Source organism: Actinomadura sp. NPDC023710, assembly GCF_040639875.1.
GTDB classification, from domain to species: Bacteria; Actinomycetota; Actinomycetes; order Streptosporangiales; family Streptosporangiaceae; genus Spirillospora; species Spirillospora citrea.
Genome location: NZ_JBFAGB010000023.1, coordinates 57,672 through 154,737, shown reverse-complemented (window position 1 = coordinate 154,737; position 97,066 = coordinate 57,672). Strand labels below are relative to the sequence as shown.

At 72.0% G+C, this 97,066-nt stretch carries 98 protein-coding genes, 1 tRNA gene and 1 pseudogene; 55 read left to right on the top strand and 45 right to left on the bottom strand.

Going from position 1 to position 97,066, the window contains the following annotated elements; all coding sequences use genetic code 11:
- Positions 1 to 161: 161 nt before the first annotated feature.
- Positions 162 to 593 carry a MarR family transcriptional regulator gene (locus AB0H37_RS26130; RefSeq protein WP_360615829.1) on the bottom strand — a complete coding sequence of 144 codons (432 nt, stop codon included), beginning with the start codon at positions 591 to 593 and terminating at the stop codon, positions 162 to 164.
- A 115-nt stretch (positions 594 to 708) separates the two neighbouring features.
- Between AB0H37_RS26130 and AB0H37_RS26125 the strand changes: the two genes are divergently transcribed.
- Positions 709 to 1,788: an alkene reductase gene (locus AB0H37_RS26125; protein ID WP_360615828.1), complete on the top strand. Its 1,080-nt coding sequence runs from the start codon at positions 709 to 711 to the stop codon at positions 1,786 to 1,788.
- Positions 1,789 to 1,792: 4 nt separating this feature from the next.
- On the opposite strand, the gene AB0H37_RS26120 is transcribed toward AB0H37_RS26125, so the two are convergent.
- The 3 genes from AB0H37_RS26120 to AB0H37_RS26110 all read right to left on the bottom strand — a co-directional run bounded on the left by AB0H37_RS26120 (position 1,793) and on the right by AB0H37_RS26110 (position 5,327).
- Positions 1,793 to 2,401, bottom strand: coding sequence for a transcriptional regulator (locus tag AB0H37_RS26120; protein ID WP_329097099.1), 609 nt, complete (start codon positions 2,399 to 2,401; stop codon positions 1,793 to 1,795).
- 203 nt (positions 2,402 to 2,604) lie between these two features.
- Positions 2,605 to 4,782, bottom strand: a complete 2,178-nt coding sequence (locus tag AB0H37_RS26115; protein ID WP_360615826.1) for a bifunctional polysaccharide deacetylase/glycosyltransferase family 2 protein — start codon at positions 4,780 to 4,782, stop codon at positions 2,605 to 2,607.
- Between the two features lie 2 nt (positions 4,783 to 4,784).
- Positions 4,785 to 5,327, bottom strand: coding sequence for a hypothetical protein (locus AB0H37_RS26110; protein WP_360615824.1), 543 nt, complete (start codon positions 5,325 to 5,327; stop codon positions 4,785 to 4,787).
- Between the two features lie 117 nt (positions 5,328 to 5,444).
- Between AB0H37_RS26110 and AB0H37_RS26105 the strand changes: the two genes are divergently transcribed.
- The gene (locus AB0H37_RS26105) at positions 5,445 to 6,074 is read left to right on the top strand and encodes an RNA polymerase sigma factor (RefSeq protein ID WP_329097106.1); all 630 of its coding nucleotides are present in this window, start codon (positions 5,445 to 5,447) and stop codon (positions 6,072 to 6,074) included.
- Complete coding sequence (locus AB0H37_RS26100; protein ID WP_360615822.1) at positions 6,071 to 6,760, top strand: hypothetical protein; 690 nt, start codon at positions 6,071 to 6,073, stop codon at positions 6,758 to 6,760. The genes AB0H37_RS26105 and AB0H37_RS26100 overlap by 4 nt, the downstream gene beginning before the upstream one ends.
- Before the next feature lie 7 nt (positions 6,761 to 6,767).
- Here AB0H37_RS26100 and AB0H37_RS26095 read toward each other — a convergent pair whose 3' ends face one another.
- Positions 6,768 to 7,571 carry a transporter substrate-binding domain-containing protein gene (locus tag AB0H37_RS26095; RefSeq protein WP_179831548.1) on the bottom strand — a complete coding sequence of 268 codons (804 nt, stop codon included), beginning with the start codon at positions 7,569 to 7,571 and terminating at the stop codon, positions 6,768 to 6,770.
- A 229-nt stretch (positions 7,572 to 7,800) separates the two neighbouring features.
- Here AB0H37_RS26095 and AB0H37_RS26090 point away from each other — a divergent pair, with 229 nt between their 5' ends.
- A complete protein-coding gene (locus AB0H37_RS26090; protein ID WP_360615820.1) occupies positions 7,801 to 8,361 on the top strand; it encodes a dihydrofolate reductase family protein in 561 nt (186 codons plus the stop codon).
- A gap of 63 nt (positions 8,362 to 8,424) precedes the next feature.
- Here AB0H37_RS26090 and AB0H37_RS26085 read toward each other — a convergent pair whose 3' ends face one another.
- Both AB0H37_RS26085 and AB0H37_RS26080 read right to left on the bottom strand, forming a co-directional pair.
- Entirely contained in the window at positions 8,425 to 8,835 is a 411-nt protein-coding gene (locus AB0H37_RS26085; RefSeq protein ID WP_360615818.1) for a phosphoribosyl-AMP cyclohydrolase, read from the bottom strand.
- A 46-nt stretch (positions 8,836 to 8,881) separates the two neighbouring features.
- Entirely contained in the window at positions 8,882 to 9,664 is a 783-nt protein-coding gene (locus AB0H37_RS26080) for a helix-turn-helix transcriptional regulator (RefSeq protein WP_329097114.1), read from the bottom strand.
- A gap of 85 nt (positions 9,665 to 9,749) precedes the next feature.
- Between AB0H37_RS26080 and AB0H37_RS26075 the strand changes: the two genes are divergently transcribed.
- Complete coding sequence (locus tag AB0H37_RS26075; protein ID WP_179831544.1) at positions 9,750 to 10,178, top strand: hypothetical protein; 429 nt, start codon at positions 9,750 to 9,752, stop codon at positions 10,176 to 10,178.
- Positions 10,179 to 10,203: 25 nt separating this feature from the next.
- Here the strand turns inward: AB0H37_RS26075 and AB0H37_RS26070 are convergent, their stop codons facing one another.
- Both AB0H37_RS26070 and AB0H37_RS26065 read right to left on the bottom strand, forming a co-directional pair.
- Entirely contained in the window at positions 10,204 to 10,575 is a 372-nt protein-coding gene (locus AB0H37_RS26070; protein ID WP_329097117.1) for a hypothetical protein, read from the bottom strand.
- Positions 10,576 to 10,638: 63 nt separating this feature from the next.
- Positions 10,639 to 11,217 (bottom strand): helix-turn-helix domain-containing protein, encoded by a 579-nt coding sequence (locus AB0H37_RS26065; protein WP_329097119.1) that lies wholly within the window; start codon positions 11,215 to 11,217, stop codon positions 10,639 to 10,641.
- 79 nt (positions 11,218 to 11,296) lie between these two features.
- Here AB0H37_RS26065 and AB0H37_RS26060 point away from each other — a divergent pair, with 79 nt between their 5' ends.
- From AB0H37_RS26060 to AB0H37_RS26040, 5 genes are all read left to right on the top strand, one after another.
- Entirely contained in the window at positions 11,297 to 12,706 is a 1,410-nt protein-coding gene (locus tag AB0H37_RS26060; RefSeq protein WP_360615815.1) for an MFS transporter, read from the top strand.
- An 84-nt stretch (positions 12,707 to 12,790) separates the two neighbouring features.
- Complete coding sequence (locus AB0H37_RS26055) at positions 12,791 to 13,813, top strand: NADP-dependent oxidoreductase (protein WP_360615813.1); 1,023 nt, start codon at positions 12,791 to 12,793, stop codon at positions 13,811 to 13,813.
- A gap of 19 nt (positions 13,814 to 13,832) precedes the next feature.
- Complete coding sequence (locus AB0H37_RS26050) at positions 13,833 to 14,258, top strand: MerR family transcriptional regulator (RefSeq protein WP_360615811.1); 426 nt, start codon at positions 13,833 to 13,835, stop codon at positions 14,256 to 14,258.
- 71 nt (positions 14,259 to 14,329) lie between these two features.
- Complete coding sequence (locus AB0H37_RS26045) at positions 14,330 to 14,902, top strand: NAD(P)H-dependent oxidoreductase (protein WP_360615809.1); 573 nt, start codon at positions 14,330 to 14,332, stop codon at positions 14,900 to 14,902.
- Position 14,903: 1 nt separating this feature from the next.
- Positions 14,904 to 16,376 (top strand): DHA2 family efflux MFS transporter permease subunit, encoded by a 1,473-nt coding sequence (locus AB0H37_RS26040; RefSeq protein WP_360615807.1) that lies wholly within the window; start codon positions 14,904 to 14,906, stop codon positions 16,374 to 16,376.
- A gap of 43 nt (positions 16,377 to 16,419) precedes the next feature.
- Here AB0H37_RS26040 and AB0H37_RS26035 read toward each other — a convergent pair whose 3' ends face one another.
- Together AB0H37_RS26035 and AB0H37_RS26030 are read right to left on the bottom strand one after the other, a co-directional pair.
- Positions 16,420 to 17,226, bottom strand: coding sequence for an SDR family oxidoreductase (locus AB0H37_RS26035; RefSeq protein WP_329097129.1), 807 nt, complete (start codon positions 17,224 to 17,226; stop codon positions 16,420 to 16,422).
- 108 nt (positions 17,227 to 17,334) lie between these two features.
- A complete protein-coding gene (locus AB0H37_RS26030) occupies positions 17,335 to 17,907 on the bottom strand; it encodes a CGNR zinc finger domain-containing protein (protein ID WP_360615804.1) in 573 nt (190 codons plus the stop codon).
- A gap of 69 nt (positions 17,908 to 17,976) precedes the next feature.
- On the opposite strand from AB0H37_RS26030, the gene AB0H37_RS26025 reads away from it, so the two are divergent.
- Entirely contained in the window at positions 17,977 to 18,366 is a 390-nt protein-coding gene (locus tag AB0H37_RS26025; RefSeq protein ID WP_179831535.1) for a carboxymuconolactone decarboxylase family protein, read from the top strand.
- The gene (locus tag AB0H37_RS26020) at positions 18,363 to 19,235 is read left to right on the top strand and encodes a hypothetical protein (RefSeq protein ID WP_360615802.1); all 873 of its coding nucleotides are present in this window, start codon (positions 18,363 to 18,365) and stop codon (positions 19,233 to 19,235) included. The genes AB0H37_RS26025 and AB0H37_RS26020 overlap by 4 nt, the downstream gene beginning before the upstream one ends.
- Here the strand turns inward: AB0H37_RS26020 and AB0H37_RS26015 are convergent.
- Both AB0H37_RS26015 and AB0H37_RS26010 read right to left on the bottom strand, forming a co-directional pair.
- Positions 19,232 to 19,681, bottom strand: coding sequence for a hypothetical protein (locus AB0H37_RS26015; RefSeq protein ID WP_179831533.1), 450 nt, complete (start codon positions 19,679 to 19,681; stop codon positions 19,232 to 19,234). The two genes, AB0H37_RS26020 and AB0H37_RS26015, sit on opposite strands and share 4 nt — an antisense overlap.
- Before the next feature lie 197 nt (positions 19,682 to 19,878).
- On the bottom strand, positions 19,879 to 21,663 hold the full coding sequence (locus AB0H37_RS26010; RefSeq protein ID WP_360615800.1) for an alpha/beta hydrolase: 1,785 nt from the start codon (positions 21,661 to 21,663) through the stop codon (positions 19,879 to 19,881).
- Positions 21,664 to 22,005: 342 nt separating this feature from the next.
- On the opposite strand from AB0H37_RS26010, the gene AB0H37_RS26005 reads away from it, so the two are divergent.
- The 6 genes from AB0H37_RS26005 to AB0H37_RS25980 all read left to right on the top strand — a co-directional run bounded on the left by AB0H37_RS26005 (position 22,006) and on the right by AB0H37_RS25980 (position 26,534).
- On the top strand, positions 22,006 to 22,167 hold the full coding sequence (locus tag AB0H37_RS26005; RefSeq protein ID WP_179831529.1) for a hypothetical protein: 162 nt from the start codon (positions 22,006 to 22,008) through the stop codon (positions 22,165 to 22,167).
- 66 nt (positions 22,168 to 22,233) lie between these two features.
- Positions 22,234 to 22,740, top strand: coding sequence for a MauE/DoxX family redox-associated membrane protein (locus AB0H37_RS26000; protein ID WP_179831528.1), 507 nt, complete (start codon positions 22,234 to 22,236; stop codon positions 22,738 to 22,740).
- Entirely contained in the window at positions 22,740 to 23,252 is a 513-nt protein-coding gene (locus AB0H37_RS25995; protein ID WP_329097138.1) for a TlpA disulfide reductase family protein, read from the top strand. The genes AB0H37_RS26000 and AB0H37_RS25995 overlap by 1 nt, the downstream gene beginning before the upstream one ends.
- 31 nt (positions 23,253 to 23,283) lie before the next feature.
- Complete coding sequence (locus tag AB0H37_RS25990) at positions 23,284 to 25,119, top strand: ABC transporter ATP-binding protein (protein ID WP_360615797.1); 1,836 nt, start codon at positions 23,284 to 23,286, stop codon at positions 25,117 to 25,119.
- Positions 25,116 to 25,604, top strand: coding sequence for a S26 family signal peptidase (locus AB0H37_RS25985; RefSeq protein ID WP_360615795.1), 489 nt, complete (start codon positions 25,116 to 25,118; stop codon positions 25,602 to 25,604). Before AB0H37_RS25990 ends, AB0H37_RS25985 begins: the two co-directional genes overlap by 4 nt.
- 249 nt (positions 25,605 to 25,853) lie before the next feature.
- The gene (locus AB0H37_RS25980) at positions 25,854 to 26,534 is read left to right on the top strand and encodes a response regulator transcription factor (RefSeq protein ID WP_329097142.1); all 681 of its coding nucleotides are present in this window, start codon (positions 25,854 to 25,856) and stop codon (positions 26,532 to 26,534) included.
- A 57-nt stretch (positions 26,535 to 26,591) separates the two neighbouring features.
- Here AB0H37_RS25980 and AB0H37_RS25975 read toward each other — a convergent pair whose 3' ends face one another.
- The 4 genes from AB0H37_RS25975 to AB0H37_RS25960 form a co-directional block, all read right to left on the bottom strand.
- Positions 26,592 to 27,545 (bottom strand): sigma-70 family RNA polymerase sigma factor, encoded by a 954-nt coding sequence (locus AB0H37_RS25975; RefSeq protein ID WP_360615794.1) that lies wholly within the window; start codon positions 27,543 to 27,545, stop codon positions 26,592 to 26,594.
- 18 nt (positions 27,546 to 27,563) lie between these two features.
- Positions 27,564 to 28,796 (bottom strand): FAD-dependent oxidoreductase, encoded by a 1,233-nt coding sequence (locus AB0H37_RS25970; protein ID WP_360615792.1) that lies wholly within the window; start codon positions 28,794 to 28,796, stop codon positions 27,564 to 27,566.
- A 177-nt stretch (positions 28,797 to 28,973) separates the two neighbouring features.
- On the bottom strand, positions 28,974 to 29,990 hold the full coding sequence (locus tag AB0H37_RS25965) for an aldo/keto reductase (RefSeq protein WP_360615790.1): 1,017 nt from the start codon (positions 29,988 to 29,990) through the stop codon (positions 28,974 to 28,976).
- Positions 29,987 to 30,433, bottom strand: coding sequence for a VOC family protein (locus tag AB0H37_RS25960; RefSeq protein WP_360615788.1), 447 nt, complete (start codon positions 30,431 to 30,433; stop codon positions 29,987 to 29,989). The genes AB0H37_RS25965 and AB0H37_RS25960 overlap by 4 nt, the downstream gene beginning before the upstream one ends.
- 59 nt (positions 30,434 to 30,492) lie before the next feature.
- On the opposite strand from AB0H37_RS25960, the gene AB0H37_RS25955 reads away from it, so the two are divergent.
- Positions 30,493 to 31,146, top strand: coding sequence for a TetR/AcrR family transcriptional regulator (locus AB0H37_RS25955; RefSeq protein ID WP_360615786.1), 654 nt, complete (start codon positions 30,493 to 30,495; stop codon positions 31,144 to 31,146).
- 124 nt (positions 31,147 to 31,270) lie between these two features.
- Here AB0H37_RS25955 and AB0H37_RS25950 read toward each other — a convergent pair whose 3' ends face one another.
- Complete coding sequence (locus AB0H37_RS25950) at positions 31,271 to 32,467, bottom strand: MFS transporter (protein WP_360615784.1); 1,197 nt, start codon at positions 32,465 to 32,467, stop codon at positions 31,271 to 31,273.
- Positions 32,468 to 32,568: 101 nt separating this feature from the next.
- Between AB0H37_RS25950 and AB0H37_RS25945 the strand changes: the two genes are divergently transcribed.
- Positions 32,569 to 33,174 (top strand): TetR/AcrR family transcriptional regulator, encoded by a 606-nt coding sequence (locus AB0H37_RS25945; RefSeq protein WP_360615782.1) that lies wholly within the window; start codon positions 32,569 to 32,571, stop codon positions 33,172 to 33,174.
- Here AB0H37_RS25945 and AB0H37_RS25940 read toward each other — a convergent pair.
- The 5 genes from AB0H37_RS25940 to AB0H37_RS25920 are packed head-to-tail and all read right to left on the bottom strand — an operon-like array spanning position 33,171 to position 39,479.
- Entirely contained in the window at positions 33,171 to 34,370 is a 1,200-nt protein-coding gene (locus tag AB0H37_RS25940; protein WP_360615780.1) for a hypothetical protein, read from the bottom strand. The two genes, AB0H37_RS25945 and AB0H37_RS25940, sit on opposite strands and share 4 nt — an antisense overlap.
- Positions 34,367 to 36,616, bottom strand: a complete 2,250-nt coding sequence (locus AB0H37_RS25935) for a xanthine dehydrogenase family protein molybdopterin-binding subunit (RefSeq protein ID WP_360615778.1) — start codon at positions 36,614 to 36,616, stop codon at positions 34,367 to 34,369. Before AB0H37_RS25935 ends, AB0H37_RS25940 begins: the two co-directional genes overlap by 4 nt.
- Positions 36,613 to 37,605 (bottom strand): xanthine dehydrogenase family protein subunit M, encoded by a 993-nt coding sequence (locus AB0H37_RS25930; protein ID WP_360615776.1) that lies wholly within the window; start codon positions 37,603 to 37,605, stop codon positions 36,613 to 36,615. The genes AB0H37_RS25935 and AB0H37_RS25930 overlap by 4 nt, the downstream gene beginning before the upstream one ends.
- Positions 37,602 to 38,117 carry a (2Fe-2S)-binding protein gene (locus AB0H37_RS25925; RefSeq protein WP_329097164.1) on the bottom strand — a complete coding sequence of 172 codons (516 nt, stop codon included), beginning with the start codon at positions 38,115 to 38,117 and terminating at the stop codon, positions 37,602 to 37,604. The genes AB0H37_RS25930 and AB0H37_RS25925 overlap by 4 nt, the downstream gene beginning before the upstream one ends.
- A gap of 36 nt (positions 38,118 to 38,153) precedes the next feature.
- A complete protein-coding gene (locus AB0H37_RS25920; RefSeq protein WP_360615773.1) occupies positions 38,154 to 39,479 on the bottom strand; it encodes an MFS transporter in 1,326 nt (441 codons plus the stop codon).
- Between the two features lie 99 nt (positions 39,480 to 39,578).
- Here AB0H37_RS25920 and AB0H37_RS25915 point away from each other — a divergent pair, with 99 nt between their 5' ends.
- The 3 genes from AB0H37_RS25915 (at position 39,579) to AB0H37_RS25905 (ending at position 41,921) form a co-directional block, all read left to right on the top strand.
- A complete protein-coding gene (locus AB0H37_RS25915) occupies positions 39,579 to 40,664 on the top strand; it encodes a helix-turn-helix domain-containing protein (RefSeq protein ID WP_360615771.1) in 1,086 nt (361 codons plus the stop codon).
- Positions 40,665 to 40,865: 201 nt separating this feature from the next.
- Entirely contained in the window at positions 40,866 to 41,348 is a 483-nt protein-coding gene (locus AB0H37_RS25910; RefSeq protein ID WP_329097170.1) for a carboxymuconolactone decarboxylase family protein, read from the top strand.
- Between the two features lie 87 nt (positions 41,349 to 41,435).
- A complete protein-coding gene (locus AB0H37_RS25905; RefSeq protein ID WP_360615769.1) occupies positions 41,436 to 41,921 on the top strand; it encodes a carboxymuconolactone decarboxylase family protein in 486 nt (161 codons plus the stop codon).
- A gap of 288 nt (positions 41,922 to 42,209) precedes the next feature.
- Here the strand turns inward: AB0H37_RS25905 and AB0H37_RS25900 are convergent.
- A tRNA-Leu gene (locus tag AB0H37_RS25900) sits at positions 42,210 to 42,292 on the bottom strand.
- A 128-nt stretch (positions 42,293 to 42,420) separates the two neighbouring features.
- Here AB0H37_RS25900 and AB0H37_RS25895 point away from each other — a divergent pair.
- From AB0H37_RS25895 to pknB, 7 genes are read left to right on the top strand one after another with little or no spacing between them, the layout of a single operon-like run.
- Entirely contained in the window at positions 42,421 to 43,176 is a 756-nt protein-coding gene (locus tag AB0H37_RS25895; protein ID WP_179831506.1) for a DUF3662 and FHA domain-containing protein, read from the top strand.
- A gap of 11 nt (positions 43,177 to 43,187) precedes the next feature.
- Positions 43,188 to 43,685, top strand: coding sequence for an FHA domain-containing protein (locus AB0H37_RS25890; RefSeq protein ID WP_179831505.1), 498 nt, complete (start codon positions 43,188 to 43,190; stop codon positions 43,683 to 43,685).
- Positions 43,682 to 45,265, top strand: coding sequence for a Stp1/IreP family PP2C-type Ser/Thr phosphatase (locus AB0H37_RS25885; protein WP_360615767.1), 1,584 nt, complete (start codon positions 43,682 to 43,684; stop codon positions 45,263 to 45,265). Before AB0H37_RS25890 ends, AB0H37_RS25885 begins: the two co-directional genes overlap by 4 nt.
- Positions 45,266 to 46,852 carry an FtsW/RodA/SpoVE family cell cycle protein gene (locus AB0H37_RS25880; RefSeq protein ID WP_179831503.1) on the top strand — a complete coding sequence of 529 codons (1,587 nt, stop codon included), beginning with the start codon at positions 45,266 to 45,268 and terminating at the stop codon, positions 46,850 to 46,852.
- A 16-nt stretch (positions 46,853 to 46,868) separates the two neighbouring features.
- Positions 46,869 to 48,344, top strand: a complete 1,476-nt coding sequence (locus tag AB0H37_RS25875) for a penicillin-binding transpeptidase domain-containing protein (protein WP_329097179.1) — start codon at positions 46,869 to 46,871, stop codon at positions 48,342 to 48,344.
- Positions 48,341 to 49,783 carry a serine/threonine-protein kinase gene (locus tag AB0H37_RS25870; protein ID WP_329097181.1) on the top strand — a complete coding sequence of 481 codons (1,443 nt, stop codon included), beginning with the start codon at positions 48,341 to 48,343 and terminating at the stop codon, positions 49,781 to 49,783. The genes AB0H37_RS25875 and AB0H37_RS25870 overlap by 4 nt, the downstream gene beginning before the upstream one ends.
- 22 nt (positions 49,784 to 49,805) lie before the next feature.
- Positions 49,806 to 51,617, top strand: coding sequence for a Stk1 family PASTA domain-containing Ser/Thr kinase (gene pknB, locus AB0H37_RS25865; RefSeq protein ID WP_329097183.1), 1,812 nt, complete (start codon positions 49,806 to 49,808; stop codon positions 51,615 to 51,617).
- Positions 51,618 to 51,835: 218 nt separating this feature from the next.
- Here the strand turns inward: pknB and AB0H37_RS25860 are convergent, their stop codons facing one another.
- Genes AB0H37_RS25860 through AB0H37_RS25845 form a run of 4 tightly spaced genes read right to left on the bottom strand, consistent with a single transcriptional unit; the run spans position 51,836 to position 53,996 of the window.
- Positions 51,836 to 52,438, bottom strand: coding sequence for a gamma-glutamyl-gamma-aminobutyrate hydrolase family protein (locus tag AB0H37_RS25860; protein ID WP_360615764.1), 603 nt, complete (start codon positions 52,436 to 52,438; stop codon positions 51,836 to 51,838).
- Between the two features lie 6 nt (positions 52,439 to 52,444).
- Positions 52,445 to 52,633, bottom strand: a complete 189-nt coding sequence (locus tag AB0H37_RS25855; protein WP_179831498.1) for a hypothetical protein — start codon at positions 52,631 to 52,633, stop codon at positions 52,445 to 52,447.
- 8 nt (positions 52,634 to 52,641) lie between these two features.
- Positions 52,642 to 53,283 (bottom strand): class E sortase, encoded by a 642-nt coding sequence (locus AB0H37_RS25850; protein WP_360615762.1) that lies wholly within the window; start codon positions 53,281 to 53,283, stop codon positions 52,642 to 52,644.
- Between the two features lie 23 nt (positions 53,284 to 53,306).
- Positions 53,307 to 53,996 carry a DUF881 domain-containing protein gene (locus tag AB0H37_RS25845; RefSeq protein ID WP_329097190.1) on the bottom strand — a complete coding sequence of 230 codons (690 nt, stop codon included), beginning with the start codon at positions 53,994 to 53,996 and terminating at the stop codon, positions 53,307 to 53,309.
- Positions 53,997 to 54,143: 147 nt separating this feature from the next.
- On the opposite strand from AB0H37_RS25845, the gene AB0H37_RS25840 reads away from it, so the two are divergent.
- Positions 54,144 to 54,401, top strand: coding sequence for a cell division protein CrgA (locus AB0H37_RS25840; protein WP_021597057.1), 258 nt, complete (start codon positions 54,144 to 54,146; stop codon positions 54,399 to 54,401).
- A gap of 154 nt (positions 54,402 to 54,555) precedes the next feature.
- On the opposite strand, the gene AB0H37_RS25835 is transcribed toward AB0H37_RS25840, so the two are convergent.
- Positions 54,556 to 55,452, bottom strand: coding sequence for a rhomboid family intramembrane serine protease (locus tag AB0H37_RS25835; RefSeq protein ID WP_179831496.1), 897 nt, complete (start codon positions 55,450 to 55,452; stop codon positions 54,556 to 54,558).
- Positions 55,453 to 55,524: 72 nt separating this feature from the next.
- A complete protein-coding gene (locus AB0H37_RS25830; protein WP_329097199.1) occupies positions 55,525 to 56,049 on the bottom strand; it encodes a peptidylprolyl isomerase in 525 nt (174 codons plus the stop codon).
- A 170-nt stretch (positions 56,050 to 56,219) separates the two neighbouring features.
- Here AB0H37_RS25830 and AB0H37_RS25825 point away from each other — a divergent pair, with 170 nt between their 5' ends.
- Positions 56,220 to 56,696: a hypothetical protein gene (locus AB0H37_RS25825; protein WP_329097201.1), complete on the top strand. Its 477-nt coding sequence runs from the start codon at positions 56,220 to 56,222 to the stop codon at positions 56,694 to 56,696.
- A 111-nt stretch (positions 56,697 to 56,807) separates the two neighbouring features.
- Positions 56,808 to 57,617 carry an acyltransferase gene (locus tag AB0H37_RS25820; RefSeq protein WP_329097203.1) on the top strand — a complete coding sequence of 270 codons (810 nt, stop codon included), beginning with the start codon at positions 56,808 to 56,810 and terminating at the stop codon, positions 57,615 to 57,617.
- Between the two features lie 77 nt (positions 57,618 to 57,694).
- Here the strand turns inward: AB0H37_RS25820 and AB0H37_RS25815 are convergent, their stop codons facing one another.
- A complete protein-coding gene (locus AB0H37_RS25815) occupies positions 57,695 to 59,152 on the bottom strand; it encodes a DEAD/DEAH box helicase (protein WP_179831492.1) in 1,458 nt (485 codons plus the stop codon).
- 200 nt (positions 59,153 to 59,352) lie between these two features.
- Entirely contained in the window at positions 59,353 to 59,811 is a 459-nt protein-coding gene (locus AB0H37_RS25810; RefSeq protein ID WP_329097207.1) for a rhodanese-like domain-containing protein, read from the bottom strand.
- A gap of 108 nt (positions 59,812 to 59,919) precedes the next feature.
- On the opposite strand from AB0H37_RS25810, the gene AB0H37_RS25805 reads away from it, so the two are divergent.
- The 16 genes from AB0H37_RS25805 (at position 59,920) to AB0H37_RS25730 (ending at position 79,672) form a co-directional block, all read left to right on the top strand.
- Positions 59,920 to 60,903: a helix-turn-helix domain-containing protein gene (locus tag AB0H37_RS25805; protein ID WP_360615758.1), complete on the top strand. Its 984-nt coding sequence runs from the start codon at positions 59,920 to 59,922 to the stop codon at positions 60,901 to 60,903.
- Positions 60,904 to 61,425: 522 nt separating this feature from the next.
- Complete coding sequence (locus AB0H37_RS25800) at positions 61,426 to 62,817, top strand: iron-containing redox enzyme family protein (protein WP_360615756.1); 1,392 nt, start codon at positions 61,426 to 61,428, stop codon at positions 62,815 to 62,817.
- 118 nt (positions 62,818 to 62,935) lie between these two features.
- Positions 62,936 to 63,298, top strand: coding sequence for a Rieske 2Fe-2S domain-containing protein (locus AB0H37_RS25795; RefSeq protein WP_179831488.1), 363 nt, complete (start codon positions 62,936 to 62,938; stop codon positions 63,296 to 63,298).
- Positions 63,295 to 64,380, top strand: a complete 1,086-nt coding sequence (locus tag AB0H37_RS25790) for a 50S ribosomal protein L11 methyltransferase (protein ID WP_329097213.1) — start codon at positions 63,295 to 63,297, stop codon at positions 64,378 to 64,380. The genes AB0H37_RS25795 and AB0H37_RS25790 overlap by 4 nt, the downstream gene beginning before the upstream one ends.
- Positions 64,377 to 65,846: an iron-containing redox enzyme family protein gene (locus AB0H37_RS25785; RefSeq protein ID WP_360615753.1), complete on the top strand. Its 1,470-nt coding sequence runs from the start codon at positions 64,377 to 64,379 to the stop codon at positions 65,844 to 65,846. The genes AB0H37_RS25790 and AB0H37_RS25785 overlap by 4 nt, the downstream gene beginning before the upstream one ends.
- The gene (locus AB0H37_RS25780) at positions 65,843 to 66,961 is read left to right on the top strand and encodes a hypothetical protein (protein ID WP_360615751.1); all 1,119 of its coding nucleotides are present in this window, start codon (positions 65,843 to 65,845) and stop codon (positions 66,959 to 66,961) included. Before AB0H37_RS25785 ends, AB0H37_RS25780 begins: the two co-directional genes overlap by 4 nt.
- 21 nt (positions 66,962 to 66,982) lie before the next feature.
- Positions 66,983 to 68,251, top strand: a complete 1,269-nt coding sequence (locus AB0H37_RS25775) for an ATP-grasp domain-containing protein (RefSeq protein ID WP_360615749.1) — start codon at positions 66,983 to 66,985, stop codon at positions 68,249 to 68,251.
- On the top strand, positions 68,248 to 69,504 hold the full coding sequence (locus AB0H37_RS25770; RefSeq protein ID WP_179831483.1) for an MFS transporter: 1,257 nt from the start codon (positions 68,248 to 68,250) through the stop codon (positions 69,502 to 69,504). Before AB0H37_RS25775 ends, AB0H37_RS25770 begins: the two co-directional genes overlap by 4 nt.
- Positions 69,505 to 69,592: 88 nt before the next feature.
- Entirely contained in the window at positions 69,593 to 70,858 is a 1,266-nt protein-coding gene (locus AB0H37_RS25765; RefSeq protein WP_329097221.1) for an ATP-grasp domain-containing protein, read from the top strand.
- Complete coding sequence (locus AB0H37_RS25760; RefSeq protein ID WP_360615747.1) at positions 70,858 to 72,141, top strand: hypothetical protein; 1,284 nt, start codon at positions 70,858 to 70,860, stop codon at positions 72,139 to 72,141. Before AB0H37_RS25765 ends, AB0H37_RS25760 begins: the two co-directional genes overlap by 1 nt.
- Positions 72,142 to 72,286: 145 nt before the next feature.
- The gene (locus AB0H37_RS25755) at positions 72,287 to 73,150 is read left to right on the top strand and encodes a serine protease (protein ID WP_360615745.1); all 864 of its coding nucleotides are present in this window, start codon (positions 72,287 to 72,289) and stop codon (positions 73,148 to 73,150) included.
- 201 nt (positions 73,151 to 73,351) lie between these two features.
- Positions 73,352 to 74,776, top strand: a complete 1,425-nt coding sequence (locus AB0H37_RS25750) for a cytochrome ubiquinol oxidase subunit I (protein ID WP_360615743.1) — start codon at positions 73,352 to 73,354, stop codon at positions 74,774 to 74,776.
- Between the two features lie 9 nt (positions 74,777 to 74,785).
- A complete protein-coding gene (gene cydB, locus AB0H37_RS25745) occupies positions 74,786 to 75,793 on the top strand; it encodes a cytochrome d ubiquinol oxidase subunit II (protein WP_329097229.1) in 1,008 nt (335 codons plus the stop codon).
- Positions 75,790 to 77,445 (top strand): thiol reductant ABC exporter subunit CydD, encoded by a 1,656-nt coding sequence (gene cydD, locus AB0H37_RS25740; protein WP_360615740.1) that lies wholly within the window; start codon positions 75,790 to 75,792, stop codon positions 77,443 to 77,445. Before cydB ends, cydD begins: the two co-directional genes overlap by 4 nt.
- Before the next feature lie 241 nt (positions 77,446 to 77,686).
- Positions 77,687 to 79,429: a thiol reductant ABC exporter subunit CydC gene (cydC, locus tag AB0H37_RS25735; RefSeq protein ID WP_360615738.1), complete on the top strand. Its 1,743-nt coding sequence runs from the start codon at positions 77,687 to 77,689 to the stop codon at positions 79,427 to 79,429.
- A gap of 114 nt (positions 79,430 to 79,543) precedes the next feature.
- Complete coding sequence (locus AB0H37_RS25730; protein WP_268247769.1) at positions 79,544 to 79,672, top strand: hypothetical protein; 129 nt, start codon at positions 79,544 to 79,546, stop codon at positions 79,670 to 79,672.
- A gap of 19 nt (positions 79,673 to 79,691) precedes the next feature.
- On the opposite strand, the gene AB0H37_RS25725 is transcribed toward AB0H37_RS25730, so the two are convergent.
- Genes AB0H37_RS25725 through AB0H37_RS25710 form a run of 4 tightly spaced genes read right to left on the bottom strand, consistent with a single transcriptional unit; the run spans position 79,692 to position 84,022 of the window.
- Positions 79,692 to 80,504 (bottom strand): alpha/beta hydrolase, encoded by an 813-nt coding sequence (locus AB0H37_RS25725; RefSeq protein ID WP_360615736.1) that lies wholly within the window; start codon positions 80,502 to 80,504, stop codon positions 79,692 to 79,694.
- A gap of 23 nt (positions 80,505 to 80,527) precedes the next feature.
- Positions 80,528 to 81,763 carry a hypothetical protein gene (locus AB0H37_RS25720; protein ID WP_360615734.1) on the bottom strand — a complete coding sequence of 412 codons (1,236 nt, stop codon included), beginning with the start codon at positions 81,761 to 81,763 and terminating at the stop codon, positions 80,528 to 80,530.
- Between the two features lie 10 nt (positions 81,764 to 81,773).
- On the bottom strand, positions 81,774 to 82,658 hold the full coding sequence (locus AB0H37_RS25715; RefSeq protein WP_360615732.1) for a nitrilase family protein: 885 nt from the start codon (positions 82,656 to 82,658) through the stop codon (positions 81,774 to 81,776).
- A gap of 11 nt (positions 82,659 to 82,669) precedes the next feature.
- On the bottom strand, positions 82,670 to 84,022 hold the full coding sequence (locus AB0H37_RS25710; RefSeq protein ID WP_360615730.1) for an amidase: 1,353 nt from the start codon (positions 84,020 to 84,022) through the stop codon (positions 82,670 to 82,672).
- A gap of 165 nt (positions 84,023 to 84,187) precedes the next feature.
- Here AB0H37_RS25710 and AB0H37_RS25705 point away from each other — a divergent pair, with 165 nt between their 5' ends.
- On the top strand, positions 84,188 to 85,228 hold the full coding sequence (locus AB0H37_RS25705) for a LacI family DNA-binding transcriptional regulator (protein ID WP_360615728.1): 1,041 nt from the start codon (positions 84,188 to 84,190) through the stop codon (positions 85,226 to 85,228).
- Here the strand turns inward: AB0H37_RS25705 and AB0H37_RS25700 are convergent.
- Positions 85,221 to 85,820: a TetR/AcrR family transcriptional regulator gene (locus AB0H37_RS25700; RefSeq protein ID WP_360615726.1), complete on the bottom strand. Its 600-nt coding sequence runs from the start codon at positions 85,818 to 85,820 to the stop codon at positions 85,221 to 85,223. The genes AB0H37_RS25705 and AB0H37_RS25700 overlap by 8 nt on opposite strands.
- Positions 85,821 to 85,936: 116 nt before the next feature.
- On the opposite strand from AB0H37_RS25700, the gene AB0H37_RS25695 reads away from it, so the two are divergent.
- Together AB0H37_RS25695 and AB0H37_RS25690 are read left to right on the top strand one after the other, a co-directional pair.
- The gene (locus AB0H37_RS25695) at positions 85,937 to 86,971 is read left to right on the top strand and encodes a hypothetical protein (RefSeq protein WP_360615724.1); all 1,035 of its coding nucleotides are present in this window, start codon (positions 85,937 to 85,939) and stop codon (positions 86,969 to 86,971) included.
- 358 nt (positions 86,972 to 87,329) lie between these two features.
- Positions 87,330 to 87,503, top strand: coding sequence for a hypothetical protein (locus AB0H37_RS25690; RefSeq protein ID WP_360615722.1), 174 nt, complete (start codon positions 87,330 to 87,332; stop codon positions 87,501 to 87,503).
- 150 nt (positions 87,504 to 87,653) lie between these two features.
- Here AB0H37_RS25690 and AB0H37_RS25685 read toward each other — a convergent pair whose 3' ends face one another.
- The 7 genes from AB0H37_RS25685 to AB0H37_RS25655 all read right to left on the bottom strand — a co-directional run bounded on the left by AB0H37_RS25685 (position 87,654) and on the right by AB0H37_RS25655 (position 93,308).
- Positions 87,654 to 88,349, bottom strand: coding sequence for a YdcF family protein (locus AB0H37_RS25685; RefSeq protein WP_360615833.1), 696 nt, complete (start codon positions 88,347 to 88,349; stop codon positions 87,654 to 87,656).
- 89 nt (positions 88,350 to 88,438) lie between these two features.
- The gene (locus AB0H37_RS25680) at positions 88,439 to 88,897 is read right to left on the bottom strand and encodes a hypothetical protein (protein ID WP_329097252.1); all 459 of its coding nucleotides are present in this window, start codon (positions 88,895 to 88,897) and stop codon (positions 88,439 to 88,441) included.
- A 131-nt stretch (positions 88,898 to 89,028) separates the two neighbouring features.
- On the bottom strand, positions 89,029 to 90,456 hold the full coding sequence (locus AB0H37_RS25675; protein ID WP_360615720.1) for an MFS transporter: 1,428 nt from the start codon (positions 90,454 to 90,456) through the stop codon (positions 89,029 to 89,031).
- Between the two features lie 176 nt (positions 90,457 to 90,632).
- A complete protein-coding gene (locus AB0H37_RS25670; protein ID WP_360615718.1) occupies positions 90,633 to 91,868 on the bottom strand; it encodes a DUF6596 domain-containing protein in 1,236 nt (411 codons plus the stop codon).
- Positions 91,865 to 92,188, bottom strand: coding sequence for a YciI family protein (locus tag AB0H37_RS25665; RefSeq protein WP_179831468.1), 324 nt, complete (start codon positions 92,186 to 92,188; stop codon positions 91,865 to 91,867). Before AB0H37_RS25665 ends, AB0H37_RS25670 begins: the two co-directional genes overlap by 4 nt.
- Positions 92,189 to 92,209: 21 nt before the next feature.
- Positions 92,210 to 92,332: a hypothetical protein gene (locus tag AB0H37_RS25660; RefSeq protein ID WP_360615716.1), complete on the bottom strand. Its 123-nt coding sequence runs from the start codon at positions 92,330 to 92,332 to the stop codon at positions 92,210 to 92,212.
- Positions 92,333 to 92,669: 337 nt separating this feature from the next.
- Entirely contained in the window at positions 92,670 to 93,308 is a 639-nt protein-coding gene (locus AB0H37_RS25655; protein WP_360615715.1) for a TetR/AcrR family transcriptional regulator, read from the bottom strand.
- Between the two features lie 88 nt (positions 93,309 to 93,396).
- Between AB0H37_RS25655 and AB0H37_RS25650 the strand changes: the two genes are divergently transcribed.
- Both AB0H37_RS25650 and AB0H37_RS25645 read left to right on the top strand, forming a co-directional pair.
- A complete protein-coding gene (locus AB0H37_RS25650) occupies positions 93,397 to 93,762 on the top strand; it encodes an SgcJ/EcaC family oxidoreductase (protein WP_360615713.1) in 366 nt (121 codons plus the stop codon).
- Positions 93,759 to 94,568, top strand: coding sequence for an NmrA/HSCARG family protein (locus AB0H37_RS25645; protein WP_329097265.1), 810 nt, complete (start codon positions 93,759 to 93,761; stop codon positions 94,566 to 94,568). The genes AB0H37_RS25650 and AB0H37_RS25645 overlap by 4 nt, the downstream gene beginning before the upstream one ends.
- A gap of 393 nt (positions 94,569 to 94,961) precedes the next feature.
- Here the strand turns inward: AB0H37_RS25645 and AB0H37_RS25640 are convergent.
- Positions 94,962 to 96,202 (bottom strand): annotated as a pseudogene (locus tag AB0H37_RS25640) (IS256 family transposase).
- A 722-nt stretch (positions 96,203 to 96,924) separates the two neighbouring features.
- Between AB0H37_RS25640 and AB0H37_RS25635 the strand changes: the two are divergent.
- A complete protein-coding gene (locus AB0H37_RS25635; protein ID WP_360615711.1) occupies positions 96,925 to 97,053 on the top strand; it encodes a hypothetical protein in 129 nt (42 codons plus the stop codon).
- Positions 97,054 to 97,066: the final 13 nt, after the last annotated feature.

The following is a 97,066-nucleotide window of genomic DNA, read 5'->3' as shown; positions in this document are numbered from 1 at the left end:
GGCAGATGCTCGCCGCGGCCGGCAAGGGGGCCGGTTTCTCGATCAACCTGACGACGACCAGCAGCGAGCTGGGCACCGGCACCCCACGACCCGCTTGCGATCGCCGCATCGCACCGGCTGATGTCGGTGCAGGAGGCGAGCAGCGCCACCCCCGAGGGCGGTCAGGGGCGGAGGCGGGTCAGGAAGGGGGCGATGTTCGGGTCGGTGGTGGCCTCGTCCAGGGCCTGGGTGAGGGTCTCGGTGTAGGTGGGGGCGGCCTTGTCCTGGACGGCGCGGCCCTCGTCGGTGATGACGGTGTAGACGCCGCGGCGGTCCTTCGGGCACATGGCGCGGCGGGTGAGGCCGGCGGACTCCAGCCGGGCGACCAGGCGGCTGACCGAGCTCTGGTTGAGGCCGATCAGGTCGGCGAGTTCCTGCATGCGCAGCTCTCCGTCCTCGGCGCGGGCGAGGTGGCACAGCGCGCGGTACTCCGACAGGCCGATCCCGTGGCGGCGCTGCAGGGCCTTGGCGAGACGGTGCTCGACCCGCCCGTGCAGCACGACGATGCCGTCCCAGAGCGCCCCGTCCGCCGCGGCCTTGGTGTCCACGCCCATCGCGCACCCACTTCCTCTTGACGCCAGTTTACATGCAATGCCAACATGTGCATGTACATACAACTCATGCATGTACATAAAAGTTGCCTCGCGCCCGCCCGAAGGGATGAGGACGATGACCAGCCCCCTGCTCGCCCCGTACGAGGGCCCGCACCTCAGGCTGCGCAACCGGATCGCGATGGCGCCGATGACGCGGGGCCGGGCCGACGACGTGACCGGCGTCCCCCACCCGCTGACCGGGGAGTACTACGCGCAGCGCGCCGGGGCGGGCCTCATCGTCACCGAGGGGATCTGGCCGCACCCGCTCGGCAAGGGCGGCCCCGGCATCCCCGGCCTGGTGACGCGGGAGCAGATCGCCGGATGGCGCGCGGTGACGGGCGCCGTGCACGAGGCGGGCGGGACGATCTTCGCCCAGCTCTGGCACGTGGGCCGGATGTCGCATCCGCTCAACCTGGCGGGCGGCGCCACGCCCGTCGCCCCCTCGGCGGTGCGCATCCGGTCGGAGGGCATTCACACCAACGAGGGGAACGTCCCCCACGTCACGCCGCGCGCCATGACGACCGCCGAGGTCGAGGAGACGATCGCCGCGTTCGCGGTCGAGGCCCGCAACGCCGTCCGGGCCGGGTTCGACGGCGTCGAGGTGCACGGCGCGAACGGCTACCTGGTCCAGCAGTTCCTGGCCGAGAACACCAACCGCCGCACCGACCGGTTCGGCGGCTCCCGCGAGGGCCGGCTGCGCTTCGCCCTCGACGTCGTGCGGGCCGTGGCGGACGCGGTCGGGCCGGAGCGCGTCGGGCTGCGCATCTCCCCCGACAACCCGGAGAACGAGATCGCCGAGGAGGACCCCCGGGGCACCTACCGCGCCCTCGTGGACGCCCTCGACCCGTCCGGCCTGGCCTACCTGCACGTCATCGAGCGCGGCGCGTACGGGGCGCTGGCCGACCTGCGGCCCCGCTGGTCGGGCACACTGATCGGGAACTTCAACGGCCCCGAGCCGACGTCCCAGCGCGCCGGTGAGGAGGTCGTCGCGGCGGGCCTGGCCGACGTCTTCTCCTACGGCCGCCTCTTCATCGCGAACCCCGACCTCCCCGCGCGGTTCGCGGCGTCGGCCCCGCTGGCCCGCCCCGTGGAGGACCTCGTCTACGGCGGCCACGCCGAGGGCTACGTCGACTATCCCCCGCTCGCTCGCGTGTGACCGCTCAGGACTCCACGGACCAGAAGGCCACCTCGTGCCGCATGCCCTCCATGAAGAGGCGTTCCGCGGTGGCCGGATCGGGCTCCGCCTCGTCGATCATCTGGGCGATGCGGGCGGCGAGGTCGGCGAAGCCGGGGTCGGCGTAGGTGTCGACCCAGCGGCGGTAGCGGGGCTCGGACGGCGGGTTCTCGGCGAGGATCCGCCCCAGCGTGGAGTAGCCCCACATGCAGGGGTACAGGGCCGCGAGGCCGTCGGCGTACACGGCGGCACTGTCCAGCAGGAAGGACGTGTAGGCGGCGCACGCGGGCCCCTTCCGGGCGCCGTCGAGGTCGGCGGAGAAGCTCGCGGAGAGGGAGCGGTGCAGGTCGAGCTCGTCGTGGAAGGTGGCGTGGGCCAGGTCCACCAGGTCGCCCAGGTGGGCGTCGGGAGCCTGCCACGCGAGGCGGGAGAAGACCCGCACGTAGTCGTGCAGGAAGAGGTAGTCCTGCTCCAGCCAGGACCGGAACACGGCCTCGTCGAGGTTGCCTTGGGCGATGCCCTTGACGGTGGGGTGCTGGAGCTGTTCGTCCACCAGCGGGCGGCCGAGTTCCTCCAGGTGCGCGGCGAGACTCATGGCGCCAGTCTGCCGCAGAGACGACCAGGCCCCGCCGGGTCGTGAGAGACGACCAAGCCCCGCCGGGTCTTGCGACCCGGCGGGGCCTTGGTCTGGCACCGGTGTGTGGGTCGCCTCTCGGCGAAAGGCACAACACGGCTCCAGCCGAACGGTATTCCGTGAAGGCGATAGGTGAGGCCCGGGGACACCAGGCACACCGGCTGTCATCTGTAACCGATGAGCCCCGGGGATTGTTCCCGGCCCCCGAAATCCGCGAAGGTCCCCGTCCGCCGGATGGTGTGCCAGCCCAGGCGGGCCCCCAGCAGCGCGGTCACCACGGACTGCACGACCACCAGGTACATGAGCTGCCGGTAGACGAACTGCTGGAGCGGCAGCGCCCACAGCGGGCGGACGGACTCGCCGTCCAGCCACAGGGCGTAGGCGCCGGCGGCGGCCTGGGCGGCGACGAAGAGCGTCCAGGAGACGACGGGCACCAGCGGGTCCAGGAAGAACAGCCCGAACACCGCGAACAGGTCGATGGCCGGGGCGAACAGGGGGAGCAGCACCTGGAACACCGTCAGGTAGGGCAGGCAGCGGCGCCCGAACCGCCCCGACCCGCCGCGCTCGACGACGGAGCCGCGGTGCTTCCACATCGCCTGCATCGTCCCGTAGCACCAGCGGTACCGCTGCCTCCAGAGCTGCCGCAGCGACGACGGCGCCTCCGTCCAGGCCAGGGCCTTCTCCTCGTAGACGACGCGCCGCCCGGTGCGGCAGATCGCCATGGTGAGGTCGGTGTCCTCGGCGAGGGTGTCGCCCGGGACGCCGCCCACCTCGGCGAGGACGGACCGCCGGAACGCCCCGATCGCGCCCGGCACGGTCGGCATGCACCGCAGGAGGTCGAACATCCGCCGGTCGAGGTTGAAGCCGATGACGTACTCGATGTGCTGCCAGCGGCCGAGGAGGCCGCCCCGGTTGGCGACCTTGGTGTTGCCGCTGACCGCGCCCACCTCCGGGTCCGCGAAGGGGGCGATCAGGTGCCGGAGGGTGTCGCGCTGGAAGACGGTGTCGCCGTCCACGAGCACGAGGATCTCGGACCGCGCCGCGGCCATGCCCGCGTTGAGCGCGCTCGGCTTCCCGCCGTTGGGCTTGCGGAGGAGATGGAGCCCGGGCAGGCCCAGGGACTCGACGATCGCGGCCGTGCCGTCGCTGGACCCGTCGTCCACCACGATCACCTCGACGGTGCCCGGGTAGTCGGTGTTCAGCAGCGTGGTGACCGTCGCCGCGATGCCGACCTCCTCGTTGTAGGCCGGGACGACCACGGAGACGGGCGGGAACGGGTCCGGCGGCAGCCCGCCCGGGGGCGGCGGCGGCCCGCTCGCGCGCCGCCGGCGGCCCGCGGGCCTTCGCACCCGGCGCATGTGGACGTGCGCGAACACCAGCAGCGCCACGAGGCGGAGCACGCACAGGAGGCCCGCGACACTGAACACCGCGCCCATGGTGCCGGTGAGCCCGGACGCGGCGCGCTGGGCGGCCACCAGCGTCCAGCCGACGGCCCGCTCGCGCGCGGGCACCGCGACCTCGGCGGGCGGCATGCCCAGCGCCTGCGCGAGCGTGGTGAAGCGGTAGCCCTGCGGCTGGAGCCGGTCGAGGATCCGCCCGACCGCCGCGACCGTCTCGGACCGGTCGCCGCCCGAGTCGTGCAGCATCACGACGGCGCCCTCGCCGCGCGCGCCCGCCGCCAGCGCCCGCCGGACGATCGTCTCCGTGCCGGGACGCGCCCAGTCCTCGGTGTCGCGGTCGGTGAGGACGACGACGTAACCGTCCTCTCCCGCCCGTTCGGCCGCGCGCCACTCCGGCGCGGTCAGGCCGTCCGGGCGGGAGGAGTACGGCATCCGCATCAGCCTGGTGTGGACGCCCGCCGCGCCCGCCAGCGCGCGTTGGGTGAGGTCCATCTCCAGTCGCGCCCGCCAGCGCGGCGCGGCGGCGAGGTCGGCGTGCGTGTAGGTGTGCGAGCCGATCTCGTGGCCCTCGCGGAGGATGCGGCGGGTCAGCGCCGGCTCGCGGGCCACGTGCGAGCCGACGGTGAAGAACGTGGCGCGCGCGTCGTGGCGGCGCAGGACGTCCAGGATCCGGGGCGTCCACTCGGGGTCGGGGCCGTCGTCGAACGTCAGCGCGATCGTCTTCGCGGGCATGCGGAGGCTCTTCGGGACGCCGCCCGAGAGGTTGACGACGGGACCGCCCGCGGTCACCCGGGACGGCGCCGGTCCGGAATGCCCCGGATCGGCCCGCGGGGCCTCGCCGACGGTCCCGCCCGCGAAGCCGTCCATCAGCAGGAGCACGGCCAGCACCAGGCCGCCGAGCGACAGCAGGATCCAATGGCCCCGCGGTTCACCGCGCCGCATGCTCAGCGGCTCTTCTTCTTGCGGCCCCACGCGGGAGGTGTCGCCTGCGAGTTGCCCGGGGCGCTCGTGGCGGTGCCCGTCGCCGTCGCCGCCGGCGGGGATGACACCCTGGGCGCCGTCGGCGCCGCCGGGACCCCAGGCTCCGCGGGTCCGGCGGACGCGCGCGGTGACCGGGCGGCCGGCCCGGTGGGCCGGGGACGCCCGGACGGGGCCCGCTCACCCGCCTCCCCCACCGGGACGCTCGGACGGCCCACCTTCGCCCGCGGCTGGGCGGACGGCTCGCTCCACGGCGTCAGCGGGACGTCGGCGCCCGTGGTCATGCCGAGGCCGAGCGCGCCCAGGAACACCAGGAGCACCGCGCCGACGAACAGGCCCAGCCGGCGTCCGATCCGGGCGCGCCACCCGGTCGCGTCGACGAAGACGGGCGCCGTCTCCGCCTCCTCCCGCGGGAAGGGTTCCGTGAGAGGCCGGGTCGGGGGAGGGGCGACCGGCGCCAGGCCGGTGACAAGGAGCTCGTCCCGGTCGTGCGAGGCGTTGCCGATCATCTTCGTCCGTCATCTCGTGCGGGGGGCGGCCGGGCGGCCGGTCGGGGGGTTCACTCCGTCAGCGCGAACCCGCGCTTACGTGTCACACCACAACGGGATTGCCTGCACAATGGCGCGGTGGACGAGGACGAGCTCGGCCGGGCGCTGCGGGCGGCGCAGGACGGCGACGAGGAGTCCTTCCGCATGCTCTACCGCGATGTCCAGCCCCGCCTGATCCGTTTCGCCGGGGCCATCGTCGGCGCGGACGCGGAAGACGTGACGTCGGAGGCGTGGCTGCAGATCGCCCGGGACCTTCCGACGTTCCGCGGCGACCTCGACGGCTTCCGCGGCTGGACCGCGACGATCACCCGGCACCGGGCGCTGGACCACCTGCGCCGCAAGTCCCGCCGCCCCGGCTCCGACCTGCCGGTCGAGGAGCTGGTCGCGATGGCCGCCGATGCCGACACCGAGCTGGACGCGATCGACGGCATCGCCACCGAGCGGGCGCTCCGGCTGATCGCCGACCTGCCCCGGGACCAGGCCGAGGCGGTGCTGCTGCGCGTCGTCGTGGGCCTGGACGCCAAGTCGGCGGGCACGGTGCTCGGCAAGCGCGCGGGCGCCGTGCGGACCGCCGCCTACCGAGGGCTGCGGCGCCTCGCCGAGCGGCTGGCGGCGGCTCGCGCGGACGCCGCCGACGGCGCGGCGGACACCCGCCCCCTCGTGCGCGGTGACACAAGCGGCGGCAGCGGCGCTGAAGGGGTGATATGAGCGACGACACCGAGCCCGGACGGCTGGACCCGCGCGCCGCCGAGCGGCTGCTCGACGGCGCCGGCGGCCACGCCGAGCTGGGCGAGCTGCTCGCGGCCGCCTCCGCGCCCGGCCGGCCCCGCGAGCTCGCGGGAGAGGACGCCGCCGTCGCCGCCTTCCTCGCCGCGCCCCGGCCGGCCCGCCGCTCCCGGGCCGCGGCCCTGCGCCGGTTCCTGACCGCCAAGGTCATCGCGGTGGTGGGCGGCTCGATCCTGCTGTCCGGCGGCGCGGCCTTCGCGACCGGGAACTTCCCCGGCCAGGACGCGGCGCCCGCGCCCTCGCCGGCGCCCCACGAGCGCAAGACCCGCGAGCAGGGCGGCGGCTCCGGGTCCCACCCCCCGCGCCGACCCGGGACGGGGCCCTCGCCCGAGCCGTCCGAGGGGCGGGGCAAGGCCGCCGGCGAGCACGGCAAGACGTCCGCGCCCGGTCAGAAAATGAAGACCAAGAGTCCGAAGGTGAAGCCGGCACCTCCGCGCGGCCCGGGGAACAACAACGGCACGATCCGGCCGACCACCCAGAGCAAGCCGAGCAAGAAGAACGGCTCCCAGGGGAACGGGGCCGCCAAGGGCGCCCCGCAGAGCGGTCCCCAGAGCGGTGACCCCCGGACCAACGTCCCGCTCCTGGGCGGTGGCGACGGCGGGCGGTGACCGGCGGTCACAGGCAGCCCTCGAACTGCGGCACCTGCACGTCCGACAGGTCAAGACCGGACGAGCCGAACCACTTGCTCATGAACGCCGCCATCGTCCCGTCCTGGTACATCCGGGTGATGGCCGTGTTGAGCGCCTCGCAGCCGTCGGGGTCGCCCCGCCGGATCGCGATGCCCGTCCGCCGCTCGCCGAACCGGGCGTTCAGCAGCCGGAAGCCGGCGCCCTTCCGCGTCTTCAGCCCGGCCAGGATGGTGTCGTTCGTGGTGATGGCGTCGATGCGGCCGTCCGCCAGCATGCCCATGCACTCGTCGTAGGACCGCGCCGCCACGGGCACGGCGGGCACCTGCCGCTCGACCGTCACCGCCTCGGCGGCGCCCGATCCGGTGACGGCGCAGATCCTGCGCCCCTTCAGGTCGCGGACGCCGCGCACGCCGCGCTCGCGGTCCCGGACGAGGATGTCCTGGTACGACAGGAGGTAGGGGCCCGCGAACGCGAGCCGCTGCTTCCATTCGGGCTCCAGCCAGAACGTCAGGACCATGTCGACGTCCCCGTCGCGGAGCAGCCGTTCCCGGTCCCGCGCCAGCGCCGGGACGAAGCGGACCTTCTTCCCCAGCCGCGCGGCGAGGTAGCGGGACACGTCCACGTCGAGGCCCTCGAACGTGCCGTCCGGGCGCCGGAACCCGATGCCCGGCAGGTCCGGCCGCACGCCCGCGGTCAGCGTCTCCTCGCCGAGGATGGACGCCGCGTCGCGGCCCGCGCAGCCGCCGAGCAGGAGGGAGCCCGCCAGTGCCGCCGCGATCGGTCGCCGCATCTTTCGCCTCCTGCCCACGGTCCCGGCCCGTCGAGCAGGGCGCGCCCGTCATCAAGGTGGCAGGCGGCCGGACGTCCCTCCACACGGTGACCGCATCCGGCCCTCCCTCCGCCGCCCGCGGCCACGGGTCCGCCGGCCCGCCGGACCGCCGTAAACATTCCGTAAACGGTGTCCGCGAAGCTCTGAGCAGAGGAAACAACCTATGGATCGCGGGCCCGAGGGGGAGATCATGCGGAAGTTCAAGCTTCAGGTGCAGGTCAGCGCGGACGGCTACATGGCCGGTCCGAACGGCGAGATGGACTGGATGACGTTCCCGTGGACCGACGACATCGGCCGGTACATCGACGCGCTGATGCGGCCGGTGGACTGCATCGTGCTGGGCCGCAGGCTCGCCGAGGGGTTCATCCCGGCCTGGGAGTCGGGGCCCGAGGGTGAGACCCAGGAGGCCATCGACCAGATGAACAACACGCCCAAGGTCGTCATCTCGAACGGCCTCACCGAGTCGCCCTGGAAGAACGCCGAGGTCGCGGGGGGCGACCTCACCGAGATCGTGAACGGGCTCAAGGCCCGCCCCGGCGGCGACCTGATCGCCTACGGGGGCGGCACGCTCGTCCGTGACCTGATCGCCCGGGGCCTGCTCGACGACCTCTACCTGTTCGTCAACCCGACCGCGATCGGCTCGGGCATGCCGGTGTTCCCGGAGGGCGACCACCAGCGGCTCGACCTCGTGGAGTCGCGCCTGTTCGACTGCGGCATCGCCGCCATGCACTACACGCCGAAGAGCGCCTGACCGGCGGCGCGGGCCGTCCGGCCCCGGCGTCCACCGCCCGGGGCCGGTCGCCCGCCCGGCCGGTCACTGCAGGAGGTGGCGCAGCGCCTCTCCGTCGGCGACGGAGCGGTAGTAGCAGGTGGGGCGGGGCTCCCCGGACGGGAGGTTCGTGTGGCAGGCGCCGCCGGTGGTGCGGTTGACGAGGTAGAGCAGGGAGTTCTGCTCGCAGTTGACGCGGACGTCGACCAGTTCGAGGACGTCCCCCGAGGTCGCGCCCTTGCGCCACAGCTCGTTGCGGGACGTCGACCACAGGACGGCGATCCGCTCCTCCAGCGTGGCCTTGAGGGCCTGGTCGTTCGCGTATCCGATGAACAGGACGTCCCCGCTGCCCGCGTCCTGCAGGACCACCGGGACGACCCGCGCCCCGGTCGCCGCGACGCCCGCCAGCTTGTCGAAGTCCAGGGTGAGCCGGGTGCCTTCTTCGAGTTCGTTCACCCCGCCATCCTGCCAACCCGCGGCACCGGCCGTCCCCACTGACACGTCACCCCCGCCGCCGCAGGAGGGCCGCCGTGGCCTCGTCGGCGGGCAGGAACGCTTCGAGACGCAGCTCGGACAGCGTGACGTCCACGGCGGTCGCGAACGAGGTCAGCGTGGTGATCAGGCGCAGCTCGCCGTCCGGGACCCGCAGCCGGAGCGGGACGGCGAACCCGAGGTGCCCGCCCGGCGACTCCACCGGGGGCAGGTAGCCGTCCAGCTCGTCGATGAACTCCGTCAGACCCGGGTCCGGAACCTGCCGGGCCGTGTCGCGGAGGCTGCCGGTGATGTGCCGGCCCCATTCGGCGAGGTTCTCGACGCGGCGGGCCATCCCGTCCGGGTGCAGGGCGAGGCGGAGCACGTTGACCGGCGGTTCCAGCAGGGCGGGCGCGGCGCCCTCGGTGAGGACGCCGAGCGCCGGGTTGGCGGCGACGAGTTCCCCGTACGGGCGGACGACGACCGCCGGGTACGGCATGTGCCCCGCGAGAATGCGGTCGAGGGCCTCGCGCACCGGGCCGAGTTCGGGGGCGTCCAGCCCCGACTCGGTGTAGACCGGCGCGTATCCGGCGGCGAGCAGAAGCCCGTTGCGCTCCCGCAGCGGCAGCTCCAGCGACTCGGCGAGCCGCACCACCATGGTGCGGCCCGGCCGTGAGCGTCCCTGTTCGAGAAAGCTCAGATGGCGCTGGGTCGTGTCGGCCCTGATGGCCAGGTCGAGCTGGCTGAAGCGGCGACGCGTCCGCCAGCGTCGCAGGTCGCGGGCGAACTGCCCGGGCTCCGCCACCACTGTCATGCCCCCATCCCACACCGATCGCCGCGCCGGCTCCATTCCCTGGAGGGAATCGCGGACGCGCCCCGCGACTCGCAGACTGCCGGACATGCACATCGATGTGAAGCGAGTGGCCGACCGCTACCTCGCCCAGTGGAACGAGCCCGACCCCGCGGCGCGGAGCGCGCTGATCCGCGAGGTGTGGGCGCCCGACGCGACCCACGTCCTGGTCAACCCGCCGGAGGCGGTCCGGGACGCCGCCGCGGCGCTCGCCGTCCCCGCGCCCCCTCTGGAGGTCCACGGCCACCGCGCGCTGGACGCCCGGGTGACCAGGGCCTACGAGATGTTCGTCGCGCCGGGCGAGCACGTCTTCGAGGTCGCCGAGGAGCCCGTCGTCCTGCTGCCGCACGTGATCGGGGTCCGCTGGTCGATGGTCACGGCGGACGGCGGCGAGGCTGTCGGCGGCGGGCTGGACGTCCTCTACCTGGACGGCGACGGCCGCGTCCGCACCGACCACCAGTTCGTCGGGACGCGGTGACGCGCCGCACGGGGAAGGGCGGCCGTCAGGACGGTCGCCCTTCCGCGCGCAGGGCGAGGACGCCGAGGGCTGCGTAGCCGCCGGTGATCGCCGCCAGGCCGGCCGCCGACCGGCGCGGAACGTCGCCGCGGATCACATGCACGACCCCGGCCGCGGTGTCGCAGGCGTCCACCATCAGGCACAGCCTCCGCCAGCGCCGCCGCGCCCCCGGATCGCCCAGCAGGTAGCCGAGGCCGAGGGCGGCCGCCCTGCTGCCGAAGATCCGGATCATGTACCTGAGCTCGGGGCCGTCGCGGTCGCCGATGCCCGCCAGCCTCACGTTGAGGCCGGGCGCGGCCAGCGCCAGCACGCCCCACGCCACCCGGCCGCCCGCCGCCATCTCCAGTGCTCGTTCCATGCCGCGACCCTCCCATCACACCCCGCCACGGACCGATTACCCCGGAGGTAAAGCCGCGATCGGCTACCCGGCCAGGATCGACCGCACCGTCGCGGTCACGACCCGGCCGGTCTCCTCCGCGTCCAGGCGCTCGGCGCGGGTCTCCTCGGCGGCGCCGTGCAGGACGTACTGCACGACGTTGACCAGCCAGGTGATCGGCAGGTCGGTACGGAACACCCCTTCCTCCTGGCCCCTGCGGATGATCGCTTCGACGCGCTCCGCCGGGTCGGCGTGCAGTTCGCGGACGCGTCCGGCCGGAAGGGCCTCCTGGGCCGCCGCCAGCAGCGCCCTCGATTCGGCCACGAGGGACCAGCTGGACTCCACCAGCCGCGCGAGCGCCTCTGCCGGGCTGCCGGACAGGTCGAGGCCCGACAGCACCACATCCCCAGCGCGCAGGGCGTCGACCAGGGCGGCCTCGACCAGTTCGGCCCGGTTGCGGAAGTGGCCGTAGAGCGTCATCCGGCCGACACCGGCCGCCTTGGCGATGTCGTCGATGCTCGCGCTCGGATCCCTGCTCAGGCACTCGCGTGCCGCGGACACGATGCGGGCGATGTTGCGCTCGGCGTCGGCGCGCCGGCGCCGGCCGGTGGTGGCGGAGGGCATGCCGCATCTTAACTCGTATGACGCAGTACGGGTTAATCTGCTATATCTCGTATGGCACTGTACGAGTTAAGGAGACACGATGGCAGAAGACACTCACGCCCCGGCGGCGCGGGCCCATCCGCTGCGCTGGCGCATCCTGGGATTCCTCGGCGTGGCCCAGCTCATGCTGATCCTCGACGTCACGGTCGTCGCGATCGCGCTGCCGCACATGGAGGCCGACCTGGAGCTGAGCCGCCAGGCCGTGACCTGGACGGTCAGCGCCTACACCCTGACGTTCGGCGGGCTCATGCTGCTCGGCGGGCGGACCGCCGACCTGATCGGGGCCAGGCGCGTCGTCCTGGCCGGCCTGCTGGTCTTCACGGTGGCGTCCCTGGTCACCGGCCTGGCCGGATCGGCCGCCATGCTGCTGGGCGGGCGCGTCGCCCAGGGAGTGGGGGCGGCGATGCTGTCCCCGGCGGCCCTGTCCCTCGTGGTCACCCTGTTCCAGGACGACGAGCGGAACAAGGCGCTCGGCGTCTGGTCCGCGCTGGGCGGCGGCGGCGCCGCCCTCGGCGTGCTGCTCGGAGGGGCGCTGACCGCCGGTCCCGGCTGGCCCTGGGTGTTCTTCGTCAACGTCCCCATCGGGCTGGTGATCTTCGCCGCGCTCGTCCGGATGCTGCCGCGCCACCGGGCGGCCGCGGCCCGCCCCCGGCTCGACGTCCTCGGCGCGCTGCTGGTCACCGCCTCGTCCGGCGCGCTGATCTACGCGTTCATCCGCGCCGGGGACGACGGCTGGCTCGGCCTCGGCACCGGCCTGCCGGTGCTGCTCGCCGTGCTCGGCTACCTGGCGTTCGCCGCCAGGCAGAAGACCGCCCGCTCGCCCATGATGGACGTCTCGCTGCTGGTCCGCCGCCCGGTCGCCACCGGCACGTTCCTGATCGTGACGGCCACGGCCCTGATGATCGCGATGTTCTTCCTCGGCACGTTCTACTTCCAGCACGCCCGGGGCTACGGCGCGCTGCGCACCGGCCTGCTGTTCCTCCCCATCGCGGTCGCGACGATGGCCGGCGCCAACCTCACCGGCCGGACGATCGCCGCGGCGGGACCGCGCCGGCTCGCCGTGGCCGGGCTCGTCACCACCGCCGCGGGCATGGCCCTGCCCGCCGTCTCCCTCCACCCCGTGACCGTCGTGATCGGCACGGCGGTCGCGGGCGCCGGGACCGGCGCGATGTTCGTCGTCGCCTCCGCCACGGCCCTCGGCCAGGTGGCGCCGCACGAATCCGGCATCGCGTCCGGCATCGTCAGCACGTTCCACGAGTTCGGGGCCTCGATCGGGGCCGCCGTCATCTCCAGCGTCGCGGCCGCCAGCCTCACCGGCGACACCCTCGACGGCTTCACGCACGGCTTCGTTCTCGCCGCCGTCACCGCCGCCGTCGCGACGCTCACCGCCGCCGTCCTGACCCCGCCCCGTCCGCGCCGCCTGACCGGGCCCGGCCCGGCGGACGCTTGACCCTGACGCGCGGGTCAACGGTTAGCTTCGTGGCCCGCGTCCGGGGCCCGTCCCCGGACTCCAGTCCCTTTTGAGGAGCGTCCGATGCCGTCCTTGCCCCGTACCTCGCGCGTGGTCCAGCTCGCCGACCTTCCCGACGGGCTTCCGGGGCCGGAGCATTTCGGCGTCGTCGAGGTTCCCATGCCGGTTCCGGGGGACGGGGAGGCGCTGGTCCGCAACCGCTACTTCCAGGTCTTCCCGTCACTGCGGACCCTGATCGGCGGCGGTGTGAAGGGCACGCCCTTCCCGCCGCTGCGTCCGGGCGACACCCTGTTCGGGGCGGCCATCGGCGAGGTCGTCTCGGCGCCCCGGGACGCCGGGCTGCGTCCCGGGGACCTGGTCCGCCACTGGCTGGGCTGGCGCGAGCACGCGGTCATGCCCGCCGACCAGTGCACGCCGCTGGACGGCGCGCTGCCCGATCCGGTCGCGCATCTCAGCCAGGCGGGCGTCGCGTACACGGCGCTGACCCGGGACGCGCGCGTCCGTCCCGGCGACACCGTGTTCGTCTCCGGGGGCGCGGGCGGGGTCGGCTCGCTGGCCGGCCAGGTCGCCCGCCTGCTCGGCGCGGGACGCGTGATCGGCAGCACGGGCTCGCCCGGCAAGGCCGCCCGCCTGGTGTCCGAACTGGGGTACGACGCGGCCGTGATCCGGGGCGGGCGGCCCGTCGCCGAGCAGCTGGCGGAGGCCGCACCCGACGGCATCGACGTCTTCGTGGACAACGTCGGCGGCGAGCAGCTCCAGGCCGCGATCGCCGCCGCCACGCCCGGTGCGCGGTTCGTCCTCGTCGGGACGCTGGCCGGGCAGCTCGCACCGAACCGCGCCGGCACCACGGCGCCGGTCGAGGTCGACACGTTCCAGCTGATCGCCAAGCGCATCGAGATGCGCGGTTTCGGCGGGCTGGACGGCACCGGGCCGCGTCCCGAGTGGGCCGAGCGCGTCGGCGCCTGGCTCCGCTCCGGGGACATCACCTTCCCGCACGCGCGCGTCGCGGGCATCGAGAACGCCCCGCGGGCGTTGCACGAACTGATCAGCGGACGGCACCTGGGAGCCGTCATCGTCGAGTTGTGACCTCCCGAGAGGAGTCCCCATGCGGATCGGCGACGCCGCGGCGGCGGCGGGAACGACCCCGCGGGCCCTGCGGTTCTACGAGCAGCGCGGGCTTCTGCCCCCGCCGTCCCGCACCTCCGGCGGGCAGCGCCGGTACGGGCCCCGCGAGGTGGCCCGGGTGCTGACCATCCGCCGGTTGCTCTCCCTGGGGCTGACCATCGAGGACATCCGCGGCTGCGCCGACCGGCTCGACCTGCTGGACGGCGACGCGCTCCCGCCCTACGGCGGCCCCGGCTGCACACAGAGCGCCGGGGTCGCCCGGCGCCGCCTCGCCGTCCTCGACGCCGAGATCGCCCGCCTGACGGTGCTGCGCGACGCCCTCGCCACCCAGATCGGCGAGACCGACGCGGCCGGCGCCCCCGCCGCCGGCCCGTCACGCGGGCAGGTAGGGCGCCCAGTCATCTGACAGATGAGCCGCCCGCGGTGGTCTCCGTAGCTTCGATCGCGTCACCATGCCGCGCTTCGAGGAGAGACCATATGAGCAAGGAACCGCTGCGCGTCGCGATCATCATCGGGAGCACGCGCGAAGGACGGTTCGGGCCGACCGTGGGGACCTGGTTCGCCGAGCAGGCCCGGCAACGCGACGACCTGATCGTCGATGTGGTCGACGTGGCGGACGCGCCGCCGCCGTCCGCGCTGGGATCGAAGGCGTCCGAGGGGTTCGAGCGCGTGACCCGGACACTGCACGAGGCCGACGCCTACGTCGTGGTGACCTGCGAGTACAACCACAGCTTCCCCGGCACGCTGAAGAACCTGATCGACACCCACTTCCACGAGTGGCGGGCCAAGCCCGTCGCGTTCGTGTCGTACGGCGGGCTGGGGGGCGGGCTGCGGTCCGTCGAGCACCTGCGGGGCGTCTTCGCCGAACTGCACGCCGTGACCGTCCGCGACACCGTCAGCTTCCACCACCCGTGGAACTGGTTCGGGAACGACGGCCGGCCGAACGACCCCGAGGGGGCCTCCGCGGCGGCCAAGGGGATGCTCGACCAGCTCGCCTGGTGGGGGCACGCGCTGCGCGACGCCCGGGCCGTCCGCCCGTACGGGGGCTGAGGTGACCGCGACGGCCGAGGCCCCGCCGCGGGGCCGGACGGCGCCGGGACCGACGGCGATCGTGCTCGTGCTCGTCCTCGGCTCCATCATGATCACGCTGGACACGACGGTCGTGAACGTCGCCATCAACCGGCTGTCGCAGGAGTTCCACGCGCCGCTCGGCACGATCCAGTGGGTGGCGACCGGGTACTCGCTGGCGCTCGGCGCGGTGATCCCGTCCAGCGCTTGGGCGGTCGGCCGGTTCGGCGCCCGCCGGCTGTACCTGGGCGCGATCGCGGCGTTCGGGGCCGGGTCACTGCTCGCCGGGCTGGCGTGGAACATCGAGTCACTGATCGCGTTCCGGGTCGTGCAGGGGTTCAGCGGCGGGCTGGTGATGCCCGTCGGCATGACGATCCTGCTGCGCGCCGCCGGGCCCGAGCGGCTCGGCCGGCTGATGAGCACCCTCGGGCTCGCGATCCTCGTCGGGCCGCTCGCCGGGCCCGTCCTCGGCGGCTGGCTGATCGACGAGGTGTCGTGGCGGTGGATGTTCTTCGTGAACCTGCCCGTCGCGGCGGCCGTGGTGGCGCTGGCCGCGCGGGTCTTCCCGCGCGACGTCCCGGCGGAGTCGAAGCCGCTGGACGTCCCGGGCCTGCTGATGCTCTCGCCCGGGATCGCCGCCGTGCTGTACGGCGTGACGACGGGCGGCGACCGCGGCGCGTTCGGCTCGCCCGGCGTCGTGGCGCCGATGATCGCGGGCGGAGTGCTGGTCGCCGCGTTCGTCGTCCGGGCGCTGACGGCCCGGCATCCGCTGATCGACCTGCGCGGCTTCCGGGACCGGACGTTCGCCGCCGCGACCGGCACGCTGACCCTGTTCTCCTTCGGCTACTTCGGATCGATGCTGCTGCTCCCGCTGTACCTGCAGGTCGTCCGGGGCGAGAGCGCGACCATGGCGGGCCTGCTCGGAATCCCGTTCGCTTTCGGCTCGGGGACGGCGATGCAGGTCGCGGGCCGGATCGCCGACCGGGTGCCGCCCGGACGGCTCGTCCCCGTGTCGGCCGCGACGGCCCTCGCCGGATTCGCGCTGCTCACCGTGCAGCTCGACGCGGACGCCTCCTACTGGGGGCTGTGCGCGACGATGCTGCTGATGGGCGCGGGCGGCGGAGCGACGATGATGCCCGCGATGACGGCGGCGACCCGCGGCATGCCCCACGACCGGGCCCCGGCGGCGAGCGCGACCGTCAACCTGGTCAACACGATGTCGGGCGCGATCGGGCTGGCGACGGCGTCGGTCGTGCTGTCATCGCTGATGAACGGCCTGGTGCCGGACGGGCGGGGCGGCGCGCTCCAGGCCGTCCACGGGATGGGCCCGGACGAGCGCCGGGCGATCGCCGGGCCGCTGGCGGAGGCGTTCCAGCACACCTACCTCTTCGCGGCCGGGATGCTGGCCCTGGCCCTGATCCCGGCACTGCTGCTGCCGCGCCGCCCCACCGGCTGACGCGTCGGGCCCCCGGCCGGCCGGGGCCGGGGGCCGGCGGGGCTCAGACCTCCTTGAGGAAGCCGGAGTCGACGGCGAAGTCGGCCCCCGTCGTACTCGCCGACCTCGGCGAGGCCAGCAGCACGATCACGTCCGCGACCTCCTGCGGCGTCGCGAGACGACCGGTCGTGAGGCTCATCATCTCGGCCGCGCCGCCGTCCAGCACCGCGTCGCGGTCGGAGCCCATCGCCCCGGCGATGATGTCGGCGGCGCCGCCCTCGTCCGTCCACCACGGCGTCCGGACCGGACCGGGCGACACCGAGTTGACCCGGACGCCCTGCGGCGCGAACTCCTCCGACAGCCCCTTCGTCAGGTTGTTCAGCGCCGCCTTCGCCGCGTTGTAGTCGTAGTTCATCGGCCCGGGGCGCCGCCCGTTCCCCGACGAGACGTTCACGATCGACGCCCCGTCGCTCTCCAGCAGGTGCGGCATCGCGGCCCGCACCGAGCGGACCACCGCGAACAGGTTGAACTCGAACATCTCGCGCCAGTCGTCATCGGACGGGGTCAGGAATCCGAACCGGGGGAGCGTCGCGCCGGGCGGCGGCCCGCCCGCGTTGTTGACCAGGACGTCGAGCCGGCCGAACTCCTCGACGGCCCGCGCCACGACCTGCGCCGGGGCGTCGGCGTCCATCAGGTCGGCGGGCACGTGCAGCAGGTTCGGACCGGCGAGCGCGTCCAGTTCCCCGCCGGGCTTGCGGGACACGGCCACCACGCGGGCGCCCTCGTCCAGCAGCGTCCGCGTGACGGCCGCCCCGATCCCCTTCGACGCCCCGGTGACGATCGCGACGCGCCCGGCAAGCCTCAGGTCCATGGGTTTCCCTCTCATAAGGCGGGCGCGCCCACCCCGGACGCGCCTCGCCCTCTGAACCCCATCCCGCCCCCACCGGTTGCACCGAAGAACGCGCTCGCCGTCCTGGAGCTAGGCGTTCGGGTTCTTCGCCTCGGCCGCGCGGCGCGCGCGCAGGGCGCGTACCCGGCCGCGGCTGGCGCAGGCAGGGGACGGGCACCAGCGGCGACGGCCGGCCGTGTCGACGAAGACGCCGCGGCAGTCGTCCTCGGGGCAGACCTTGAGGTCGCTCCGTCCAGGGCCGGTCAGATGGTCGACGGCCTGCCGCGCGATGCGTCCCAGCGCCGCCCCGGCGGTCGGGGGCGCGGACCTCGTGATCCGTCCGCCGACCGCGAGGTCGACCGGGTCCTCCTCGGCGAGGTACCCGGCGAGGCTCCGCACGTCGTCCCCGTCCGGCGGACGCCCGTCCACGGTCGCGAGGGCGATGGGACGGAGCAGTTCGCGCAGGAGGAGGGCCCTGTCCAGATCGTGCCGGTCGGGCGGCCGGACGGGAGCGAGCTCGCAGAGGTCCAGCCACTCGGCGAACCGGCCGGGATCGGGAAGGCGCTCGACCGACCGCGCGCCGAAGGCGCGGCCGCGCGTGGCGAGCAGGTTCAGCCAGGTCGCACCGCAGTCGAGCCGGAACGCCGACGGATCGTCCTTCATGGGACCAGGGTAACGCTCGACCCGTTACGATGCTACGGTAACGACTCAAGCGTTACAGAGGAGATCACCATGCCGCTCGCCGAGCACCTCACCCGCACCCGCCTCGACCGGGACGCGGCCTACCGGCTGCTGGACGTCCTCCAGGACGAGGCCACCCAGAACGCCGCCCTTCCCGGCCTCGACGACCTCGCGCCGGGCTTCGCCGACTGGATCGTCACGAGCCTGTTCGGCGGCACCTACCAGCGCGAGGGCCTGTCCCTGCGCGACCGGCAGCTGCTCAACCTCGCCGCCCTCACCGCGATGGGCGGCGTGGACCCGCAGCTCACCGGGCACGTGACGACCTGCCTCCGGCTCGGCATGGCCCGCGAGGAGATCGTCGAGGCGCTCGTCCACCTCGCGCCCTACCTCGGCGTCCCGAAGGTCCTCGCGGGCCTGCGCGTGGTGGCGGCGGCGCTGTGAGGATCAGGACGGTCCTCGGCGACATCGCCCCCGGCGACCTCGGCGTCTGCAACGCCCACGACCACCTCTTCCTCCGCTCGCCCCGGCTGCCGGGCGAGGAGCTCGACGACCCCGCCGCGGCCGCCGCCCAGCTCCGCGCCTTCGCCGCGCTCGGCGGCCGGGCGGTCGCCCAGTGGACGCCCCACGGGATGGGACGCCGCATCGACGACCTCGCGGACCTCTCGCGCGCCACCGGCGTCCACGTCATCGCCGCCACCGGCCTGCACCAGGCCGCCCACTACGACGCCGCCCTGCTGGAACGCCTCCAGCCGGACGTCCTGTTCGCCGACGAGCTGACCCGCGGCCGGGCGGGCATGATCAAGGTTGCCACCGCCTTCCACGGCCTGGACGCCCACGCCCGGCGCGTCATGACCGCGGCGGCCGGGGCGTCGATTGCGACCGGCGCCCCCATCGGCGTCCACCTGGAGCAGGGGACGTCGGCCCTCGACGTCCTCGACCTGCTCTGCGGGGCCCTCGGCGTGCCGCCGGACCGGGTGATCCTCGGGCACCTCAACCGCTCTCCCGACCCGTGGGTCCACCACCGCGCCGCGGAATCGGGCGCCTACCTGGCGTTCGACGGCCCGTCCCGCACCCACCACGCCACCGACTGGCACCTGTTCGCCTCGCTCACCGCGCTCGCGGAAGCCGGACACACCGACCGGCTCCTGATCGGAGGCGACACGACGACGGCGAGCGCCCGCGCGGAGCTGGGCGTCCCCCACACGCTCCGCGCACTGCGCCCGCGCGTCGAACGGCAACTGGGCCCCGAGGCGGCGACGGCCATCTTCACCACGAACCCGGCCAGGGCGTTCGCCGCGCCCTGGCCCTAGTTCAGCGCCTCGTAGACAAGGGCGGCCACCGCGCCGTAGGCCAGGTGGGGGACGACGTCGGACGCCCAGTCCGACGCCGACCATTCGCGGGGATCGGTCAGGCCGAGGGCGGTCATCGGGGCGCTCGACCCGGCCATCGCCAGCCCGGTCAGCACGACGGTCCCGACCGGCCGCGGGAAGCGCCGGCGCCCCGCCAGCAGGCCGTACAGCAGCCCCGCGCCGAGTCCGGTGCCGAAACCGAGCATCGGCCCGAGCCCGGCCTTGCGGTTCTCGGCCTTCTCCCCCTCGCCCAGCTCGACCCCGGCGACGTCGGCCAGCTTCTCCACGCTCTGCTCGGGCGTACTGCTGGCCGGCCGTCCCCGAACCGCCATATCGAGATAGGTCACCATGTTGAGGGCGGTGGTCCCGGCCGCTCCGGCGGCCAGTCCGCGCGTGATTCTGTCCATGCCGTCGCGCTACCCAGCATCCGCGGGCTCCCACCTCCGCGCACCACAGCGGGGCCGACGGCGGTGCGGGCCCCGTGCGGTACCCGGCGTTCACGGGCTCCCCCGCCGGACGCGAGACATCTCTGCACGGCCGTCGCGCCGGGGCCGCTCACCGGGCGGGCCGGTATGCGGCCCGCCCGGCGTCACGGTCGTTCGGTTCAGCGGGTTCCGAGCAGGAGGGACGAGGGCACCCGCGTGGCCACCGGCGGGAGTTTCGTGCTGTTTCCGGCGGTGGCCGCCTGGGGCGCCATCGCGCTCGCGTCGGCCGGTCCCCTGGTCGCGAGCGCCGGTTCAGGGCTGTCGGCGAACGGCTGGGTGTCGCCGACGCACACCTTGCCCGCGGGCGGCAGCGCCCCGCCGACGAGGTAGCCGTCGACCGCCTTCGTCACGCACGCCGAAGTGCCGTAGGCGGTGTGCCCCCAGCTGTTGCTGGACAGCAGGCGGCTGTTGGGCAGCAGCTTGCTGGACGAGACCGCGTCGTTGTAGTTCGTGGCCGGGTCGTAGTAGTTCCCCACGAACAGGACGGGGGCGTTCGTCCGCCGGTTGAAGGGACCTGTGTAGGCGTCCTCGTCGCGGACCTTCCAGGCGTCACGGGCGCACTGGACGCTTCCCCAGCCCCACGCGCGCCCGAAGTAGGGAGCCCGCCTGTCGGACGCCGCCGTCAGCGCGGGCCAACTCCCCGCCTTCTTCGGGTGCAGGCCGTCGGTGCAGGTGACACCGCTGAACGCCTCGAGGCCGTTGTCGTAGGGGAAGTCCTTGGCCGAGACCTTCTCCGCGGCCTCCTTCTGTCGCCTGACCTCCGCCCGGCGCTCGGCGATGCGGGCGGCGAGGGCCTTGCGCGCCCTGGCGGCCTGCGCCGCCGTCGAGGCGGGCGAGGTCGCCGCCCACAGGTCGGTGAGCATGGCGTCTATGTACTCGTAGCCGCCCGGGTCGTACAGCGAGCCGAGCGCGCCGCCGACGAGGTCGGCGTAGGTGACCTTCTCACCGTCGATCTCGGCGGGCTTCGCCTTCAGCCGCTTGGCGAGGGCGTCGAAGTTCTTGACGGGGTCCCCGTAGGCGGCGAACTGGCATTTCGCCTTGCCCGCCTTGCCGCATCGGACGAGGATCTCCCGCAGCGCCTTGTAGGCGCCGTCGGCGGACCGGAGCCGGTCGTCCAGGATCTGGTTCGCGGTCTTGGGGGTGCCGACCCAGGAGACGGGGTTGATGACACCGTCCACGACCACGGCGCGCAGCCGGTCGGGGAACATGTTCGCGTAGTACTGGCCGATCGCCGTGCCGTAGCTGAAGCCCAGGTAGGACAGCTTCTTGTCGCCGACCGCACGGCGCAGGACGTCCATGTCGCGCGCCGCCTCGGCGGAGGACATCGCGCCCGCCAGCTTCTTCCCCGTCGTCGAGCAGCCCTTGCCGACCGCCTTCGCCGACTTGATGTAGGCGGCCTCCTGCTTCGCGCCGACCGGGAACGCCACGTTCATCCCCGCCAGCGCGAGCGTCTGGTCCCTGGTGGACGTGAAGCAGGCGACGTTGGAGCTGAAGCCGATGCCTCGCGGATCGAACCCGACGATGTCGAAGCGGTCGAGGACGTCCTTACCGAGGAAGTCGGGCGCCTGGTAGGCGATCGCGGTGCCCTGACCGCCGGGCCCGCCAGGGTTGACGAACAGGCTGCCGATCCGCTTCTTGGCGTTGCGGGCCTTCACCCTCAGAAGGGCGATCTCCGTGGTCGCGCCTTTCGGATCGTCGTAGTCCAGGGGCAGCCGGACGGTCGCGCATTCCGCGTAGTCGTAGCACTTGTACCAGGCCGGCTTCGGGGCGGGCACCCGGTCGACGCGCTCCTTCTCGACCGTGCTCGTCGTTTCGCCCGGGGCGGCCAGGGCGGTGACCGCTAAGGCGGGCACGAGCGCCGCACCGGCCACGCCGGCCGCGAGAATCCTGTGTCCGAGACGCATGAGGTTCCCTTCGTGGGGATCGCTGCCTCTCCCGCGCAATTGCACGGATTGGTCCAGTGATTCTCGAATGCGCTACCTGTCCCCGTGATCCACCGCCGGACCCGACCTCCGCTTCAGAAGATCACCCCGAAGACCGATTGACGCTCGCTCCGAGGGCGTTTTTCAAGGCAGGGCGGACGACCCACCTCCGCCGAGAAGCCCGCCCACCCCTGGCCGAACATGCCCGCAGGGAGAAAAATGATCTTTAAACGGGATCGCGGGCCCCTGGTGTGCTGTAATCCGGTTGGTCCGATTCATGATCACAGCCCACGGCCGCCCGACGGCCGGGGAGAGGAGACACGCATGAGCCGTCTCGTCGACCGCCTGCTGGAGCGCGTGGCCCCCAAGGCCACCGCGTCCGCCGGCTGCAGCTACAGCAACTACTGCTACCGCACCCTGTACATGCGCCGCATGTGCTGCCTCGACCAGGGTTGTCAGTCCTGGGTGATCGGCGCCTGCGGATAGCCGTGAGACCCCTCGCGGGCGCCGGCGCGCCGCCGCACGCGAGGGGTCGTCCTGTGAGGAGTGCGCATGGAACTCGTGCGGATCGGCTGCGCCTGCCTGATCGGGCTGGTCTTCGCCGTGTCGGCCGTATCCAAACTCCGCGACTTCGACGGTTTCGCCAGGTCCGTTCCAGCGCTGGTGCCCGCGTGGCCCGGCCGCGCCCGGCTCCTGGCGATCACCACGACCGCTCTTGAGGCACTGGTGCCGCCGCTGCTGATCGCGCCGGTCACCGCCCCCCTCGGTTTCGGTCTCGCCGCCGTGCTGCTGGCCGCCTTCACCGCGGCCGTCGCGGCCGCGGTCCGGCGCGGACGCCGCACCGCCTGCCGCTGCTTCGGCCCGTCCAGCGTTCCGCTCGGTCCGCGCCATCTCGTCCGCAACGGAGCGCTGCTCACCTGCGCCGTGCTCGGCGCCCTGGCCCCCGGCGGCCTGCCGCCCGCGGGCGGCATCGCGGTGGCCGCCGCGGCCGGGCTGGCCGGAGCCGTGCTGATCGTCTTTCTCGACGACATCGTCGAGCTGTTCGCGAGGAACCCCTGATGCCCTATCTCATCGCCGCCGTCGTCCTCCTCGGGCTGCTGTCCGCGTTCAACCTCGTCCTCACGCTCACCCTGATCCGCAGGCTGCGGGGGCACGGCGCCGCGCACCCGGGCCACGGGGAGCTCGCGGCCCCGCCGATGGCGCTCGAGCCCGGCTCGCAGATCGGCGACTTCACCGCGACGACCACCGAGGGCGAGCCGGTCACCCAGGCGGACCTCCCCGCCCTGGTCGCCTTCTTCTCCGCGAACTGCCCTCCCTGCCACGAGCTGGCTCCGCGCTTCGCGGAGCTCACGACGGGGCTGCCCCGGCTCGCGGTCGTGACCGGCGAGGATCCCGAGCTGGTCGCGGTCCTGTCACCGGCGGTCCGCGTCGTCGTCGAGGACTACGACGGCGCCGTGAGCGGCGCCTTCCAGAACACCTGGACGCCGGCGCTCTACATCGTCGACGGCGGGCAGCGCGTGGTGGCCACGGGCGGGCGCCTGGAGGACCTGCCCCTCGAAGCCCCGGCGTGAGGACGCCGGAAGCGAACCGGGGGGCGGGCGCGTGAGCGGACGTCCCCCCGTCCGCGGAGTGGCCGCCGCCGGGACCGAGGCGGCCGCGCTCGTCTGGCGGTCCGCGCCCGGCGGCGTGTCCGGCTACCTGCTGATCACCCTGGCCGAGGCCGCCGCGCCGGTCGCGACCGCATGGCTGATGAAGACGGTGGTCGACCGGCTGGCGAATTCTCAGGGTTCGGTCGCGGGCCCGGCCGCCGCCCTGGTTGCGGCAGGTCTGGCCGCCGCAGCCCTGCCCGGGATCGGCAAGTACCTGCGCGACCAGGGCGGCCGGGCCGCCGGAGTCCGGGCGACCGACCGGCTGTTCGCCGCGACCGAACGCCAGGTCGGGCTCCGCCGGTTCGAGGATCCGGTCTTCCTGGACCGGCTGCGCCTGGCGCAGGAGGCGGCCGGCAGCGCCGGGTACCTGGTCGACGCCGTCTGCGGCACCGCGCGCGGCGCGCTGTCCCTCATCGGCTTCCTCACCTCGCTTCTGGTGATCAGCCCGCAGATGACGGGGCTGGTGCTGATGGCCGCCGTACCGGCGCTGATCGCCGAACTCCTGCTGTCGCGGAGCCGGGCGACCATGCAGTGGACGACCGAGCAGACCCACCGCCGCGAGTTCTTCTACAGCCGCCTGCTGACGGACGTGGAGGCGGCCACCGAGATCCGGCTGTTCGGCATCGGCGCCTTCCTGCGCGCCCGGATGATGTCCGAACGCCGTCGCGGCAACCGGGCCGAGCAACGGATGAGCCGGCGCGAACTGGCCGTCCAGGGCGGGCTCACCGCGCTGAGCGCCGCGGTGGCGGGCGGCGGCCTGTGGTGGGCGATCACGGCGGCACGGCACGGCACGCTCGGCGTCGGGGACATCACCATGTTCGTCGCCGCGGTCGGCGGCGTCCAGACAGCCCTGACCCTGCTGACGTCCTCCATCGCCACCGCCCACGGCCGCCTGCTCGTGTTCACGCACTACGTCGCGGTGACCCGTGCGGAACCGGACCTGCCGAGCGCCGCGACGGGCGAGGCACCGCAACTGCGGCGGGGCATCGAATTCCAGGACGTGTGGTTCCGCTACAGCGACGACCACCCCTGGGTGCTGCGCGGCGTCGACCTGACGATCCCGCACGGCTGGGCCGTCGCGCTGGTCGGCCTGAACGGCGCGGGCAAGAGCACGCTGGTCAAACTGCTCTGCCGCATGTACGACCCGACCCGCGGGCGGATCCTTTGGGACGGCGTCGACCTGCGGGACATACCGCCGCCCGCGCTGCGCGAGCGCATCAGCGCCGTGTTCCAGGACCACATGAACTACGACATGACCGCGAGGGAGAACATCGCGGTCGGCGACCTCCGGACGCTCGACCGGCCGGAGGCGGTCCAGGGGGCGGCCGCCCGCGCGGGCGTCCACGACAAGCTCGCCGGGCTGCCCAACGGCTATGACACCCTGCTGACCCGGATGTTCTTCTCCGAGGCGGACAAGGACGACGCCGGCACCGGGGTGGTGCTGTCCGGCGGCCAGTGGCAGCGCCTCGCGCTGGCCCGTGCCTTCGTCCGCGACGGCCGGGACCTGATGATCCTGGACGAGCCCAGCTCCGGTCTCGACCCCGAGGCCGAGCACGAGGTCCACGCCCAGATGCGCCTCCACCGGTCCGGCCGGACCAGCCTGCTGATCTCGCATCGGCTCAGCGCCGTACGGGACGCCGGGCTCATCGCGATCCTCGACGGCGGGCGCGTGGCCGAGCTCGGCACGCACGAGACGCTGCTGGCGGCGGGCGGCCACTACGCCCGCCTGTTCCGGCTGCAGGCGGCCGGATACCAGGAGGCTCCGCAGCCTTCCGAGGACATCGGATGATGTGGCTCGCCGCCGCGGCGGGCGTGCTCCTGGTGTCCGGCGCCCTCACCGGCTGGGTGCGCCTGCGGTACCTGATCACCACGGTCGACGGACCCAGCATGGAGCCGACGCTCCACTCCGGCGACCGGCTCCTCGTCCGCCGGACCCGGCGGGTGCGCGCGGGCCAGATCGTGGTGGTGCGGATCCAGCCGCCGACGCTGGACGCGCCGCCCCCCGATGCCCCCGCCCCGGACGAGGAGATCCCGGTCATGCGGGTCCACCCGGACGGGCTCCTGCTCGTCAAGCGGGCGATCGCGGTGGCCGGTGATCCCGTCCCGGTGGACCGGGTGCCGTGCCTGCGGGAGACGCGGGAGACGACCGTGCCGCCGGGTGCCCTCGTCGTGCTGGGCGACAACGCGCCCACCAGCTGGGATTCCCGCGACTACGGATTCGTCCCCGCCGACCGGTTCATCGGCGTGGCAGTCCGCAGACTCCCGGCGCCCTGACCGCGCGCCCTTCGGGCGCAGGCCGGTGAAGGGTTGGCCAGTTGGGCAGCGAGAGGACGCCCATGATGACGAAGTGGGTCGGCGCGGCCCAGCTCCGCACCGGTCCGCGACTGCGCCTTCCTCGCCCCCTCCGGAAACCTCCTCCGGTTCACCCGGGCCACAGGTGAAGGAAGGCTCGGTGATCGTGCTCTCGGCGGCGGCCCGGCTTTGCATATGTCGGCGATATGCCGTCCCGCCTAGCCTTCAGGTATGCGCGTGCTGGTCGTTGAAGACGAGCCCTACCTGGCCGAAGCCGTCCGTGACGGTCTGCGGCTGGAGGCGATCGCCGCCGACATCGCCGGCGACGGCGACTCCGCCCTGGAACTGCTCAGCGTCAACTCCTACGACCTGGCGGTCCTGGACCGCGACATCCCCGGTCCCTCCGGGGACGAGGTCGCCCGGTGGATCGTCGCCTCCGGCAGCGGCATCCCCATCCTCATGCTCACCGCCGCCGACCGGATCGACGACAAGGCCTCGGGGTTCGAGCTCGGCGCCGACGACTACCTCACCAAACCGTTCGAGCTTCGAGAGCTCGTCATGCGGCTGCGTGCGCTGGACCGCAGGCGGGCGCACGCCCGGCCCCCGGTCCGCGAGATCGCGGACCTGCGGCTGGACCCCTTCCGCCGGGAGGTCTACCGCGACGGACGCTACGTCGCGCTCACCCGCAAGCAGTTCGCCGTGCTCGACGTCCTCGTCGCCGCCGACGGCGGTGTCGTCAGCGCCGAAGAGCTCCTGGAGCGGGCCTGGGACGCCAACGCCGACCCGTTCACCAACGCCGTCCGCATCACCGTCTCCGCCCTGCGCAAACGACTCGGCGAACCGTGGCTCATCGCCACGGTGCCCGGCGTCGGCTACCGAATCGAAACCGGAACCGACGGCCTTCCTTCTTGACCGGCCAAGGTCCGCCGGGACGGTCGTCCGCCACTCCCGGCCGCGGTGGGCGTCGGGTCACCACTGGGTGATGAGCGGTGTGTCCGGTTCCTGCCGCCGCCAGGTTTCGGTGAGGCGGGCGAGGCGGGCGGGGGCGGCGATGCCGCGCACGGTTGCGATCTCGCCCTTGGTGATCTCGAACGCCACGACGCCGATGACCCGGCGGTCGAGCACGAAGAGGAGGGCGGGTGCGCCGTTGACGAGCGCGTAGTGGATGGCGGGTGCGCCGCCGGCGAATCGTCGTTTCGCGGGTGTGGGTTTCAAGCCGGCCCCTACGACGGCGGCGATGCGCTGCGGAGTGTCGTACTGCAGCAGCGTCTCGGCCAGGCCGGCACCGTCGGAGATCGCGGTCGCGTCGTCGGTGAGCAGCTCCACCAGCCGTTCGGTGCGGCCCGAGGAGGCGGCGGCGAGGAATTCCTCGACGAGCCTGCGGGCGGAGGCGGGGTCGACTTCGCCGCCGCGGCGGCGCGCGCCGGCGACGCGGTGCCGCGCCCGGTGGAGGTGCTGCTGGCTTGCGGACTCGGTGATGTCGAGGATCTCGGCGATCTCGGCATGGCTGTAGGAGAACGCTTCGCGCAGGAGGTAGACGGCCCTCTCAAGGGGTGACAGGCGCTCCATGAGGGTCAGCACCGCCAGGGAGACCGATTCGCGCTGCTCGAAGGTGGCGGCCGGGCCGAGCATCGGGTCGCCGTCGAGGAGCGGTTCGGGCAGCCAGGCGCCCACGGCGCGTTCGCGGCGGGCCTGTGCCGAGCGGAGCCGGTCGAGGCACAGATTGGTGACGACCTTGGTCAGCCATGCCTCCGGCACCTCGATCCGCCGCCGGTCGGCGGCCTGCCAGTGCAGGAACGCGTCCTGCACGGCGTCTTCGGCGTCGGCGGCGGAGCCCAGCAGCCGGTACGCCAACGAGGCCAGCCGGTCACGGCTGGCCTCGAACCGGCCGGTGTCGGAGCGATCAGCGGCGGAGCCGTCCACGCGAACCAACTTAGGCGGCTACACGGCCGCCTCGGCGGACGCGTCCGGCGCGAAGGCGGCGGCCCTCTCGGCGGACGCGTCCGGCGCCGTGGCCAGACGGCGCCTGCGCTTGGGGATGCCGAAGGTCGGGTGCGAGGTGGCCCACAGCGAGGTCCTGATGACGCCCGCCTTGACCCGCGCGGCCTTCCGGCCGCCCACGTACTTCGGCTTCGCCCGCCCTTCGTCGTCGACCGGCTGCAGGATCCCGTCCCGCCGCCCAAGGCTGATGTGGTTGTAGGTGTAGACCAGCTTGGTGTTTACGATCTTGCGGCCGGTCAGGCGCCCCACGATCGCCTCGATGGCCTGCCGGCCGGTGTAGCCGGCCGAGGCGCAGGACATCGGCAGCGACCGGCCGTTGTCGCCGATGGCGTGGGCGCTGTCACCGATGGCGTAGACGTTCGGGTGTGAGACCGACCGCATGGTGCGATCGACGACGATCTGACCGTTCCCGGTGACCTCCAGTCCGCCGGCCGCGGCCATGGGGTCGACCTCGAACCCGGCCGTCCACACGGTCGCGTCGGACGCCAGGGCGGTGCCGTCGGCGCACAGCACCCGCGTCGCCTCGACGGCTTCGACGCTGGTGTGCTCCAGGACGGTCATGCCCAGCCGGTCGCACGCCTGGCGCAGGTGGTCGCGGGCCCCGGCGGAGAGCCGGGCGCCCAGCTCGCCGCGGGCGACCAGTGCCACCGACAGGCCGGGCCGGGATTCGGCGATCTCGGTGGCGCTCTCGATGCCGGTCAACCCGTCGCCCACGACCACCACACGCCCGCCTTCGCCCCGCCGGCCCAGGCCGTCCAGGCGCTCGCGCAGGCGCAGCGCCGAGGGCCTGGCGGCGACGTCGAAGGCGTGTTCGGCCGCGCCGGGGACGGCGCGGTCGGCGCCATGGCTGCCGAGCGCGTACAACAGCGTGTCGTAGCCGAGTTCGCCGCCGCCGTCGGCGTCGGCCACGGCGACGACCTGGCGCTCAGGATCGACGGCGGTGACGCGGGCCACGCGCAGCCGTATCCCCGTGCCCGCGAAGACGTCGGCGAGCTTCGGAGCCTCGATGTCCCGGCCGGCCGCCAACTGGTGCAGCCGCATTCGCTGGACGAACTCCGGCACGGCGTTGACCACGGTGATCTCGGTGTCCGCCGGGGACAGTCGGCGGGCCAGGATCCCTGCTACGTAGGCCCCGGCATAGCCTGCGCCGAGGACGACGATGCGGTGCTTCATGTGTTCCTCCTGTCGGTTCGCCTGCTCTCGGTGAATTGAGCGGGACAGCGCCCCGATTGCTGACAGGAACTACATGTGGCTTGGGTCATAGAGCGGCAGCAACGCCGCCACGCCGCGTCACCGGGCACCGTGTACACGCCGCGGGATCAGCTGGTCGCGGCCATCGCGGCACCGGGCCTACTCCCGCGGTCTTTCGGGGGTGGGGAGCGCGGCGCCGAAGACCCAGGGAGAGGTTTCGGCGATGAAGTCGTTCGGGAATCCGGGCGTGAACTCGGTGGCCTCGGTCAGTCGAGCGACGGTCTCGGGCGGGAGGGTGAGATCGAGTGCGGCGAGGTTGTCGCGCAACTGATCGCTGGTGCGTGCCCCGATGATGGGATGGACGATGGGCGAACGGCTCATCGTCCAGGCGATCGCCACCTGCGCGGGCGTGGCGCCCAGCTCGTCGGCGACCTCTGCTACGACGCGGGCGACGGCGTGGTCGCCGTCCGAGAGCGATGCGCCGGCGAGCCGGCCACTGGCGGTCCCCGAGCGGGTGTACTTTCCCGACAGCACCCCGCCGGCCAGCGGGCTCCACGTCGTGACGCCGAGTCCGAGCGTCTCGGCCATCGGCAGCAGGTCTCGCTCGATATCGCGCTTCAGCAGGCTGTAGGGGACCTGGAGCGCGATGAACCGGCTCCAGCCGCGGCACTGGGCCAGTGTGTTGGCGTGCGCGACGACCCAGGCGGGGGTGTCGGAGATCCCCACGTACAGCACCTTGCCGGCCTGGACCGCGTCGTCGAGCGCGCGCATGGTCTCCTCGACCGGCGTGTGCCGGTCCCACATGTGCACCCAGTACACGTCGAGGTAGTCGGTGCGCAGCCGGCGCAGGCTGGTCTCCAGCGAGGCGCGCAGGTTCTTGCGCTGGTTGCCTGCGGCGTTCGGGTCGTCGCGGTCGCGGGAGACGGTGTACTTGGTACCGAGCACGAACGAGTCCCGCCGGCCTTCCAGGAGTTCGCCGAGGAACTCCTCGCTGGCTCCGTCGCGATAGTTCACCGCGGTGTCGATCATGTTTCCGCCGGCTTCGGCGTACTGGTCGAGCATCCGGCGGCACTCGGGCAGGGGCGCGCCCACGCCGCCGTGTTCACCGAAGGTCATCGCACCCAGGATCGCCTCGGACACCCGGAGGCCGCTGGTGCCCAGCGTCCGATATCTCACGCCTTCCCCGACCCGGAGAACAGCTGCGCGGCCTGCGCGACGACCTCCTCGTGCGGCACGTCGCGCACGTGCTGGTCCAGCGCCCACCGGTGTCCGAACGGATCCAGGAACTGGCCGGTGCGATCGCCCCAGAACGCGTCGTGCACCGGCTCGAAGACCGTGGCTCCGGCCGCCGTCGCCCGCGCCCAGGCCGCGTCGACGTCGGAGACGGGGACATGCAGTGCGGCGGGCGTGCCGCCGAGGCTCGCCGGTGCGCGCATGCCGCGTTCGGGCATCTCTCCCGCCACCGCCAGCACCGTGCCGCCGAGCCGCAGTTCGACGGTCAGCGTCGCCCCGCCGGGAATCGCTATGCGGCTCGTCTCGCGCGCGCCCAACGCCTCGGCGTACCAGGCGGCGGCCTGGTCGGGATCGGTGACGACCAAATGGATCGCTATATCTGCCATGAACCGGGACCATACACGTTGTACGGACACTGTGTATAGACATCGCGTATGATGGCCTCATGTCCGCCAAGCGCTCCTCCCGGCCCGCTCGCCGATCCGACACCCCGCCCACCTCCGGCCAACCCGGGGAACAGATCCTGTCCGCGACGCGCGAGCTGCTGCGGGAGCGCCGGTTCGACGGCCTCAGCGTGGCCGACATCCTGACCGCCGCCGGGGTGTCCCGCGCCAGCTTCTACTTCTACTTCCCCAACAAGCAGGCCGTGCTGGCCGAGCTGGTACGCCGGGCCGTGGCGCAGGGCCGGCAGGCGGCCCATCCCTGGACCGACGGACGGCAGGACCCGGTCACCGCACTGCGGGCGGGGACCCAGGAAGGCGCCCGGCTGTGGCGCGAGAACGCGGGCGTCCTCATGGCGATCGTGGAGAACTGGGCCTCCGACCCCGACCTGCGAGCTCTCTGGCTTGAACAGATGGACCTGTTCACCGACGCCGCCGTGGCGCGTATCCAGTCCGACCCGCAGGCCCTGCGACGACTCGCCGGCATGAACGTGCGCGCTGTCGCCGCATCACTGACCTGGCACGGTGAGCGGCTCTACTATCTGGCCGCAGCCGGGATTTCGCCCTTCGACGACGAGGACACCCTCGTCGACGTCCTCACCGACACCTGGACCGCCACCCTCTACGGGCGGCCGGCCGGGGAATCAACAGATCAGTGAAACGGAACCCGGCCCGTCGCAGCGGTGCGATCGGTGTGCAGTTCGCGCAAGGCGGCGGCCGTGGGGCCGGGTTCGGTCGGCCGCCCGGACGGTGGGCGGAGTGCGGCGCCGGAGTCGCCTCCGGTCAACGCAGGTCGGCGTGGCCTCGTGCGGTCGACACCGCCAGCGCCGCGACCAGAGCGGCGGCGCCGCCGAGCCACAGCACGCCCGACAGGCCGAGCGAGTCGAGGACGACGCCGCCGACCAGCGCGCCCAGGCCGATCGACAGGTTGAACACCGCCACCCACAGCGCGGAGGCCGGCTCCACCGCGCGCGGCGCGGCCTTGATCATCCAGGTCTGCAGTCCGACCGACACCCCACCGTAGGCCAGACCCCACACGACCAGCAGCGCGATGCCGCCGACCGTGCCCCGGCCCAGAAGCAGGAACAGCGGCATCGCGACGGCCAGGGTCAGGGTGATCACCTGCACGGTGCGGTGCGTCCGGCGGGCCAGTGCCGCCCCGGCGGCGAAGTTGCCGATCATGCCCGCGATTCCGAACCCGAACAGCAGCAGCCCGACCAGCCGCGCGTCGATCCCGGACAGCCGCCGCAGGGCCGGGCTGACGAAGGTGTAGGCCGCGAAATGACCGGTCACCACGAGGAAGGTGGCCAGTATGCCGACCCGGACGCCGGGGTTGCGCAGCTGCCGGGCCAGCAGGCGCGGGCTCATCACCTGGGAGGCGGCCAGCGGGGGCAGCACGCTGAGCAGCGCGGCCAGCGCGACCAGCGCCAGCGCGCTGAGCGACGCGAACGCGATCCGCCACCCGGTCAAGCCGCCGACCACCGTGCCGATCGGCACGCCGAACACGTTCGCCGCGCCGACCCCGCCGAAGATGATCGCGGTGGCGCGCGGCACGTGCGCCTCGTCCACCAGCCGGACCGCCAGCCCGCCCGCGACCGCCCAGAACCCGCCGATCGCCACCCCGACCACCACGCGGGACGACACCAGCACGCCGAAGTTCGGCGCCAGCGCGGTCGTCAGGTTGGCGCAGGTCATCAACCCCATCAGGCCGAGTAGCAGCAGCCGCCGGTCCAGCGCGCCGACCAGCGCCGGGACCACCGGGGCCGCGATCGCCGCGACGAGGCTGGGCACGGTCACCATCAGTCCGGCCGTGGCTTCGGACACCCGCAGCGCCGAGCCCACCTCGGTGAGCAGGCCGATGGGCAGTTGTTCGGCGGTGACCAACAGGAACGTGCCCAGCGCCACCGCCGCCACGGCCGCCCAGCGGCTTGGCTCCGGCTCCTGCCGTACGGCGCGGGCGGTCCGCTCAGTACTCGTCACGTCGACCTCCCCAGGAATCCATTTGGGAGCGATCGCTCCCAAATGCTGCGTCGGACCCTAGTATGGGAGCGATCGCTCCACAAGTCGGTTAGGGTGGGCGCATGGCACGACCTCGGCAGTTCGACGAGCAGGAGGCGGTCGCCCAGGCGACCGACCTGTTCTGGCGTCGCGGCTACAACGCCACCTCGGTCCGTGACCTGGGCGCCGAACTGCACCTCACGCCCAGCAGCCTCTACCGGACGTTCGAGGACAAGCACACGCTGTTCCTGCGCGCCCTCGACCACTACCGCGCGACCGAGTCCGCCCAGGCCAGGGAACGGCTGGCGACCGCCGGCCGGCCGGTCCGCGACGGGCTGCGGGACTGGCTGCTGTGGCTGGTGGGCTGCACCGCCGGCGCCGAACCCGGCCCAGGCTGCCTGGTGGTGAACACCGCCACCGAACTGGGCACCACGGACACCGAGGTCAGCGCGCGGACGGAGGCGGCCTTCGAGGTCACCCGGCGGGCATTGCGGTCACTGCTGGACGAGGGGCGTCGCAACGGCGAGCTGCGCACCGGACTCGATCTCGACGCGGCCGTGGAGATGCTGTTCACCACGGTGCTCGGACTGCGGGTCCGGGAACGCGCCGGACATGACCCGCGGCGGCTGGCCACCGCGATCGACTTCGCCGTCCGCGCGCTGGGCCCCGCGCCGACGGAGCCGGTTTAGCGGTCCTGCTTCGGGGCGAAGGGCCAGCGGAGTCCCACGCCCACGTGCAGGATGATGCCGGTGCCAAGGAAGCTGAGTGCGGCCGTGGTGACCCAGTCGTCGGCGGTGGCCCGCGTCCAGTCCATGCCGTCGGCGTAGGCGGTGAGGGCGCGGTCGAGAACGAGCGCGACCAGCGCGACGAGGACGAGGGTGAGGCAGCGGTTCGGTACGGGTGCCAGGTGAGCGGCGGGCCACCCGTCGAACAGCATCGCGACGATGAGGGCGGCGCTGATCACGCAGCCGCAGGCGGCGCTGATGGCCGCCGGTTCCCACCCGGCGAGCTCGCGGAGCACCAGGTAGGTGAGGGTTCCGGAGACGATGACGAGGGCGTTGCCCGCGAGCAGGCGCGGCGCGCGCGGGGCGAGGATGTTGACGGGCCAGCCGCGCAGGGCGATGAAGACCACCGTCTGCCAGACCCCGACCGCGACGAGCGCCGACCCGAAGTCGGCGGCGGCGATGGGGCCGCCGGGATCGCGGAGCCCGGCGGCGGTCCGGTCCGCGGCTGGGACGGCGTGGTGGTTGACGAGCAGGAGATAGGCGCCGGTCCCGACCGCCCAGGTGAGCGCGAGCGCGGCGACGCCTGAGAGGAGCCGGCCCAGGGCGGCCAGCGGCCACCGCTCGCTGACCAGAGTCAGCTGGAGCATGGCGGTGAACACCGCGGCGGCCAGGGGCAGCGTCGCGGGGAACGTGGCCGGGACGGCGGGCCCGGGCTCGGCCTGGAAGATCCCGCGCGGGTCGGAGTCCTCGACCACGGCCTGCCCGGCGAACGTCAGCACCACGGCGGCGGCCGCGAGCAGGGCGGTGTCGATCAGGCCCGTCCATGGTGTGGACAGCCGGGAGCCGGGCCAGTCGTTCCACCAGAACGCCATCATGGAGACGGCGGGCAGCGCGAACGTGGCCAGCGGGCCGAGAACCACCAGCGATGTCGCCGCGCTGCCGGTGCCCAGGGCGAGGGCGAAGAACACGACCGCGGTGAGCAGCGCGCCGCCCAGGCCCGACCAGGGCTGGGCGGCGAGATTCCAGTGCCGCTCGGCGGTGTGCGCGGGCAGCAGGTGGGGCGGGGTGGTCAGAGAGGGCCGTTCGGGCAGGGGTGAGGTGGTTCCGCAGACGAGGCCTTCCAGCCGGACCCGGCCGCGGGTCGTCCGGTCCCGGGTCACGCGTCCGGGACCGGCAGGTGGGCCAGCAGGTGTTCGGCGCTGATCGGCAGCTCGCGGACGCGGTGGCCGGTGGCGTGGTGGACGGCGTTGGCGATCGCGCCGCCCGAGCCCACCTGGCCGATCTCGCCGACGCCCTTGACGCCGAGCGGGCCGGTGACCTGGTCGTCCACTTCGATCAGTTCGATCTCGATGTCGGGTGCGTCGGCGTTGACCGGCACGAGGTAGTCGCCGAGGCTGGCGTTGGCCCAGCGGCCGAGGCCCGTGTCCATGCGGGTCCCTTCGAGCAGGGCCTGGCTCATCCCCCAGAGCATGCCGCCCATGAGCTGGCTGCGGGCCGTCATGGGGTTGAGGACGCGGCCGGGCGCGAACGCCGCGGTCATGCGCCGGACCCGGACGAGACCGAGGTCGGCGTCGACCGCGACCTCCGCGAACTGGGCCCCGAACGTCAGCAGCCCGTGCGGCGTGTCCAGCGGCGGCGGATCCCAGCTCCCGACGGCTTCGGCGTCGTTCATCATCTGCCGTTCCATCAGGTCGCCGTAGGTCTCGCCGGTGCCGTCGGCGACGCTCATGCGTCCGCCGGTGACGGTGATCCCGGCAGGGTCGGCGCCGTGCAGGGGTGACCGGGGGTCGCCGACGGCAGCGGCGGTCATCTGGTCGCGTACGGCGCTGGCGGCGTCGTGCACGGCGGCGCTGACCATCATCGCGCCGTTGGAGCCCACGGGGGAGCCGGCGGTCGGCATGTCGGTGTCGCCGTAGTCCAGGCGCACGTCTTCCAGGTCGATCCCAAGGCCGTCGGCGGCGACCTGGGTCAGGACGGTGGTCATGCCGGTGCCGAACTCCTGGGCGGCGGTGGACACCACGGCGGTGCAGTCGGGGTACAGGCGGGCGCGGGCCCGCTGGGTTCGCATGAAGAAGGCCACCGGGTACGCCGCGACGGCCATGCCGGTCCCGATCAGCCGGTTCCCCTCGCGCCGGACGCCGGGACGGGGGTCGCGGCCGTCCCAGCCGAACCGCTGCGCACCCCGCCGCAGGCATTCGGCCAGTCCGCCGCTGGACCAGGGATGACCGGTGTTCGGGTCGACGTCGGTGAGGTTGCGCATCCGCAGTTCCACCGGGTCGATGCCGAGTTCGCAGGCGAGCTCGTCCATCGCGCATTCGAGGCTGAACATCCCCGCGGACTCCCCCGGACCGCGGGTGAACGTGGGAGTCATCGTGTTGCCGCGTACCAGCCGGTGCACGCCCTCGAAGGCGGGAGAGGCGTACACCTGGGAGGCGGCGCCGAACGCGGGCTCGGCCCAGTCGTCGAACGGCGAGGTGACGGAGATCTTGTGGTGCCGGATCGCGGTGAGCGTGCCGTCCCGCCGCGCCCCGAGCCTGACCTGCTGCTCCTGCTCCTCGCGGTGCCCGCAGGAGGTGAACATCTGCTCACGCGTGACCGTGAGCCGGACCGGACGCCGGACGTGCCGGGCCGCCAGCGCGGCGAGGGTCACGTGCGGCCAGACCATCGCCTTGGACCCGAAGGCGCCGCCCACGAACCGGGTCAGCACCCGGATCTTGGACGGGGACAGGCCGAGCAGGGCGGCCACGGTCAGCTGCACGGCCTTGATGCCCTGGCAGGAGTCGTACAGCGTCAGCCTGTCGCCCTCCCACACGGCGGTGGTGGTCAGCGGCTCCAGCGCGTTGTGGTGGTTGGGGGAGAACCGGAACGTGGTGTCGACGTGCACGTCCGCCGCCGAGAATCCTTCCTCGAGGTTCCCGCGGCGCAGCTGGGCCGGCATGAAGCCACCGAAGATCTTCTCCGGTTCGTAGGCGTCGGCGCGGCCCTGCTCGATGACGGTGACGGACGGCGTCTCGGCGTACTCGACCTGGACGAGGGCGGCGACGTGCTGCGCCTGCTCCAGGCTGTCGGCCACGACGATCGCGACCGGCTGACCCGCGTAGTGCACCACATCGTCCTGCATCGGGAAGAACGTCTCTCCGGGCGCCGGCGCGCCCAGCAGGGAGGGGACCAGCGGCACACGGGCGACCCGCGGCAGGTCGGACCGGGTCAGGATCGCGGCGACCCCGCCGGCCTCCTCCGCCGCCGTCGTGTCGATCGAGGTGACGCGTCCGCTGGCCACCCGCGCTCCGACGATCTGCGCGTACGCCAGGCCCGGCAGGGCGAACTCTCCCGAGTAGCGCGCCGTGCCGGTGACCTTCTCCCGGCCGTCCACGCGCGCGACCTCTCGGCCGACGGCTCCGCTCATCGGTCATCCCCGTTCGTGAGCATCGTCAGCGCCCGGACGATCGTCCGCTGCGCCAACTCGACCTTGAAGGAGTTCAGCGGCCGTGGCGCCGCCGCGGCCAGCGCCCGCGCGGCCGCCTCGGCGAAGGCGTCCCGCGAGGCCGGCCCGCCGAGCAGGCTCTGCTCGGCCGACCGCGCGCGCCACGGCTTGGTCGCGATCCCGCCGAGCGCCAGCCGGACGTCGGCGACGGCGCCGTCGCGGACCTCCACCGCCGCCGCGACCGAGGCGAGCGCGAACTCGTAGGACGCACGGTCACGGACCTTCAGATAGACCGACCGGCGCGCCACCGGAACCGCGGGAACCTCGATCGCCGTGATCAGCTCCCCATGCTCCAGCGGATTCTCGCGCTGCGGGGTCTCCCCCGGCAGCAGGAAGAAGTCGTCGATCGGGACGGAACGCTCGCCTCCCGGGCCCCGCGTGCGCAGCACCGCGTCCACGGCGACCAGCGCGACCGCGACATCGGACGGGTGGGTGGCGATGCACCTGTCGCTCGTGCCGAGCACGGCGTGCCCGCGATGGAAGCCGGTGATGGCCGCGCAACCGCTGCCGGGCTCGCGCTTGTTGCACGGCGACACGGCATCACGGAAGTAGCCGCACCGCACCCGCTGGCACAGGTTGCCCCCCATCGAGGCCATGTTCCGTAGTTGCGCCGAGGCGCCGAGCAGCAGGGCCTGCGAGACCAGGGGAAACCTGTCCACCACCCCGGCCGCCTGCGCCACGTCGCTCATGCGTGCCAGCGCGCCGATGCGCAGGCCACCGTCCGGCAGATCCTCGACGCGGTTCAGGGGCAGGTCGTTGATGTCGACCAGCAGGTCCGGCCGCAGCACGTTCTGGCGCACCAGGTCCACCTGGGTCGTGCCGCCGGCGAGGAAGGCGCCGCCCGGATTCCTCCAGACCGCCGCGATCGCCGTGTCGACATCGGCCGCCCGCGCGTAGTCGAAGGGCCTCATCGTCCCGCACCGCCCATCGCGTCGCGGACCTCGCGGATCGCGGCCCGGATGTTCGGATAGGCCGCGCACCGGCAGAGGTTGCCGCTCATCCACTCGGCGATCTCGCCGTCGGCGGAGTGCCCCTCGTCCAGCAGCGCGACCGCGGACATGATCTGCCCCGGCGTGCAGTAGCCGCACTGGAACGCGTCATGGGCGATGAAGGACTCCTGCATGGGGTGCAGGCGGTCGCCGTCCGACATGCCCTCGATGGTGGTGACCTCACGTCCTTCGCAGGCGATCGCGAGCGTCAGGCAGGCCAGCACCCGGCTGCCGTCCACCCACACGGTGCAGGCACCGCACGTCCCCTGGTCACAGCCCTTCTTCGAACCGGTCAGCGCGAGATGCTCGCGCAGCGCGTCCAGAAGGCTCACCCGGGGCTCGATCCGCAGCTCCCGCGTGCGGCCGTTGACGGTGAGCCAGATCGTCCGGACTCCGGGTCCGGCCCCCGGCGGCGACGTGTCGTCCATCCTCATGCGGGAGTTCCTTCGGCGATCGGCTATCGGTCACTATCAGTATTCAATTATGCTCCGTCCGTAATCACGGTCACCTGTGGGGGGCGGCTCTCCCGGTTGATGCCGATGGCGAAGTCCCGGCACACGAAGCCGGAGAACGTCTCGCCCCCGGGGCGATGAGCCTGTTCCTTGGTCCTTTTCGGTGGCGACGGCGGAGGCGGAGAGGAGCGTCGCGGCGGAGAGGCCGCCCCAGAGGGCGGACGAGCCGTAGGAGGCGAGCGTGGTGATGACCGCCGGGGAGACGGCGAGGCCGAAGCCCGTGGAGAGCTGGAAGCGGGAGAGGGCGCGGCCGAGGACGGGGGCCGGGGCGAGGGCGGTGACGAGCGCGGTGGCGCTGCCGGCATAGATGATCTCGCCGATGGTGCAGACCACGGACACCGTGGCGACGGCCGGGGCACTCCAGCGGTTCCCCAGCGACGTGGCCGCCAGGAAGCCGAGGTAGGACGCGGCGAGTACCACGCCGGCGAGAGCCAGCACGGTCCGCCGGGAGAAGCGGGACATCAGGACGGTGACCGGCACCTGAAGGGCGACCACCAGCACCGTGTTCGCCACGAAGATGGCTGCCGACCACATCGGGGACGCGTGCAACCGGGTCACCAGGATCAGAGGCAGCGCGATTTCGGGGACGTTGAGGCAGAAGACGTAGACCACGTTGGCGGCCAGCAACGCGCGCATCCGAGGTGCGGGCCCGCCGGCCCTGCCCTCGGCCGGAACAGCGGCCGGATGCGTGTGCAGGTGGACCGACCATGCCAAGGCCGCCGCAGCGAGATAGGCGAGCCCGGTGACGGCTGCCAGCGCCTGCAGCGCAGTGGTGCCGCCCGCAAGGCATGCGGTGGCGAGGAGGGCGCCCACGCCCAGGCCGGCGTTGCGCAGAGCGCGGCCTCCCGCGAGAGCGGCGTCGCGTTCGCGGCCGTGAGCGACCGTGGCCACGAGGGCGGCGTGGGCGGCCGGCCATGCCTGGTTGCCGATGCCGAGGAAGAGCGCCGCCGCCGCGAACGGCCAGACGTGCTCTTCCGGGGCGGCCAGTAGCAGCGCCACGCCCAGCACCCGCACCAGCATCGACGCCGCCACGACCGTGCTGCGTGCGCCCCGGTCCAGCCACCGGCCGACAGCGGGCATGCACACCAGACCCACGACGATGCCGGCCGTCATGGCGATGCCGGTGGCCGACGCGGACAGCCTCAGCACCATCACCCCGTAGAGCAGCAGAAAGGGCCGCAGCAGGCCGGTGCCGAGCGCGTCCACCGCCAGGGCGACGGCATAGCGGGGGCCTCCGGAGGCCCGGACGAGGGCGCGCGGCTGGATCTTGGTGGTGGTTGCCATGGCGTCAACGGTGCGTTCGGCCGCCGGGCCGAGCGCGCCGGTTGACGAACACCGTCAACCGACGCGGTCGTCGGCCGTCCGACCAGCGAGAATGAGGGGGTGACGTTGAGGATCGACATCGGCGGCCCGCCGTCCGGGCGACTGCGGTTCGCCGCCTCCCCGCTGGCCGAGCTGACCGCGATGCTGCACGTGCTGGCCGAGCCCGGGCATCACCCGCAGCTCGCCGGCTGGGCCGGGGACGTCTGGGCCGGGCTGCGTCCGGAGCTGGCCGAGCGGCTCAGAGAGGCGGAGTTCCTCTGGCGTTCCTCACGAGCCGACTTCCTGGTCCCCGCCCGTCCCCGGCCGACCCTCGCCGAGGAGCTGGACGAGGTGGACCGGATCGACGACGAAACCTATGTGACCGCCGCGCTCGTCACCACGTGCGGCAGCAACCGGGTCCACTTCGCCGCGCCGTCGCCGCTCGCCGACGCGGCGGCGCGCGAGCGGGCCCTGGACCTGGCCCAGGCCCGCGGCGCGCTCCAGGAGGCCTTCGCCGAACGGCTGCTCGCGGACCCGGCCGCCGTGCGGGCGCGCGTGCGTCACACCCTCGAACAGTGCGCCGAGGCCTTCTTCGACGCCGCCTGGACGAGCGTCGCCGTGCGACTGGCCACCGACCTGCGTGTGAAGAACGACCTGCTGAAGCGCCAGGGCATCGGGGCGGCACTCGCGTCGGTCTCCGGTGCCGTGACCCTGGCGCCGGACGGCGACTGCATCATCGTGGACAAGCTGCAGGACAGTGCGACCTCCGCCCACGGCACGGGGGTCACCTTCCTCCCCAGCGTCTTCGGCCGCCCGCACCTGGTGGCGGTCCACGCGCCCGGGTGGCAGCCGGTGGTGCAGTACCCCGTCGCCGAGGCGAGTCCATCGGAGCCGGTATCTCTGGAAACGGTCACGCTACGGCTGGAGGCGCTCGCGCATCCGGTACGGCTCCGCCTGCTGCGCACCCTCGCCCGCGGCCCGCACACCACCGGTGAGCTGGCCCACGCCTGGGAACTTTCGCCCCCGGAAGTCTCCCGCCACCTCGCCGTCCTGCGCCGCGCGGGTCTGCTCACGGCCCGGCGGCAGGGCCGTTACGTCCGCTACACCGTCAATCTGCCCGACCTGACGGCGCTGGGAACCGACCTGCTGGCGGCCGTACTGCGCTGACCGGCAGCGCCACGGGGATCCTCCACCCCGTGATCCCCCACCTGAGCGCCGCCCTGCCTCTGGGAACGCCCGCGCCCTGGGGGCCTTCGGACTCTGAACCCCCGAGGCGGTCATGTGACGCGCGTCCCTCTGGTCCGGTGTCACAGGAACCAGGCCGTCGGCATCTCTTGTCCGACCGCTCACAACAGCAGGGAGCTCACGATGACCGCTCGTCTGAACCTCTTCGGTGACCCGACCGCGACCGCCGCCAAGGCCGCCAAGCACTTCGGAACGGCGAGCCAGACGATCCTCGCGGAGTCGACGGTGCCGGCCGCGACCCAGAAGCTGGTCGTGTTGCGCGCCAGCCAGATCAACGGCGACGGTTACGCCACCGACGTGTGGAGCAAGAACGCCGCTCAGGCGGGGGAGAGCGCCACCCGCATCAACCTGGTCGCGGCCTGGCGTGAGTCGACGGTGTTCACCGACGCCGAGCGCGCCGCCCTGCGGGTCGCCGAGGAGGGCACCCGCATCGCCGACGCCCACCCCGGCGTGTCCGACGAGACCTGGGCGAACGCCGCCGAGCACTACGACGACGACCAGCTGTCCGATCTGGTGATGCTCATCGCCCTGATCAACGCCACCAACCGCATGGCCGTCATCATCGGCCAGCGCGGCGGCGAGTACGAGCCCGGTGGACTCGGCTGATCCCGCACACCCGTAACCCCTCGGCCGGTTCAGAGTCGCGCGCACGATACGCGCGCCGCCCAACCCCTCGAAAGTGAGAACCACGTCATGGAACCCCGTTTCGACCTGATGGCCAACCCGCTCGGGGCCAAGATCGCCAAGCGCATCTACAACGTCGCCCTGGCGATCACCGACTCGTCGCTGCCCCGCTCCACCCAGGACCTGGTGATGCTGCGCGCCAGCCAGATCAACGGCTGCGGCTTCTGCGTCGACTACCACACCAAGGACGCCACCGCCGCCGGCGAGGACGCCGTCCGCCTCCACCTCGTGGCCGCCTGGCGCGAGTCCACGGTGTTCACCGACGCCGAACGGGCCGCGCTGGCACTGACCGAGGAGGGCACCCGCATCGCCGACGCCCACCCCGGCGTGTCCGATGAAACCTGGGCGAAGGCACGCGAGCACTACGACGACGACCAGATCGCCGCGCTGCTCTCCCTGATCGCCATGATCAACGCCAACAACCGGCTCAACGTCATGGTCCGCAACCCCGGAGGCGCGTACCAGCCCGGCCAGTTCGCCGACATGGCGAACTGACTCCCGCACTCCCTTCGCGGCCCGGCCCGGACCGGACCGAGCAATCCGGACCGGGCCATGCGCACATCCGTTCGGCAACATCACCAGCACCACCGGCCACATGACCAGCACCTTCACAGGCATGCCCCGAAGGCGCTCGACGCGAGTCCGGACGCTCCTGGGATCGGGTGGTCGCGGCCCTCGCGGGGGGCCACGTGAGGCCTCCGGGAAGCGGAAGAGCCCCCCAGCTTGTCGCTGGGGGGCTCTTTCCGTCACTGTTAGGGGAGGACTTGCGTCACTGACCCCGCGTGGGCGAGGAGGGATTTGAACCCTCACATCCTTTCGGACACACGGACCTGAACCGTGCGCGTCTGCCGTTCCGCCACCCGCCCGTGGGTGCCGTCCCGTTTCCGGGTGCCTGAAAAGGCTAGCACGGGGTCCAGGGTGGTTAGGTATCCAGATACGCCGAGCGAACCTTCGCACCGATACGATCGTCTACCAGTGGGGAAGGGAGGTGCCCGTGGGCGTCATTCAGCGCTTCGAGCGACGGCTTGAGGGCATGGTCGAAGGGGCCTTCGCCCGTGCCTTCAAGTCCGAGCTCCAGCCGGTCGAGGTGGCCAGTGCTGTGCAGCGCGAGATGGACGATCGGGCGGCGATCGTGGCACAGGGCCGCACGCTCGTGCCGAACGACTTCGTCGTGGAGATCTCTCAGCAGGACGGGCAGCGGCTCCAGGTGTACGCCGACAGCCTGAGCCAGGAGCTGGCGAATCTCGCGCGCGAGTACGCGAAGGAGCAGGGGTACTCCTTCGTGGGTCCGGTGCGCGTGCGGTTCGAGAACGCGGGGGATCTCGCCACGGGCATGTTCCGCATCAGGTCCGGGGTGATCCGGGGCTCGACGGTCGAGGGCGGGGAGATCCGCCGGCCGGTGAGCGACGTGCCGCAGGGGGGCCGGGGCGGGGTGTTCGGGGGGCATCCGCGCCTGCTGGTGACCACGGCGCTGGAGGGATCGGACACGACTCAGCGCACCTATGAGATCAACACTCCCGTGACCCTGCTGGGTCGCGGTACCGACTGCGACCTGCGCCTCGTCGACCCGGGCGTGTCCCGGCACCATGCCGAGATCCGCGTAGAAGGTCCCGAAATCGCTCTCGTGGATCTAGGGTCGACCAACGGCTCGTTCGTGAACGGGCAGCCGATCCGGCGGGTCACGCTGGTCGACGGCTCCCGGGTCACGATGGGCCGCACCACTCTTGTGTTCCGCCGCGATAGGGAGTAACCCCGACTCCGATGTCCCCATTCACCCTCACGCTGATCAAGCTGGCGTTCCTCGCGGTGCTGTGGCTGTTCGTCATCGCGGCCGTCGGCGTGATCAGGGCCGACCTGTTCGGCTCGAAGGCCGCGTCCAAGGCGGCCACGCGCGCATCCCAGCCCCGTCCCCCCCGGGCGGCCAGGCAGCCGAAGCCACCCCGGCCGCAGCGCAGCGCCCAGAACGGTGCCCCGACCAAACTCGTGGTCGTCCAGGGCGAACGGGCCGGCACTGTCATCGACCTCACCGGGGTGCCCATCACCATCGGCCGTGCCAATGACGCCACGCTCGTCGTGACCGACGACTACGCTTCGAGCCGGCATGCCCGACTTTTCGCGCAGGACGGTCAGTGGATCGTGGAAGATCTCGGCTCGACCAATGGGACGTATCTCGGACGCACGAAGGTGAGCCGGCCGATGCCGGTTCCCCCGGGCGTTCCGGTCCGTATCGGCAAGACCGTGATCGAGCTGCGCAAATGACACTGGGAATCCGCTACGCCGCGCGCTCCGACGTCGGCATGCTGCGCGAGGGCAACGAGGACTCGGCGTACGCGGGCGCGCACCTGCTCGCGGTGGCCGACGGGATGGGCGGGCACGTCGGCGGCGAGATCGCGAGCGCCGCGGCGATCGAGGCGCTGCGGGCCCTCGACAAGGACCTCCCGGCGACCGAGCTGCTGGCCGCGCTGGAGCACACGGTCAAGACGGCGAACGACAACCTGCACCGCATCGTGGAGTCCGACCCCGCCCTGCAGGGCATGGGGACGACGCTGACCGCGATGCTGTGGGCGGGCAACCAGGTCGCGCTGGTGCACATCGGCGACTCGCGCGCCTACCTGCTGCGCGACGGCAGCCTGTTCCAGATCACGCACGACCACACGCTGGTGCAGTCCCTCGTCGACGAGGGTCGGATCAGCCCGGACGAGGCGGCCTCGCACCCGCAGCGCTCGCTGCTGCTGCGGGCGCTGGACGGCCGCGGCGAGGTCGATCCGGACCTGTCGCTGCGCGAGGCGAAGGTCGGCGACCGGTACCTGCTGTGCTCGGACGGCCTGTCGGGCGTCGTCACGGCGGAGACGATCTTCCAGGTGCTCACGGAGGTGGACGACCCCGAGCAGGCCGTCCGGCAACTGATCGACCTGGCGAACCGGGGCGGCGGCCCCGACAACATCACCTGCGTCGTCGCCGACGTGGTGGACCTGGAGCGCCGGCCCCCGACGGGCGGCCCCGGCCACGCGGTCGGCGCGGCGGCCAACGCGGCGCCGCCGGAGCCGCCGGGCGGGGGGACGGGGCCGAACACGACCGTCGCCGACACCCCGGCGGGGCGGGCCGCGCAGCTGCGCGACACCAGACCGCATCCGCCGGTGGCGGTGGACGAGATGCCGCCGCCGCAGGCCCCGATGCCGATGGGCGACGCGATGGGCCCACCGCCGGCGCCGGGCACCATGCCGCAGTCCCAGCGGATGCGGGGGCGGGGCGGCACGCGGCGCTGGACGTGGCTGGTCGTCGTGGCGGGCGTGGTCGTCGTGGGCGTCGTGGCGGGCGGGTTCGTGCTGCTGCAGAACGTCCGGAACGGCTACTACGTCGGCGCGAACAAGGCCGGCGAGGTCGTCCTCTACCGCGGGACGACGCAGAAGGTGCCGGGCCTCAGCCTGTCCCGCGAGGCCGCCAAGAAGGAACAGCCGAAGCAGCCGATCCTGGTGGCCGACCTCCCGCAGGACCTCCAGCAGCAGGTCAAGGACACCTACACCGTCGACGGTCCGAAGGCGCTGAAGCAGCTGGAGAGCGCCGTCTGCAAGTACTCGCTCATCGGGCAGGGCGGCAAGGTCGCCATGGTGAAGGGCCGGGAGCAGCAGAACTGCCGGCAGACCTCCGTCAAGAGCAGCGACATCCGGATCGACGAGCTGCCCGCCTCGGACGTGACCGCGGTCGAGAAGGGCACCCTCGTGTTCATCGGGCAGAAGGCGGCGCAGACCAAGCTCGACCAGCTCGGCGCGCACCGGGAAGAGTGCAAGCAGCGCACCCCGTCCATCAAGGACTGCCCCTCCAGCGGAGGGAGCTCGTAGATGCAATCGATCGGGGAGCAGATCCGGGCCCACCTCCCGTACCAGCGGCGCAACGCCGCTTCGCTGGCCTTGCTGGCCTTCGCGATGATCCTGACGCTGTCGGCGTTCGCGGAGGTCGGCCTCGCCCGTGACGGGAACATCCCCGGCGGCCTGTTCGTGTACGGCGGCGGTCTCGCCGTGCTGGCGTTCGTCGCCTACTTCTTCCAGGCGAAGTTCACCCCCTACGCCGACCCGCTGCTGCTGCCGCTCGCGGTGGCGCTGAACGGCATCGGGCTGGCGATGATCTACCGCCTGGACCTCGACACCAGCCATGACCGCAAGGTCGCGGCGGCCGCGGGCAAGAAGCTGCTCCCGGACGCCGCCGACGCGCCCGGCCAGCTGATGTGGACGTTCGTCGGAATCGCCCTGTTCGTCGGCGCCGTGCTGATCATGCGCGACACCGACAAGCCGGACGCCCCGCTTTCGTTCCCGCCGAAGACCGCGCAGCGCTACACGTACCTGATCGGGCTCACCGCGGTCATCCTGCTGCTGCTCCCGATCGTCCCGGGCATCGGCCAGCAGATCAACGGCGCCCGCGTGTGGATCCACCTGGGTCCGTTCTCGGTGCAGCCGGGCGAGTTCGCCAAGCTGCTGCTGGTGGTCTTCTTCGCCGGATACCTGGTGAACAAGCGGCAGGCGATGTCGCTGATCGGCAAGAAGGTCGGTCCGATCAGTCTGCCCCGGGCCCGCGACCTCGGTCCGATCATGGTGATCTGGTTCTTCTGCCTGGGCGTGCTGTTCATGCAGAAGGACCTCGGCACCGCGCTGCTGTTCTTCGGCCTGTTCGTGTCGATGCTGTACATCGCGACCCAGCGGGTGTCCTGGGTGGTGATCGGTGTCGGGCTGCTGGCGGTCGGCATCTTCATCGCGACGCTGCTGCCGTTCATGGGCCACGTGAACCAGCGCATCGACATCTGGCAGAACCCCAAGCCGTACTTCGACGGCGGCTGCCTGCTGGACAGCGGCAAGGTCGTCCCGGTCAACCCCGACACCACCATCTACAAGAAGTACAAGGATCAGGGCAGCATCTCGCCGGGCTTCTCGGCCTGCGCGGAGCTGGGCGGGGAGTACTCCGACAGCGCGCAGCTGATGAAGGGCCTGTTCGCGCTCGGCCAGGGCGGCGTCCTCGGCACCGGGCTCGGCCAGGGCGAGCCGTGGCGGACGCCCCTGTCCTTCAGCGACTTCATCTTCGACTCGCTCGGCGAGGAACTCGGGCTGACCGGGTTGATGGTGTTGCTCTTGATATACGCGTTGATCGTGCAACGCGGGATGAAGACGGCCGTGGCGGCGCGGGACCCGTTCCTGAAGCTGTTCGCGGGCGGCGTGTCCTTCGTGCTGGCCCTCCAGGTCTTCGTGATCGTCGGAGGCGTCACACGGCTCATCCCGCTCACCGGCCTGACGACGCCCTTCCTGTCCCAGGGCGGCTCGTCGCTGATGGCCAACTGGATCCTGATCGCGATCCTGGTGCGGATGAGCCATGACGCGCGCAAGCCCGCCCCGCAGGCGATCCAGGACGAGGGCATGACCCAGATCGTGAGCACGAGGTGACTTCCCCCCTATGAACATGGACAAGCCGGTTCGGCGGGTGGCGATCTTCGCGTTGCTGCTCTTCTTCGGACTGATGGCGCAGGTCAACTACGTCCAGGGCAGCCAGGCGGAGGACCTGCGGACCGACGCGCGCAACAGCCGCCAGTACGCGGACGTGTTCAACTCGCCGCGCGGCCAGATCTCGGCGGGCGGCGAGGTGCTGGTGACCTCGAAGGAGACCGGCAAGGACAACCCGAAGTACGGCCGGACCTACAAGGACGGGCCGATCTTCGCGCCGATCACCGGGTACTTCAACGGCAACGCCACCCAGGTCGAGCGGGCCTACAACTCGCTGCTCGGCGGCAAGGACACGCGGATCACGCAGCAGCGCTGGTTCGACACGTTCATCGGCAAGAAGGCCGAGGGCGCGAACGTCGAGCTGACGATCGACCCGCAGGCGCAGCGCACGGCGTACGAGCAGCTGAAGGCGCGGACGGCCGGCGGCCGCCGCGGCGGCGCCGTCGTGATCGACGTGAAGACGGGCGCGGTCAAGGTGGCGGCGTCGTGGCCGTCGTTCGACCCGAACGAGGTCGCGCCGCAGACCGGTGAGAAGGGCGGCAAGCGCCTGGAGCAGCTCGACAAGGGCGACGGCGTCATCAAGCCGCTGGTCGACAACGCCCTCAGCCAGACGTTCCCGCCCGGTTCCTCGTTCAAGGCGGTGGTGTCGGCGATCGGGATGCAGAAGCTCGGCCTCAACAGCTCGTCGACGGTGAACACCGGGCAGCTGATCCTGCCGGAGTCGGGCCGCCCGCTGCCGAACTCGCACGACAGCGGCAGCTGCGCCGGGTCGGCCCCGCTGCGCGGCGCCTTCGCCGAGTCCTGCAACACCTCGTTCGCGAAGATGGCGCTGGACATGGGCATCCAGGAGCTGCACGACGGCTCCACGAGGTTCGGGTTCGGCAAGCACGTGCAGCTGGAGCCCGACATGTACGCCGCGGAGAGCGACGTCCCGGTGTCGATCAAGGACGCCAAGGGCAACACGATCGAGACCGGCAAGGACGGCACGGCGCGGTCCGGCATCGGCCAGGAGAACGTGCGGGCCACGCCGCTGCAGATGGCGATGGTCGCCTGCTCGATCGCCAACGGCGGCAAGATCATGAACCCGTACGTGGTGCAGAAGGTCCGCGCGAAGGACCAGAGCGAGCTCTACAACGTCTCCCCGAAGGAGTTCGGCGAGGGGATGAGCGACGGCCAGGCCGGCCAGCTGGAGGACATGATGCGCGCGGTGGTCTCCGAGGGCACCGCGAAGAACCTGGCGGGCATGCGGATCGCCGGCAAGACCGGTACCGCCGAGCAGGGCCCGGGCAACCCGAACGCGAACTGGTTCGTCGGGTTCAGCCCGCCCCAGAACCCGCGCTACGCGTTCGCCGTCATGACCGAGGCCCCGGGCTCCGGCGCCGCCAACGCCGGCCCCATCGCCGGGGCGATCATGGCGAAGGTCCTGCAGAAGTGAGTACGGGCCTCGTCCTGAACGACCGGTACCGGCTGCTGGAGCGGCTGGCGATCGGCGGGATGGGCGAGGTCTGGCGCGCGTCCGACGCGCTGTCGGGGCGGCTGGTGGCGGTGAAGCTGCTGCGCCTGGAGCTGGGTTCGGACATGCGGGCGCGCGGCCGCTTCGAGTCGGAGGCGCGCTTCGCGGCGGAGCTGCGGCACCCGGGGATCGCGCGGGCGTTCGACTACGGCGAGCAGGCCGGACGGACGTTCCTGGTGATGGAGCTGGTGCCGGGCGAGCCGCTGGACGAGATCCTCGCGCGCGACGGCGGGCTGCCGCTGGAGGCGGTGCTCGACCTGATCGTGCAGGCGGCGCGGGCGCTGGTGGTCGCGCACGCGGCCGGGATCGTGCACCGCGACGTCAAGCCGGCGAACCTGATGGTGGCACCGGACGGCACCCTGAAGATCACCGACTTCGGGATCGCCCGCCGGCTGGCGGCGGCGTCGCAGACCCAGACCGGGATGGTCATGGGGACCGCGCACTACATCTCGCCGGAACAGGCGCAGGGCCTGGAGCTGTCCCCGGCGGCGGACCTGTACTCGCTGGGCGCGGTGGCCTACGAGTGCCTGACGGGCGCGCCGCCGTTCGACGGGCCGACCGCGGTGGAGGTGGCGCTCAAGCACGTCCGGGACGCCCCCGCGGAGCTGCCGCGACGGGTGCCCGAGGCGGCCCGCGAGCTGGTCATGGAGATGCTCGCGAAGGAGCCGCGGGACCGTCCCGCGGACGCGGACACGGTCGCCGCACGGGCGCTGGGGATCCGCGCGTCGCTCAGCACGGGCCGGGTCGGCACGACCCGCGAGGCCGCCCGGCTGGACACGCCTCGCAGGGGTGCACGCCGGTCCCCCGCCACCAGCCCCGATCCCCATCTCGCAAGATCGTCTACTTTGTCGGGATTTGACGCTGACGAAGGGGCGGATAACCTCGCCAGCGGGCCAGTGTCCGGGCAACGGCGCTCGGCAGTGGCGTACGCGTCCGTCGCGGCCGTCCTGCTGGTCTGCGTGATCGTCGTCGGCTCCCTGTGGAAAGGGCTGGCCTTCGCCGGACCGGGCGAGGACGAGCGGGAACCGCCCGCCGCCCCGGCCACCCGGCCGGTCGGGGACGACAGTGTCGACGATCCGGCCTCCACCCCCGCCCCCGGCACCCCGCGGCGGCACTCGGGCCGGAGCACTCCGAGGCCGGCTGTCCCGCCGCGGCACCGGACGCATAGGATCCGTCCGTCAACGCAGGGGCCGCCCAAGGCGTCCCTGTCACATAAGCCATCCACGAATCCGCCCCGGGCGACTCCCACCGCCCCCGAGCCCACACCCGCACCGACGGGGAGCACCACGACTCCGTCAACTCCGAGCCCGGATCCCCCGCCGACCCCGGAGGGGAAGCTAGGTTCTGGAGACAAGGTGTAGACGTACGAGGGAAAGTGCACATATGAGTCAACCTCGGCTGCTCGGCGGCCGCTACGAGCTCGAAACGGTGATCGGGCGCGGCGGCATGGCCGAGGTCTACCGTGCCCGGGACCGCCGTCTCGATCGCATCGTCGCGGTCAAGACGCTGCGGTCGGACCTGGCCCGTGACCCCACGTTCCAGGCCCGGTTCCGGCGCGAGGCCCAGTCGGCCGCGTCGCTGAACCACCCCTCGGTCATCGCCGTGTACGACACCGGCGAGGACATGATCGGCGACACGCCGATCCCGTACATCGTCATGGAGCACGTGGACGGGAGCACGCTGCGCGACCTCCTGAGGGAGAACCGCGCGCTGCTGCCGGACAAGGCCCTGGAGATCACTGACGGGATCCTGCGGGCGCTGGACTACAGCCACCGCGGCGGCATCGTGCACCGCGACATCAAGCCGGCCAACGTGATGCTCACCCGGCAGCACGAGGTCAAGGTCATGGACTTCGGCATCGCCCGGGCCATGGCCGACACGGCGTCCACGATGACGCAGACCGCCCAGGTGATCGGTACCGCGCAGTACCTGTCGCCCGAGCAGGCGCGCGGGGAGCGGGTGGACGCCCGCAGCGACATCTACTCGACCGGTTGCGTGCTGTACGAGCTGCTCACCGGCAAGCCGCCGTTCACCGGCGACTCCCCTGTCGCGATCGCCTACCAGCACGTGCGGGAGGAGCCGGTCCCGCCGTCGCAGGTGGACCCGCAGATCCCGCAGTGGGCGGACGCGATCGTGCTGAAGGCGATGGCGAAGGAAGCCGACCACCGCTACCAGAACGCGACGGAGTTCCGGCAGGAGATCCAGCGCGTCCTGCAGGGCCAGCCCGTGTCGTCGACGGCGGCGTCCACGATGCTGATGGGCGGCCAGCAGCCGCAGGGCACCCAGGTGATGGGCGCGTACGGCGGCCCGGCGCGCACGCAGGTGCGGCGGCCGCAGGACGACGGCTACGGCCTGCCGCCCGTCCACTACGACGACGAGGCCGGACGCGGCGGCGGCGGCAAGAAGGCCGCGCTGTGGGTGGGCCTCGCGGTGCTGTTCATCGGCGGCGCAGCGCTCATCGGCCTGCTGATGAGCGGCGGGGACGACGCGGCCGACCAGGTCGCGATCCCCAAGAGCATCGTCAACGTCTCGCAGAACGACGCGACGGCCCAGCTCACCAAGCTCGGCTTCAAGGTCGGCGAGCCGAGGACCGACTTCAACGACGACGTCCGGAAGGGGTTCGTGATCAGTTCCGATCCGCAGCCCGGCACGGACGCCGCCAAGGGCGCTTCGGTGACGCTGCTGGTCTCCAAGGGCAAGAAGCCGCCCACGGAGATCGAGATCCCGGACGTGACCGGCAAGCCGTACGCCGCGGCGAAGAAGATCCTGGAGGAGCGCGGGTTCGAGGTCGACAAGCGGGTCGATTCGAACGACACCGTGCCCCGGGGCAACGTGATCTCGACCGATCCGACCGGCGGCTCGAAGGCGGCGAAGGGCTCGAACGTCACGCTGACGGTGTCGACCGGCCCGTCGAGCATGAAGGTGCCGAGCCTGTTCAACAACAGCCAGCGGGCCGCCTGCGGCAAGCTGGAGGGTCTCGGCCTGAAGTGCAGCGTGCAGAAGGGCACGCCGCCGCCCGACAAGCAGGTCGCTCCCGGCTTCGTCTACGACCAGCAGCCGGGTGAGGGCGCGACGGTCGCGCCGGGCGAGACCGTGACCATCTTCGTGGCGCAGAAGCCGCCGACGCCGACGCCCGGCCCGGGCACGCCGACGCCGGGCTTCCCCGGCTTCCCACCGGGCAACGGCCAGGGCTGACCGAAAGTTGATCGAGGGCCCCGTCTCCGGCCGGAGACGGGGCCCTCGGGCGTTTCGCAGGCCGCGTCGCGGGGGGCCGGACGGGCCCGGGCATGAGAGAAGGGCTTCCGCCACTCGGGGGCAATGGCGGAAGCCCTTCGTCATGGTCTTCGTCACGACGCCAGGGAACGTTACGTATTTCAACCGATATTTTCTAGCTTGGGACGAGATGGGAGTGCCTAGCTCCCGCCCACCCGGTGAAGGCGCTGGTCAGCACAGGTGTCGAGCCAGTTCCGAAGCAGTCGATGGCCGGCGACGGAGAGGATCGACTCGGGGTGGAACTGGACGCCCTCGACGGGCCGGCCTCGGTGGCGCAGGCCCATGACGACGCCGTTGCGGGTGCGGGCGGTCACCTCCAGGACGTCCGGCGGGACGGTCCCGGGCACGACGGCGAGCGAGTGGTAGCGGGTCGCGGCGAACGGGTCCGGCAGACCGCGGAAGACGCCGGCGCCGTCGTGGTGGATCTCGCTCGTGAAGCCGTGGACGATCTCGGGGGCGCGGGCGACCGTCGCGCCGTGCACGTGGGCGATCACCTGGTGGCCGAGGCAGACGCCGAGGAGCGGGGTGCCGCGGCGCTCGGCGTCCCGCACGAGGTCGAGGCAGACCCCGGCGTCGGCGGGATGGCCGGGTCCGGGGCTGAGCAGGACGCCGTCGACGTCGGCGGCGTCCTGGACGGCGACGTCCGAACGGTCCCGGACCACGCAGTCGGCGCCGAGTTCCAGCAGGTACTGGACGATGTTGTAGACGAAGCTGTCGTGGTTGTCGACGACGAGGACGCGCATCGCCGGTCAGCCCGGGGTGGCGGAGCCGGACGGCGCCGGGTCCTGCACCACGCCGTGGTCGAACTGGACCTTGGGTTCGACCCACGGGAACACGACGTACCAGAGGAGGACGGCGATCGCCACGAACAGGCCGAGCGCGGTCGCGGTCTTGGTCTGCCACGCGCCGGGCAGTCGGCGCCAGATCCAGGCGTACACGAGGCCTCCTACGTCCCGGCGGCGCGGGCCGACGCCGCGCGCGGCAGCGTCTCGACCAGCTCGCCGAAGATGATCATTCGTTGGGCGGCGGAGTACTTGGGGTGGCAGGTGGTGAGCGTGAGGAGCCGCTCGGTCGGCCGCCGCTTCGGGTGGAGCGGGACGGGAGCGGTCACCTCCGTCGCCGACGGCTTCACGATCCGCCGGTCGGTGACCTGGTAGACGTACTGCTCGTCCCGGGTGTCGATGAGGATCTTGTCGCCGCGGTCGAGCTCGCCGAGCCGGTTGAACGGCGCGGAGTAGGTCGTCCGGTGGCCGGAGACCACGAAGTTCCCGACCTGGCCGGGCAGCGCGCTGCCCGGGTAGTGGCCGGGCCCCTTGCGCAGGTCGGCCCGGTCGACGCCCTCGATCACGACGAAGCGGTAGTGCTCGCCGAACCGGGGGATGCGGATCACGGCGAGGCCCTTGCCGAGCTCGACCCTCTCGGTGGTGACCTTGGTGGCCCGCCAGTTCTTCAGCATCTCGTCGCCCAGCCTGTCCTGCGCGCCCTTGGTGTACTGGCCGGTGCCCCAGAGCTCGTACGTCACGAACAGCATGACGATCAGCCCGGCGGTGATGCACAGCTCGCCCATGCCACGGATCACCGTCCGCACCGCGTCCTCCTCTGCCGGGGGGTTCAGCCGCCTTTGGGCGGTTCCGCCGGAACCGTAGCGTGCTTCATGGTCACGTTGCCGGTGTAGGGCGGCAACGTGGCGCGTTCCACCGTCCGCACCGCGTAGCCGAGCCCGTAGGCGCGGACGTACCTGCGGTAGATCGCGATCTCGCGGGACGCGCCGAGCGCCGCGCGCAGCCGGTCCGGATCGCCGACGGCGGTGATCCGGAACGGCGGGGAGTACACGACGCCCTGGAGGATCAGCGTATTGCCGACGCACCGCACCGCGCTGGTCGAGATCACCCGCTGGTCCATGATCTGCATGGCGCGGGCGCCGCCCGCCCACAGGGCGTTGACGACGGACTGGACGTCGCTCTGGTGCACCACCAGGTCGTCCGGGCGGACGCCGCGGGGCAGCTCGCCCGACTTCGGCGGCGGCGCGTCGTCCAGCGAGACCCGGACGGCGCGGCCGGCGGCGGGGGTGAACCCGGCCTCGGCGGCCAGCCGGTCGGCCTCCGCCTGAGCGTTTTTCACCCGGGCGTCGTGACGTCCGGCCTCCCGGGAGATACCGTCGACCTGGCGGCGCAGCCGCCGGTACTCGGCGCGATCCTGCCGGCCCCGGCGCTGCTCCGCGGTGATGAGCTCGGTGATCCTGGTCCGGCCCTGCTCGCGCAGGCTCGTGCCGCGGGCCGTGCTCGCGCTCGCCGCGAACAAGGTTCCCGCAAGGAGCGTGAGAACTGGGATGATGCTTCCCCACGCTGGACGCCGTACGCTGCTCACCAGCGACTACGCTAACCGACAAAACACCCATGCGCGGCCCGGCGCTCCGGCCGCCGGACGCCCGAGGAGATCGATCCCACCGTGGCCAAGTCCAAAGTGCGCAAGAAGGCCGTCTACACGCCCCCGCAGAAGTCCAAGGCTCCCGAGGTCAGCCCGCGCTGGCTCGTGCCGACGATGGTCGGCCTGTGGCTCGTCGGCCTGATCTGGATCGCTGTCTTCTACGTGACGGCCAGCACCGGTACGGACGTGCCGTACATGACCGACCTGCACAACTGGAATCTGGGAATCGGCTTCACCGCGATCATCCTGGGTGTGATCCTTTCGACCCGCTGGCGCTGAACGCACGTTATCCACAGGTTGAGGATCCCTCACCGCGCCTTTCCCCAGGTTTTCCACAGCGGGTGTCCACAGGCGCCGGAGCGCGGACGCCGCCGCGCGTGAGCCGTGCGGCCGGTGCGGGCCGTGCGGCCGTGCGCGGCGGCCCCGCGCACGGCTACACCGCCGGGCTCAGCTCGGCCGTCCTGAGCATCACGAGCACCGCGAGCAGCACCAGCACGGCCAGCGGCGCGCCCAGGTGGAACAGCCGGCGCCGAGCCTCGGGTGCGTAGGCGTAGGCCGCGGCCAGCGCCGCCCCCACCGCGAGGCCGCCGACGTGGCCCTGCCAGGAGATGCCCGGCACCGAGAACGTGATCACCAGGTTGATCACCAGCAGCACCACGATGGGGCCGACCGGCCCGCCGAGCCTGCGGCCGATCACGAAGTACGCCCCGAACAGCCCGAAGATGGCCCCGGACGCGCCGACCGCCGAGTCCTGCGGCGAGCCGACCAGGTACAGCAGCACCGAGCCGCCGAGCCCCGACAGCACGTAGAGGGCGAGGAACCGCCACCGTCCGAGCACCTGCTCCAGCGCGGGACCGACGGCCCACAGCGCCCACATGTTGAACAGGATGTGGGTGATGCCGAACGATCCGCCGCGCTGGTGCAGGAACATCGTGGTGAACAGCCGGTACCACTCGCCCTCGGCGACCCCGCCGACCTCCCCGCCGGGCAGCACCCCCCGGCCGAGCATCATGAAGTCCCAGACCACGCGCCAGGACGCCAGCTCGGCGAGGTAGACCGCGACGCACGCGCCGATGAGCGTGTAGGTGACGACCGGCACCGCGGCCGCCGGGCCCCGCGCGCCGAGGACCGTCCGGGGGACCGCCTTGCGGGCCCCCCGGTTGCCCTCGGCGACGCACTCCACGCACTGGTGCCCCACCGCCGCGTCCCGCATGCACTCGGGGCAGATGAAGCGGTCGCAACGGGTGCAGCGCACATACGTCTCGCGGCTCGGATGCCGGTAGCAGGTCGGCACCGAGGTCTCGGGGGCGGGACTCTGGTCTGTGCTCATCAGTGGCTCCGTGGGCCGTACGTACGGTGGGTGCTCGGCTCACCCGAAACGGGGTCTCACCGTGACGAACGTCTAACGGCGCTCGATCGTCACCGACTCGATGACGACGTCGTTCTTCGGACGGTCCATCCGCCCCGTCGGGACCTTGCCGATGCTGTCGACGACGTCGGTGCCCTCGATGACCTTGCCGAAGATGGTGTGCCGGCCGGTCAGGTGCTGGGTGTGCGCGACGCTCAGCGTGATGAAGAACTGGGAGCCGTTGGTGCCGGGCCCGGCGTTCGCCATCGCCAGCAGGTACGGGCGGTTGAACTTCAGGTCCGGGTGGAACTCGTCCTTGAACTCGTAGCCGGGGCCGCCGGTACCGGTGCCGAGCGGGTCGCCGCCCTGGAGCATGAACTGGTCGATGACCCGGTGGAAGATCGTCCCGTTGTAGAGCGGCACGTCCGACTTCTGGCCCGTGCGCGGGTCGGTCCAGGTGCGGGTGCCCTCCGCCAGCTCGACGAAGTTCGCCACGGTCTCGGGCGCGTGCTCCGGGTACAGCTGGATCACGATCTTGCCGAGCGACGTGTTGAGCGTCGCGAAGATCTCGTTGGCCACGCTGGCCGCCTCCTCTTGAGATGGGTTCTGTGACAACCGGTGCGCGGTCCGGCCGGGCCCGGATTCGTCACCTTGAGTGAAAGACTCGTCACGATCGCGGTGTTTACCTTCCGTTCGCTGGGAAGGCTGCCTGACAGGACCTCGCAAACAGGGAGGTTAGCGTGTCCCTAATGATCAATATCCGCCGGAAGCCGCAGGACGAGGTCGTCAACCGGCTCGGTCTCGTCCAGCAGGCGGCCCGCCAGGGCGCCGACGCGTGCCGGCAGAGCGCCGCCGACGCGGCCGAGCGGATCGGGCCGATCGCGAACGAACGCGTGATGATCGCCCGTGGATGGAGCGCACCGAGGCTGCGGCAGGCGGCCCGGTACGTGGAGACCGGGCTCGCCCCACGGGTGAGCTCGTTCCTGAGCGATGTCGCCGGACGGGTGGAACCGCCGAAGTCGGCGGCCAAGCCCGGGCGCGGCGCCCTCATGGCCATGATGGGGGTGGTCGCCGCCGTCGGCGTGGCGGGCGCGGTGGCGACACGCCGCGGCGCCGTCCGTGACATGGCCAAAGGGTCGAACGAACACGCGGGCAGCGCGACCTCGGCCGACTCCATGACGGTCAGCGGCGCCGACGCGGACGGGCAGGTGCATTCACCGCACTGAGCCCCGCGAACGCGCTGAGCGCACAGGTGAAGGGTCCGGTCGCACGGCGGCCGGACCCTTCGCCGTCCCCGTGCGGCCGGGGGGTTGCTACCACCCGGTACGGTGAACGCCATGTCGCCGAAACGCCCCTTGCGGCAGGTGCTGGCGGCCCGCGCGAAGCAGCGGGCGCGCCAGGGCGTGCACACGGTCGTGCACCACGCCTGGGAATGGATCCAGCGGCACGGGGAGATCACCCCGCACACGCCGGGCCGCCGCGAGTTCGCCTACCTGGGTGAGGGCGCCTGCATCGGATTCCCGACCGGCGCGATCTACGGCGAGCCCTGGATCTCGATCGGCGACCACACGCTGGTCGGCACGCACGTCACCATCTCCGCCGGGTTCGTGCCCGGCCTCGACCTCGGGCCGGACGTCATCGTCCGGATCGGCGGGAGCTGCTCGCTCGGCCGCGGCACCCACATCGTCGGCCACCAGTCGATCGACATCGGCGACGACGTCTTCACCGGCCCGAACGTCTACATCACCGACCAGAACCACACCTACGGCGACCTGCACACCCCGATCGGGCGGCAGTGGCCGGAGAACAACCCGGTCGTGATCGGGGACGGCTGCTGGATCGGCACGGGGGCGATCATCCTGCCCGGCACCCGCCTCGGCCGCAACGTCGCGGTGGCCGGCGGTGCCGTCGTCCGCGGCGAGTTCCCCGACCACTCGGTCATCGGCGGCGTTCCGGCCAAGATCCTGCGCAGCCACGACAAGGAGAACGGCTGGCAGCCGCCCCTGCGCACCGACCCCCTCATGTCCCTGGACGAGCTCGCGTCCCTCTCGGTGGACGGCCTGGAGGGCCTGCAGATCCTCCAGGACAGGCTGCGCGCCGAGTCCGCCGCCCGTGAGGGCGACGTCCTCAGCGAGGAAGCCGGCTGACCGTCCGGTCGCGGCGGCCACCCGACCTGGAACGCGGAAGAGCCCCGCCGTTGCCGGCGGGGCTCTCCTGTCGTCGGTCAGCTGGTCCGGGCGGTCCGGCGGTCGCCCCCGTAGGAGGCGCCCCGGCGGTTGCCGTGGGAGCCGCCGCCGGTCCGGGGGCCGCCGCGGCGTTCGCCGGACGAGTAGGAGCGGTGCTCGCCGTGCCCGCCCTCGCCGTCGCGGCGGCGGTTGCCGCCCTCGCGGTCGAAGGTGCGCGGGCCGCGGCCCCGACGTCCGCCGCCCTGCCGGCCGCGGCCGCCCTCGCGGCGCGCCGGCCGCTCGGGGATGATCGGCTCCTCGATCGGGATGCCGGACGGCTGCCGGGCGCCGGTCACCTTGACCAGCTCGGAGTCGCCGGCGGACACCCGGGTCCGGGGCGCGTTGATGCCGGCGCGGCGCGTCATCGCGGACGTGGCGCGCACCTGGTGCGGCAGGACGAGCGTGACGACGGTGCCGCGCTCGCCGGCGCGGGCGGTGCGCCCGGCGCGGTGCATGTAGTCCTTGTGGTCGGCGGGCGGGTCGACGTGCATCACCAGGGACACGTCGTCGACGTGGATGCCGCGGGCGGCGACGTCGGTGGCGACCAGCACGCTGATGGTGCCCTCGCGGAACTCGGCGAGGGTGCGGGTGCGCAGGCCCTGGCTCTTGCCGCCGTGCAGGCCCGCCGCGCGGACCCCCGCCTGGGTGAGCTGCTTGGCGAGCCGGTCGACACCGTGCTTGGTGCGGGCGAACAGGATCGTCCGGCCCTCGCGGTTGGCGATCTCGGCGGTGATGGCGCTCTTCTCCTTGGGCGCCACGAGCAGCAGGTGGTGGTCCATGGTGGCGACGGACTCGTCCACCGGGCCGATCGCGTGCGTGACCGGCTCGTGCAGGTACCGCCGGACCAGGACGTCGACGTCCTTGTCGAGGGTGGCGGAGAACAGCAGCCGCTGCCCGCCGGGCTTGGCGGCGTCCAGGATGTCGGTGACGTCGGGCAGGAAGCCCATGTCGGCCATGTGGTCGGCCTCGTCGAGCACGGCGATCTCGACGTCGGACAGGTCGCAGGCGCCCTGGCGCATCAGGTCCTTGAGCCGGCCCGGGGTGGCCACGAGCACCTCGACGCCGCGGCGCAGGGCGTCGATCTGCTTGAACATCGAGGTCTGGCCGATGACGGTCTTGAAGCGCAGGCCGAGCCCGCGGCCGAGCGGCTCCAGGTTCGTCTGGACCTGCTGGGCGAGCTCGCGGGTCGGGACGAGGATCAGCGCCAGGGGACGCTTGGGGGCGGCCTTGCGGCCGGCGAGGCGGGCCAGGAGCGGCAGCCCGAACGCCAGGGTCTTGCCGGAGCCGGTCTTGCCGCGCCCGAGGACGTCGCGTCCCGTCATGACGTCGGGGATGGCGGCGGCCTGGATCGGGAACGGCGCCTCGATGCCCTGGCGGACCAGGGCGCTCACCAGCACCGGCGGGAGGCCGAGCTCGGCGAAGGTGGGAACCCTCTCCTCGTCCGCGATGGCGGGCATGGTGGGGTTCTGTTCAGCGGCAGCTGTGGTCACGCATTACCTTCCGAGAGGGGGGCACGTCTCGGGAGGCACCGCGTGGGTGTGGCCTGCAAGGACGAGCCTGGCGCCGTCGTCGGCGCCGAAGAGTGATTCCTAGAGTCTAACGTCGTCGGAGGACGACCTTATGCCCCGTCCCGGAAGGAACATGCGCCACGTCACGCTCAGCAAGCACAGGAAACACCGTTGACGGGGGCGGTGAGCGGGTCCGGTGAACGCCGCGTGACTGCGCCGCCACCGGTCTCCACGGCGTGGCCCTCCCGCGCCCAGTACTCGAATCCGCCGAGCATCTCCTTGACGGGACGGCCGAGCTTGGCGAACTCCAGCGCCGCCTTCTGGGCGCCGTTGCAGCCCGGCCCCCAGCAGTAGACGACCACGTCCGCGTCCGCGGGGACGAGCGCGGCGGCGCGTTCGGCGATCTCGGCGGTGGGCAGGTGGACGGCGCCCCGGACGTGGCCCTGCGCCCAGCTCTCGGCGCTCCGGGTGTCGACGACCACGATGCCGGGCGTCCCCTCGGCGAGTCGGGCGGCCACGTCGGACGCGTCCGTCTCGAAGGCCAGGCGGGCGGCGAAGTGCCGGAGCGCCTCGTCGGCGGTGGCGGGCACCGGGCTGACTGCGTTCATGTGCGGGCTCCCTCGAACGTGAGAAGTCTCTCGTGGCCACCTCGATCCTCCGGTGGCGGCGCCGCGCCCGGAAGTGGCGTGAATGCCGACTGTCGCTAAGATCTCGCCATGCGCGTTGCCTCCCCGTCCCGCCGGCACACGGTGTCGGTGTTGGTGTTCGACGGGATGGCGCCGTTCGAGCTCGGCACGGTCGTCGAAGTGTTCGGGCTGCCCAGGCCCGAGCTGGACGTCCCCTGGTACGACCTGCGTGTCTGCTCGCTGGAACGCGGCCCGATGCGGGCGGTGGGCGGTTTCACGATGACGGCCGAACACGGGCTGGACGCGTTCGCGTCGGCGGACACCGTGCTGGTCGTCGCCGTCCCCGACGTCCGCGGGGACCCGCCGCCCGAGGTCGTCGCGGCGCTCCGGGAGGCGCACGCGCGGGGCTCCCGCGTGGTGTCCATCTGCTCGGGCGCGTTCGCCCTGGCCGCCGCCGGGCTCCTGGACGGACGGGAGGCGACCACGCACTGGCGGTACGCCGACCTGCTGCACCGCCGCTTCCCGGACGTCCGGGTGACGCCCGACGTCCTCTACGTGGACGGCGACGACGTGCTCACCGGGGCGGGCAGCGCGGCGGGTCTCGACATGTGCCTGCACCTCGTCCGCAAGGACCACGGCGCCCGGGTCGCCAACGCGGTGGCGCGGCGGCTGGTCGTCACGCCGCACCGGGACGGCGGGCAGGCGCAGTTCGTGGAGGCGGCGGTGGTCCCGCCTGGGGAGGACGACCCGGTCGCGCGGGCGATGGCCTGGGCGCTCGACCACCTCGCCGAGCCCATCACCGTCGCCCGGATGGCGCGGGAGGCGTGCCTCGCGCCACGCACGTTCCTGCGGCGCTTCCAGCAGCGGACCGGGACGAGCCCGCTGCGCTGGGTGGTCGGCCAGCGGGTCCTGGCCGCGCTGCCGCTGCTGGAGGGAGGCGGCGCGCCGATCGAGGAGGTCGGCGCGGCGGTCGGCTTCGAGAGCCCCGCGACGTTCCGCCACCACTTCGCCCGGACGATGCGAACCTCCCCGTCCGCCTACCGCCGCACCTTCCGCACCACCACCGCCCCCTGACACCCGCCCTGCGCCGGGCGCGGGCGGAGGCGGGGGTCGGCGTCCGGTTACGGTCACGAAGCGGGGGGTGTCTCCGGAGCTTCCTGACCAGCAGGAGTCACCGATGTCATGGGTGAGTTGCGCCGTGGCGGCCGGCGGTGCGCGCCTGCGGTGACCGCGAGGGGCGACGAGGTCAGCACGGCTGTCATGGTGCGCGGGAGGGGCGCGGCGCCGAACGGCCCGAACGCCCACAAGATCATTTTGGACGGGACCGAAACGTCCGGCCGCCGGGCCGGGAAATCCGAACGCCGGCACAAAGTTCCAGATCAATCGTTGATCATCGGCCGAAGCCTTTGTTAATCTGCCCGGCAGCCAGGGGGAAGCGGTCTCTTACTGCTAGTGATAGACCACTTCCGCTCAGCGACATTTGTTCATCCCACCAACAAATGGAAGCCGTTCTCAGTGACCATGGCCGACACAATCGGCCGCGCACGCCTTCAGCTACACCCGACCCTTGAGTAGTCAGGTGAACGGTACAAGTTAATGACAGTTCAACCGCAGGCGGCTCCTGCCGCCACACACGCCGGCGGCACCCTCGGAAAGCGGATCCTGGCGTTCGCCGGCCATCCGCTGTTCCGCGGTGACGCCCAGGTCGTCCACGGCCGCAACCCCTACCGCCGCATGCTCGTGCCCGGCTCGCTGGCCGAGTCCGACTTCGACCGCCCGCCGGGCCCCGGCGACTGGGCGACCCATCGCTCTCTCGCCGCACACCGGCTGCTCGGGACCTTCTACGAGGCCGAGACGGTGCTGCTCCCCGAGCAGGGACTCGACGGCCTGTACGAGGATTTCGACCTCTTCTACGGGCGCGACCTCAAAGAACTCCGGGAGACCTCGGTCTCGGAGCTGGAACGTTTCGCGTTCGGCTGTCTGGACGATGCCGTGGACGTCAGCGGCGCCGCCACGCCCGAGGTGCTGGAGGCCTACTTCCAGCACGTCGTGGAGGAGGCCGCCGCCGGGCCGTCGCCCGCGCTGACCGCCATCGCCGACGCCCGCGACCGCAAGAGCGCCGCCGACCTCTACCTGGTGCAACTCGCGCTGGACGGGCTCACCGAGGCCTCCGCCATGTCGCGCAACCTCGCCGGCGCCTACGGCCCCGAGCAGTCCGCCCTGTTCAAGATCTTCATCGATGAATTCGGCTACGGGGTCTACGACGCCAAGCACACCACGATCTTCGCCAAAATGCTGCGCAGCCGCGCGATGGCGACCCATGTGCACGCGTACTGGAACTTCTACCTGGCCGGGCCGCTGGCGACGAACAACTACTATTACTACCTGTCCCGCGACCATGCGAAGTTCTTCCGCTACGCGGGCGCCGTCACTTATGCGGAGGCTGTTTTCGCGCCCGCATTCGTGGAAATGATCAAAGTCTTCCGCAGCATATTCGGGGACACCGTCGATCTGCATTACTGCGACGAGCACGCGCACATCGACGAGCACCACGGGCGCATCACCCGGGACCAGGTGCTGCTGGCCCTGGCCGGGCGGCACGGCCCGCGGGTCGTCCCCGAGCTGCTGCGCGGCATCGCGGAGGCGCGGCTCGTCGGCGGCTGGTTCGAGGACGACACCGCGGCGCAGATCCGCTGGTCGGACGACCTCCCCCGGCACCGGGAACTCGCCGGTTCGGCGCGGACCGGATCCGAACCGCCGCAGCGCGTCGCGCTGACCGCCGAGAGCCCGTTCGGCACGCGCAGCCACGACGGCGACGTCGTCCTGGAGGTGGAGCACGGTGAGGCCGACCTCGTCACGACCCCCACCGGACCGCCCGAGCGGCTGGCGCGCGGCGAGGCCGTGCTGATCCCCGGCGGACGCCTCTACGGGATCCGGCCGGCGACGCCGGAGACCGCCTGCCTGCTCCACGCCGTCTCTCCCGCCTGAGACTCCCCACTCCCCGACGCTCCCACCGAGACTCCCGTCTCTCCCGCCCCGCCTGACAGCGCCATGCCCAGTGCCGCCCCCGCCCGTCACCGGCCGCGCCCGAAGACAAGAGGAGCCGATGGCCCGCGTCATCGTGATGGATCTGAGCCGGCACAACACCGTGATGGTCGGCCACGACCGCTATTTCGTCCTGCACGAGGGCGAGCGGTCGCTGCTCGTCCGCGACCACTGCCCGCACCGCGGCGGCCCGCTCAGCCTGGCCCGCCGCACCCCCGACGGGCGGCGGCTCAGCTGCCCCTGGCACGGCACCAAGGTCGGCGTCTCCGCCGTGAAGCGCTCCTGCCTGCCGATGGTGCGCAGCGGGGACGAGGCCGTCGTCGTCCTTCCGGAGACGGGCGCCCCCGTCTCGGTCATCCACAAGGAGATCCTCGCCAACCTGCCGCCCGATCCGACCCACGACGAAGGGGCCGAGAGCCGATGAACAGCGCACAGCCGCAGACGCAGGGCGCGGTCGCCGGGATCCGCGACGGAATGGAGCTCGGCGAGTTCCTCAGGTGGGGGCGCGACCTGCACCACCAGGGCCGCTACGAGGACGCGGCCCGGGCCTTCGAGCTGATCCTCGGCATGGACGCCGACAACCAGGAGGCGCTGATCGGCCGGAACCGGGCCGTCCGGCGCTCCGTCCCCCGCTGGCACTGGGAGATGCTGCACGACGAGGAGCGCGCCGAGCTGTACGACAGGGCGATCCGGCAGGCGGTGGCGTCCGCCCCGGAGGCGCTGGTCCTCGACATCGGCGCCGGGTCGGGCCTGCTGGCGATGATGGCGGCGCGGGCCGGGGCGCGCGAGGTCGTGGCCTGCGAGGGCCAGCCGTCCGTCGCCGAGACGGCGGCGCGGGTGGTCCGGGTGGCCGGGTACGACGACGCGGTCGGCGTCGTGTCGAAGATGTCCACCCGCATGACGGTGCCCGGGGACCTGCCGAGGCGCGCCGGCCTGCTGGTCACCGAGATCGTCGACTGCGGGCTGCTCGGCGAGGGCATCCTCGGCACGATCGCGCACGCCCGCGAGCACCTCCTCGCCCCGGACGCGACGATCATGCCGTCGCGGGGGCGGATCATCGCGCAGCTCATCGAGAGCGAGCCGCTGCACCGCAAGAACCACGTCGGCAAGCTCTACGGGTTCGACCTCGCGCCCTTCAACCGGCTGTCCACGCTGGAGTACTTCGACTCCCGGCTGCACCGGCACGAGCACCGGACGCTGTCGGAGCCGATGACGGTGTTCGAGTTCGACTTCTACACCGCGGACGCGCGGCCCCAGCGCACCGAGCTGACGGTCCAGCCGACGGCCGCGGGCAAGATGCACGCGGTCGCGTTCTGGTTCGAGATGGAACTGCTGCCGGGGATCGTCGTCGACAACGCGCCCGGCCATGACTCGCACTGGAAGCAGGCGATCCAGTGCCTGCCCGTCCCGCTGCACGTCCAGCCGGACCTGCCGGTGTCACTGGTCGCCGCCCACGACGGCGAGTGCGTCCGCTTCGAGGTCGAGTCCGAGGAGGTGGTCGCATGACGACCGTTACTGAGGCGATCGGCGCACCGGCGACGGGCATGGTGACGACGGGTGCGGCGCCGACGGCGGCCGCGGCGAGCGCCCTCGCCGCGTACTGCTCGCAGCGGATCTTCCAGCCGGGGCCCGAGGTCCTCATCGAGGGCAACCCGTTCCGGCGGCCGATCGGCCCGCCCGGCGCCGGCGACCGGGACTTCTCCGTCCCGGCGACGGAGGCCGAGTTCCTCGGCAGCGGGCAGCTCGTCGCCGGCCGCGTGCTGTGCAACGCCTACGAGAGCGACATGATCCTGCTGCCGCCCGCCGGGCTGGCCTCGGCGAAGGACGACTTCGCGCTCTTCTACGGCGACGAGGTACGGGCGCTGCGCGACGCCGTCCGGCCGGGCCTGGAACGGTACGCCTTCTCCTTCCTGGACGACGCCGTCGCCGTCCCGCCGGTGCGGACCCTGGAGGAGCTGCAGGCGTACTTCCTCGCCGAGGTCGGCGGGGCCGGAGCGCCCGCGGACGCGTCCGGGAGCAACCCGGCGGTGGACGCGGCGGCCGAGGTGACCGGGACCATGCGGCTGATCACCGAGTGCCGGCGGCCGGAGGAGGCCGCGGCGCTGCACCTCGTCCAGCTCGCTTTGGACGCGCTGACCGAGGCGTCGGCGATGGCGCGCAACCTCGGCGGCTCCTACGGCGTCGAGCAGTCCGAGCTCTTCAAGATCTTCAACGACGAGTTCGGGTACGGGCTCTACGGCGCCAAGCACAGCACGATCTTCAAGGAGATGCTGGCCAGCGTCGGGCTGCGCACCGACCTGCACGCCTACTGGAACTTCTACCTGACCAGCTCCCTGGTCGGGGTGAACTACTTCAACTGGCTCACCGAGGACCACCGCGGCATGTTCCGCTACATGGCCGCGGTGACGTACCTGGAATGGCTGTTCGCGCAGGGGTTCGCCGACACCGGCGCCATGCTCCGCGCCGTCTACGGCGACCGCGTGGACGCCAAGTACTGCGACGAGCACGCGCACATCGACGTCCACCACGGGCGGATGACCTACGAGAACCTGCTGCTCGGCCTGGCCCGCACGCACGGCGAGCTCGTCATCCCCGAGCTGGTGCGCGGCATCGAGGACACCAAGCTGCTGCTGCGCCTCGGCGACGCCGACTTCCGCGCGCAGATCGCCTGGGCCGACGGCCTCGACCGGTACACCGAGGCGGGCGCCGCGCTGGCGTCCTCCGCGATGGACGACACCGAGTCGAGCACGCTCCGTCCGGACAGCCCGTTCTGTACCGGCGTGTACGACTCCGACCGGCTCGTGGAGGTCACGAGCGGCGAGGCGGACGTGTACGCGTGGGCGACCGACCACCCGCACCGGCTCGGCACCGGCGACGTGCTGCTGGTGCCGCGCGGCCGCCTGCACGGCCTGAAGGCCGCCTCGCCCGAGGCCCGGGTGACCGTTCGAACCGTCGAGAGGACGTCGCGATGACCGAGAACGCGCCGTCGGCCGGGCAGGCCGCCCCGGTCGGCTCGTACAACGAGTGGGACCCGCTGGAAGAGGTGATCGTCGGCGTCGTCGACGGCGCCGCCGTCCCGCCGTGGCATCCGGCGATCGAGGCGACCGTGCCGCCCGAGGCGTGGGACTTCTACCGTCGCAACGGCGGCGGCGGCTTCCCGGAGGACCAGGTCGAGGCGGCCCGCGAGGAGCTCGAAGGGTTCGTGTCGATCCTGGAGGGCGAGGGCGTGACGGTCCGGCGCCCCGACCCGGTCGACCAGTCCCGACCGTTCGGGACCGGCGACTGGACGTCCACCGGCGGCTCGTCGCACACCTTCCCCCGCGACATCGCGCTGGTCGCCGGCGACCAGATCGTCGAGGCGACGATGGGCTGGCGGTCGTACTACTTCGCCACCCACCCGTTCCGGACGATCTTCAAGGACTACTTCCGGCGCGGCGCCCGCTGGGTCGCGGCGCCGAAGCCGCAGCTCACCGACGCGTCCTTCAACCCCGGCTACGCCGCGGCCAAGCCGGAGGCCATGTCCCTGGACGACCCGTTCCCCGACGCCACCTCCGTCATCACCGAGTTCGAGCCGATCGTGGACGCGGGCGACTTCATGCGGTTCGGCCGCGACATCCTCGTCCAGCGCAGCCACGTCACCAACCGGTTCGGCATCGAGTGGGTGCGGCGGCTGCTCGGCGGCGAGTTCCGGGTGCACGAGGTCGCGTTCGCCGACGACCACCCGATGCACATGAACGCCACGTTCGTCCCGCTGCGTCCCGGCCGGGTACTGGTCAACCCCGAGCGGGTGCCGGAGCTGCCGGAGATGTTCGCCGACTGGGACGTGCTGATCTGCCCGGAGCCCGCCATCCCCGCCGACCAGACGATGTACTTCTGCAGCCGGTGGATCGCGATGAACACCCTGATGCTCGACCAGGACCGGATCTTCGTCGAGGCGCAGGAGACCGACCTGCTGCGGCTGCTGGAGAAGGAGGGGTTCACCCCCGTCCCCGTCCCGTTCCGCACGGTCAACACCTTCGGCGGCGGCTTCCACTGCGCCACCCTCGACGTCCGCCGCCGCGGCGGGCCCGAGGACTACTTCTCCTGACAACCTGCGATCGAGGTCCGTATGTCGTATGACCCGCCCGCGGGCGGCGAGCGTCCGCTCCTTCTCCTGGTCGCGAGCAGCTACTGGGTCTACCGCAAGTACATCCTGGAGTCGGTGTCGCAGCGGTACCGGCTCTGGCTGCTCAACCCGTCCCCGGCGAGCTGGGAGGAGCCCTACATCGACGGACACACCGTCGTCGACTGCCTCGACCTGGACAAGCTGACGGCGGCGGCCCGCGAGGTCGCCCGCGACCACGAGGTCGCCGGCGTGTTCTGCTACGACGAGGTCTACATCGAGACGTCCGCGCACCTCAGCGCGGCGCTCGGGTTCCCCGTCCTCGACCCGGGCGCGGTGGCGCGGTGCCGGGACAAGTCCGCGACGCGGGAGGCGCTGCGGGACGCCGGGTTCCCGCAGCCCGCGTCCCGCGCCGTGGCCTCGCTGGAGGAGGCGCGCGCGTTCGCCGGCGAGATCGGCTACCCGATCATCGTCAAGCCGCGCAACCTCGGCGGCAGCCTCGGCCTCAGCAAGGTCGAGAGGCCGGAGGACCTGGACGCCGCGTTCGCGCTCACCGACGGGACGCGGATGGGCGGCATCCGCCAGTTCGAGGACTACGTGGTCGTGGAGGAGTTCCTCGACGGCCCGGAGATCTCCGTCGAGTGCGTCCTGTTCCAGGGGGAGTGCACGCCGCTGATCGTGGCGCGCAAGGTGCTCGGCGGCAGCGGCGATCTGGCGTTCGAGGAGATCGGCCACGACGTCGACGCCAACGACCCGCTGCTCTCGGACGCGGACTTCCGCGACACGCTGACCGGCGTGCACGCCGCCGTCGGGTTCACCGACGGGTTCACGCACATCGAGTTCAAGCTGACCCCGGACGGCGCGAGGCACGTCATCGAGATCAACGTCCGGCTGGGCGGCGGGATGATCCCCTACCTCGGGCTGCTGACCTCCGGCGTCGACGGGCCGCTCGCGGCGGCGGACGTGGCGGCGGGACGCCGCCCGGCCCCGCGGTTCCCCGGGCCCCGCAGGGCCGCGTCCATCCGGTTCGCCTATCCCCCGTTCGACATGGAGATCACGTCGGCGACCGCGCACAAGGAGCTGATGCGCCCGCCGGTCGCCGAGGTCGAGCTCGGCACGCAACCGGGTGCGCGGGTGCGGCTGCCACCGCACGGGCTGGCCCGCTCCGGCTACGTGATCGCGGTCGGGGAGACGCCGGCCCAGACCCGCGCCGCCATACCGGACGCCGGGCGGTTCTTCACCTTCGAGGGCACCCCGCTGGAGCAGGCGCCATGAAGTCCGCGGAGCACCCGACGATCCTCGCCACGCTGCGCGAGATGAGCGGGACCGTCCGGATCCTGGTCCTCGGCAACCTGATCAGCAACCTGGCGGCGTTCCTCAACGCGTTCCTCGTGCTGTTCCTGACCGGCGAGGGCTTCACCGCGTGGGAGAGCGGCGTCGTGCTGACCGCGCTCATGGTCGGCCGGATCTCCGGGTCGGCGGTGGGCGGCGCCGCCGCGGACCGTGTCGGGTACCGCTGGGTCATCGTCGGCTCGATGGCGGGCACGGCGGCGCTCACCGCGGCCCTCGTGCACGTGCCGAACGTGTGGATCGGCGCCCTCGTCGCCGGGGGAGCGGGTCTGACCGCGACGGCGTACCGCCCGGCGGCGATGGCGTGGGTCGTCGAGCTCACGCCCAAGGACCGGCACGTGATGGTCTTCTCGGTGCTGCGGCTGACGTTCAACGTCGGCTCGACGGTCGGCCCGATGGGCGCCGCGCTGCTGCTGACCTACGCGTCCTACGGCGCGCTGTTCTACGTGGACGCGGCGACGTCGCTGGCGTTCGGCGTGGTCGCCTACGTGGCGCTGCGGTCGGACGCCGAGCCCGCGCCCGGTGGCGGCGGCTCCGGCGGGGAGCGCGCCGGCTACGGCCAGGTGCTGGCCGACCGGCGGTTCATGCTCGTGGTGCTCGGCCTCTTCCTCACCGCGGTGACCTACATCCAGTCGTCGGCCGCCCTGCCGCTGTTCGTGACGGGCTCGGGTCACGACGAGCGGGTGTTCGCGATGCTGCTGTCCGTCAACGGGGGCATCGTCATCGCCTTCGAGGTGCTGCTGTCCAAGTGGCTCCAGCGGCTGCCGATCGGGGTGCCGATGACGTTCGGCATGGCGATGCTGGGCGTCGGCCATCTGATCTACACCGGACCGACGCCCGTCGCGCTGCTCCTCCTCGCGACGGTCGTGTGGACGTTCGGGGAGGTCATCGCGGCGCCGTCCATGATGGCCTACCCCGGCCTCGTCGCGCCGGCCGCGCTGCGCGCCCGATACATCGCGGCGGCGACGATCCCGCAGCAGGTCGGCTACGCCGTCGGCCCCATGATCGGTGTCGCGGCGTGGCACGCGTGGGGTTCGGGCGTCTGGGTCCTGACCGGGGTGTTCGGGCTCGTGGGCGCCGCGGCCGTCGGCGCCGGCGCCGGGCTGGCGCGGCGGCGGCCGGCGGACGAGCCCGAGCCCGCCCTGGAGCCGGCCACGGCGGCCGAGGGCGGCGATTGAGGCGGGACGGCACGTGACCTACGCCGGCGGCCGCGCCCGGAAGGACGGGCACCGCACAACGAACGGAACGAAACAGAAGGTGACCACCATGGACAAGCCAGTCGTCGCAATCGTGCGGCCCTTCACCTCGGCGGCGATGGTCGCTCCCGCGCTCCGGGAGGCGGGGTTCAGCCCGGTGGCCGTGATGGACTACACGGGGCCCGCGCTCGCCCCGCTGCACTCCTCGCACGACCCCGGCAACTACGACGCGGTCATCAACCATCACGGCGACATGGCGGAGACGATCGCCCGGCTCGGCGCGCTGAACCCGATCGCCGTCATTCCCGGGGTCGAGGCGGCGCTGCGGCTCGCGCAGGAGTGCTCGGACGCCCTCGCGCCGGAGTTCTCCAACGATCCGGAGCGGGTCGACGCCCGGCGGCACAAGTACCTCATGCACCAGGCCCTCGCCGAAGCGGGGCTGCCCGTCCCCCGGCAGATCTCCACGACCGACCCCGACGAGGTCGCCGCCTGGATCGAGCGCGAGGGGCTCGCCGGCAAGGACCTCGTCGTCAAGCCGCCGACGAGCGCCGGCACGGTCGGGGTCAGCCGCGCTCCCGGCGGGCAGGGGTGGCGCGATCTGTTCACGGCGATGCTCGGCACCCGCGACAAGCTCGACGTGCTGGCCGAGGAGGTCCTCGTCCAGGAGTTGATGACCGGTACCGAGTACGCCATCGACACCGTCAGCCACGACGGCCGGCATTCGATCACCGACATGATCAAGTACCGGCGGGTGCCGTTCGGCGAGGGCATCGCCGTGTACGACTACGTGGAGTGGCTCCCCTACGACACGGGCGCCTACGGCGAGCTGATCGACTACGGGCTCGCCGCGCTGGACGCGGTGGGGCTGCGCAACTGGGCGGCGCACACCGAGATCATGATGACCCCGGACGGGCCGCGCCTGCTGGAGGTCAACGCGCGGCTGGCCGGAGCGGGCAACCCCGCGGTGACCGAGATCGCCACCGGAGAGAGCCAGGTCACGAGGATCGTGGACGTGTGCCGCGGCCTCGGCCCGCAGATGCCGCCCGGCTACACCCTGCGCCGCAATGTCATGGCCGTGTTCCTCATGTCGCACTCCACGGGGATCGTGCGCAACGCCGAGATCTACGACCAGGCGCGCGACCTGCCCAGCTACCACTCCCCGGTGCACGTGGTGCGCACCGGGGACCGCGTCGACGCCAGCACGGACCTGTTCGCCAGCATGACGATGGGCTACATCATCCTCGCCCACGAGGACCCGGAGCAGATCTACGCCGACCGCGAGGCCATCCGCAAGGTCGAGAAGGACCTGATCGTCGATGTGGAGGAAACCGGCTGATGGTCACCGCGAAGTACATGGCGGCGGCCGGCGAGGGGCCCCTGCGCGACGCCATGGCGGAGGCCGAGTACCCGCCCGTGTTCGCCGAGGCGTGGGGCAGGTACCTGGCGACGCGGCCGCTGTTCTCGTCCGAGGCGCGGACGCGCCAGGCGGCCGACGACCTGGCCGGGCTGTTCCGGCTGATGGCGGCCCTGCCCGACCGGCTGTTCGACGGCGACCGCCGCAGGTTCTGCGCCGCGGTCGGCGCGGACGCGCGCCGCACCGACCTCATGACGCGGTTCGACGCGGAGCCGATCCTGTACGGGCGGGCCGATCTCTACGACGACGGCTCGCGCTTCCGGCTGCTGGAGTTCAACATCGGCAGCGAGCTGGGCGGCGTCGACATGAGCGAGGCCAACCGCTGCCTGCTGGCGAACAAGGAGTTCGCCGCGTTCGCCGACGAGCACGGCCTGTCCACCGTCGACACTCCGGCGGCCATCGCGCGGCAGTTCGTCCAGGCCACGCAGAAGGAGGCGCCCGTCGTCGCCACGCTTGAGGCCGTCGACGGGATGGCGGCCTACGAGTCGCTGCACCGTTCCTTCCAGGAGTCGATGAAGCGGTACGGCATCGAGCTGCTCATCGGAGAAGTGGACCAGGTGCAGGAGAAGGACGGGCGGCTGTACCTGCACGACCGTCCGCTCGACCTCGTCCTGCGGTACTTCTCCGCCCACCAGGTGGCGCGGGACCCGCGCAACGACAAGCCCGTCGAGGCCGTCATGCGCGCCTACGAGGAGGGCAAGGTCGTCCTGTGGACTCCCCTGACGGCGTCCATGTTCTCCTACAAGAGCTGCCTGCCGCTCGTGTCCGATCCCGATATGCGCGCGGAGCTGTCGCCGGACGAGAACGCCCTGATCGACCGCATCCTGCCGTGGACGCGGACCCTCACCCCCGACCTGGCCGACCGGGTCCGCGCCGAACGGGACGACCTGATCCTCAAGCCCGTCGCGGGCCTGTCGGGGAGGGGCATCCGTGTGGGCTGGGACCAGACCGACCGCGAGTGGGCCGAGACGGTCGCCGAGTGCCTGAAGGAGGACTACATCGTCCAGCGCCGCGTCGTCCCCGCCGGGGAGCCGATGCTCAACGCGGAGACCGGCGCGGTCGAGGACTGGCTGGGCGTGTGGGGCCTCTTCGTCTTCCCGGACGGCTACGGCGGCGCGTTCTGCCGGGCCGTCCCGTCCGGCGGGGCGTCGGTCGTCAACCTCGGCACGAAGGGCGCGAGGGTGACCTCCGCGTTCCACTACTGATCGCCCAGGAGGCGCCGCGGGTCCGGCTGTGCAATGCCTGCCAGATTCGCGGCGCCCTCCGCTTTCGTCCACTTTCGCCCTTTCTGGACGGCGGGGCGGTGGTTAGCATCACGCTGCCACCCCTCACTGGAGAGGACCCCCCGCCATGCACAGACGCATTCTCGGCATGCTCGCCGCCGCGGCCGTCGGCGCCGCGGCGCTGACCGCGGGCGCCGCCCCCGCCTCCGCCGCGCCCGCCGCCGCGCCCGCGCGCCCCGCCCAGGTCAAGGCCGTCGACTTCACCGGGATCGTCGCCCTGAGCAACTGCTCCGGCTCGCTCGTCCGCACCCCGACCGCCGCCGACAGCGACCCGGCGCTCGTGCTCACCAACGGCCACTGCTACGAGGGCGGCATGCCCAGCGCCGGACAGGTCATTACGAACCGGGCGTCCAGCCGCACGTTCAGCCTGCTCAACTCCAGCGGCTCGGGCACGCTCGGCACCCTGCGCGCCAACAGGGTCCTGTACGCCACCATGACCGACACCGACGTGACCCTGTACCGGCTCAACCAGAGCTACGCGGCCATCCAGCAGGCCTACGGGACGCGGGCGCTCCAGCTCTCGATCAGCCACCCCACCGCCGGCGCCGACGTGCGCGTGGTCTCCGGCTACTGGCGCAGGATCTACTCCTGCAACATCGACGGCTTCGCCTACCGCGTCAAGGAAGGGGAGTGGACGTGGAAGGACTCGATCCGCTACACCCCCTCCTGCAACGTCATCGGCGGCACCTCGGGCTCCCCGCTCGTCGACGCCTCGACCGGCAAGGTCGTCGGGGCGAACAACACCATCAACGAGGACGGCGGCCGCTGCACGCTGAACAACCCGTGCGAGGTCGACCAGTCCGGCACCGTCACGGTGCACCCGAACATCGGGTACGCCCAGCAGACCTACATCCTGGCCACCTGCATCGCCCCCGGCAGCGTCCTCGACTTCAACCGCCCGGGCTGCCTGGTCCCGCGCGCCAGGAGTTGACCCGCCGCCGCGGCGCGGCCCGTTAGACCGAAACGCAGACCTGCCCTGGACGGGGCGGCGCACCCCTCGCGCCGCCCCGTCCAGCCGTGTCCGGGGCGAGTGACCCAACTAACCACCGGTCGTAGTACTACAGCTCGTAGTATTTCTGACAGGATGTAGTACTACAGCTTGTAGTAGATGAGCCGGAAGAGGCCTGCGCCCATGGACACCGTCGACATCGCCCGGTGGCAGTTCGGGATCACCACCGTCTACCACTTCCTCTTCGTCCCGCTCACGATCGGGCTCTCCGCGCTGGTCGCGGTGCTCCAGACGGCCTGGCTGCGGACGGGGAGGACGGCGTACCTGCGCGCCACCAAGTTCTGGGGCAAGCTCTTCCTGATCAACTTCGCGATGGGAATCGTCACCGGCATCGTGCAGGAGTTCCAGTTCGGCATGAACTGGAGTGACTACTCCCGGTTCGTCGGCGACATCTTCGGGGCGCCGCTCGCCATCGAGGGCCTGCTCGCCTTCTTCGTCGAGTCGACCTTCCTCGGCCTGTGGATCTTCGGCTGGGACCGGCTGCCGAAGCGGCTGCACCTCGGCTGCATCTGGCTCGTGCACATCGGGACGCTGCTGTCGGCGTACTTCATCCTCGCCGCCAACTCCTGGATGCAGCACCCCGTCGGCTACCGGATCGACCACGGGTCCGGACGGGCCGTCCTCACCGACTTCTGGGCCGTCCTGACCAACTCCACCCAGCTCGTGGCGTTCCCGCACACCATGACGGCGGCGTTCGCCACCGGCGGCATGTTCATGGCCGGCGTCAGCGCCTGGCACCTGGCCCGCCGCAGGAACGTCGAGGTGTTCCGGCCGTCGCTGAAGCTCGCGCTGGCCGTCACCGCGATCGCGTCCATCGGCGTCGCTATCACCGGCGACCTGCAGGGCAAGGTCATGACCGAGCAGCAGCCGATGAAGATGGCCGCCGCCGAGGCGCTCTACGAGACCGAGCGGCCCGCCTCCTTCTCGATCTTCACCGTGGGGACGCTGAACGGCGAGGAGGAGGTCTTCGGACTCAAGGTCCCGCGCGTGCTGTCGTTCCTCGCCACCGGCACCCTCGACGGCGAGGTCAAGGGGATCAACGACGTCCAGGCCGCCGAGCAGGAGCGCTACGGGGCCGGCGACTACCGCCCGATGACCCCCGTCATCTACTGGAACTTCCGGGTCATGGTCGGCGCCGGGCTGGCCATGGCGCTGGTCTCGCTGGCCGGGCTGTGGACGCTGCGCCGCGGCAGGCTTCCCTCCAGCCCCTGGGTGTACCGGATCGGCGTCCTCTCGCTGACCCTGCCCTTCATCGGCAACTCCGCCGGATGGATCTTCACCGAGATGGGCCGGCAGCCCTGGTCGGTGTTCGGCGTGCTGAAGACGTCGTCGAGCGTCTCGCCGGGGGTGTCGGCGTCGTCGATGCTCATCTCGGTCGCCTCGCTGACCGCGCTCTACGGCGTCCTCCTGGTCATCGAGACCGGGCTGATGCTCAAGTACGCCAAGGCCGGGCCGCCGTCGGAGGACGAGGTGCTGCCGCCGCCGTCCGACGGCCCCGGGTCCGACTCCGACTCCGACTCCGAGCGCTCGCTCGCGTTCGCCTACTGAGGGCCGGTCATGGAACTCACCACCGCCTGGTTCATCATCATCGCCTTCCTGTGGACGAGCTACTTCTTCCTGGAGGGGTTCGACTTCGGCGTCGGCATGCTGCTGCCCGTGCTCGGCCGCGACGACGTCGAGCGCCGCGTCGTCATCAACACCATCGGCCCCGTGTGGGACGGCAACGAGGTGTGGTTCATCGTGGCGGGCGCCGCCACCTTCGCCGCGTTCCCCGAGTGGTACGCCACCCTGTTCAGCGGCTTCTACCTGCCGCTCCTCGCGATCCTGCTCGCGCTGATCATCCGCGGCGTCGCGTTCGAGTACCGCGGCAAGCGCGACGACGCCCGCTGGCGGTCCCGCTGGGACAAGGCGATCTTCTGGGGCAGCCTCGTGCCCGCGTTCGTGTGGGGCGTCGCGTTCGCGAACATGGTCCGGGGCGTGCCGCTGGACGCCGACCACGAGTTCGTCGGCTCCCTCGGCGACCTCCTCAGCCCGTACGCGCTGCTCGGCGGGCTCACCACCGTCACCCTCTTCATCCTGCACGGCGCGGTGTTCCTCGCGCTCAAGACGTCCGGGGGCATCCGGGCCCGGGCCCGCCGGATCGCCGGGCTCGCCGCGGTCGCCGCCGTCGCCGCCGGTGGCGGCTTCCTGCTGATCACCCAGCTCCAGTACGGCAGGCCCGTCACCTGGCTGACCGCCGCGGGCGCCGCCGCCGGGCTGCTCGCCGCCGCGGCGGCCAACCGGCGCGGCCGCGAGGGCTGGGCGTTCGTCGGGACCGGCGCCGCCATCGTGCTCGCCGTCGCCACCCTGTTCCTGTCGCTGTTCCCGGACGTCCTGCCGTCCACCCTCGGCACCGGCGGCCTGACCACCGAGAACGCCGCCTCGTCCGGCTACACCCTGAAGATCATGACGTGGGTGGCGGCCGTGTTCACCCCGATCGTGATGATCTACCAGGGCTGGACGTACTGGGTCTTCCGCAAGCGGATCGGCACGTCCCACATCCCGGTGAAGAAGCCGGTCGCATGAAGCCCCTCGACCCCCGGCTGCTGCGCCACGCCCGCACGACGCGCCCGTTCCTCGCGGCGTCCGTCCTGCTCGGCGCCGCCACCGCCGGACTGATCATCGCTCAGGCCACCCTCCTCGCCGGCATGCTCACCCGCGCCTTCCTGGACGGCGCGTCGCTCGGCGACCTGCGGACCCCGCTCCTGCTGCTCCTCGCCGTCGTCCTCGGCCGGACGCTCGTCGCGTGGCTCCAGGAGGTCGCGGCGCACCGCTCGGCCGCCGCGGTGAAGTCGCAGCTGCGCGGCCGGCTGCTCGCCCACGCCCTGGCCCTCGGGCCGCGCTGGCTGTCCGGCGAGCGCAGCGGCGAGCTCGCCACCCTCGCCACCCGCGGGATCGACGCGCTGGACGACTACTTCTCCCGCTACCTGCCGCAACTCGTCCTCGCGGTGATCGTCCCGGTGGCGGTCGGCGCGCGGATCCTGCTGGGCGACTGGCTCTCCGCCGTGACGATCGCGGCGACGCTCCCGCTCATCCCCGTCTTCGCGATCCTGGTCGGCCTCACCACCCAGCGCAGGATGGACCGGCAGTGGCGGACGCTCTCCCTGCTCTCCGCGCACTTCCTGGACGTCGTCGCCGGGCTCCCCACCCTGAAGATCTTCGGCCGGGCCCGCGCGCAGGCTGACCGGATCCGCGAGATCACCGGCCGGCACCGGCGCGCGACCATGTCCACCCTGCGGATCGCGTTCCTGTCCGCCCTCGTCCTCGAAGTGCTGTCCACGCTGTCCGTCGCGCTGGTCGCCGTGTCGATCGGGCTCCGGCTGGTGGAGGGCGGCCTCGGCCTGGAGACCGCGCTGCTCGTCCTGATCCTCGCGCCGGAGGCCTACCTCCCCCTCCGCCAGGTCGGCGCGCAGTACCACGCGAGCGTCGAGGGCCTCACCGCCGCCGCGCGGATCTTCGAGGTCCTCGAAACGCCGCTGCCCCCGTCCGGTACGCGGCGGGACGTCCCGGGCCCGGACCGGGCGACCCTCCGCCTGGACGGCGTGACGGTGACGTACCCCGGCCGCGACGTCCCCGCCCTCGACGACTTCTCGCTGACCGTCCACCCGGGCGAGACGGTCGCCCTGGTCGGCCCGAGCGGCGCGGGCAAGTCGACCGTGCTCGCCGTGCTGCTCGGCTTCGTCCGCCCGGACTCGGGCCGCGTCCTGGTCGACTGGGACGACCTCGCCGACCTCGCGCCGGACGCCTGGCGCGAGCGCATCGCCTGGGTCCCCCAGCGCCCGCACCTGTTCGCCGGCTCCGTCGCCGCGAACATCCGCCTCGGCCGCCCGGACGCCTCCGACGCCGAGGTCCGCGAGGCCGCCCGCGCCGCGAACGCCCTCGGGTTCGTCGACGCCCTCCCCTCAGGCTTCGGCACGCTCCTCGGCGACCGCGGCGCGGGCCTGTCCGCCGGCCAGCGCCAGCGCATCGCCCTGGCCCGCGCCTTCCTCCGCGACGCCCCGCTCCTCCTCCTGGACGAACCGACCTCCAACCTGGACACCGAAAGCGAGGCCGCCGTCCTCGGCGCCGTCCGCCGCCTGGCGGAGTCCCGCACGGTCATCCTCGTGGCCCACCGCCCGGCCCTGGCCGCGATGGCCGACCGCACCGTCCCCATCACCCCCGCCCTGGTGACGACATGACCTCCTCCACCCACCACGCGTCTTCCGCCCGCCGCAGAGCCGCGCCGGCCCCGGGCGGGCCGCTGGGCCGGGCTTCCACCGGTGAGGATCGCGGCTGGACGGGCGGGTCCGGTGCTGCGGCAGGTACTGCGCGGACCGCCGGTGCGGATGATTCACGTGAAACCTCCGTGTCCTGGGGCCGCACCACGGCGGAGGCTTCGGAGGACGGCAGCGGCTTCGCGGCCGAGACGGAGGTGAGGGCATGATCTTCCGGCTTCTCCGGTTCGCGCGTCCGGCGCGGGGACGGCTCGCGCTGGCGGTGCTGTTCGGAGTGCTGGCCCTCGGCAGCGGGGTCGGGCTGATGGCGACGTCGGCGTGGCTGATCTCGCGGGCGGCGCAGCATCCGCCGGTGCTCATGCTGATGGTCGCGATCGTGGCGGTCCGCGCGTTCGGGCTGGGGCGGGGCGTGTTCCGGTACGTCGAACGCCTCGTCGGGCATGACGCGACGTTCCGGATCCTCGCCGACCTGCGGGCGCGGGTGTACGAGCGGCTGGAAAGGCTCGCACCTGCCGGGCTTCCCTCCTTCCGCGGCGGCGACCTCCTGAACCGGCTGGTCGCGGACGTCGACGCCGTCCAGGACCTGTTCCTGCGGGTCCTGCTGCCCTGCACCGTGGCGGCGGTCGTCGGCGGCGCCTCCGTCGGGCTCGCCTGGCTGCTGCTTCCCTCGGCGGGCGTCGTCCTCCTGCTGGCCCTGCTGCTCGCCGGGGTCGTCGCCCCCTGGCTGTCGGGCGTCGTCTCCCGCCGGGCCGAACGCCGCACCACCGACCTGCGCGGCGAGCTCACCTCGCACGTCGTCGACACGCTGCAGGGCGCGCCGGAACTCATCGCTTACGGCGCCGCTCCCGAGCAGCTCGCCAAGGCCGCGCAACTCGATCGCGACTTCACGCGCGCCACGGCCCGGTCCGCGACGACCACCGGGCTCGGCGCCGCCATCTCCGCCCTCGCCGGTGGTCTGGCCGTCTGGGGCAGTCTCGCCGTCGGCGTACCGGCCGTCCGCTCAGGGGCCCTCGACGGCGTCCTGCTCGCGGTCGTCGTCCTCCTCCCGCTGGCCGCATTCGAAGTCGTCGCCGGGCTGCCCCTGGCCGCGCAGTACCTGGAGCGGGTCCGCCGTTCGGCGGCGCGCATCTTCGCGGTCCTGGACCGTCCGTCCCCAGTTCAGGAGCCGGACGCCCCGGCACCCCTGCCTGCGGCGCCCTACACGCTCTCGGTCGAGGACCTGCGAGCCCGGTGGACGTCCAGCGCGCCTTACGCCCTCGACGGCGTCTCCCTGGACCTGGCGCCAGGCCGCCGTTGCGCGATCGTCGGCCCGAGCGGATCGGGCAAGACCACCCTGACGGCCGTGCTGCTCCGCTTCCTGGAGCCCGCCGGCGGCCGGACGTCCCTCAACGGCGTGGACCTGCGCGCCCTCTCCGGCGACGACGTCCGCCGGGTCGTCGGCCTCTGCGCCCAGGACGCGCACCTGTTCGACTCCACGATCGGCGAGAACGTCCGCCTGGCCCGCCCGTCCGCCACCGACGAGGAGATCCGCGACGCGCTGCGCCGCGCCCGGCTCCTCGACTGGGTCGAGTCCCTCCCGGACGGCCTCGCGACCCGCGTCGGCGAGCACGGCGCCCAGGTCTCCGGGGGGCAGCGCCAGCGCATCGCCCTGGCCCGCGCCCTCCTCGCCGACTTCCCGATCCTGCTCCTCGACGAGCCCGCGGAGCACCTCGACATCGCTACCGCCGACGAGCTGACCGCCGACCTCCTCAGCGCCACCGAAGGCCGGACGACCCTCCTGGTCACCCACCGCCTCGCCGGCCTGGACGCCGTCGACGAGATCATTGTCCTGGACGAGGGCCGCGTCGCCGACCGGGGCGCCCACACCGACCTCGTGAGCCGCCCCGGCCCCTACCGCGCACTCTGGCAACGCGAGCAGGCCACCGCACCGGCTCCCCAACTCGCGTGAGCCGTCCACCGAACTGTTCGTTTCGCCCTTTCTGAGGCGTTCGGAGAACACTTCCCGGTCCGTCCGCATCACACGGGGTACAGGATCCGTTCGATGGAACGGGGGATTCCACAGATGAAGATCTTGCGCATCACCCTCCGGATCGCGATGGTGCTCCTCGCCCTGGCCACCACGATCGGCGCCCTGGACGTCGCCCGAGCCGACGCCCCCGCCCTGCCGCGTCCCGCCGTTTCGCAGCCATGAGCTGAAGCGACGCGGACGGTCAGGCGCCTCGGTGCGCCTTCACCGCGTCAGTGATCCGCTCGGCGAGCAGACGGGGAGCGGAGGCGTGCGCGAGGTGGCCCTCCCCCGGGAGGCGGACCACCCGTGCTCGCGGCATCGCCCGCTCGAACTGCGCGAACGCGGTCCCGTAGGGCGGCTGCCCCTCGTTGACCGCTCCGAGGAGCAGGGTGACCGGCACATCGAGTTCCGCGAAGGCGTCGAAAGCGGGCCGGTGGTCGTCGATGGCCCCGAGCTCGTCCGCCAGAGGCTCCGCCAGCGGGCGAAGGACGTTCCACACCGGGCTCCGCCGAAGCTCGGCGACATACGCGTCCGAGAAGCCGGACACGGCGGTGTTGACGAGCTCCACGGCACGGTCGAGGTCGTTCCGGCCGATCGCCTCGCGCAGCGGCCCCAGCGCCTCCGGGGCGAACGGGCGGGCCACCGGCTCGTACAGGGTGAGCGAGCGCAGGTCGGTGCGGCCGATCGCGGCCTCCAGCGCGATCAGGCCGCCGTAACTCCAGCCGAACAGGTGCGTCCCACCGGAGAGACCGAGATCGCCGAGGCTTCCGAGGACGTGACGGAGGTCGTCCACCTCGGTGCGGACCGAGTAGCCGGGTCCGAGCGGTCCGCTCGCGGCCCGACCGCGGCGATCGAGCACGAGGACGGGGTTCGGAAGGTCGAGGTGCTCGACGACGGGCCGCCAGCTGGCGGCGTCCGCCATCACGCCCGGGAGCAGCACCACCGGGGGGCCGTCGCCGTCGCGGATCTCGGCGCCGAGGACGGTGCCGTCACGGGTGAACTGGACGGTAGGCAAGACAGGTCCTTCCTTGTCGCTGGTCAGAGGGTGGAAACGAATCCGGGCAGCAGGCCGAGCAGCGGGACGCCCACGAGCGTGCACACGGCCATGGAGGCCACGTTGCCGATGAACGGATGGAAGTCGGCGGGCAGGCGCCTGGAGATCAGCGCGGCCAGGGGCGGCCCGGCGACGGCGCCGCCCACCGCCCCGGCGACGACCGCCTGGACCGTCCCCCCGTAGGTGAGGACGATCGCCGGCGCGAGCGAGACGACCGGCACGAACGTCGGGTACCAGCCGGCGGCGGCCCAGCGCCGGTGGTAAAGCAGGACGCCCAGCGTGCCGGCCAGCACCTGGGCGGTCAGCAGCGCGGGCAGCAGGGTGCTGCCGTACACCGGGGTCAGCGGGTTGAGCAGGTACGCCGCGAGGGTCGCGCCGATCAGGCCCGCGGAGGCCAGCTCGTTGCCGTAGAACTGGGCCTCGGTGAAGTCGGCCAGCACGCGCCTGACCACCCAGCCCGCACCGAACTCGTCCCGTCCCGGTACGGCCGCGGGCGGCTCGCCGGTCCGGGCGGCGGGGAGAGGGCGGGGCATCCACGGCAGGTGGCGGCAGACCAGGAAGGCCAGGAGGGCCCCGGCCCACATGCCCGTGACGCAGCCGATGACGTTCGGCAGGTGAAGGGGCTGGCAGAAGAAGTTCGTCACGACCAGCGCCGCCGGCGTGGCCAGCGCGGCCCCGAGCACCGCCCCGGTGACCGCGACGGACCAACCCGCGCCGTAGACGAGCACGACCGCCGGGGGCACGGACAGGAACGGCACGAAGGTGGGCTGCCACCGGCCCGTCGCCGGGATCGTCCACCCCCAGGCGAGGTCGGACAGCAGCAGGCCCAGCACGGCCGAGTACAGCAGCCACGGCCACAGACCGCTGCCGCAGGCCAGCGGGAATCCCGCCCAGCGCCGGCCGCGCCTGGCGGCCGTGTGCGCGAGCCAACCGCCCGCGATCATGCAGATCCCGCCGGGCGCGGACTTGTAGAACTGCGCCTCGGTGGCGTCGCCGATCCACCAGCGCAGGAACTGCGGGACGCTCGCGTACGCCTCGTCCTGCCAGCGGGCGTATCCGGGCAGGACGTGGGGGAGCCCGTCCGTCGCCCGCGCGAGGAGGACGGCGAGGACGGCGGTCGCCGAGACCAGCGCGGCGCCGGCCAGCCATCGCGCGGCCGCCGGGGGCAGGACCGGCGCGGGCGCGCCGTCGGCCCGCAGGGTCTGCGTGGTGTCGCTCATGGCGTCGCCCTCAGCGGGGGAACGCGTCGCCGCCGCGATAGCCGAGCAGCGGATCGTACAGATCGGTGCGCCGGTCCCGGACGAGGTCGTTGAGGTCGTTCCAGATCGGCGCCGACCGCGCCGCCGCGAGGTCGAGATCGGCGTAGACGGTCGCCTCGCCCTCCGCGGGGGCGACGGACCCGATCGGCCAGCCGCCCGTGCCCGTGATGAGGGAGCATCCGAGGAACCTGCCTCCGCGCTCCTCCCCGACCCGGTTCGCCGCGACGATCGGGAGGTTGTTGACGTGCGACGCGGTCATCGTCAGGTAGGCGGCCATGCACCGGCCCGCCTCGTCGAAGAGCGGCGGCGGCGTCCACACCCAGTTGTTCACGCTGCAGATCACGTCCGCGCCCTGGACGGCGAGGAGCCGCGCCACCTCGGGGAACCAGATGTCCCAGCAGATCAGCAGGCCGATGCGGCCGATCCTGGTCGGGAAGACGGGGAAGCCGAGGTCGCCGGGCTCGAAGTACAGCTTCTCCCGGTTCCACAGGTGGGTCTTCCGGTAGGTGCCGATCGCCCCGTCCGGGCCGATGAGCACCGCCGTGTCGTAGAGCCGCACACCGTCGCACTCGGCCACGCCGCCGACGATGTGCAGGCCGCGCTCCCGGGCGAGCGCCGCCCACGCCCGCGTGGTGGGCCCGTCGGGGACGGGCTCCGCGTGCGCGTACGCCTCCTCGCGATCGGCGAACCCGTATCCCGTACCGGCCAGTTCCGGGAGCACGATCAGCGTCGCCCCCCGGTCCGCGGCCTCGTTGATCAGTTCGATGCTTCGCCGGACGTTCCCGTCCTTGTTCTCCAGGCCGACCCGGGGGTCGAACTGCACGGCGGCCGCGGTGACCGGGCTGACGGCGGGCATGGGCTTCTCCTTCATGGCTGCGCTGGGGTGGTGGACGTCGTCTTCGTCAGGCGGCGCGCCGCGGCGAGGAGCAGGCGCTCGGCGCCCGGCCGGGCGATCAGTTGCAGGCCGGCGGGCAACCCGTCGACGAGGGCGGCGGGCAGGCTGACGGCGGGAAGCCCGAGCACGCTCCAGGGGCTCGTGTACGCCAGGAGCGCCGCGCGGACGTCGACCGGCGTCCCGTTCAGCGCCAGGGTCCGGGCGCCCAGCGGCGGAGCGACGACCGGAACGGTGGGCATGGCGAGGAGTTCGAAGCGGCCGAAGAGGGCCGTCACCGCCCTGCGGACCCGCTCCCGCAGCTCGCGGGCCGTGGCGGTGTCCTCGGCGGTGATCCGTCCGGCCGCGCGCAGCCGCGCCAGTACCTCCGCGTCGTAGAGTTCCGGCGCGGCGGCCATCCGACCCGCGTGGAGCCGGTGGACCTCGCCGCTCTGGATCGCGGTGTACGCCCAGCGCAACCGCGCGATGTCGGGGACGGCGACGTCCCGCACGGGCAGCGGTTCCAGCATGGCGCGGGCCGCGGCGGTCACACGCGGGTCGACCGGGTGGACGGCGTCCGGCGCCACCCAGCCGACACGGACACCGGAGACGTCCGGGTCCGGGGCCTCCCACCCGGCCAGGGCGTTCCACAGCAGCAGGCAGTCTTCGGCGGTCCGCGCCATCGGGCCCACCGTGTCCAGGGAGGACGAGACCGGGAAGACCCCGTCGGACGGCACGGCGCCGAGGGTGGGCTTGAGCGCGACGATCCCGCAGCACGCGGCGGGGATGCGCACCGAGCCGCCGGTGTCGGTGCCCACCGCGAGCGGCACGATCCCGGCCGCCACGGCCGCGGCGGACCCGCTGCTGGATCCTCCGGCGAGACGCCCGTCCCCGTAGGGGTTGCGCGTCGCCCCGTTCAGCGAGCGGTCGCCCGTCGGTCCGAAGGCGAACTCGTGGGTCGTGGTCTTCCCGACGATGACCGCGCCGGCCGCGCGCAACCGGCGCACGCACTCGGCGTCCTGCTCGGGCACCCGGTCCGCGTGGTGGCGGGACCCCATCGTGGTGCGCAGCCCCGCGGTGTCCACGACGTCCTTGACCGCGATGGGGATGCCATGGAGGGGACCGCGGTCCAGGCCGGCGGCCAGTTCCCGTCCGGCGCGCTCCGCCGCCCCGCGCGCCCCGGCCCCGTCGACGGTGACGAACGCGTTGAGCCCTTCGAGCCTGGACGCCTCGGCCAGCGCCCGCTCCACCAGCCCGCCCGGCGACGACCGCCCGTCCCGGAGGGCGCCGGCCAGTTCCGCGACCGTCCGCCGGGCGAACCAGCCCGCCTCCGGCGGCAGGCCGATCACACCGACCGCCCCGCATCGACCCGTCGTGTCACGGCTTCGCCTCTTTCCCCATCGATTGGGGTGGATCCTTGGATGACCCAAACGATTGGGTCAAACGTTTGGGTTGTATAAAAGACACCGGACGGTGGCCCTGTCAAGGGGCACGGCGGCAGGAAGGCGGACGCAGTGGCCCGCAACGACCGGCAGCGGCCCGCGACGCTGCGGACCATCGCGCAGGCGGCGGGCGTCGACGTCTCCACCGTCTCCCGGGTGCTCAACGGCTCCCCCGAGGACGCCCAGCGCGCCGCGTCCCGCGAGACCGCCGAGGAGATCCGGCGCTGGGCCGCCCGGCTGGACTACCACCCCAACCCGCACGCCACCAGCCTGCGCACCCAGCGCAGCAACCTCGTCGGCGTCCTGGTCCCCCGGCTGTCCGACCTGGTGCTCGCCACGATCTACGAGGGCATCGAGGACGCCGCCGCCCGGCACGGCCTCGCCACCTTCGTCATGAACAGCCACGACCGGCCGGAGCAGCAGCGGGCGCGCACCGAGCTGGCGCTGTCCCGGCACGTCGACGGCCTGGTCTTCGGCGACGCGCACACCGGCGCCGCGTTCCTCGACGAGATCGCCGAGCGGCGCGTCCCGTTCGTCCTGGTCAGCCGGCACACCGGCCGGCACCCGTCGGTCACCTGCGACGACCGCCTCGGCGGACGCCTGGTCGCCGACCACCTGCTCGCCCTCGGCCACCGGCGGGTGGGCGTCATCGCGGGCGAGCCCTTCGCCAGCACCGGCGCCGACCGCACCGCCGGCTTCGTCGACCGGTACCGGGAAGCGGGCTTCCCCGTGCCCGGCTCCCACGTCGTCCACTCCGGCTTCGACGCCGCCGGCGGCCGAGCCGCCGCCGAACGCCTCCTGCGGCACGCCCCCCGGCCCACGGCCGTCTTCGCCGTCAACGACTTCGCGGCCATCGGCGCGCTCGGCGTCCTGCGCGACCAGGGCCTGCGCCCCGGCAACGACATCGCCGTCGCCGGCTACAACGACACCCCCCTCGCGGCGGAGCTGCCCATCCCGCTCACCAGCGTGCGCTCGCCCATGCACGAGATGGGCGCGCGAGCGCTCGACCTGCTCGTCGATCTGCTCGCCGGACGGGCGACCCCGTCCGAGCGCCTGCCTCCCCGCCTCGTCGTCCGGGCCTCCACCGACCCCGCGCCGAGGACGGTCAACTGAGCGTGGCGCGCCCCCGGACCAGCGGCAGGAAGACCTCCTCCACGATCTCGACGAGAACGCCGTCCGGCACGGCCGGGACGCCCCGCGTCATGTACTCGTTCCGCAGCAGCGCCACCGGCGTGGACGCGACCCGCGGGTGCAGCGCCTCGGCCGCGGCCTCGCCACGAGCCACCGCCCGGCCGAGCACCGTCAGCCACGCCGCCTCGTAAGCACCGCCACCGCCGTCCCGGAGTTCGGCGAGCAGTTCCGGCGCACCCCCGGCCGTGGCGATCAGTCCGCGCAGGATCTCCCCGTACGGCGACGACCAGGTGCTGTTCGCGCGGCGCAGCAGGGTCAGAGCGTCCTCGCGCAGCGAACCGGTGTCCGGCACCGTGACCTCAGCGTCGGCCAGCCGGCGGTACGCGGCGACACCGAGCGCCACGCGGTTCGGCCACCGCCGGTAGATCGCGTTCTTGTTCGTCCCGGCCCGCCGCGCCACCTCGTCCATGGTCAGGCCACCGGCACCGGACTCCCGCAGCACCTCGGCGGCCGCCCCCAGGATCGCCTCCTCCAGCGCGGCCCCCCGCCGCCGCGACCCCCCGCCCTCAGCCATGCCGCCCCTTCACCCGTCCCAGGGTACGAAGCGTACTCCAAACCACCTCTAGCAAAGGGAGAACGGCCACTCTATAGGGTACGGTGCGTACCGTAACTCGACGCGAAGGAACGACCATGCGCGCCCTCGGCATCAACTTCGACACGGGCTTCACCAGCGCGGGGACCACCACCCGCGAACCCTTCGACCCGGCCACCGTCCGCCGCGAGATGGACATCATCCGCACCGACCTGCGCTGCGACGCCGTCCGGATCACCGGCGGCGACCGCGACCGGCTGGAGACGGCCGCCCGCCTCGCCGCCGAGGCCGGACTCGAAGTCTGGTACTGCCCGTTCACCAACGGCCTCGCCCAGGACGAACTCCTCGACTTCCTGACCGACGGCGCCGCCCGCGCGGAGAGGCTGCGCCGCGACGGCGCCGAGGTGGTCTTCCTCACCGGCTCGGAACTCTCCATCTGCACCGCCGGCTTCCTCCCCGGCGAGACCCTCCAGGAAAGAGTCGCAACCCTCTCCGACCCGCAGGAACTCCGCGCCGCGCTGGCCACCCTGCCCGCCGCGATCAACGCCTTCCTCGCCAAGGCCGTCGCAGCCGTGCGGGCCGAGTTCGGCGGCCGCATCGGCTACGCATCGCTGCCGTTCGAGGGCGTCGACTGGACACCGTTCGACATGGTCGCCACCGACGCCGGCTACCGCGACGCACAGAACGCCGCCCAACTCCCCGCCGGGCTGCGGGCCCTCACCGCCCACGGCAAGCCCGCGGCGGTCACCGAGTTCGGCTGCGCCCCCTACCGCGGCGCCGCCGCCATCGCGAGCCGGGGCGACGAGGTCATCGAATGGAACGACCGGGCCCGACCCGCCCGCTTCACCCGCCCGGTCGTCCGCGACGAGCAGGAACAGGCCGACTACCTGCGCGAACTCCTCGACATCTTCGAGAACTCGGGGATCGACGCGGCCTTCGTCTACACCTTCGCCCGCTACGACCTACCCCACGCCGACACCGACGCCCACGACTTCGACAAGGCATCCTTCGGCATCGTCAAGGTCCTCCCCGGCGACCGCAAGGGCACCGCCTACCCGGACATGCCCTGGGAGCCCAAGGCCGCCTTCCACGCCTTGGCCCACTACGGACACACCCGCACGCAACCGGCTTAGCACCACACGAGCGCCGCCGTGGCCCAGATACTCCGTGCCCATGGTTCGGTGATGGCATTACAGATTCGCAGTCCCTTGTGGGAAAAGTGTTGCAGTTTCCAGACCGGGTTCCGAGTCGTCCGATTCACGCGACTGTCAGGTGCCCCAACGGGGATTCGGCTCGTTCATTGCCTTGCGTCACAGTGCCGATCCCGCACAGTCTTCTCTAGGCCCGGTTCATCCCGGTGCCCGCCCGGAGATCTCCGGGGCTAAAACAAGAAAGGTGGTTGATATATATATGGATAAGACACACAAGGGCACTCCGCTCATGGGAGCGCCTATTTGTTCACTTAGTACCGGTTGGTCCACAGTCGCTTCCGTGGCCGTCGGAGCGCTTCCGTTGCTCCCCGGTACCGGGGGCTCGGCGGTCGTCTTCGTGACCACCGAGGCGCCTCCGATCGTCCAGGCGTGCGACAACCCCGGCCACGTGCAGGTGACCTGCATGTTCTGCCAGGTGTCGTACTGCTCGCTGTGTGACGGTCACAGCTGCTAGTTCCAGCCTGCCCTGGCCCCCGCGGGGGCCAGGGCGGTTGAGCGGCTGATCAACAGGCCGGCCCCTCCGCATCTGCGCGGAGGGGCCGGTTCCATGAGCAATGGGCAGCCGGCCGCCCTGCGGACGACGCCTCATCCTCGTTCGAGACGGCTATCGGACGAGCCTGCTGGTGAAACCGGCCTCGACCAGCCGACGATAAGCCGCTTCGACTTCGGGCGGCATATCCTGTGGGATGGCGAATCCTCGGCCTGGGTAGACCATGATGCGCTGCGTGTCGCCCACCAACATGTTGATCACGCGGTTCACGTCCCCGATGCTCCCGATGTACTCGTCCAAAGGGAGCGGCCGCGACGCGCAGACGACCTCGAGTTCCGGCCACAGCTTCTTGGCGGTGGAGTAGGCGCGGCGCTGCTGGTAGGGCCGAGAGATCAGCGTCGCTGAGCGGACTTCGATCCCGCGGCTCGCGAGCAGCCTGCGGGTGAACTCGATGTTCTGACCGGTATTGGTGGCTTCGGGCTCGACCAGGATCGCCTCGCCGGGTACGCCGAGTGCGATGGCGTGGTCGCGGTAGTGGACGGCTTCGCCGCGCGGGAACCGCTCGATCGTCGTCGGCGCGTTGGCCCCGGTGAAGACGATGCGAGGGGCCGCCCCCTCCCGGTAGAGCTCCGCCGCGAAGGCGGCGACACCGAGATCATGGCTACCGAGCCCGATGGCGACGTCGGTGGGCCGGATCGTGTGGCACATGTCGTGGTAGTTCCACAGAGTTTCCACATCGGCGCGGTACGCCTCGCCCAACGTCACCTCGGGCATGGACCTTTCGCCATTCACCAGGCGGTCCGGCGGCATCGCCACCGGACCGCACCTCAGAAAGATCTTGCGAGCGTCTGGCCGTACCGCCCGCGCGGCACGGGCTGGGCGACCGAGGTCGGCGCTGGTCAGCCGCAGTGAACCTTCTTGCCGGTCAGCTCTCCCTTGTGCGCGCCGTCAGTGTTGATGAAGGCCTTGACGTACAGGCACCGATGGCGGGCATAGACGTAGAGCGGCCCGGAGTACCAATGGTTCCGCTTGCTGTAACCGTCGTACTTGCAGTTGCCGTACGCGGTCCTGGCCGCGTTGTAGACGCAGAGCTTGAGCTTGATGCTGTAGAGCGACGTCGAGCCCTTGCGGACGGCCAGCGCGCAGTTATAGCCGTTGGAGGAGTTGTAGTAGACCTTGAGGTAGCCGCGGACCTTGGAGTTCACGTAGATCGAATGGGTGCTGCGCAGGGCGTACTTCGACCCGCATGACGGGCCCGCCGCGCTCGCCGGCGTGGTGGACGCCAACACGGTCGTCAGCGTCAACGTGGGAAGCATGACAGCGGCCAGGCGCAGCGCGCGCCCTCCAATTTTGATCACGCGGTGAACCCTACGGCGACCAGGGGGGTTCCGCTAGTGCTGTGCGCCCCATCGTCCAGGACACCTCCCGCCCTCCCGGCGTTGCCGAAACACCTGCGTGACGGCCACAACACAGCCCGCATCGCCCATGCTCAGTGATGGGTCTCTTCCGGGGCCCTGCGGGGCATCAGGGTGACGAGCGGGACGCTGAGGGCGACCAGTCCCAGGACGACGATCAGGCTGATCTTCATGGCGTGGTCGAGGCCCGAGTCTGCGGCCTGGAAGAAGATCGAGGTGGCTGCGGCCGATCCCATTCCGGCGGCGAGCTGCTGAATCGAGCTCAGCGAGCCGCTGGCGCTGCCGGCCTCGTCGGGGTTGATGTCGCCCATGGCGACGTCGAAGATCGTGCTGGAGCAGCAGCCCAGCCCGAGGCCGATCACGAAGAACGCCGGGGTGAGCGACCACAGGCCGAGGCCGGTGCCCGAGGCGATGACCAGGGCGAGCACCCAGCCGCAGCCGGCCAGGACGATGGCCAGGCCTATGAAGATCAGGGTGCGGCCGAGCTTGGCGACCAGGCCGCCCATGGCGGCGAACGCGGAGCCGATGATGCCCAGGGTCAGCGGCAGCAGGGCCAGCGCCGCGTCGCGCGGTGATGCGTGCAAGCCCTCCTGCAGGAACAGCGACAGCACGTAGACCAGGCCGATCGTGGCGGCGAAGACGGCGAGCCCGACGAGCAGGCCGGAGGTGAAGCCTCGGTTTCGCAGCAGGGACGCTTTGAGCAGCGGGTCGGCGGCGGTCGACTGGCGGTGGGCGAAGGCGGCGAAGAAGGCCACGCCGGCGACGATCGCGGCGATCGGGATCGTGGTCCATCCGTTGGTGGAGCCCTCGATCAGGCCGTACAGCAGGCCGAACATCGCGCCGGCGAGCAGGCCCGAGCCCCAGCCGTCGACGACCGCGGAGTGGTCGCCGTCGTCGTGGGGCAGGATCCTGACGGCCACCGCCAGACCGATCACGCCCAGGACCAGGTTGATCAGGAAGATCGGGCGCCAGGAGAGGCCGAACAGGTCGGCGCCGATGATGAGGCCCGCCAGCACCGGACCGCCGACGGTGGCCGCCCCCAGCAGCGGGCCGAACAGGCCGAACGCCTTGGTCAGCATCTCCCGCGAGAACGTCTTCGTCATGATCCCCATGCCCTGCGGGATCAGCAGGGCACCGAAGGCCCCCTGCGTCACCCGGGCCACGATCAGCAGTGCCGGGTCGGGGGACAGGCCCGCCACCGCCGAGGCGACCGTGAAGCCGGTCATCCCGATCAGGAAGAGCCTGCGCTGCCCGTACTTGTCGCCCAGCCGGCCGCCGACCATGAGCAGCACGCCCATGGCGAGCATGTACGCCGTGCCCAGCCATTTGATCAGGCCCTGCCCGCCATGCAGTTCCATGGCGATGGTGGGCGCGGCGATGTTGGTGACGGTCGCGTCGATCACGTCCAGGGCGTCGGCGAGCAGCACCAGCGCCAGGATCGCCCACATCGACCGAGAGGACGTCGGACGGGTCTCCGTCATGCTCGTCGTCATGGTCGTCATCGCGATACCTGCGCTATGGCCGTCAATTTCATGATCGGGGTTCCCTGCTCTTCAGGGCCGGCCCCTCATGGGCGGCCTCACACCCCTGCTACGAACACCACCGCCCCGATCCGACACCGCCTCCGAGATTTTCTTGCCGAATCTCGATGGAGTCGTCGTAGCACCGCTCGATCGCGCTACCGCAGTTGGTCGCGGCGGCGAGTCAGGTACGCGGTCTCGGCGGTGTTGCCGGCCAGTTCGATGGCCCTGTCGTAGGCCGCGCGCGACTGCCGGCTGCGGCCCAGCCGGCGCAGCAGATCGGCGCGGGTGGCGTGGTAGGCGTGATAACCGGCCAGCTCGTCCTCAAGACGGTCGACGGCCGCCAATGCCACCTCCGGACCGTCGAGCTCGGCGACCGCGACGGCCCGGTTGAGGACGATGATCGGCGACTGGTCGAGGCGGACGAGCTGGTCGTAGAGGGCGACGACCTGCGACCAGTCGGTGTCGCGGATGTCGCGGGCGGAGGTGTGCACGGCGTTGATCGCCGCGAGGATCTGGTAGCGGCCCGGGGCCACCCCGGCGGCGGCAGCGGCGAGTCGCTCGCGCACCAGCCGGTGCCCCTCGGCGATCAGCGTCGCGTCCCAGGCTCCGCGGTCCTGCTCGTCGAGGGCGACCAGTTCGCCGCCGGCCGAGACCCGGGCGGTGCGGCGGGCCTCGATGAGGAGCATCAGCGCCAGCAGCCCGGCCGCCTCACCGTCCTCCGGCAGGAGCGCGCGGATCAGGCGAGTGAGCCGGATCGCCTCGGCGGTCAGGCCGTGACGTACCGGATCGGTGTCGGGACCGGTCGCCAGGTAGCCCTCGTTGAACACCAGGTACAGCACCGCGAGCACGCCCGAGACCCGAGCCGGGAGATCCTGCGCGGACGGCACCCGATAGGGGATGCCGGCCGCCTTGATCTTGGCCTTCGCGCGGGTGATCCGCCGCTCCATGGCGGTCTCCTGCGCCAGGAAGGCGCGGGCGATCTCGGGCACGGTCAGACCGCCGACCATGCGCAGCGTCAGCGCCACGCGGGTCTGCATCGCCAGCGCCGGGTGACAGCAGGTGAAGATCAGCCGGAGACGGTCGTCGTCGATGGCGCCGAGAGGCTCGGGCGGGTCGTCGTCGTACACCATCCGAGCCTCCTTGTGCTTGTCGTCGCGCTTGCTCTCGCGCCGGATCCGGTCGATCGCCTTGCGGTTGGCGGTGGTGGTCAGCCAGGCACCGGGGTTGGGGGGCACACCATCGGCCGGCCACCGCTCGACGGCGGTCGCGAACGCCTCGGCGGCCGCCTCCTCGGCGATGTCGAGGTCACCGAAGCGCCTGGTCAGGGAGGCGACCACCCGCGCCCACTCGTCGTGATGGACCCGGGTGATCGCCTCATCGACGTCGCTCACTGGAACGGCCGCACCTCGATCTTCCGATCGCAGACCTTCGACGCCTCCGCGGCGAGCCTGAGCGCCACGTCCAGATCGGGGGCCTCCCACACCCAGACGCCGGCGAGATACTCCTTCGACTCCACGAAGGGCCCGTCGCTGAACACCGCCTGCTCGCCCCGGTTGTCGATGACCGTGGCCGCGTCGGTGTCCGCGAGTCCGCCCGCGAACACCCAGTAGCCCTCGGCGATCAGTCGCTCGTTGAACGCGCTGATGGCAGGCTGCCTGTCGGTGCTGCCGGGATTGCTCTTGTCATCGATCACGGAGACCAGGTACCGCATCTGAAGATCATCTCCTGTGTGTCAAGACTGCGTGGTTCGGTGCTCGGGGACTTTCAAGCCGTCCGCCCGGCAGACCTGGATCATGACGCCCTTGGAGCCGACTTGCGACCCGACCAGATCGTCCTCCATGTTCAACGCTTCCACGACGGACTCCCAGCCAGCGGAATCCTGCACCGGAAGGGTCCCCACGAGCCGACGAACAGCTCGTAGCTCTGCCCCCGAACAGGAACGCATCGGCGCGCAGGTAGGTCTGTCATGGTCACGGTCCCTCTGCCTTGGCACCGCCCCTTCTGGACGGCCTCACCCCTGCTACGAACACCACCGCCCCGATCCGACACCGCCTCCCGGATTTCTCCGAAGAACTTTCCGGGACGCCGATTGAGACGGTGTGACAGAAGGGTTCGCGCGAACCAGGGCCTGTTTCAAAGTCGATCAGCGCCGTTTACTGATCCGGGCTCTTGCATCCCATGGATGGCTCGTCCTAGCTCGACCAGCGACCGGTGAAGAGTTCCACGCCCGGCGGCGAACCGGGCAACGGGTCATGTCCCGGCCGCAGTCCGTCGAGCGCTATCGCGATCAGCCGTCGGCGAGCCTCGGCGGCGGCGCGGAGCAGGTCGTCCCGGCCCTGCTTGCGAAGCTGATCGACCACCGGGGAACGGCCGAGCTGCTCGATGAGCAGCGAGATATCGACCACGGTCACATCGGCGCGCAGGACGCCGGCCTCGTGTCCTCGCCGTACGAGCTCAGCGAGCAGCTCGTCGCCGCGGCGGGACTTGGCGCTCATCTCCTGGGTCACCTCGATGGCACCAGCGATGGGAGCCAGCGAGCCCTGCCCGAACTCGACGCAGCAGCGCACGAATGCCGCCAGTCCGGCCCACGGATCGGGATCGGCCAAGCCCTGCTCGGCCGCCTCGTTCCAGTGGTCGAGGGACACCAGGCTGAGCTGCTGGAACAGCTCCTCCTTCGTCTTATAACGGCGGTAGAGGCTGCCGATGCCGACTCCTGCTCGGGCAGCGATGGCAGCGACGGACGCGTGCGCGCCGTCTTCGGCGAGCACGTCACGGGCGGCCTGGAGCAGCGCGCGGTCGTTGCGTTCTGCGATGTCTCTACGCGTGGTCATCGCCGCAGACCTTACCAGTTGCGGAGCGAATCGCTCCGGCATAGTCTGGACGCGGAGCGAATCGCTCCGCTAGCTGAGGAGATGCGACATGGACCCCGAGATCGAGGCGATCGAGCAGGTCGTCCGCGACGCCGAAGAGCTGCAGAGCGACGTCGCCGGTTTCACTGGACTGCTGACCGAGGAGGTGTCCCTGGTCAACTTCACCGGCATCCGACTGCGCGGCCGCGAGCAGGTCAAGAAGGTCATGGCCGAGGCGCTGCGCACCCCGCTGAAGGACGTGCTGACCACGAACGAGCTGCTGGACGTCACGTTCCTGCGCCCGGACGTGGCGCTCGTCGACCTGATCAAGCATGTCAACGACGGCCGCACGGCAGCGCTGACGTTCGTACTGGTCAAAGACGCCGGCACCTGGCGGATCGCGCTGGCGCAGACCACCCCGGTGGTGACGTCATGAGTATGGCTCTGGTCATCGGTGCCACCGGCCGGCAGGGCGGCGCCACCGCACGTCACCTGCTGCGCCGCGGCTGGCAGGTTCGCGCCCTGGTGCGCGACCCGGAAAGCCCCGCCGCGCGTCGCCTGGTCGGCGCCGAGCTCACGGTCGGCGACCTGGGAGACCCCGCGTCCCTGGAGCGAGCGATGCGTGGCGTCGATGCCGTGTTCAGCATGCAAGCCCTGGCCTACGAGCCGGAAACCCTCAAAGCCGAGGTACGGCAGGGCATGCTCGTCGCCGACGTCGCCCTGGATACCGGAGTCGGGCACCTTGTTCACAGCTCGGTCGGCGGCGCCGAGCGGCACACTGGAATCGAGCACTTCGAGAGCAAGGCGGCAATCGAGTCCTACATCCGCGCTCTGGGGTTGCCCGCGACCATCCTGCGGCCGGTGTTCTTCATGGACAACCTGCTGCACTACGCCGACGCCGCAGGCGAAAGGGTGATGGAGCTCCCGGTGCTCCCCGACCGGCCGATGCAGCTGATCGCCACCGACGATATCGGCCGCATCGCCGCGCACGTCATCGACCACCGGGACGACTACCTGGGTGTGGAACTCGAGATCGCCGGCGACGAGCTGACCTTCTCCGAGGTGGCCGCAATCTACGAGAAGGTCACCGGAGTGCCGACGCGCCTCGTCGCCCTGCCGGTCGAGGGCAGGATGTTCGAGTGGTTCGCCGAGAGCGGCTACCAGGCTGACCTCGCCAAACTGCGCGACCGCTTCCCTGGCTTGCTCACCTTCCAAGACTGGTTCCGCGGCCAGGTCCACTAGGGCCTGCTTCGAAGCCTGGAGTGTGTGACGGTGTGTAGCGATCTCTGAGCAGTGAGGTCTCTGGTAGATGGTTCATCGACCAAGAAGAACCCAGAACCGGAGACCTCGTGGCCATCCCAGCGGTGACGAGGCGGTTCGACCTGACCGACACACAATGGGCTGCTCCGGCCCGCGGGGCCCAGGGGGCGGCACAGGCCCTTGTTCGAGCACGTTCTACCGTCCCGACCGTGGTGCATCACAGGCGGTGTTCGGCTGAGCGGCGGGCATCCCCAAACCACCAATGACCGTCACGGGCGCGGGATGGGCTTCCCGGAGTCGGAATGCCCTGCCGGAGGGGTCACGTCCACTGGAGTGGTGTAAGAGTTGATCTTCGCGTGATCCTGTTTCTGCAGGTTAAGCGGTGAGTTCTCGCTGGTCGATCTCGGGCTCGGGTGTGTTGCCCTCGACTACTCGAAGGCGGGCTTTGGCCAGGAATTCCAGGCCCATGTAGCGGCGTGCCTCGGTCCACTCGTCGGTCTGCTCCATCAGCACGGCGCCGACGAGGCGGACGATCGCGGCCCGGTCGGGGAAGATCCCGACCACGTCGGTGCGCCGGCGGATCTCCTTGTTGAGACGTTCCTGGGGATTGTTGGACCAGATCTGCCGCCAGAGCTGGCGCGGGAAGCCGGTGAAGGCCAGCAGGTCGGGCTTGGCCTGGTCCAGGTGCTCGGCCGCGTCGGGGTGTTTGGCCTCCAGTGAGGCGACGACCCGGGTGTGCTGGGCGTGGACCTCTTCGGCGGCGGGCTGGTCGAAGATGGTGCGCACCAGTGTCGCCACCCACGGCTGCGCCGATTTGGGGACGCGGGTGAGCAGGTTGCGCAGGTAGTGCGTCCGGCACCGCTGCCAGCCCGCGCCGGGCAAGGTGGAGCCGATCGCCTCGACCAGGCCGGCGTGGGCATCGGAGATCACCAACTGGACGCCGGACAGGCCGCGGGCCACCAGGCCGCGAAGGAACGCCAGCCACCCGGCGCCGTCCTCGGCCGAGGTGACCTCGACGCTGAGGATCTCGCGGTGCCGTCGGCGTTGACGCCGGTGGCGACCAGCACATGCACGTTGACGATCCGGCCGCCCTCACGGACCTTCTGGGTCAGGGCATCGACCCACATGAACGCATACGGGCCGCTCTCCAACGGTCGGTTGCGGAACGCTTGGACCTGGGCGTCCAGCACCTTGGACATCTCCGAGACCTGGCTTTTGGAGATGCCCTTGATTCCCATCTGCTCGACCAGCTTGTCCACCCGCCGCGTGCTGACGCCCAGCAGATAGGAGGTGGCGACCACGCTGACCAGGGCCTGCTCGGCTCGGCGACGCCGCTCCAGTAGCCACTCAGGGAAGTAGGTCCCGCTGCGCAGTTTCGGAATCGCCAACTCGACGGTGCCGGCGCGGGTGTCCCAGTCACGGGACCGGTAGCCGTTGCGGCGGTTGACCCGCTCGTCCGAGCGCTGCCCGTAGTCGGCGCCGCACACCGCATCGGCCTCCGCGCTCATGAGCGCCTCGGCCATCGTCTTGACCATCGACCGCAACACATCGGGCTCACACGCCCCGATCTGCTCGGCCAGCCAGCCCGCAGGGTCCACACTGTTGTCCACGGCCATCGCGTTCCTCTCCTTCTGATCTTGGTCGATTCGAAGGATCACGCGATGGCCGTCTCACGTCACGACGCCACGCCCTCTGACCAGGTCAAACTCATACACCACCTCCGTGGACGCAACCGCCGGAGGCGTTGCCTTTCCCGGGAGACCGGTTGAAGACTGGGCGCCTCATCAGCTGTCGAAGGGATGCCATGCGTGGCGCGCTCGTGGGTCTGATGGCCGGTGGCTTGATGGGTGCACTGTGGGGGTCCACAAACAATTTCGGGACTTGGAACAGTGCGATAGGTGCTGGCCTGATGGGTGCTCTCGTGGGGATGTGTGTCCGCCATTGGAGGGATGCTGTGCGTGCTGCGCTCGCGGGTCTAGTGGCCGGTGGCTTGGCTGGAGCACTCATGGGGGGCTACAGCGTGATCGGAGCATTGTGGGGGGCAAGGCCCGGTTATGAGGCTTCCGACAGTGCGATAGGCACTGGCCTGATGGGTGCTCTTGCGGGGACGTGGATCGGTTTGATCGTGGCAGTGGTGCGCAGTGCGTGGAGAAGCCGTCGCGAGGGTCGCGGAGAGCTCTGAGGCGGCGGCGCGGACCCCGTGCCCGCCGGCGGCTGGGCGACAGACGCGGCGGCGTCGCGATGCGTGGCTCGGCGCGGTCGCCCGGTGACCGGCGCCCACGCCGCACGCTCCGGGCGGCCTGGCGCGGGGCCGCGCACTGAGCGCCGCTGCCCCTTGATGTACTACCAGCACGCGACGTCTGAGGCGGGCCGCGCGATCGCCGATGCGCTCAACGACAAGATCGAGGCGGAGCGGGGCGACGAGGATGACGGCGGCCTTGGTGGCGCGCTCGTCCCGGTGGCCTAATCGCACGGACGCC

Bases quoted from the DNA above. Each gene is read 5' to 3' on its own strand.
- AB0H37_RS25875 (WP_329097179.1), top strand. From the start codon at position 46,869: ATGGACAAGCCGGTTCGGCGGGTGGCGATCTTCGCGTTGCTGCTCTTC.
- AB0H37_RS26090 (WP_360615820.1), top strand. From the start codon at position 7,801: ATGCGGAAGTTCAAGCTTCAGGTGCAGGTCAGCGCGGACGGCTACATG.
- AB0H37_RS26095 (WP_179831548.1), bottom strand. From the start codon at position 7,571: ATGCGGCGACCGATCGCGGCGGCACTGGCGGGCTCCCTCCTGCTCGGC.
- AB0H37_RS25925 (WP_329097164.1), bottom strand. From the start codon at position 38,117: ATGAGGATGGACGACACGTCGCCGCCGGGGGCCGGACCCGGAGTCCGG.
- AB0H37_RS25785 (WP_360615753.1), top strand. From the start codon at position 64,377: ATGACGACCGTTACTGAGGCGATCGGCGCACCGGCGACGGGCATGGTG.
- AB0H37_RS26010 (WP_360615800.1), bottom strand. From the start codon at position 21,663: ATGCGTCTCGGACACAGGATTCTCGCGGCCGGCGTGGCCGGTGCGGCG.
- AB0H37_RS26065 (WP_329097119.1), bottom strand. From the start codon at position 11,217: ATGCCCTCCGCCACCACCGGCCGGCGCCGGCGCGCCGACGCCGAGCGC.
- AB0H37_RS25810 (WP_329097207.1), bottom strand. From the start codon at position 59,811: ATGAACGCAGTCAGCCCGGTGCCCGCCACCGCCGACGAGGCGCTCCGG.
- AB0H37_RS25995 (WP_329097138.1), top strand. From the start codon at position 22,740: ATGCCCTATCTCATCGCCGCCGTCGTCCTCCTCGGGCTGCTGTCCGCG.
- AB0H37_RS26050 (WP_360615811.1), top strand. From the start codon at position 13,833: ATGCGGATCGGCGACGCCGCGGCGGCGGCGGGAACGACCCCGCGGGCC.
- AB0H37_RS25805 (WP_360615758.1), top strand. From the start codon at position 59,920: ATGCGCGTTGCCTCCCCGTCCCGCCGGCACACGGTGTCGGTGTTGGTG.
- AB0H37_RS25890 (WP_179831505.1), top strand. From the start codon at position 43,188: ATGTCCCCATTCACCCTCACGCTGATCAAGCTGGCGTTCCTCGCGGTG.
- AB0H37_RS26075 (WP_179831544.1), top strand. From the start codon at position 9,750: ATGCACATCGATGTGAAGCGAGTGGCCGACCGCTACCTCGCCCAGTGG.
- AB0H37_RS26000 (WP_179831528.1), top strand. From the start codon at position 22,234: ATGGAACTCGTGCGGATCGGCTGCGCCTGCCTGATCGGGCTGGTCTTC.
- AB0H37_RS26120 (WP_329097099.1), bottom strand. From the start codon at position 2,401: ATGAGTCTCGCCGCGCACCTGGAGGAACTCGGCCGCCCGCTGGTGGAC.
- AB0H37_RS25685 (WP_360615833.1), bottom strand. From the start codon at position 88,349: ATGCCGCCGGACCGCCTGGTGAATGGCGAAAGGTCCATGCCCGAGGTG.
- AB0H37_RS26125 (WP_360615828.1), top strand. From the start codon at position 709: ATGACCAGCCCCCTGCTCGCCCCGTACGAGGGCCCGCACCTCAGGCTG.
- AB0H37_RS25655 (WP_360615715.1), bottom strand. From the start codon at position 93,308: ATGACCACGCGTAGAGACATCGCAGAACGCAACGACCGCGCGCTGCTC.
- AB0H37_RS25955 (WP_360615786.1), top strand. From the start codon at position 30,493: ATGTCCGCCAAGCGCTCCTCCCGGCCCGCTCGCCGATCCGACACCCCG.
- cydD (WP_360615740.1), top strand. From the start codon at position 75,790: ATGAAGCCCCTCGACCCCCGGCTGCTGCGCCACGCCCGCACGACGCGC.
- AB0H37_RS26045 (WP_360615809.1), top strand. From the start codon at position 14,330: ATGAGCAAGGAACCGCTGCGCGTCGCGATCATCATCGGGAGCACGCGC.
- pknB (WP_329097183.1), top strand. From the start codon at position 49,806: ATGAGTCAACCTCGGCTGCTCGGCGGCCGCTACGAGCTCGAAACGGTG.
- AB0H37_RS25675 (WP_360615720.1), bottom strand. From the start codon at position 90,456: ATGACGACCATGACGACGAGCATGACGGAGACCCGTCCGACGTCCTCT.
- AB0H37_RS25815 (WP_179831492.1), bottom strand. From the start codon at position 59,152: ATGCCCGCCATCGCGGACGAGGAGAGGGTTCCCACCTTCGCCGAGCTC.
- AB0H37_RS25825 (WP_329097201.1), top strand. From the start codon at position 56,220: ATGATCAATATCCGCCGGAAGCCGCAGGACGAGGTCGTCAACCGGCTC.
- AB0H37_RS26115 (WP_360615826.1), bottom strand. From the start codon at position 4,782: ATGCGGCGCGGTGAACCGCGGGGCCATTGGATCCTGCTGTCGCTCGGC.
- AB0H37_RS25930 (WP_360615776.1), bottom strand. From the start codon at position 37,605: ATGAGGCCCTTCGACTACGCGCGGGCGGCCGATGTCGACACGGCGATC.
- AB0H37_RS25755 (WP_360615745.1), top strand. From the start codon at position 72,287: ATGCACAGACGCATTCTCGGCATGCTCGCCGCCGCGGCCGTCGGCGCC.
- AB0H37_RS25730 (WP_268247769.1), top strand. From the start codon at position 79,544: ATGAAGATCTTGCGCATCACCCTCCGGATCGCGATGGTGCTCCTCGCC.
- AB0H37_RS26100 (WP_360615822.1), top strand. From the start codon at position 6,071: ATGAGCGACGACACCGAGCCCGGACGGCTGGACCCGCGCGCCGCCGAG.
- AB0H37_RS25645 (WP_329097265.1), top strand. From the start codon at position 93,759: ATGAGTATGGCTCTGGTCATCGGTGCCACCGGCCGGCAGGGCGGCGCC.
- AB0H37_RS25970 (WP_360615792.1), bottom strand. From the start codon at position 28,796: ATGAAGCACCGCATCGTCGTCCTCGGCGCAGGCTATGCCGGGGCCTAC.
- AB0H37_RS25760 (WP_360615747.1), top strand. From the start codon at position 70,858: ATGGTCACCGCGAAGTACATGGCGGCGGCCGGCGAGGGGCCCCTGCGC.
- AB0H37_RS25635 (WP_360615711.1), top strand. From the start codon at position 96,925: ATGTACTACCAGCACGCGACGTCTGAGGCGGGCCGCGCGATCGCCGAT.
- AB0H37_RS26030 (WP_360615804.1), bottom strand. From the start codon at position 17,907: ATGAAGGACGATCCGTCGGCGTTCCGGCTCGACTGCGGTGCGACCTGG.
- AB0H37_RS26005 (WP_179831529.1), top strand. From the start codon at position 22,006: ATGAGCCGTCTCGTCGACCGCCTGCTGGAGCGCGTGGCCCCCAAGGCC.
- AB0H37_RS25910 (WP_329097170.1), top strand. From the start codon at position 40,866: ATGACCGCTCGTCTGAACCTCTTCGGTGACCCGACCGCGACCGCCGCC.
- AB0H37_RS26070 (WP_329097117.1), bottom strand. From the start codon at position 10,575: ATGGAACGAGCACTGGAGATGGCGGCGGGCGGCCGGGTGGCGTGGGGC.
- AB0H37_RS26130 (WP_360615829.1), bottom strand. From the start codon at position 593: ATGGGCGTGGACACCAAGGCCGCGGCGGACGGGGCGCTCTGGGACGGC.
- AB0H37_RS26110 (WP_360615824.1), bottom strand. From the start codon at position 5,327: ATGATCGGCAACGCCTCGCACGACCGGGACGAGCTCCTTGTCACCGGC.
- AB0H37_RS25715 (WP_360615732.1), bottom strand. From the start codon at position 82,658: ATGCCCGCCGTCAGCCCGGTCACCGCGGCCGCCGTGCAGTTCGACCCC.
- AB0H37_RS26080 (WP_329097114.1), bottom strand. From the start codon at position 9,664: ATGACAGTGGTGGCGGAGCCCGGGCAGTTCGCCCGCGACCTGCGACGC.
- AB0H37_RS25795 (WP_179831488.1), top strand. From the start codon at position 62,936: ATGGCCCGCGTCATCGTGATGGATCTGAGCCGGCACAACACCGTGATG.
- AB0H37_RS25650 (WP_360615713.1), top strand. From the start codon at position 93,397: ATGGACCCCGAGATCGAGGCGATCGAGCAGGTCGTCCGCGACGCCGAA.
- AB0H37_RS25765 (WP_329097221.1), top strand. From the start codon at position 69,593: ATGGACAAGCCAGTCGTCGCAATCGTGCGGCCCTTCACCTCGGCGGCG.
- AB0H37_RS25960 (WP_360615788.1), bottom strand. From the start codon at position 30,433: ATGGCAGATATAGCGATCCATTTGGTCGTCACCGATCCCGACCAGGCC.
- AB0H37_RS25790 (WP_329097213.1), top strand. From the start codon at position 63,295: ATGAACAGCGCACAGCCGCAGACGCAGGGCGCGGTCGCCGGGATCCGC.
- AB0H37_RS25835 (WP_179831496.1), bottom strand. From the start codon at position 55,452: ATGAGCACAGACCAGAGTCCCGCCCCCGAGACCTCGGTGCCGACCTGC.
- AB0H37_RS25800 (WP_360615756.1), top strand. From the start codon at position 61,426: ATGACAGTTCAACCGCAGGCGGCTCCTGCCGCCACACACGCCGGCGGC.
- AB0H37_RS25880 (WP_179831503.1), top strand. From the start codon at position 45,266: ATGCAATCGATCGGGGAGCAGATCCGGGCCCACCTCCCGTACCAGCGG.
- cydC (WP_360615738.1), top strand. From the start codon at position 77,687: ATGATCTTCCGGCTTCTCCGGTTCGCGCGTCCGGCGCGGGGACGGCTC.
- AB0H37_RS25860 (WP_360615764.1), bottom strand. From the start codon at position 52,438: ATGCGCGTCCTCGTCGTCGACAACCACGACAGCTTCGTCTACAACATC.
- AB0H37_RS26025 (WP_179831535.1), top strand. From the start codon at position 17,977: ATGCCGCTCGCCGAGCACCTCACCCGCACCCGCCTCGACCGGGACGCG.
- AB0H37_RS26015 (WP_179831533.1), bottom strand. From the start codon at position 19,681: ATGGACAGAATCACGCGCGGACTGGCCGCCGGAGCGGCCGGGACCACC.
- AB0H37_RS25905 (WP_360615769.1), top strand. From the start codon at position 41,436: ATGGAACCCCGTTTCGACCTGATGGCCAACCCGCTCGGGGCCAAGATC.
- AB0H37_RS25980 (WP_329097142.1), top strand. From the start codon at position 25,854: ATGCGCGTGCTGGTCGTTGAAGACGAGCCCTACCTGGCCGAAGCCGTC.
- AB0H37_RS25935 (WP_360615778.1), bottom strand. From the start codon at position 36,616: ATGAGCGGAGCCGTCGGCCGAGAGGTCGCGCGCGTGGACGGCCGGGAG.
- cydB (WP_329097229.1), top strand. From the start codon at position 74,786: ATGGAACTCACCACCGCCTGGTTCATCATCATCGCCTTCCTGTGGACG.
- AB0H37_RS25665 (WP_179831468.1), bottom strand. From the start codon at position 92,188: ATGCGGTACCTGGTCTCCGTGATCGATGACAAGAGCAATCCCGGCAGC.
- AB0H37_RS25780 (WP_360615751.1), top strand. From the start codon at position 65,843: ATGACCGAGAACGCGCCGTCGGCCGGGCAGGCCGCCCCGGTCGGCTCG.
- AB0H37_RS25775 (WP_360615749.1), top strand. From the start codon at position 66,983: ATGTCGTATGACCCGCCCGCGGGCGGCGAGCGTCCGCTCCTTCTCCTG.
- AB0H37_RS26035 (WP_329097129.1), bottom strand. From the start codon at position 17,226: ATGGACCTGAGGCTTGCCGGGCGCGTCGCGATCGTCACCGGGGCGTCG.
- AB0H37_RS25700 (WP_360615726.1), bottom strand. From the start codon at position 85,820: ATGGCTGAGGGCGGGGGGTCGCGGCGGCGGGGGGCCGCGCTGGAGGAG.
- AB0H37_RS26055 (WP_360615813.1), top strand. From the start codon at position 12,791: ATGCCGTCCTTGCCCCGTACCTCGCGCGTGGTCCAGCTCGCCGACCTT.
- AB0H37_RS25770 (WP_179831483.1), top strand. From the start codon at position 68,248: ATGAAGTCCGCGGAGCACCCGACGATCCTCGCCACGCTGCGCGAGATG.
- AB0H37_RS25750 (WP_360615743.1), top strand. From the start codon at position 73,352: ATGGACACCGTCGACATCGCCCGGTGGCAGTTCGGGATCACCACCGTC.
- AB0H37_RS26060 (WP_360615815.1), top strand. From the start codon at position 11,297: ATGGCAGAAGACACTCACGCCCCGGCGGCGCGGGCCCATCCGCTGCGC.
- AB0H37_RS25695 (WP_360615724.1), top strand. From the start codon at position 85,937: ATGCGCGCCCTCGGCATCAACTTCGACACGGGCTTCACCAGCGCGGGG.
- AB0H37_RS25920 (WP_360615773.1), bottom strand. From the start codon at position 39,479: ATGGCAACCACCACCAAGATCCAGCCGCGCGCCCTCGTCCGGGCCTCC.
- AB0H37_RS25820 (WP_329097203.1), top strand. From the start codon at position 56,808: ATGTCGCCGAAACGCCCCTTGCGGCAGGTGCTGGCGGCCCGCGCGAAG.
- AB0H37_RS25885 (WP_360615767.1), top strand. From the start codon at position 43,682: ATGACACTGGGAATCCGCTACGCCGCGCGCTCCGACGTCGGCATGCTG.
- AB0H37_RS25985 (WP_360615795.1), top strand. From the start codon at position 25,116: ATGATGTGGCTCGCCGCCGCGGCGGGCGTGCTCCTGGTGTCCGGCGCC.
- AB0H37_RS25945 (WP_360615782.1), top strand. From the start codon at position 32,569: ATGGCACGACCTCGGCAGTTCGACGAGCAGGAGGCGGTCGCCCAGGCG.
- AB0H37_RS25720 (WP_360615734.1), bottom strand. From the start codon at position 81,763: ATGAGCGACACCACGCAGACCCTGCGGGCCGACGGCGCGCCCGCGCCG.